This is a genomic window from Nocardia sp. NPDC051570 (genome assembly GCF_044454005.1).
Classification (GTDB): Bacteria; Actinomycetota; Actinomycetes; order Mycobacteriales; family Mycobacteriaceae; genus Nocardia.
In genome coordinates this window covers 385,506-500,848 of record NZ_JBITDI010000001.1, presented here as the reverse complement: position 1 = coordinate 500,848, position 115,343 = coordinate 385,506, and the positions used below count along the sequence as shown (strand labels likewise).

Here is a 115,343-nt window from a genome sequence, read left to right as displayed (position 1 = left end):
TCCGGGCCGGCACGAATGATGAATCGCATCACGACCGCCCGTGCGGCCGGGGCGAGCCTGGGTCGCGCCGAGGCCGCGATGGGCGACGTCGCCGGTGACCGCTGGGCCAACCGCGCACCCGATCTCGGCAGGAGCACGATTCCGCGATGACATCGACCGAGACCTATGAGCGCCGCTCGTACGGATTGTGGCAGAAGCCCCGCAGCGCAGGCCTTTTCGGACTGCGCTGGGGGGAGACGGTGCTCGGCTTCGTCGTGGTCATCACCGCCCTGATGACGGCGTTGGTGGCCGGGCCGAAACCGGCGTTCTTCGTGGCCGGTGCGGGCGCGGTCGTGATGATTCCACTGGTGTGGCGGTCGGGGGGCCGCTCGGGCTACGAGACGGGATTGATGATGTTCCACTGGTTGCGCGGCCGGAGCAGGGCCGAGCACGTCTATCGCGGCGGCCGGTTCTCGCGGATTCCGGGCGGCGTGGCGCGGCTGCCCGGGCTGATGGCGGCGTCGAAGCTGTACGAGGGCATCGATTCGGGCGGTTACAGCTTCGGCATGATCCACCTACCCCAATTCGGGCAGTACACCGTGGTTCTGCGGGCCTGGCCGCAGGGGCACGAGGCCGTCGACCAGCCGGTGATCGACCGCTGGGTGGCCGCCTGGGGCACGTTCCTGGCCTCGCTGGGGCAGACCTCCGACATCATCGCGGTGGTTCCGGTCATCGACACCGTGCCCGAGACCGGAAACCGTTTGCTCACCGAGGTTTCCGCCATCACCAATCCACACGCGCCGGATCTGGCGCAGCAGGTGATGTACGAACTGGCCACCGAATTGCCGCAGGAGCGTGTGCAATTGCTGCCGCGGGTGGCGATCACGTTCAAGGCCACCACCGCCGAGCGGCGCAAGAATCCGGCCGAGGAGGCGGTGGAGATCGGCCGCCGGCTGCCGGGCATCTGCGCGGCGCTGGCCGAGGCGGGAGTGCGGGCGCAGCCCATGTCGGCGGACGAGATCATCTCGTTCATCCGGCGCAGCTACGATCCGGCCGCGCAGGCGGATCTCGAGGTGGCGTCGAGCGAACCGGGCGGCCATGGCCTGGATTGGGCCGACGCCGGGCCGATTTCGCATGAGGAGCGCTGGGATCACTTCATCCACGACGGCGGCCGCTCGGTCACCTGGGAGATGGAGACCGCGCCCGAGGGTGCGGTGGACGAGCGGGTGCTGCAGCGGCTGCTCGCGCCGAATCCGGAGGTGCCGCGCAAGCGGATCACCATCGTGTACCGCCCGCATTCGGCGGCCGACGCCGCCGAGATCGTGGACGACGATTACAAGAACGCGCTCGTGGCCCAGCAGAGCGAGCGTGGCGTGGTGTCGGCGGCGGCGACGCTGCGCGTCGGCGCGACGCAACAGGCCCGCGAGGAGCAGGCCCGGGGTCACGGTGTGACCCGCTTCGGGGCGCTGGTGACCATCACCGAGCCCCTGCGCGGCGATCTGCCGCGTATCGAAGCCATTACGCGTGATCTGTCCACACAGGCGCGCCTGAAGATCCGGCGGTGCTACCGCTACCAGGCGGCGGCCTTCGCGGCCTCGCTCGGGTGCGGGGTGATCCTGCCGGAGCACGCATCCATTCCGAAAGCCTTGGCGGGGTGAGTGAGCGTAGCGAGCGAACCGAGAACACAGGGCGCCACGCGCACGACGGAGCCGAGCGCCAGCGAGGCGGAGGAGTGAGTGTTCATGGCAGGTGATCAGGAGCCACCGATCCGGTACCGCGGCGAACCGCCGCGCTATCGCGAACGCGTGGTGGACCCGGAGAATCCGGCGCCGATGCGCCGCGGCGCACGCCGCGGCCACGACGACGGCTGGGATATCGAGGCCTACACCCCGGGCGACCCGCGGTCCGCCTTACCTGCCGACTGGGACGACGCTCCCGTGCGTCCCACCCGACGCCGCGAAATCGGCGAGCCGGGCGACGAGCATGAGCCGCCCGCGCCCCGCCGCGGCTCCCCGCGCTCGGGTCGTTCCGCGAATCCCGATGCGGGATCGGATGTTCCGGATGAGCGTGCGGCACCTCCGCCGCGCCGTGGTTCGGGACGCTCGGATCACTCCACGGATCTCGTTGCGGGACAGGATGTTCCAAGGGAGCGAGCGAAGCGGCAGTCGGGACGTGGCTCCGCGCGCTCTGCCGATTCTGCCGCAGGGTCGGATGATCAGGTGATCCCCCCGTCGCGTTCGGGACGTTCGGTCGATCCCGCTGTGGGGCCGGATGTCTCGGCTTCCACGTCCGATTCGGTTGCGGGATCGGATGTTTCGATCGAGCAGGCGTCTTCGGGTCGCGGATCCGAGCGTGCGGACCGTCTCGCCGATCCTGGTGATGGATCGGATGCTCGGCCCACGGTCTCGGGCCGCGCCGGTAAATCCGATGCGGGGCAGGACGTTTCGACCTCGAATGACAAGCTTCCACAGGGGCTGCGCGGTGCCGTTCTGCCCGGGCGAGTCGTGGATTCCGTTGAGGGGCACGAGAGTTCGGCGACGCCGGATCGGCCGGTGGCGGGGGATGGATCCGGGGGATCGGCCGCGGGAGTCGGTGGGGACGTCGCCGAGGGGAATGGCGACGGGCAAGTAACGGCGGCCGGGGCCGATGCTGAGCATCGGGAACGTGCCACCGGGTCTCGTGACGAGGCGCCGGGGGAGCACGACTCGGTCGACGGTGACCGGGCGGCAGCGGAACTCGGGGTTGCCGCTGCCTCCGGGTCCGCCGAAACAGACACAGCGGGAAGGGATCTCGCACCCGCCGAGATCCCGGCCGATAAGGCCGCCGCACCACAGGCTCGCGGCGGTAAGCCGCGGACCGACGGAAACGGCTCCCGGCGTGGGCAATCCGCGCCGGGCGAGGCCGCGGCACGGAAACGATCGGCGGGGCAGGAGCGGGGCGATATGCGAGACAACGGCCGAGCGCCCACCCGTCGCGGCGAGGATCGAACGACCGACGGCCCGTCGGGCAACGGGCGATCCGGCGAACGGCGGCGCACCCCGGATCAGCCGACGGAACGGCATCGGGTTCGCCCCGAGGATCGACCGCGCGCCAACGGATCTCGTTCGGATCACCGGGAGCGCACCGGCGCCCAGCGCGCGACGCGGGGAGCCGAACGCACCGACCGCCGGCGCACCACCGCGCGAAAGACCAAGCCCGCCAGGCAGAAGAAGCAGGGCCCGCCGCTGCTCGACGACGCCACCCGGGCCCGATACGAGGCCGTCGCCCGCGAACGCTCCGGGCTGCGCGCGGCATGGGCGGCGTTCCGCATCCGCACCGACGATCTGCGCCGCGTCAACGCCGCGGCCCGCGGCGAGGCCATCGTCGACGACGCATTCGACCGTGAGACTTCGCCTTTGACCGACCGCGGCTATGCCGGGCCCGGCGGCGGCCGGATGAATGTGGTCGGCCGTCCCGTCGAATACCGCGCCACCACCGCGCAGGTCGCGGGCCTGTGGCCCTGGTCGGTCGGCGCGGGCGCCCCGCTGATCGGCACCCCGCTCGGATCGCATCTGCATACGGGCGCACCCGTCTGCTTCGATCCGATGAACTGGTTCATGCGCGGCAGCTTCATCACCGCGCCGAGCCTGTTCGTCCTGGGCCTCAACGGTTTCGGCAAATCCTCGCTGGTGCGCCGCATTGTGCTCGGCGGTGTCGCGCAGGGCATCACCCCGCTGATCCTGGCCGACGTCAAACCCGACTATCGCAAGCTGGTGGAGCTGGTCGGCGGCCAGGTCATCGACCTCGGCTACGGGCACGGCAAACTGAATCCGCTCGCGGGCGGTGTGCTCGGCTCGGTCGTGCCGATGCTGGCGGAGGCGCCCGCGCTGCAAATCCAAGTGACACAGGAGCTTCGGGCCCGCCAGGTCACCCTCATCGCGGGCCTGGTCGAACTGGTGCGCGGGGCCCGGGTGCGCGACTACGAGGAGACGCTGATCGCTACCGCGCTGCGCATCCTCTACCGCGAGGGCAGCGGCTACGCCCCGGACAGCCCGCCGATCATGGAGAACCTGCTCGACGTGATCGTCGGCGGCGGTGAGGAATTGATGCTCGACGCCGGGGCCGACAACACCGATGAGTACCACGAGGCCACCAAGGGGCTGCGTCGCTCGCTGCGAGCGCTCACCCAGGGTCCGTTCGGGGCGATCTTCAACGGGCAGACCACCAATCCGATCGACACCTCCGCGGTCGCGGTCTGCATCGATGTCTCGCATATCCCGGCCGGTGACAAGAAGCTCAAAGCCGCTGTCATGCTGGCCTGTTGGGCCGACGGCTTCGCCTCGGTGGAGGCCGCGCACGTGCTCGCCGACGCCAAGCTCGGCCCGCAGCGCTACTTCCAGGTGGTCATGGACGAGCTGTGGCAGGTGCTCGGCCTCGGCGACTTCATGATCGATCGCGTCGACGAGCTGACCCGTCTGAATCGCACCATCGCCACCGCGCTGATCATGATCAGTCACACCATCAAGGATCTGCAGTCGCTCGGTTCGGAGGCCGCGATCGCCAAGGCGCTCGGCTTCCTGGAACGCGCGCGCGCCAAGATCTTCGGTGCGCTGCCGGCCGAGGAGCTCAAGCGACTGGATTCGATCGTGCCGTTCACCGCCGCGGAGGAGGAGATGGTGACCGGATGGTCGGCGCCCCAGGCGCTGACCGGTGAGGCACTCAAACCGGGCCAGGCCCGCCCGCCCGCGCCCGGCACCGGCAAGTTCCTGCTCAAGATCGGTGAGGATCGCCGCCCCGGCATCCCGTTCCATATGGAATTCACCATCTCGGAGAAGGACAGCGGAATCCACGAAACCAACCAGCGTTTCAGCGAGTTCACCGAATCCACCGCGCGCCGCGGTGACGAGGGGAGTGCTGCGTGAGATCGAACAGGACCCGGAGGTTGGCGCGATGATGCCGCACAGGTCGTATCGCAGAGTGTCGCCCGAGGTGCGCCGGGCGGCGGTCGAGCAGGTGCTCGCGCTGACCGGCAAGCTGCGCAGCGAATCGGAGGCGTGCCGCGTAGTGGCCGAGCAGATCGGCGTGCACACCAATTCGGTGCGCAACTGGGTCCGCGCCGCCGCCGAGGGCCCCGGCCTCGAGCGCATGGACGCGGTAGCCCTGCGCCGCAAGGTAGCCCTGCTCCAACAACAGCTGGCCGCCGCCGCCGAAATGAACCGCACCCTGGTCGAAACCCTCAACGACGCCAAACGCGCCACATGACCATCCCCACCCCCTCGGCGTCCACACCCGGCCTTGGCGACCGCACCCCCACCAGGCTGCGCCCGCCAACCCCGGGTGTGGCTGCCGCGCCCCGCCCCACCGCCCTCGCACCCCTTCCCGCCCTCCGCACCCCCTACGGCCACCCGCAAAGGGTGCGAAGGACGAGAAAGGGTGCGGCTGCCGTACCCCGCGCTGAGGCCTTCGCACCCGTTCCCGTTCGTTGCACCCTTTGCGGGTGGCCGCAGGGGGTGCGAGGGGCGGGAAGGGGTGCGGCTGTGGCATCGCGTGCTGGGGTCTTCGCACCCGTTCCCGCTTGTCGCACCTGTTGTGGCTGCCCGCAGAGGGTGCGAGGGGTGGGAAAGGGTGCGGGGATTGGTGAGGGTGGGGCGGGGGTGCGGTGAGTCCTAAGGCTGTGGCGTGGGTGGGGTTGGGGAGCGTGGTCGGGTTGATCGCGTTGGTGTTGGTGGTGGTGTTGCCTGCCTCGGAGGATCAGTGTGCGGATCAGCCGAGTGTGTCGGGGTCGATGTTGCCGGGGGATCCGCGGGCGTTGAGGACCGCCGAGGGGGCGGTGACGGGAAGTTCGAGCGCGGTGGCAGGGGGCTCGGCGACGCCGTCTCAGGGGCCCGCCGTTATTGCGGGAACCACCCCGGGTGGTGCGAATCAGCCTGCGGCTCTGGCGAATCCGGCCGTGACGGGGACGCCGTCGCTGGCGGCGGGGATCGCGCCGATCCGGCGGACCTGGCCGCTGCCCGCGGGCTCGTTCACGGTGTCGGATCCCTTCGGTGCGCGCGGCGGTACCCATCTCGGGGTCGATCTGGCCGCGCCCGACGGCACGCCGATCTCCTCCGTCGCCGACGGCGTGGTCGTCGCCGCGGGTCCGGCCTCGGGATTCGGGAATTGGATCGTGGTCGACTCCATCGATGTGAACGGCCGCCCGTTCTCGGCCGTCTACGGCCACGAATGGGACAGCGGGGTGCTGGTGCGCGCCGGACAGCCCGTGCGCGCCGGACAGCAGATCGGCAAGGTCGGCTCGGCGGGCGAATCCTCCGGTCCCCATTTACATTTCGAGATCGTGCCCGGCGGCCGCCTCACCGGCGGTCACCAGATCGACCCGCTTCCTTGGCTCGACGGCGCGCCGACCCCGAATGCCGAAGGGGCGTGGCCGTTTTCGACCAATCCGCTGTGCAGTCGCGGCTTCGGCACCGCGGGCGGCGCGCTCGCCGACGGCAAGGTGCCCCCCGAACTCGAGATCTGGTACCGCCGCGCGGGCTCGCTGTGCCCGGAGATCACCCCCTCGATCCTGGCCGCTCAGGGCCGGCAGGAATCCGGTTTCCGGCGCGGGCTGACCTCCCCGGCGGGCGCGGAGGGACTGTCGCAGTTCCTGCCCACCACCGCGAATTCGGTCGACCCCGACGACGGGAAGCCGTATCTGCTCGACGCCGACGGCAACGGCACGGCGAGCCTCTGGGACGACGGCGATGCGATCGTCGCCCAGGGTCGCTACATGTGTTCGCTGGCGCATCAGATCGAACGCTGGGTCGGCGAGGGCAAGGTGCACGGCGATATCGTCCCGCTGGCCCTGGCCGCCTACAACGCCGGTGAGGGCGCGGTGCTGGCCTCGGGCGGTATGCCGAATCAGGTGGCCGCGCACTTCTCCGAGACGCAGCCCTACGTCGCCAACATCCTGGCGATGGAACCGCAGTACCGCGCGCCCGGCTCGATGGGCCGCTTCCAGCCCGACGGCGAATCCACCGGCGCGCAGGTCGTGCAGGCGGCCCGGCAATGGCTGGGCAGTCCGTACATCTGGGGCGGCGGCGGACCGCAGGGCCCGACCGACGGCGGATTCGACGGCCCGGGCCTGACCGCCGCATCGGTATTCGCGGCGTCCTCGGGCCGAATCATCCTGCCCCGCACCGCCGAACAGCAGTGGGAGGCCGGATCCGAGGTGTCGCTGCGGAGCGCGCGACCGGGCGATCTGGTGTTCTCCCGTTTCGGCCCGCGTGGTCCGGCGGAGGTCGGCATCTATACCGGCAAGGGATCGATGATCCGCGCCGCCGACCCGTCCGGCGTGCGCGAGGCCCCGGTTCCCGGCGACAGTCGTCTGCGGAGGATGCAGTGAACGCTGATTCGAGCCCCCGAATCGGACACGCCGAGATCACGGCGGCCGTGCCGACCCCCATCGGGCGGTTCCGGCGATTAGCCTGGACAGCAGTGAGTTCGGTCCCCAAGCGCGCGAATCTGGTGGTGATGCTGATGGCGGGCATCGCGATGCTGACCGTCGGCTGCGGCGGCAGCGGTAGCGGCACGGATTCGTCCGTGTCACCGCCGACTTCGACGGTGCGGCCGCTGGAGGCCGTCCCGGCGCCCGATCCGACCACATCCGACGGGGTGGCCGTCGCGGCGCTGCGCGAGATCTACACCTGGTATCCGGTCACCGAGACCCAGGGCAGTTCGCTGGGGCGGGCGCGGAAGTGGCTGGGGCCCAGCCTGGTCCGCACCCTGGACACCCCGCCCAGCGGCGTCGACACCCCGAAACCGACGCTGCAATGGGCGGATTGGGGTAAGGCCGGTGCGAAGATCGAGGCGTTCACCTTCGCGTCCGGGGAGAAGGCGCCGCCCGGCGGCGATCCGGACCATCAGCAGTACAAGATCGGGATCGAACAGACCGTCGTCTACCCGGACGGACGACGCCGGCCGCTGCCGCCGACGACGGTGATCGCGACCGTCGCGCGCACCCCCGACGGCTGGCGGCTCGACGGATTCCGGTGAGCGACAACAACGTATACGGTCACCTCAGGAGGCGGCGATGGCGAAGAAGGTGAGGGATCCGGCCGAGCCGGGCCCCGATGTCACCCTGTACATGATCTATCTGGGCTTCGCGGTGGTCGGAATTCTGTGGCTCGCCCTGCAGCTCGGCAACCAGATGGCGGTCACCAAGCAGAACATCCCGATCAACCCGATCGCGATCGTGGCCGGGCTGGCCCGGGGTCAGCTGCAGTGGCCGCGGGCCTCGACGGTCATCGTGCTGCTGGTGGTGGCCGCGGTGGTGGCGATCGTGGTCGTGCGCCGGGAACTGAAGAAGCGCAAGGGGAAAGGCCACCTCGCCGTCGACGACAAGGCCGGGGTGATGGGCAACGGCGGCGCGATCTCGGCGCTGACCGAGGCGGGGGTGAAGGAGAAGGCCCAGCAGATCGGGGTGCGGCTGGGCTTCGATGATCCGCCCGGCGTGCCGATCGGCATGTCGGTGTCCGACGGTGTCATGCTCTACGGCTCGTACGAGGATCTGCATATCGATATCTGGGGTCCGCGCCAGGGCAAGTCGACCTCGCGGGTGATCCCGGCGATCCTGTCGGCCATCGGCCCGGTGCTGGCCACCTCGAATAAGCGCGATGTGGTCGATGCGACGCGAGATGTGCGCTCGGCCAAGGGATCTCAGGTGTTCGTCTTCGATCCACAGGGCGTGGCCGACGAGCCCGCGACCTGGTACTGGGATCCGTTGCGGTGGGTGGACGCCCGGCACGAGGGCTGTGAGATGCGCGCGGCCCGGCTCGCCGGTCACTTCGCCGACGGCGACGACGGCAGCATCTCGGGCGCCTCGGACGGCGACGGCAAGTTCTTCGAGCAGGAGGCGGAGGATCTGCTGGCCGGTCTGTTCCTGGCCGCGGCCGTGGCCGATCGGCCGATCGTGCAGATCTGGGACTGGGTGACCAATCCGCAGGACACCGAGCCGATCCAGCTGCTGCGCGGGGCCAGTCACCACTTCAGCGCCTCGGGCCTGTCCGCGCAGTACAACACCGATCCCCGCATGCGCAGCGGCATCTTCGGCATGGCCAAGAAGATGGTCCGCTGCCTGAAGCTGTCCAATGTGCATCCGTGGATCACCCCGGGCGGCGACCGCCGGGAGTTCGACGAACTCGACTTCATCGACCGCAACGGCACCCTGTACAGCCTGTCGCTGGAGGGTCGCGGTTCGGCGGCGCCGCTGGTGAGTGCGCTGACCGAGGCCGTGATCGATGTGGCGATGCGCAAGGCCTCCCATTCGCACGGCGGGCGGCTGGACATTCCGCTGCTGGCCGTGCTGGACGAGGCCGCCAACGTGGTGCGCTGGAAGGATCTGCCCAAGCAGTACAGCCACTTCGGCTCGCGCGGCATCGTGGTGATGACGGTGCTGCAGTCCTGGGCGCAGGGCGCGCGCTGCTGGGGCCCCGATGGCATGGAGGCGCTGTGGGCGGCCGCCAATATCAAGGTGCTCGGCAGCGGTGTCGACGACACCAAGTTCCTGCAGGAACGCTCCGAGGCCATCGGCGAATACGATGTGATCTCGCAGTCGGTCTCGGAATCCAAGGGCAGCAAGAGCTATTCGCGCTCGCTCGGATCGTCGAAGACCTTCAGCGTCAACGCGCTGGCCACCCTGCCGCGCGGCCGGGCGATCGTATTCTCCTCCGGCACACCGGCCGTACTGGTTCGAACGGTTCCCTGGTGGGAGGGCGAGTACGCTGACGCGGTGCGCCAGTCGATCGACCGCCACGATCCGCAGGGCCCGCGCCGGACCACGATCGGCGATCTGATCGAGGAGCGCGGCTTGACCGATGTCACTCCGCCGCAGACATATGGGCAGCCCGAGGAGGTTCGGCCGCTGTGAACGACCAGCAGCAAGACATGATCTACTCGAACGTGGTCGAGTTCGTGGAGAACTATCTGAGCCTCGTCTATCGGCGGCAGGTCACCGATCTCACCGATACCGTGTGGTGCCCCGAATGGTGGAAGCACGCCGAGGCGGCGATGCGGCTGGAGGCGCTGTGGCGGGCGTGGGAATACCTGCGCCAGGACGGGAAGACGGGTATGAGCGTGTGGTTCCTCGACCACGCCGATCCGCATATGACCCGGCTGTTCGATCCGAAGGGTCCGTTCAAGTACTGCAGCGTGCGCAACGGCCACAAGGATATGCTCAGCCCGCTGCCGCTGAAGTCGCCGCAGCAGGGACTGTTCGGCGATCCGACCGTCGATCCGGCGACCGGGGACTTCCGCTCCTGAATCGTCCTGCCCCGCAAGGGATTTCCGAATGGCTGCGGATCTCCGATCCGCAGCCCCGGAGAGATCCCTCGGGGCGGGGCGTCAGCTGTGCGACTGCTCCAGGCCGAGGCTGACACCCAAGCCCAGCTCCTGCTGACGGGCGCGCGTCACGTGCGGGGGTTCCTGCGGTTTGGCGGCGACGGCGGCCGTGGGGGGTTGTGCCTGACTGACTTCCATCAGCATGCGGACCGCCGCCACATCCGGGGCGATGCCGATCCGGGCCAGATGTGCGGCCAGTGCGGTGCGCCGCTCGACGGAGTCGTAGTGGCCCATCTCCTTGACCTTGTCCTTCGCCGCGGCCTGGGCGGCCATGCGAGTGGCGGTGGCCTGCGCGGCGAAGCGATCCTTCTCGAGGGATACACCCTTGTCCAGGGTGGGCCGCTCGAGCATGCGGGCCAGCTCCAGATTGCGCGGATCCTTCGCCTTGGCCTCGCGGGCCTCACGCAGCGCCAACTCCTTGGCGTCCTTCATGCGTGCCTCGGTGACCTTGACGCGGGCCTCGGCTTCCTTCTGGCCGCGTTCCCGGGTGCGCAGTGCGACCAGCGTCGCAAGCTGCAACATTTGCCTCATCAAAGCCGCTGTCTCGCGGCCGATGTCGTCGAGTTCCTCGGCCATTGCCTGCTCCCCGATGCTGCAGTGATCACTATGGATGATTGTGGTGCTTCGTCAGGGACGTCGCCGCGGGAACGGTGGTTCTTGCGGTGGTATCCCTCCTGCAAACGCGGACACCGCGAGCACTGGCGGGGCGTAGTCCTACCCGGTGGGGCGGTTACTACACCGCTTCGTACTCGTTCTTCGAGATTACCAGCGAATACGCAGGGCAGCCTTACTCGCGTTGTGCAACAACAGCATATAACGCACATATGCGACACGGGCCCCGAAGCGCCGGATGTTCTCCAGTATGAGGATGCCCTAACCGGACCGCCCATGGCCAGTGCGACACGATGCCATTTCGCTGCCCCGGCAGGGCATCTCACCGCCCTTCGGCGGCCGGCGGCGTGCCGGTACGCAACACGCGGGCGCACCGGCACGAAAGCCGCCGACGCTCAGCCGATCTTGGCCGATTCGAAGGTCACCGGCTGCTTCGGCTTACCGCCACCCGGGTTCGGATCCATCGATCCGTCGTCGCCGATCGCGGCGATCTTGTCCAGGGTCTTCATCCCGGCGTCGTCGACCGTGCCGAAGATGGTGTACAGCGGCGGAAGTTGGGAGTCGCCGGTCAGCAGGAAGAACTGGCTGCCGTTGGTGCCGGGCCCGGCATTGGCCATCGCGATCGTGCCGCGCTTGTACAGCACCGGCATCTGGGCGTTGGGATCCTGTGGGCCGGAGTACAGATCGGTCGGGTACTCGTTGTCGAAGGCGTAGCCCGGGCCGCCCTTGCCGGTGCCGGTCGGATCGCCGCACTGCAGCATCTGCAGGCCCTTGGTGCTGAGCCGGTGGCACGGCGCGTTGTCGAAGTAGTGCTGGCTCACCAGGCTCACGAAACTGTTGACGGTGCAAGGGGATTCGCCGCGATCGAGATTCAGGCCGAGCGGTCCCTGATTGGTGGTGATCGTGACGGACTCCTGCCCCTTGGCGACAATGCCGTCGCCATTGGGCTTCTGGATGCCGGGCTTGGCGGGCTCGCCACCGTCGCGGTAGGTGCAGGTGACGGTCGCGGGTAAGGCCTTCGCCGGCGGCGGCGGGGCGGCCTCGGGGGTGGTCGTCTGCGATGAGCCCGACGCCTGGGAGCTGTTGTCCTTGTCGTCGCCGCGCGTCAGGTAATAGATGCCCACGCCCGCCGCCACCACGACGACCACGCCGAGCACCGAGCCGGCGATGGTGAGCTGCTTGCGCTTGCGGTTCCGCTCGGCCTGCCGGGCCAGTCGCCGCTCCAGCTTGCGTTTTGCCGCCGCTCGCCGTTGTTCGTTACTCGGCACTACCAGTTCCTCCCGTGATCGTCGGCTGTCGGCATAAGAGTGTGCCATCACTTCCTGAGACGAGACCTAACGTTCGGCACGGGACCCGTACAATTGCCCAGCCTGGAACCGGTTGGACTCGAGGCATCCGGGTTTGAAAGACTGGACGATCGTGACCAAGACCAGCAGCTTCACCGCCCCGAAGGGGATCCCGGATTACGTGCCGCCCGGCTCGGCGGAGTTCGTCGCCGTCCGCGACGCGCTCGTGCACTCGGCCCGACTGGCCGGATACGGGCATGTCGAGCTGCCGATCTTCGAGGACACCGCCCTGTTCGCGCGTGGCGTCGGCGAATCCACCGACGTGGTCAGCAAGGAGATGTACACCTTCGCCGACCGCGGCGACCGCAGCGTGACGCTGCGCCCGGAGGGTACGGCCGGGGTGATGCGCGCGGTCATCGAACACGGCCTCGACCGGGGGCAACTGCCGGTCAAGCTCTACTACGCGGGTCCGTTCTTCCGCTACGAGCGGCCGCAGGCCGGGCGCTATCGGCAGCTGCAGCAGGTCGGCGTCGAGGCCATCGGCGTGGACGATCCGGCGCTGGACGCCGAGGTCATCGCGGTCGCCGACGCCGGATTCCGCTCGCTGGGTCTGGAGGGGTTCCGGCTCGAGATCACCTCGCTGGGCGACGACACCTGCCGCCCGCAGTATCGGGAGCTGCTGCAGGAGTTCCTGTTCGCCCTGCCGCTGGACGAGGAGACCCGCCGCCGCGCCGAGATCAACCCGCTGCGGGTGCTCGACGATAAGCGGCCCGAGGTGCGGGCGCTGACGGCCGACGCCCCGCTCATGCTCGATCACCTGTCCGAATCGGCCAAGGTGCACTTCGAGCAGGTGCTCGGATATCTGGACGCGCTCGGGGTGCCGTATGTGGTCAATCCCCGCATGGTCCGCGGCCTGGACTACTACACCAAGACCACCTTCGAATTCGTGCACGACGGTCTGGGCGCCCAGTCCGGAATCGGCGGCGGCGGCCGCTATGACGGGTTGATGGCCCAGCTGGGCGGGCAGCCGCTGTCGGGTATCGGTTTCGGCCTCGGCGTCGACCGCACCGTGCTGGCCTTGGCGGCCGAGGGCAAATCGGCCGCCGAACCGGCCCGCGTGGACGTGTTCGGGGTGCCGCTGGGCGAGGCGGCCAAGGCGCGGCTGGTGGCGCTGGCCGCGCAGCTGCGGGCGGCGGGCATCCGGGTGGATCTGGCCTACGGCGGGCGCGGGGTGAAGGGCGCGATGAAGGCCGCCGACCGCTCCGGCGCGAAATACGCTCTGGTGCTGGGTGATCGGGACCTGGCCGAGGGCGAGATCGGGCTGAAGGAGCTGGCCACCGGCGATCAGCGCCAGATCCGGATCGATGCGGCGGTCTCGACCGTCTCGGCCGCGCTGGCGGCGGATCGGTAGTACGGTCACGGATCATGCCCCGGTGCGCGGCCGGGGCGTATTCCGCTCGGACGAATGTGGATGCGTGACTGAACAACCGAATTCCCCTGTGCCGCAACCGGTCGGGCTGGATCTGATCGCACCGGAGATGGTCGCGCCGATGCTGCGCCGGTTGGCCCTGGCCGCGGTCGCGGTCGGCGTCGTGGCGGCGGTGCTGCTCGCGTTGCTGGTGAGCTGGCCGGTCGCGGTTCTGGCCGGACTGGCTCTCGGCGCGCCCACCGCGGTCTATGCCGTGGCCGTACAACGCCGCCGAATGTGGCTGGCGGGGAGCGAACTTCGCGCGCGCACCCTGTTCGGCTCGCGGCGCCTGGACGTCGCCGCGGCCACCGGCGTCGAGGTCCTGGTCTACCCCGGCCGCCTGAGCCGGATCGTCCTGCGCATCACCACCGGGCCCGACAGCCGGATCGTGCCCCTGGCCATGTACACCGACGCGGGTAGCGGCCGCGAACTCCACATCCTGGGCCTGCGCGCCCTCGCCGACGCTCTGTCCCATACCGAACTGGCCGCCGCCCTGGCGGTCTCGGCCGTCCTGGTCGAACAACTACGCGCCGAGGCCCGCGACGCCCCCCTTCCCGACCGGCCCCTCTACCGCGCCGTCCAACTGGTCCGGTCGCGCGACAGCGTGCAGCCGGTGGTACTGGGCGACCGCGACATCGCCGCCCTGTCCTGACAGACGGGGCCCCTCGAGCCTCGCTCGTCGAATCCCGCACTCGGATCCCTCGGGCTGCCCCACTCCTGCGCAGTTCGCGAAACATGTTGCAGGGCAGGGATTTGTCGGGTGATTCCGAATTGCGAGGTACGGGTGTCTACTTGATCACGCCGGGCGGTTGCCCGGGGAGGGCGCGACTAGGGTTCGGGGTGAGGTTCGAAGATCACCGGGACTCGAGGAGTTGCTGTGAGTGCTGCCGCCCGTATGCCCGTAACAGTCACCGTGACCGGCGCCGCCGGTCAGATCGCGTACGGTTTGCTGTTCCGCATCGCGTCGGGCGCGATGCTCGGGCCGCATACGCCGGTGCGATTGCGGCTGTTGGAGATTCCGGCCGCGGTCGGCGCGCTCGAGGGTGTGGCGATGGAGCTGGAGGACGGCGCGTTCCCACTGCTGGAATCGATCGATATCAGCGATGATCCGTGGGTCGGCTTCGCCGATGCGAATATCGCGCTGCTGGTGGGCGCCCGGCCGCGCACCGCGGGCATGGAGCGGTCGGATCTGCTCGCCGCCAACGGCCCGATCTTCACCGATCAGGGCGCGGCCATCAACGCCAGCGCCGCGGCCGATGTGAAGGTGCTGGTGGTCGGCAACCCGGCCAACACCAACGCCTACATCGCCATGAGCAACGCCCCCGAGGTGCCGCCCGAGCGGTTCACCGCGATGACCCGGCTCGACCACAATCGTGCGCTCGCGCAGCTGGCCCGGCGGACGGGCGTGCCGGCCGCGGAGATCGCGCGGGTCAGCGTGTGGGGCAACCACTCCGCCACCCAGTACCCCGACCTCACCCACGCCACCATCGCCGGCCGGCCCGCGGTCGAGCTCGTCGACGAGCAGTGGGTGCGCGAGGATTTCATCCCGACCGTGCAGCAGCGCGGCACCGCCATCATCGCCGCGCGCGGCGCGTCCTCGGCGGCGAGCGCCGCCAGCGCCGCGATCGACCATATCCACGACTGGGTGCTCGGCACGCCGACCAACGACTGGGTCTCGATGGCGGTGCCCTCCGACGGGTCCTACGGCGTGCCCGAGGGTGTGATCGCCTCGTTCCCCGTCACCTGCCTGCGCGGCGAGTACACGATCGTGCCGGATCTCGAACTCGGCGAATTCTCCCGCGAACGAATCGAATTCAGCGTCGCCGAGCTGGTGGCCGAGCGCGATGCGGTCATCGATCTGGGCTTCGCCAAGCGCCGCTGAATCAGTCGCACCTGCCGATCACCGAATCGCCGTAGCGGTCGATGTTCGCGATCTTCTTCGACAGTGGTTCGGTATCGGTGCCCGCGACATAGGGATAGCGGAATCCGACGATCACATCGGTCACGCCCCGGTCCTCGAGGCGCTTGATGCCGTCGGGGGTGTAGGCGTCCAGGGATGCGACGTGGATCTCGAAGGGTTCGGATCGCTCACGCTCGCTACGCAATTCGGTCAGCCGGGCGAGCATCCGATCGAGTTCGGCGGGATCGCCGCCCGCATGCATCCACCCATCGCCCAGCCGCACCGCGCGCCGCAGTGCGGCATCGCTGTGCCCGCCGACCAGGATCGGCAGCGGTTCGGTCGGCACCGGAGTGATCTTGATCTTCGGAATGTCGTAGAACTCGCCGTGATACTCGAAGTATCCGCCGCGGCACAGCCCGCGCACGATCTCGAGGCATTCGTCCATGCGCCGACCGCGTTTGCCGAACGGCACGCCCATGATCTGGAAGTCCTCCGGCCAGGGACTGATCCCGACGCCGAGGGAGAACCGATTACCGCTCAGATATGCCAGCGAACTGGCCTGCTTGGCCACCAGCACCGGCGGGCGGATCGGCAGCTTGATCACGAACGGGGTGAACCGCAGCCGGGTGGTCGCGGCCGCCAGCGCCGCCGACAGCACGAAGGCCTCGATGAACGGCTTATCGTCGAGGAACTCCCGGTTGCCGTCGGGGGTGTAGGGATAGGTCGAATCCGATTCGGCCGGATAGGCGACGCTGTCGGCGATCGACATGCTGTGGAATCCGGCGGCCTCGGCGGCCTGGGCCAGCGGGATGTAGTGCGCCGGGTCGGTCATCGCCTCCGCGTAGGTGAAGCGCATCGGTGTCCTCTCGCCGTGCCCCGTCGCCGAGGCGAAAACTAGAACAGATTCTAATTATGATCCGGATGCTAGTGGTCGGGAATGGTCGTTGCCCAGCTTTCTGAGACCTGTTCTAATCGCGCTTGCCGCTGGGTTTCAGTCAGTCAAGGAGTTTCGATGACGATCGCCATCACCGGATCCGCCTCGGGCATCGGCGCCGCCACCGCCGCCGCGCTGTCCGCCGCCGGACACGACATCATCGGCGTCGACCTGCGCGACGCCGCGGTGCACGCCGATCTGGCGGTGCCGCGAGGCCGCGCGGCCGCGATCGAGGGCGTGCTGGAACGCTCCGGCGGGGTCCTCGACGGCGCGGTGCTGTGCGCCGGAATCGGTCCGCACACCCCGGATCCGTTGCGGCTGATCGACATCAACTATCACGGTGCCCTCGCCGTGCTCGACGGATTGCTGCCCGCGCTGCGCAGGGGCGAATCGCCGGCGGTCGTCGTGGTGTCCTCGGTCGCGTCCACTCAGGTGGTCTGGGCCGAGAATCCGCTGTCGGTGGGCGCGGATCGGGCGGCGCTGACCACGGCGCTGGAACCGGCCGGGGATTACGCCGGACACCTCGCCTACGCCTGGTCCAAGAACGCCCTGACCGTCGCGTCGCGGCAGCGCGCGGCCGAATGGGGTGCCGCGGGCGTGCGGCTCAACATCGTCGCCCCCGGCACGGTGGACACCCCGCTGCTGCGCGCCGGACTCGACGATCCGCGCTACGGCGATCTCATCCGCGGCTTCACCGCGCCCATCGCGCGCAAGGCCGAACCCGCTGAGATCGCCTCGCTCATCGCGTATCTGCTCGGCCCCCGGGCGGGATACATCCACGGCTCGCAGTTCGTCATCGACGGCGGCGTGGACGCGCAGGTGCGCCCGGCGGCCTTCTGACCCCACTGGCCCTCCCGACCTGCCGTGCTGCGAGAATGATCCGGGCGAATCGGCCGCCCGGGCCCTGTTCGACATGTCACTGATGTAGGCACTGCATTTGCTCATCGGTAACCGTCCCGGGGTAGAACGGAACAGCACATGAGCGGGGGCGAGCGGGAAAGGCGGGACGTTGACACTCGGTTCCGAGTTGTCCGAGGTGTCGGCACCTACACCATTACTGCGCGCATTCGACGCGCCCGAACCGCGGACGCTCGTCGACATCCTGGCCGCGACGGCCGAGGCGCATCCGGACGCACCCGCGATCGATGACGGCGCCGACGTCCTGACCTACGCCGAACTGCTCGCGGAGATCGACGAGACCGTGGATCGACTGCGCGCGACCGGGGTTCGTGCCGGCGACCGGGTCGGCATCCGGATCCCGTCGGGCACCAGCGAGCTGTACGTATCGATCCTGGCCGTGCTGCACGCCGGGGCCGCCTACGTTCCGGTGGATGCCGACGATCCCGACGAGCGGGCGCGACTGGTCTTCGGCGAGGCCGGGATCCGCGCCCTGGTCACCGCCGACGGCATCACCACCCTCGGCACCGAGAACGGCGGCCCGCGAGCGGGTTCCACCGCGGTGCCGCAGCCGCGCGACGACGCCTGGATCATCTTCACCTCCGGATCCACCGGCACGCCCAAGGGTGTCGCGGTCACGCACCGCAATGCCGCCGCCTTCGTCGACGCCGAGGCGCGACTGTTCCTGCAGGACAATCCGATCGGGCCGGGGGATCGCGTATTGGCCGGTCTCTCGGTCGCATTCGACGCCTCGTGCGAGGAGATGTGGCTGGCCTGGCGGCACGGCGCCTGCCTGGTCCCCGCCCCGCGGGCGCTGGTGCGCAGCGGGATGGATCTGGGCCCGTGGCTCGAGCGCCGCACGATCAGCATCGTCTCGACGGTGCCGACGCTGGCGGCGATGTGGCCCGCCGAGGCCCTGGAAGCGGTGCGGCTGTTGATCTTCGGCGGTGAGTCGGTGCCGCCCGAGCTGGCCGAGCGGCTCGCCGGAACCACCGATCGCGAGGTCTGGAATACCTACGGCCCGACCGAGGCCACCGTGGTCGCCTGCGCCGCCCGGCTGACCGGTGACGGCCCGGTGCGCATCGGACTGCCGTTGGACGGCTGGGATCTGGCCGTCGTGGACGGCTCCGGACATCCGGTGGGGGAGGGCGAGACCGGGGAACTGGTGATCGGCGGCGTCGGCCTGGCCCGCTATCTGGATCCGGCCAAGGACGCCGAGAAGTACGCGCCCATGCCATCGCTGGGCTGGGAACGGGCCTATCGCAGCGGCGATCTGGTGCGCAACGAGAACGCCGGGCTGATCTTCCTCGGCCGTGCCGACGATCAGGTCAAGATCGGCGGGCGCCGCATCGAACTCGGCGAACTCGACAACGCCCTGCAGAACCTGCCCGGTGTCAGCGCCGCGGCCGCCGCGGTGCGAACCACCAAGGCGGGCAACAAGATTCTGGTCGGCTACCTGGCCAGCGCCGATGCCGACTTCGACGTCGCGCACGCCCGCACCCTGCTCGCCGAACGGCTGCCCGCACCCCTGGTGCCGCGCCTGGCGGTGTTGCCCGAATTGCCCACGCGCACTTCGGGAAAGGTCGATCGCGACGCGCTGCCCTGGCCGCTGCCAGGCGCGGCCGCCGAACCGGAACCCGGCCACGGGCTCGACGGGACGGCGCACTGGATCGCCGGGTTGTGGAATTCGATTCTGGGCGCGGACATTTCGGGCCCGAATGCGGACTTCTTCGATCTCGGCGGCGGATCGCTGTCGGCCGCACAGCTGGTGACCGCGCTGCGTGAACGCTTCTCACAGGTCACCGTCGCCGATCTGTACGACCATCCGCGTCTGGGCGCGCTGGCCGATTTCCTCGATGCGGCGGCACCGGCGCCCGAGGTCGAAATCCGCACGGTGGCGCCCACGCCGCGGCCGGCCCAGTGGGCGCAGGTGCTCGCCCTGGTGCCGCTGATCACGCTCACCGGCCTGCAGTGGGTGACCTGGCTGGGCATCGTCACCAACATCGCGAGCTGGTTCGGCGCGCTGCCGTGGATGCCGGGCCTGTCGTGGTGGTGGGCGCTGGCCGGATTCATATTGTTCATCTCCCCGCCCGGTCGCATGGCGATCTGTGTGATCGGCGCCCGGACACTGCTGCGCGGCGTGCGGCCCGGCAGCTATCCGCGCGGCGGATCGGTCCATCTGCGGCTGTGGACCGCGGTGCGGCTGTCGGAGGCCAGCGGTGCGGAAAACCTTTCCGGCGCACCGTGGATGGTGCCGTTCGCCCGTGCACTGGGCGCCAAGATCGGCAAGGGCGTCGACCTGCATACGCTGCCGCCGGTGACGGGCATGCTCGAACTCGGCGACGGCTGCAGCGTGGAGCCCGAGGTCGATCTGGCCGGTTATTGGATCGACGGTGATCTGCTGCGGATCGGGCGGATCCGGATCGGCGCCGGCGCGGTCGTCGGTTCCCGTTCGACGCTGCTGCCCGGTGCGGTGGTCGGCAAGAACGCGGTCGTCGCGCCCGGTTCGGCGGTATTCCGCAAGGTGAAGGCGGGCCAGGAGTGGGCCGGTTCCCCCGCGGTGAAGGTCGGCAAGGCCGAATACCCGTGGCCGTCGGTGACCCCGCCGCGCGCGGCGCGCTGGGTCGCGGTCTTCGGACTCACCTCGATGGTGCTGGCCGCGATGCCCATCATCGGCCTGGGCGCGGGCGGGGCGCTGATCGCGTGGTGGATCCGCGACGAGCGGACGCTGCCCGCCGCACTCGGGCACGCCTTCGCGATCCTGCCGGTGGCCACCGTGCTGGGCCTGGCGGTCTTCGCGGTGCTCACGCTGATCGCGGTCCGGCTGCTCGGCATCGGCCTGCGCGAGGGCTACCACCCGGTGCGCAGCCGCGCCGGCTGGCAGGCCTGGGCCACCGAGCGGCTGATGGATTCCGCGCGCACCTTCCTGTTCCCGCTCTACGCGAGCCTGTTGACGCCGCTGTGGTTGCGCCTGCTGGGCGCGCAGATCGGTAAGGGCGTCGAGGCGTCGACGGTCCTGCTGCTGCCGAAGTTCACCACCGTCGCCGACGGCGCGTTCCTGGCCGACGACACCATGATCGCCAGTTACGAACTCGGCGGCGGCTGGATGCGCGTCGGCGGGGCCAAGGTCGGCAAGCGGGCGTTCCTGGGCAATTCCGGGATGACCGCGCCGGGCCGCCGGGTGCCGAAGAACGGTCTGGTCGCGGTGCTGTCGGCCGCGCCGGAGAAGGCCAAGGCCGGATCGTCGTGGCTGGGCAGTCCGCCGGTTCGGTTGCGGCGCAAGGCCGGTGAGTCCGATACCGCGCGCACCTTCGATCCGTCGCTGCGATTGCGGGCCGCCCGCGGGCTGGTCGAGACCTGCCGCCTGATTCCGGTCATGGTGACCTTCGGCATCGGACTCGGGGTGCTGTTCGCGCTCGCCTGGCTGGCCTCCGATACCGGATACTGGTTCGCCGCACTGCTGTCGGGCATCGTGCTGCTGGTGGCGGGCATCTTCGCCGGCCTGATCGCGGTGGCCGCGAAATGGTTGATGGTCGGGCGGATCGGCCGCGAGGAACATCCGCTGTGGAGTTCGTTCGTCTGGCGTAACGAGGTGTCCGACGCCTTCGTGGAAACCGTTGCGGCCCCGTGGTTCGCCCGCGCCACGACCGGCACCGCGGTGATGAACATCTGGCTGCGCGGATTGGGCGCGACGATCGGGCGCGGGGTGTGGTGCGAGTCGTACTGGCTGCCCGAGGCGGATCTGGTGACCCTCGGCGACGGCGCGACCGTGGAACGCGGCTGCGTTGTGCAGACCCATCTGTTCCATGATCGGATCATGGCCATGGATACGGTGACTCTCGAGGCGGGCGCGACGCTGGGCCCGCACTGCGTGGCACTGCCCGCCGCGCGGATCGGCGCGGGCGCGACCGTCGGCCCGGCGTCGCTGGTGATGCGCGGCGACACCGTGCCGCCCTCGACCCGCTGGTGGGGCAATCCGATCGCGCCGTGGCCGGAGCGGTGATGATCGAGAAGTTCTACGAGGATCCCATCGACGACTATCTGCCGCAGAACGGGAATCGCGGCTATCGGGTGTCGCGATACGAGCTCGAGCTGGAGTACAAGGTCGCGAGCAATCGGCTCGCGGGCAGCGCCACGCTCACGGCCGTGACCACCGAGGTGCGCACGCGATACTCGCTGGATCTGTCCCAATCCCTCGGCGTCGCCAAGGTTTTCGTCAACGGGGCCAAGGCCGCGCGATACATCCATCAGCGCGGCAAGCTGACGATCACACCGGCGGCGCGGATTCCGGCGGGCGGGGTCCTCTCGATCGTCGTGCAGTACGCCGGAACCCCGAAGCCGATCCGCGGGCCGTGGGGTGAGGTCGGCTGGGAGGAGCTGACCGAGGGCGCGCTGGTCGCGGGCCAGCCCAACGGGGCGGCCTCCTGGTTTCCCTGTGACGATCACCCCGGTTCCAAGGCGAGCTATCGAATATCGATCACCGCCGACTCGCCGTATTACGTGGTCGCCAACGGCGTGCTGACCCATAAGCGCGTCAAGGCGAGCCAGACGACCTGGGTGTACGAGGCGCCCGAACCGATGTCGACGTATCTGGCCACGGTGCAGATCGGCCCGTACCAGAAGCATCGGATCGATCCGGTCCCCGGAGGGGATCGCGTGCCGATGCAGGCGGTGTACCCGGCGCGGTTGCGTACCGCCTTCGATCACGACTTCGGCCGCCAGCCGCAGATGATGGTGGAGTTCCAGCGGCGATTCGGGCCGTATCCGTTCGAGGGCTATACGGTCGTGGTGACCGACGACGAGCTCGAGATTCCGCTGGAGGCGCAGGGGCTGTCGATCTTCGGCGCCAATCACTGCGACGGTGCGCGCGGCGCGGAGCGGTTGATCGCCCACGAATTGGCCCATCAGTGGTTCGGCAACAGCCTCACCGTGCGGCAGTGGCGCGATATCTGGTTGCACGAGGGTTTCGCCTGCTACGCCGAATGGATCTGGTCGGAGGCCTCCGACGGTCCGAGCGCCGATGTGATGGCCCGTGCCGCGCATCAGCTGCTGTCGCGGCGCCCCCAGGACATCCTGCTCGCCGATCCGGGTGCGGCCTCGATGTTCGACGATCGGATCTACAAGCGCGGCGCGCTCACCCTGCACGCGCTGCGCTTGACCCTCGGCGACGCGAAGTTCTTTGCGCTGCTGCAGGATTGGACAGCCCGGTATCGGCACGGCTCGGTCAGCACCCAGGAGTTCACGGATCTGGCGAGCCATTACAGCGACGCGTCGCTGCGCCCGCTGTGGGACGCCTGGTTGTTCGCGAAGCCGCTGCCGTCGCTGCCCGCTGCTTGACTTGGAGTGTGCTCCAGGATCTAGCGTGCGAGTACACCATTCACACGCAGAGAGATCTGGTCATGGAACTCGGCTTTCACCTTCCGATCTTCGATATCGACGGTGGCACCACGGCGATCGCGGGCGAGCTCGCCCGGGTGGGCGCCGTCGCGGAGGAGTCCGGAGCGACCTGGTTGTCGTTCATGGATCACTACTTTCAGATCGCGCCGACCGGGCGGCCGCCGGAGTCGAACATGCTCGAGGGCTATACGACCCTCGGCTATCTGGCCGCGCACACCAGCCGGATCGAGCTGGGCCTGCTGGTCACCGGCGTGACCTACCGGCATCCGGGCCTGCTCGCCAAGATCGTCACCACGCTGGATGTGCTGTCCGGCGGGCGGGCGGTGCTGGGTATCGGCGCCGCCTGGTTCGAGCGCGAACATCAGGGGCTGGGTGTGCCGTTCCCGCCGCTGGCCGAGCGTTTCGAGCGGCTCGAGGAGGCCCTGCGGATCTGCGCGCAGATGTGGGATCCCGCCGATAACGGCCCGTTCGAGGGCAAGCACTACCAACTGGCGGAGACGCTGTGCTCGCCGCAGCCGATCAATCGCCCGAAGGTGCTCATCGGCGGCGGCGGGGAGAAGAAGACGCTGCGGCTGGTCGCGCAGTACGGCGACGCCTGCAATCTGCTGGCCTCCTCGCCCGAGGATGTCGGGCACAAACTCGATGTGTTGCGCCGCCATTGCGACGATGTCGGCCGCGACTACGGCACCATCCGTATCACGATCCTGCCCAACAATCCCCGTCCGACTCCGGACACTCGCGACGAATTCGTCGCGCAGATGGCCGATTACGCGAAGCTCGGCGTGCGCACGGTCATCGTCACGCCGACGACCGGCGCACCGGCCGCGTGGATCGAGGGAATGGCCCCGGCGGTCCGCCAACTGGCCGAACTCGGGTAATCCGGCCGTCGCACAGACGAATTCGACCCGGACCATATGGTCCAGGCCGAATTCGTCTGTGCCGCTCAGCGACTCAGAACTGGTCCATCTCGTAGTCGTTGATGATCTCGTCGGAGTGGGTCTGGCCGATGACCTCCGGAGCGGTCTCGCCCAGGCCGCCGGTGAGATCGGCGTTGCCGGTGGGGCTTTGGTAGGGCTGGACGGTCCGGCCGTGTTCGTCCTCGTCGCGGCGCTGACCGGCCGCGCCGGGGGCGCCGCCCATGAATCCGGAACCGGGCGCGCCCTGGCCCGCCGTGCCGGGCATGCCCGGACCGAACGGCATACCGGGGACTCCGAGCGCGCCACGCGCGCCGGGCAGCGAGGCGCCCGAGCCTGGTTTGGCCGCCGCCGCGGCACCGCCGCCGAGACCGCCGATGCCACCGAATCCGCCACTGCCGCCGAAACCGCCTGCGCCGCCGCCGGATCCGCCGAAGGAGCCCGGATGTGCGCCGTTTCCGCCGAAGGAGGCCGCATGGGTGGAGGCGCCGAGGCCGGAGCCCGGCAGACCGCCACCGCCGAGGCCCGCGGCCTGGGTACCGATGCCGTCGCCGCCGCCGGACAGTAGCTGCTGGGCCTGCTCCATGATCGGCTGGCCGACGTTCTGCGCCACCGACTGCGCGACCTCGGCCGGATTCGGCCCGCCGGCCGTGCCGAGCAGCTGCTGCACGACGCCGGTCAATTGGCCGGTGTATCCGGCCAATTCGCCACGGGTGGCGTTGACGATGCCCACGGCCGTACCGAGATGTTCGGTGGCGCTGGCGATCAGCGTCGCCTGTGCGGGCGGGGTGAAGATGACCGGCGCGAGCGCGCTGGCCTCGGCCGCGAACGTATTCGCCACCGCGGTCAGCTGCACATTGCCGCGCTGCACGACCGCCGCGGCCTCCTCGGTGAGTTTCGAGATATCGATGCCGCGCTGGCTGGCGTCCTCGCCGTGCGCCTGGTTCTGCTGCGAGGCGGTCTGGGCGCTGCGGGCGGCCTGCCCCTCCCATACCTGCTCCACCGACTTCATCGCGCCGGCGCCGACCTGCATGGCCGACTGGATGACCTGCGAGGATTGGCTCAGCAGCGCGGCCGGATTCAGCGCGCCCAGCACACCGGAACCGAAGCTGGACAACAGATCCAGGAACGGTTTGAACAGCGCGTCGACACCCGGCAGCGCGGGCAGCGCGACGCCGTTCATCAATGCGGCGATCGGATCGGCGGGCAGGGGAGCCGCCATCGGCGCGGCGGCCGCAGCGGCTGCGGCGGGCGAACCGGCCTGCTGGATCGCGGCCGTCGCGCCACCGCCGCCCAGCGCCGATTGCGCGCTGTCGAGCACGCCCTGGGCCGCGGCATGAGTGGTGTCGAGCGCGCCCTGCGCGCCGTTCAACGCGCCGTGCGCCACGCCGAGCAGCGGCGAGGCTGGATCGCCGAGCGCGGCGGAATGGATCGCGCCGGAGGCATCGGGCGCGGCGCCGTTACCGCCGAGGCCGGGCATATGCGGGGCGCCCAGCGTGGAGCCGTTGTCGTCGTATTCCTTGCGCGCCAGCGTGAATGCGGGCGGCTCGATCGGCGGCATATCCGCCGGCAGCTGCGGCAGCGACACATCGAGCAGGGGGCCGTGCTGGCCCGCCTCGGCGAGGGTGGGTGCGGGCAGCGGGGCGGCCGCGGTCTGTGCCGCGCCGATCACGCCGCTATCGGTCCCGTCGACTGTTCTCACGCGTCATGCCCCCATCTGATTGCCGAGGCCCCCGAGCTCCGCCGAGGACGATCCGTCGGTGCCGGTGAACATCGCGACCGTGCCGAATGCGGCCTTGCCCAGGTGGTCCACCTTGGCCGAGAGGTCGTTGACGTCCTTGCAGTGCAGCACCTGCGCGGCGGCGAACATGGCCAGGTAGTCCGCCCCGATGACACCGAACACCGGCGTCATCGCCGCGACGTTCTTGGTCGCGTCCATATTCGCCGCGCCGGCGATATCGGCGGCCACACCCTCCTGTGTCGCGCCGAACGCCTGGACCGCACCGGGTTCCATCGAGAGATCACTCATCGTGTCTGCCCCCCAATCGTCGTGATCATCAGCCTTCGTGTCCGTATGAACTCACCCGCCCACCACCCGCCGAGATGGTGGCTGGGCCTCAATATAGCCGACCACGCGGACAGGTTTCGAGCCTGCGCGACGGGAAGGGAATCGAATCGGGACGTGTTGCAAATTAGAACGGGTTCTATATTCTCGATCGCATGAAGGTCGCAGTCACCGGGGCAGCCGGATTCCTCGGCACGAATCTGCTCAACCAACTTCTGCAGCGCGGTCACGAGGTGACCGCCATCGATCGGATCCGGCCCGCCGGATCCCCGGACCCACGGGTGCGCTGGGTGACCGGCGACGTGCTCGACCCGGTGTCGATGCGCTCGGCGCTCGACGGCGCCGAGGTGGTGTATCACCTGGTGGCGGTGATCACGCTGGCGCACCGCGACGATCGGGCCTGGCGGGTGAATACCGAGGGCGTGCGGGTGGTCGCCGAGGCCGCCCGCGAGGTCGGCGCCCGGCGCATGGTGCACGCCAGCTCCATCCACGCCTTCGATCAGTACAGCTGCGGCGGCCGCATCGACGAGCGCTCGGCACGCTCGATCGATCCCGGGCTGCCGGTGTACGACCGGTCCAAATGTCAGGGCGAAGTCGAACTGCGCAGGGTCATCGATCGCGGGCTGGACGCGGTGATCTGCAATCCGACCGGCGTCTACGGGCCGATCGACAACAGCGCCTCGCGGATCAACGCCTCGGTGTGGGACGCCGCGCGCGGCCGGGTACCGGTCATGGTCGGCGGGGGATTCGATCTGGTCGACGTGCGCGATGTGGCGGCCGGGCTGATCCTGGCCGGAGAACGTGGCCGGACCGGCGAGAACTATCTGCTGCCCGGGGCCATGGTGTCGATGCTCGCGGTGACCCGGCTGGCCGCGGCCGTCAACGGGAAACGCGGGCCGCACTTCGCGATTCCGGTCCCGATGATCTCGGCCGTGCTGCCCGTGATCGAGCCGATCGCGAAGCTGTTCGGCAGCGATAAGGTCTCGCGCGCGGCGATGGGCGCGCTGCTGTCGGCCCCGCAGGTCGACGGCGCCAAGGCCCGCACCGAACTGGGGTATCTGCCGCGGCCGACCGAGCGGACCGTCCGCGACCTGATCGCGTTCTACAAGGGCGAACCGCTCGAGCCGGAGGTGCGCAGCATTGCTTGACACCGCTTAGAACACATGTTCGACTAGATGGGTGCGATGGCAAGGCCAGACCCTGGATGCCGAGGACGGCGCCCTTCCGGGACTCGAGCGGGCCGGTTTCGTGCGCAGCGTCCAGACCCCCGAGTTCGAGGGCATCACATTTCACGAGGTGCTGTGCAAGAGCGCGCTGAACAAGCTCCCGGAGGGCAGCGGGTTGTCGTTCAAGTGGACGATCAACCCGATGCGCGGCTGTTCGCATGCCTGCCGATACTGCTTCGCCCGCACCACCCACGAATACCTGGACCTGGACGCCGGTCGCGATTTCGACACTCAGATCGTGGTGAAGACCAATGTTGCGGCAGTGCTGCGCAAGGAGCTGCACCGCCGATCGTGGCGGCACGAGACGGTGGCGCTGGGCACCAACACCGATCCGTATCAGCGCGCGGAGGGGCGTTATCGGCTGATGCCGGGCATCATCGGCGCGCTGACCGATTCGGGCACACCGTTTTCCATACTCACCAAGGGCACGCTGCTGCGCCGGGATCTGCCGCTGCTCATCCAGGCCGCGCGGGTCGCGCCGGTCAGCCTGGCGGTGTCGATCGCGATACTCGATCCGGATCTGCATCGCGGCCTGGAACCGGGCACGCCGTCGCCGCGCGCGCGGCTGGATCTGGTGCGCGCGCTGACCGATGCCGGATTCGCGGTATCGGTACTGGTCGCCCCGGTGATTCCCTATCTCACCGACGCCAGCGCACAGCTGGAGGAGCTGTTCGCCGCGATCGCCGCGGCGGGCGCGGCGAATGTGGTGGCGTTTCCGATGCATCTGCGCGGCAGCACCCGCGGCTGGTTCCTGGAGTGGCTGGCCACCCACCACCCGGCGCTGCTGCGCCGATACCGACAGCTGTACGGTCGTGGGGCGTACGTCACACCGGAGTATTCTGCGTGGCTACGCGGTCGGGTCGAGCCGTTGCTCGCTCGGCACGGACTGAATCGAGACCTCCGAGTGGACGCCGCGCCGCCGGAGCACGAGGACCGATTACCCGGGCCCGACCCACAGCTCGCCCTGTTCGCTTGATGCACTGCTCATCCGAGTGCGCCCGCTCGGATTTGATCGAATCATGCAATACACACAACGCTTTTCATGCGATACACACAACGCATCTCGGGTGTGCCCGAGGGGTGCGGCGGAGTAATTTGGCGTGTGGTACTTCTCACCGACGAGGAAGTGATGCAGGCGCATGGTTGACCTTGCGCACCACAACGGTGCCGGCACAGAGAAATTGGAGAGGGTCGTCATCCGCTTCGCCGGCGACTCCGGCGACGGGATGCAGCTCACCGGCGACCGCTTCACGCATGAAGCGGCCGCCTTCGGCAACGATCTGGCGACCATGCCGAACTTCCCGGCCGAGATCCGCGCACCCCAGGGCACGCTGCCCGGCGTGTCGTCGTTCCAGATCCAGATCGCCGACTACGACATCCTCACCGCGGGCGATCAGCCCGATGTGCTGGTGGCGATGAATCCCGCTGCGCTGAAGGCGAATCTGGAGGATCTGGCGCGCGGCGCGACGGTGATCGTCAACACCGACGAGTTCACCAAGCGCAACCTGGCCAAGGTCGGGTACGCCGGCGATCCGCTCACCGACGACACGCTGTCGGGTTTCGTCGTGCATCGGGTGCCCATGACCTCACTGACGCTGGCGGCCACCGAGCCGACCGGGGTGGGCAAGAAGGACGGCCAGCGGGCGAAGAACATGTTCGCGCTCGGCTTGCTGTCGTGGATGTACGGCCGGCCCCTCGGCGGCACCGAGCAGTTCATGCGCGAGAAGTTCGCCGCCACACCGGATATCGCCGAGGCCAACATCCTCGCGTTCCGGACGGGCTGGAACTACGGCGAGACCACCGAAACCTTCGCCACCACCTACGAGATCGCGCCCGCGACCCTCGCGCCGGGTACCTACCGGCAGATCACCGGGAACACCGCGCTCGCGTACGGCATCGTCGCGGCTGGTCAATTGTCCGGTCTGCCAGTGTTTCTGGGGACTTATCCCATCACCCCGGCCTCTGACATCCTGCATGAGTTGAGCAAGCACAAGAACTTCGGTGTCACTACCTTCCAGGCCGAGGACGAGATCGCGGGAATCGGTGCGGCGCTGGGCGCCTCGGTCGGCGGCGCGCTCGGGGTCACCAGCACCTCCGGCCCGGGTCTGGCGCTCAAGAGCGAGGCCATCGGCCTGGCGGTGATGACCGAGCTGCCGCTGCTGATCGTCGACGTCCAGCGCGGCGGGCCCTCCACGGGCCTGCCGACCAAGACCGAACAGGCCGATCTGCTGCAGGCGCTCTACGGCCGCAACGGCGAATCACCGGTCGCGGTGCTGGCCCCGCGGTCCCCGGCGGACTGCTTCGCCACGGCGGTGGAGGCGGCCAGGATCGCGCTGACCTACCGCACCCCGGTGCTGCTGCTGTCCGACGGCGCGATCGCCAACGGATCGGAGCCGTGGGCGATTCCGAATGTCGCGGAGCTCGCGCCGATCGATCCGGCCTTCGAAACCGAGGGCGCCGAGGGGGATTCGTTCCAGCCCTACGCGCGCGATACCGAGACGCTGGCCCGGCCGCTCGCGGTGCCGGGCACCAAGGGCCGCGCGCATCGCATCGGCGGGCTGGAGAAGGCCGACGGCAGCGGCAACATCTCCTACGATCCGGCCAATCACGAGCTCATGGTGCGGCTGCGGCAGGCCAAGATCGACGGCATCGCGGTGCCCGAACTCGAGGTCGACGATCCCGACGGGCGCGCCGAGCTGTTGTTGATCGGGTGGGGCAGTTCCTACGGTCCGATCGGCGAGGCCTGTCGGCGGGCGCGGCGGCGCGGGGTGCCCGTCGCGCAGGCGCATCTGCGGAATCTGAATCCGTTGCCGCCCAATACCGGTGAGGTGTTGCGCCGCTATCGCACGATCGTCGCCCCGGAGATGAACGGCGGCCAGCTCGCCATGCTGCTGCGCGCGCGGTATCTGGCCGACGTGCAGCCGTGGACGAAGATCGCGGGGACGGCGTTCTCGGCGCAGGAACTGGTCGGCGTCATCGATGCGGCACTCGACGGATCCATCGCGGAGATGGAACATGACAAGGCCTTCGACGCGCGAGCGCGGGCCACCTATCGCACCACAGGGGGTATGTGATGACGATCGTCGAAACCTCGCTGGTCGGCACCGATCTGGGCCTGACCGGGTTGTCCGGGGTGCCGGGCGCGGACGGGCCGCAGAAGGTCAAGGATTACACCTCCGATCAGGAGGTGCGCTGGTGTCCGGGCTGCGGCGACTACGTCATCCTCGCGACCGTGCGCGGATTTCTGGCCGAGCTCGGGCTGCGCCGGGAGAATCTGATGTTCGTCTCGGGCATCGGATGTTCGAGCCGATTCCCGTACTACCTGGACGCCTACGGCATCCACTCCATCCACGGCCGCGCGCCCGCCATCGCGACCGGCCTGGCGGTGACGCGGCCCGATCTGTCGGTGTGGGTCGTCACCGGCGACGGCGATGCGTTGTCGATCGGCGGCAACCATCTGATCCACGCCCTGCGGCGCAATGTGAATATGACGATTCTGCTGTTCAACAACCGGATCTACGGGCTCACCAAGGGCCAGTACTCGCCGACCTCCGAACGCGGCAAGGTGACCAAGTCGACGCCGATGGGGTCGGTGGATCATCCGTTCAACACGCTGTCGGTGGCGCTGGGCGCCGAGGCGACCTTCGCCGCGCGCGCCCTGGATTCCGACCGCGCCGGGCTGACCGAGGTGCTGCGCGCGGCCGCCGAACATCGCGGCACGTCGTTCGTGGAGATTCTGCAGGACTGCCCGATCTTCAACGACGGCTCCTTCGATGCGCTGCGCCGGGAGAATGCGGAATCGCATCTGATCCGGTTGCGGCACGGTCGTCCGATCCGGTTCGGGGCCGAGGGTGAATTCGCGGTCGTGCGCAGCGGTTTCAGGCTCGAGGTCGTGCTGGCCGATACTGTGGAGGAGTCCGAGATCGTCGTGCACGACGCCTATCTCGACGATCCCGAATACGCCTTCGCGCTGTCGCGCCTGTCCGCCCAGGATCTCTCGCACGTGCCGATCGGCATCTTCCGCAGTGTCTCCCGCGCGACCTACGACGACGGCGTCCGCACCCAGTCCGCCGCCGCCCGGGAACGCAAACCGGTGAGCCCGAATTCCTTGCAGGAGTTGCTCACCGGCAAGGAGACCTGGACGGTCGGCTGACCCGGCCCCCGATCTCGTTGTAGCCCGGTCCCGTTGGGGCCGGGCGTTCAGCGATCCTGGACGAAACCGTCGAGCAGCTTCTTACACAGCTCGGCGAAGCGCTGACGATTGGCCTTCTGCTGATCGCTCAGCCCATCGGTCGCGCTCGGCGAGTACACCACCAGATGCACGTCCTGATCCGGTGCGGCCCCGAGGAAATCGAGCAGCGTACTGCTGGAGTCCCCATCCTTGGGCATCCCCATATCCGCCGCGGCCAACGCCTTCGCCTCACCCATTGCCGCGCTCAACACCTCAGGAGCGATCCGCCCACTGAGCTTCTGCGCCGCCGTCCCAGGCTTCCGCTCCGCACTGGCCGCATCCGGACTCTCGACCGCCCGCCCATCGGTCATGACCTCGAGCGTCGGCCCCAAATCCGTCCGCCCCTCCCAACCCCCGGGAATCGTGGTGAGCACCAAGGAGATCTGCGCGGGCGCGGGAGCGGGCGGTGCAGGTGGCGCGGGAGGTGCTGGCGGCGCAGGGGGAGCTGGCGGCACAGGCGGAGCTGGCGGTGCGGGTGGCGCAGGCGGTGCCGGGGCGGGCGCGGGGTCGCCCGCCGGTGCCGGAGGCGGGGGACCTGCGGGCGGAGCCGGTGGAGCAGGCGGTGGCGGGATAGGCACGGGATCGCCCACCGGTGCCGGGGGCGGGGGACCTGCGGGCGGAGCCGGTGGAGCAGGCGGTGGCGGGATAGGCACGGGATCGCCCACCGGTGCCCGGGGCGGAGGACCTGCGGGCGGAGCAGGTGGCGGCGGCACATCGGCACCGGGCCCGGGCTCGGCGGCGGGCGCGGCCTTCGGTGTGTCGGCTCCGGGAACCGAGGGCGCGGCAGGCGGCGATGCGGCGGGGTCTCGAGCCGGTTCGGGCGCGGGCGCCGGAGCGGCCGCAGGTGGTGCAGCGGGGTTCGGTTCGGGTTCGGGTGCGGCTGCAGGTGGTGCGGCGGGGTTCGGTCCGGGTTCGGGTGCGGCTGCAGGTGGTGCGGCGGGGTTCGGTCCGGATTCGGGTGCGGCTGCGGGCGGTGCGGCAGGGTTCGGAGCCGGTTCGGGACCCGGCGCGGGAGGGGCGGCGGGGTTCGGAGTCGGGGGACTGGCTATCGGTGCCTGTGCCGGTGCGGCGGGTGCGGGTGGCGGAGCCGGGGGTCCTGCGGGCGATGGCGCATCGGGATTCGGCGCGGGTGGGTTCGCATCGGAAGGTGCTGGAGCCGAGGGGAGTTCGGGGCCGTCGGCCGGTGCGGGAGCGGGGACCGACTGGGCCGCCGGAGCACCGGCGGTCGGGGGCGGCGGTGCCATGGCGGGCGGATCGGCCAGCGCGATGCCCGTGCCGCAGAGCATGGTGGCCATGGCCACCATCCCCGCCGCCGCCCGCATCACCGCGAATTGTCTTGTACCCGCGCGCTTCCCCATGAACCGTCCCTCCATCTCCGGCGGCCGACACCACCGCCGCCCAAGATTGTGTCCCGCCCGCCCCGGTCGTGGTGCGCGACGCGCCACACTCTCAGCAGATCGACGCGGTCCGGCGGGTCCCCTGGCCGAACCGCTGATCGGCGCGCCCGATGAGGCGGACGAAATCTACCCGCCCGCAATCGCTTTCGAGCCCGACCGCTCAGCGCAGGGCCGGGGGATTGGTCAGATCCTGGGCGTTGAAGGTGTCGCACGCACGGACCTGGCCGGTGCGGTAACCGGCGAGGAACCATTTCTGCCGTTCGGCGGAGGAGCCGTGGGTCCAGCCCTCGGGGTTGACTCGGCCGGTGGACGCCTTCTGGATGCGGTCGTCGCCGACCGCGGCGGCGGCGGAGAGGGCGTCCTGGATATCCTTGTCGCTCAACGGTTTCAGGAAGGGCTGGCTGTTGGTGGCCGACATGGGCTGTTTGTCGGCGTAGTTGGCCCACATGCCCGCGTAGCAGTCGGCCTGCAGCTCCAGGCGGACCGAACCGGATTCGGGACCCTTCGGATCGCGTTGGGCGCGACCGGAATCGCCGAGCAGGTTCTGGATATGGTGGCCGAATTCGTGCGCGACGACGTACTCCTGGGCCAGCGGACCACCGCTGGCGCCGAACTTGTCCACCAGCTCCTGGAAGAATCCGGTGTCGAAGTAGGCGCTGCGGTCGGCGGGGCAGTAGAACGGGCCCACCGCGCTGGTCGCATTGCCGCAGCCGGTGCCGACCCCACCGCTGAACAACACCAGCTTCGGCTTGCTGTACTGCCTGCTGGTCTGGCTCACCAGCTGCGCGCCCCAGACGCCGTCGAGGCTCTGCGCGGTCGCGACGACGCGGCACTGCACATACTTGTTGGCGTCCGCGCCGGTCTTGCACATCGAGGTGTCCACGCCGCCGCCCTGCGACTGGTGATTACCACCGCCGGTCAGATTGCCCACGACATCGCCCGGATTCACCCCGAACAGCAACGCCAGCACGAGCACGATCAGGCCACCGCCGCCACCGAGGGCGAGTTTGGGGCCCATACCGCCGGACGAGGCCCGTTCGGGATCGATCTGCATACCCTCGTTGAAGGTCATCGTTCGCTCTCTCGTGTGCTGGGGTGCGCGACTCGAAGTCAAGCTTGACACGGGCGGGTGGATATCGGTTTCCGGTGTCCCGACGTGTCTGAGAGGCATCTGAGAACTGGAGTGTGTGGTGGAGTTGTTTAGATAGCGCCGGTCTTCGTGGCTGTGTGGTCGCCGGTTGTTGTCGGTGGCCGATGTCATGCTGTGGCGGTGGCGCGGTTCACGACCTTCCGATTCTGTCTCGACCCGACGGTCGAGCAGCAGGCGATGCTGGCCCGGCATGCCGGTGCGGCACGGTTCGCGTTCAACCACTGCCTGGCGGAGACGAAGACGGCCTTGAACGGTCGTCGCCGTCGCCGGGATGTTCGGGTGCCGTGGACTGGGTTCGACCACATCAGGTTCAATGCGTGGAAGAAAACCGAGGATGCCGGACGGGTATTCACTGTCGACCCGGCGGGGACGGTGTCGCTGACCGCGATCGGGCTCGGGTGGCGAAACCAGGTGTCCCAGCAGGTATTCGAAGAAGCCGCCATCGACCTCGGACACGGGCTGGCGGCGCGGCGGGACTCACGCACCGGCAGACGCGCGGGGCGTCGGGTCGGGTTCCCGAAGTACAAGGCGAAGTCGGTGACGGTCCCGTCGTTCCGGCTGCGTAACAAGCATTCCCCGCGTGGGCGTGCCTCGATCCGGGTCGGCGACAACAACGTCGCCCGATCGGTCACCCTGCCGGTGATCGGTGTGGTGCGGGTGCGTGAGGACACCCGCCGACTGCGGCGCATGACCAGCAAGGGGCGGGCGAGGATCCTGTCGGCGACGATCTCTCATCGGGCGGGCCGGTGGATGATCAGTCTCGCTACCGAGGCGGCGGATCTGCCTGCCGCGCACCGGCACCCGGTCCGCGCTCCCGGCGACCACCAGGGGTGGGTAGGCGTGGACCGTGGATTGTCGGTACTGCTGGTGGCCGCCACGGCTGACGGTGTCGAGGTTGAGCGGGTGACTGATCAACCCCGCCCGTTGGTGACCGGCCTGCGCAGGCAGCGTCGCTTGGCCCGATCGGTGTCGCGGAAACAGAAGGGCAGCCGAGGACGCCGCGCTGCTGCCGCCCGGTTGGCGCGCCATCATCACCGGATCCGCAATATCCGCCACCATTTCCTGCATCAGGCGTCGAATCGGCTGGTCAAGACCCACGACCGGCTGGTCATCGAGGACCTCAACATTGCAGGCATGCTGCGTAACCATCACCTCGCTCGGGCGATCGGTGACGCCGGGTGGGGTGAGTTCGCTCGCCAACTCCGCTACAAACAAGCATGGCGCGGCGGGCACGTGATCACCGTCGACCGGTGGTTTCCCTCGAGCCGGTTGTGTTCGCGCTGCGGGGTCCGCAGCGAGGGGTTACGGCTGGCGGATCGTGTGTTCGCCTGTGGGTGTGGGGTGCGGTTGGACCGTGACCTCAACGCCGCGATAAACCTCGCTGCTCGGGGCGAGCAATTAGATGAGTGCCCGAGTCCGGGAGCCCGAAGCACGAGCCCCGGTTGACAATGCTCGCCGACGGGACGGCACTGACACCCCGCTCTCCGGGGGTGTGAAACCGCCCGAACGACGCGAGAACCGGGACCCGATCCACACCACGGTTCGGGTCCGGACGTCCGAGAAGGACGGCGTCACAGAGTCCCTCACGGAGCTCTCAGACGCGTTGTCACTAGGATGGGTGCGCGCCAGGCGTCCCTGGTCGTGCATCGAGTCGTCGAAAGGAATCCCGTGCTGCGCACCCACTTGGCAGGTTCGCTGCGAAGCGAGCATGCCGGTCTGACCGTCACCCTCAGTGGATGGGTGGCCCGGCGGCGAGACCACGGTGGGGTGATCTTCATCGATCTGCGCGATGCGTCGGGTGTGGCGCAGGCGGTGTTCCGCGAGGGCGTGCCCGCCGAACAGGCGCATCGGCTGCGCAACGAGTTCTGTGTCAAGGTCACCGGCGTGGTCGAGCAGCGGCCCGACGGCAGCGAGAACCCGAACCTGCCCTCGGGCGCGATCGAGGTCAACGTGACCGAGCTCGAGGTGCTCAACGAGGCCGCGCCGCTGCCGTTCCAGCTCGACGACGAGCCGGGTGAAGAGGCGCGGTTGAAGTACCGCTATCTGGACCTGCGCCGTGAGGGTCCGGCCCGCGCCATCCGGCTGCGCTCGAAGGTCAGCGCCGCCGCCCGCGAGGTGCTCGCCGACCATGCCTTCGTCGAGGTCGAGACCCCGACCATGACCCGCTCCACCCCGGAGGGCGCCCGCGACTTCCTGGTGCCTGCGCGCCTGCAGCCCGGCAAGTTCTACGCGCTGCCGCAGTCGCCGCAGCTGTTCAAGCAGCTGCTCATGGTCGGCGGCATCGAGCGCTACTACCAGATCGCGCGCTGCTACCGCGACGAGGACTTCCGCGCGGACCGCCAGCCCGAATTCACCCAGCTCGACATCGAGATGAGCTTCGTCGAGCAGGAGGACGTCATCCTGCTGGCCGAGGACATCCTGGTCGCGCTGTGGAAGCTCGTCGGCTACGACATTCCGACGCCGATTCCGCATATGACCTACGCCGAGGCCATGCGCCGCTACGGCTCCGACAAGCCGGATCTGCGTTTCGCGGTCGAGATCACCGAATGCGCCGAGTACTTCAAGGACACCCCGTTCCGGGTGTTCCAGGCGCCCTACGTCGGCGCGGTCGTCATGCCCGGCGGCGCGAGCCAGCCGCGGCGTCAGCTCGACGCCTGGCAGGAATGGGCCAAGCAGCGCGGCGCCAAGGGCCTGGCCTATGTGCTGGTGCAGGAGGATGGCACCCTCGGCGGCCCGGTCGCGAAGAACCTGACCGACGCCGAGCGCGAGGGTCTGGCCAAACATGTCGGCGCCGAACCCGGCGACTGCGTCTTCTTCGCCGCCGGTCCCGCCAAGGCGCAGCGCGCGCTGCTGGGCGCGGCCCGCGGCGAGATCGCCCGCAAATGCGGTCTCATCGACGAGGATGCCTGGGCGTTCGTATGGATCGTCGACGCGCCGATGTTCGAGCCCGCCGACGACGCGACCGCGAGCGGCGATGTGGCCCTGGGTCATTCGGCCTGGACCGCGGTGCATCACGCCTTCACCTCGCCCAAGCCGGAGTCGCTGGATACCTTCGACACCGATCCGGGCTCGGCGCTGGCCTACGCCTACGACATCGTCTGCAACGGCAACGAGATCGGCGGCGGATCCATCCGTATCCACCGCCGCGACGTGCAGGAGCGGGTGTTCGACGTGATGGGCATCGGCGCCGAGGAGGCCCAGGCGCAGTTCGGCTTCCTGCTCGACGCCTTCTCCTACGGCGCACCGCCCATGGGCGGCATCGCCTTCGGCTGGGACCGCATCACCGCGCTGCTGGCCGGTGTCGATTCCATCCGCGAGGTCATCGCCTTCCCGAAGTCCGGCGGCGGTGTCGATCCGCTGACCGAGGCGCCCGCCCCGATCACCGCGCAGCAGCGCAAGGAGGCGGGCCTGGACGTGCGGCTCGACGCGAACGGCAAGCCGATCGGCGCGGACGCGAAGTAACTCGCTGGGCGTCGTATCTCGCTGCGACTGGGCGGGATACGACGCCGGTGCGATTCAGGCGATCAGGCCGCCGGTGAGGAAGCGATAGGTGTAGGTGACGGCCATGATCGCCACCGGTCCCACCACCAGCAGACCGATACCACACGGCAGCGTGGCCAGCAATGTCATCACCGCCACGGCCAGCGCCAGCAGCAGTGTCGGCCCGAAATTCGTGACGACCAGCCGCACACTGGATTTGACGGCGGTGAACGGATCCTGTTCCTGATCGATCACGAAGTGCAGTGCGAACATGCACAGATATCCGACGATCAGCGCGGGAAATACCAGGCACAGCGCGGCGACCCAGGCGACGACGAACACGATCAACGCGGTGAGCAATACATTGCCCGCATTCACGAAGCCGAAGAATCCCTGGAAATCCGGCGGTGTGCCGTCGGTTTCGTAGAGGGCGCCGCGAATCATGGCCGCCTGCAACAGCCAGACGACCACCGCGACCACGAGTAACAACAGCAGCAGCGCCAGCACCGAATTGATCGAGGTGAGCCGGACCACCAGCACCACCGCCAGATAGGCGATGAATCCGACGAGTGTGATCGCGACCCATGGAATCGGATTGGCGCGGAAGCGGTCCCAGCCGTAGCCGAGGGCGCGGCCGATGCTCAGGGTGGCGGGCGCCCCGGGAGCGTATCCGTAGGGCGGTGGGCCGTATCCGGGCGGGCCCGGGGGCGGGGTCCATCCCGAGGGAGGCATCTCGCCGGGCGGCGGATATGAACCCGGTGGTCCATAAACCGGTTGGCCGTAGGCCTGCTGTTCATAGGCCTGTTGACCGTATCCGGGCTCCTGAGTCGGTTGACCATGAACCGGTGGAACATCCGAAACGGGCGGTGGCACGGCGCCACTCACCGGCGGGGGCGGTTCGACCGGCTCGCTGCCGTACTGCGCCGCGCCTGGACCGCCGAACTGCGGATATCCCGCCGCGCCCGGCATTTGATGACGGCCGGGCGCGCCGCCGGGCGCTTCGCTCGGCGCCGGATTCTGATGTTGTCCGGGACGCGCCGTATACCGCTCGTCACCGCTCTCGCCCGGCGTGTCGCCAGAGGCGGGCTGCGGCGTGTCGGCCATTGTCGGGACCTTTCGAATAACCTGGGTTACGGTGTGGCGCAGAGTAGTTGATGATGAGACAACCGGACCGGCCAGACGGTGTCAAGCAACCGGCACCTCGATGTCCGCGATGCACCGCGGGCTGGAGAGTTCGTGATACCCGTCGAACATCACACGCGGTAACGAACGCTTCACAAAGACACGCCGAGCGACGCGCGAAAGGTTGCGCAACCGCTCGCTGAAAGTGACCCGAAGCGAGTAACTTGGGATCCGATGACCGCACTATTGGCCGAACGCGCCGCCGAAGTCGTGTCCGCGGCACAACAGTTGCTTACAAAGCGAATGGGTGCTCCGGTAAAGCTGAGCGATCCCATGGAACTCAGCGGCAGTGGCAGGACGACGGTATTACGCGTCCGTGTTGCGGAGAACGCCTTTTCACTTCCTCGGACCTTGATCGTCAAGCAGGTCCGTGGCGCCGCGCAGGAGCGCCGTATCGGCGGCCTGGCGCCAGGAGTGGCCAGTATCGATTCGGCCTTTCTCCGGGAAGCGGTGTCCTACCAATTCACCACCGCACTGTCGAGCCGGCACCGCCCCGGCGCCTACCTGCTCGCCCACAGCCTGCCGGATCGCCTGCTGATCCTCAGTGATCTCGGTGAGAACACGTCGCTCACCTCGGTGCTACATACGGGCGCCGAACCGGCCTGCCGCAACGCGCTGATGGCGTTCGCTCAGGCACTGGGCCGCATGCACGCCGCCACGGTCGGGCGCGAGCCCGACTTCGTGGCACTGCTGCGCCGGGCGGACGTATCGCACCGGGTCGACGGCATCGGCCAGCAGGCCGAGGCCGCGATCAACGAGGTGCCCGGCCTGCTGTTGCGCGAGTTGGGGATCGAGGTGCCCGGCGAGATCGCCGAGCGGATCGTGCGCGGCAACCGGCTGTTCTCGGCGGGTCGCTTCCGCGCGTTCAGTCCCTCGGACCTGTGTCCGGACAATGTGATCCTCAACGACGAGGGCGCGCGGTTCCTGGACTACGAATGGGGTGGATTCCGCGACGCCACCCTCGATATCGCCTATGCCCTGGTCTCCTTCCCCGGCTGCCTGTGCGATGTCGAGCTGTCGCGTGAGCGCGCCCGTCAGATGGTCGAGGCCTGGCGGTCGGAGGTCGTCGGCGTCTGGCCCTATCTGGCCGATGACACCCTGCTGGCCGAGCGCATTCTGGAGGCCCGCCTGATCTGGGTGTGGCTGACCACCTACTGGTTCCTGCCCGTCGACCACACCCGCATCGCCGCCGCCCGCGAGCACGGCCTGTCGGTTCCGCGCTCGGCGGCCCTGATCAACCGCTGGGCCGCCCTCGCCGAGGACGCGCGCTGCACCGGCGACGATCCGCTGGGCGATTTCGCGGAGCATGTGTCGGCGACGCTCGAGGAGTACTGGGAGGAATAGGGGCGCTGCGGCGTTTCGGACGGATACGACCCGGTGGGCGAATCGGTGCGGCAGACTGGACGGACGTTCTGGTCAACCGATTCGCTGCCGTTCGTAGGGGGAGCCCGTCATGCCAGTCGGCCGCACCTTGATTCCGCTGCTGCCCGTCCTGACCCTGCTCGGACGGTTTCGTAGTGCGCTGGCCAGCGTGCATCGCCGGACCGTCCCGCCGCCGGTGGCGCTGATCGAGATCGTGCAGGCCGGCTTCCTGGCCCAGATCCTATGCGCCGCAGCCGAACTCGGGGTCGCCGACGCCTTGGCCGACGGGCCGCTGACATTGGAGGAGTTGGCCATCCGGGTGGGCGCCCGGCCGGACAATCTGCGGCGATTGCTGCGGCCGCTGCTCGCGGAGGGGATCTTCGCCTGTCAGGGCGATACCTATGCGTTGAACGCGCTGGCCCAGCCGCTGCGCAGCGATGCGGAAGTATCCGTGCGCGCCGGCCTGCGTTTCATCGGCGATCCCAAACAGGGCGCGCTGTGGGGGCTGCTGCCCTCGGCGGTCCGCACGGGCGAGTCGGCGGCCCGGCGGCTCTACGGCATGCCGTTCTTCGACTACATCCAGACCGATCGCGAACTCGGTGAGCTGTTCGACGAGGCGATGACCGAATTCTCCGCGGCGGCGCTCGAACCGACGCTGGCCGCCTACGATTTCTCGCGGTTCGCCACCGTCGTCGATATCGCCGGCGGTCAGGGTCGGCTGCTCACCGAGATCCTCGCCCGCACACCCGGCGCCCGCGGCGTGCTGTTCGATCTACCCGAGGTGGTGGCTCCGGTACCGGCACTGCTGGCCGAGCGCGGACTGGCCGATCGCTGCACCGTGGTCACCGGCTCGTTCTTCGAGCAGGCACCGGCGGGCGGGGACGCCTACATCCTCAAACATGTCATCCACGACTGGCCCGACGAACAGGCCGAGCGCATCCTGGGGACCGTGCGCGCGGCGATGACCGATTCGGCGCGGCTGCTGCTCATCGAGATGGTCCTGGCCGACGATCCGCGCCGTGACTTCAACACCATGCTGGACCTGGAGATGCTGCTCACCTCGGGCGGCCGCGAACGCACCGAACAGGGATATCGGGAGCTCCTGGCCGCCAACGGCTTCGAACTGGTCCGCCGGATCCGCACCGCCAGCATGGACGACATCCTCGAGGCGCGCCCGGTGTGAGGTCTGCCCACTCACCCTGTCGGACCTGCGCGGTACGGTCGATTCCGTGAGCGAGCCTGCGAGTGAACCATCGACACAGCGTGCATCGCACCCGGGGGCGCCGCGCGTCGGCGAGGTGGCGTCATGAGCGAGCGTGTGGGTGAACCATTGGCACAGCGTGCATCGCACCCGGGGGCGCCGCGCGTCGGCGAGGTGGCGTCATGAGCGAGCGTGTGGGTGAACCATTGGCACAGCGCGCTTCGCATCCGGGGGCGCCGCGCGTCGGCGAGGTGGCGTCATGTGCGAGTGAACCGTCGCGGCGTGCTTCACGCACGGCGGCCGCGAGCGTCAGCGGGGTGATGTCATGAGTGAGGGGTTGTTCGACGCGCCTACGGCGGAGCCGATGACCGGTGGAGGTGCGGTCGAGTTCCGTGGGGCGGGGGAGCACATTCCCTTGCCGGTGCGGATGCGGCCCGCGAGTCTCGACGAGGTGGTCGGGCAGCAGCATCTGCTGGGGCCCGGGTCGCCGCTGCGGCGGCTCGTCGAGGGTTCGGGTGCGGCGTCGGTGCTGCTCTACGGGCCGCCGGGGACCGGGAAGACGACGCTCGCCTCGTTGATCTCACAGGCCACCGGTCGCCGGTTCGAGGCGCTGTCGGCGCTGTCCGCGGGCGTCAAGGAGGTGCGCGCGGTCATCGATATCGCGCGGCGGCGGTTGTTGGCCGGGGAGCAGACCGTGCTGTTCATCGACGAGGTGCACCGCTTCTCCAAGACCCAGCAGGACGCGCTGCTGGCCGCAGTGGAGAACCGGGTGGTGCTGCTGGTCGGTGCGACCACGGAGAATCCGTCGTTCTCGGTGGTATCCCCGCTGCTGTCGCGATCGCTTGTATTGCAGCTGAAGTCGCTGTCGGACAACGATATTCGCGCCGTGCTGCGCCGCGCGATCGAGGATCCACGCGGCCTGCGCGGCGAATACGCCGTCACCGACGCGGCACTGGACCACCTCGTGCGGATCGCGGGCGGCGACGCGCGACGCGCGCTGACCGCGCTCGAGGCGTCGGCGGAGTCGTCGCTGGACGGCGCCGTCGACGTGGATCTCGTCGAGGCGAGCGTCGACAAGGCGGCCGTGCGCTACGACCGCGCCGGCGATCAGCACTACGACGTGATCAGCGCGTTCATCAAATCCCTGCGCGGCTCGGATGTCGATGCCGCGCTGCATTATCTGGCCCGGATGATCAGCGCCGGTGAGGATCCGCGCTTCATCGCCCGCCGTCTGATGATTCAGGCCAGCGAGGATGTGGGCATGGCGGATCCGACGGCGTTGCAGACCGCGGTCGCCGCCGCCCAGGTGGTGCAGCTGATCGGCATGCCCGAGGCCCAGCTCGCTCTCGCGCACGCCACGGTGCATATCGCCACCGCCCCGAAGTCGGGCGCGGTCACGGCCGCGATCGGTGCCGCCCTGGCCGATATCGGCAAGGGCAAGGCGGGTGCGGTGCCGCCGCATCTACGCGACGGGCACTACGCGGGCGCCGCTCGGTTGGGCAATGCGCAGGGGTACAGATACCCGCACGACCATCCCGATGGCGTTCTCGCCCAGCAGTATCCGCCCGACGATCTGGTCGGGATGGACTACTACCGGCCCACCGATCACGGTTACGAGCGCGAGGTCGGACCACGGGTGACGAAGCTGCGCCGGATCGTTCGGGGGCAGTGATCGTCGGTCGGGCTTGCCGCGTTCAGCGATACTCGGTTCCGTGCGGGCGTGTGGTAAGCCGCATCGTCCGCGGACGGTGTCCGAGCGCCCGGTGGGCTATTCGCTGAAACCTGCTCAGCGGCACCCGGTTCCGTGTCGGGCCTGATGTGTATCGCATCGTCCTCGAGATGCTGTCCGATCGATCGTCGGCCGATTCCTGAGCGGGCCTGTGGCCCGCGGTACGGGATCTCGGACGCTCGGTCGCTACGGACCGCTGCGGGACGGTGGCTTCACCTCCTGTAGACGCTGCGGGTCAGGTCTGCCGTTATCGTTGGGGCCGTGGGGTTCTCGCTGCCAAGGCGCGCTCTCGACGGGTGAGTTCCGGTTACGGTCCGACTCGACGGCTCGTTATGTCTCGGTTGGGATTACGGCACCAGGCTGCCCAGTGCGGCACCGGCCGCTCCACCGAGGGCTGCTCCTGCCACGCCGCCCGCGATACCGCCACCGATCGCGCCGATGCCGATACCCAGCGGTTCGCCGAGGACCGCACCGGCGATCGCACCGAGGGGCGCACCCGCGACGACCGAAATGCCCGCGGTTTCCAGGCCGATCTCGATACCGACGCCCTCACCGAGGACCGTGCCCGCGACGGCGCCGATCACCGGACCGGCGAGTGCTCCGGTCACCGCACCGGCGGCCGCACCGAGAGGTGCACCGACCGCGGCGCCCACTCCCGCACCGACGGCGGCACCCATGATCGTGGTGGGCGACAGCGTGTCGGGATCGGGGAGATCGATCGCCGGGATATCGATCGGCGGTACCGCCACATCCGGGATCACCGGCGGGAGCAGATCACCCGCGGGGATGTCCACGGCCGGCATATCCAGCTCGGGGAGTTCGAGCTGATCGCCGTTCATCTTCGGGACCAGACTGGTCAGCGACTGCGGTTCGATATTCGGCATGAGCGACTGCGGCGCGAGCGGCGACGTGCCGATCGGTTCGACGGCGCTCGGCTGCGGACCGGGGGCCGGCAGATCACTCTGCGGCGCAACGGCATTCGGCCCATTCCCCAACGGCGTCTGCGGGAATGCCTGGTCGCCGGGGGCCTGTTCGATCACCGGTTCGGACTGGGGCGCATCGCCCTGCGCGGTCGGCGCGTCGGCCTGGGGCTGTCCGTTCGACGGTCCACTGCTCTGCGATCGGCCACCATCGGTGGACGGACCCGCCGCCTCCGGCTGACCGTTGGACGGTCCACCGGCCTGCGGCTGATTCCCACCCGACTGCCCGTTGGTCTGCGGCTTGCTACCCCGCGGCTGGTTGTTCGACGGTCCGCTCGCCTGCGGCTGATTACCTCCGCTGGTCTGCGAATTGCCTTGGGGCTGATTGTTGCTCGGTCCGCTGGCTTGCGGCTGGTTGCCGCCCGATTGGCCGTTGGACGGACCGTTGGCCTGCGGTTGGTTGCCCTGCGGCTGGTTGTTCGACGGTCCATTCGCCTGCGGTTGGTTGCCGCCACCATTGGTCTGCGGCTTACTGCCTCGGGACGGGCCGTTGCGGGGACCGCTGGCCTGGGGCTTACCACCCGACTGGCCGTTGGAGGGACCGTTGGTCTGCGGCTTGTCGCCCTGCGGTTGACCGTTGGACGGGCCACTGGCCTGCGGCTGGTTACCGTTGCCGGGCCCATTGCCGTTGCCATTACCGGGCCCATTGCCCTTACCCGATCCGTTGCCCTGCGGTTGGCCGTTGCCCGGACCGCTCGCCTGCGGCTGATTACCACCGGACTGTCCGTTGGACGGACCGTTCGTTTGCGGCTTGTTGCCCTGGGGCTGGCCGTTGGACGGGCCACTGGCCTGCGGCTGATTGCCGCCACCATTGGTCTGCGGCTTATCGCCCTGCGGCTGACCATTGGACGGTCCGCTCGCCTGCGGCTGATTCCCGCCGGACTGTCCGTTGGTCTGCGGCTTGTTACCCCGCGGCTGGTTGTTCGACGGACCGTTCGCCTGCGGTTGGTTGCCATTGCCGCTGGTCTGCGGCTTATCGCCCGGGGGCTGGTTGTCGGGGCCATCGGCCTGTATCTGATCGCCACCCGACCGGCCGTTGGACGGACTGTTGCCCTGCGGCTGATTACCGCCGCCGTTCGAGGGTCCGGCCGCCTGCGGCTGAGGGTTTGATTGCTGAGCGTTTGCCTGCGGCGGGTTGCCGCCCTGGTCGTTGGACTGCCCGCCCGACGAGGGCCCGGCATTGTCCGAACCGCCGCCCGCATCGGATTGTGGGCTCGGGGCGGATTCGGGTGGGGCGCCGGACGAGGCCGCGTCGGAACCGGCCGAATCGCCGCCGCCGGCCGGGCCCTGATTGCCCAGCGACTGATCGCCCGACGGCGCGGGTATCGGATTCTCGGGCGGAGCGGTCTGCGGCCCGCCCTGGAGCCGCTGAGCCTGCTGGCCCAGCTGGTCCAGCAGGCCCGGCAGGACCTGGTCGACCACCGGCGGAAGCGCGTTGGTCGGCAGGTCGATCGGCGGAATCACCTCGGACCGCGGGATATCGATTCTCGGCACGTCGATCTGGGGCATTGCCATCGGGCCCAGGTCGATCGGCGGCGTCAGATCGATTGCGGGCAGTTCGATTTCGCCCGCCCTGGCTTGCGGTGCATTGTGTACGGCGGCGGCGATGGGCACCGCCAGCAGTAACAGCGTGGCGACGGACCACAGTGCCTTCCGTCCCCATCCATACGAGATGTTCATCATTCCTCCTGAATGCGAATGGGAATTCGCTGGAATGGCTCCGATTCGGCGGTTGGCCCCGCGCCCGACCCTGAAATGTCCTCGTTTCAGATTTTGGGCACGGTACCGCCCTGCAAAATGTGTAGGCCGATTCCTTTCGACGAGGTCATGATTCGGCGGGGTGATCCAGAGCCTGATTGTTTTGCCGATAGTCGGTAACGAGAATTGCTGCGACGGCCTCATGGCCCTCGGTCTATCGGCAGATGAATCGGCTTTGACCTGGGAAAACGGTCTGCTCGGAAATCACTCCACCGGTCGGGACGATGGGCCACTTACTTGACCCATGGGTCCGCACCGGAGCACCGGGTGCTCGACGCCGGGTGGTTGACGGAACGATTTCGGCCGCCAGCTCCCGGTGCCGCGCAACCCGTAGAAGTGCTGTATCGACATCGCATCGACGTCGGCTACTGCCATTGCTGGAACCTCCTCCCACTCCGTGTTCGGTACGTCGGAGTTGGGCAACTGTTCAGCTACCTACTTTTCCAGCATCACATATAGCGAGACGGTTGGTTACGTGATCTGAGCCATACATGTTTCAAACTTTGATCAGTCTGCCTGTGACCACCACCGAAAGCCGGTTGGACCTGGCCCGGTAGGCTGGACGGCTGTGCAGACCCACGAGATTCGACGGCGCTTCCTGGACCACTTCGTCCGTGCCGGGCACACCGAAGTACCCAGTGCTTCGCTGATCCTGGCCGACCCCAACCTGTTGTTTGTCAACGCGGGCATGGTCCAGTTCGTTCCGTACTTCCTCGGGCAGCAGACGCCGCCGTTCGCCACGGCCACCAGCGTCCAGAAATGCGTGCGCACCCTCGACATCGAGAACGTCGGGATCACCACCCGGCACAACACGTTCTTCCAGATGGCCGGCAACTTCAGCTTCGGCGACTACTTCAAGCGCGGTGCGATCGAACTGGCCTGGTCCCTGCTGACCAACGGCGTCGAGGACGGCGGCTACGGCTTCGACGCCGAAAGGCTGTGGGTCACCGTCTATCTCGACGACGATGAGGCCGAGCGGATGTGGCTCTCGATCGGCGTGCCGCCCGAGCGCATCCAGCGCCGCGGCATGGCCGACAACTACTGGTCGATGGGCATCCCCGGCCCGTGCGGCCCGTGTTCGGAGATCTACTTCGACCGCGGCCCCGAATACGGCAGCGACGGCGGGCCCGAGGCGGATGAGGATCGCTACCTCGAGATCTGGAACCTCGTGTTCATGCAGAACGAGCGCGGCGAGGGCCGGAGCAAGGACGACTTCGACATCCTCGGCCCGCTGCCCAAGATGAACATCGACACCGGCATGGGCGTCGAGCGCGTGGCGTTCCTGCTGCAGGGCGTCGACAACGTCTACGAAACCGATCTGCTCCGCCCGATCATCACCAAGGCCGAGGAGCTGACCGGTAAGAACTACGGCGTCGAACACGCCGATGATGTGCGCTTCCGCGTCATCGCCGATCACGCCCGCACCGCGGCCATGCTGATCGCCGACGGCGTGAACCCCGGCAACGACGGCCGCGGCTACGTCCTGCGCCGTCTGCTGCGCCGGATCGTGCGCTCGGCCCGCCTGCTGGGCGCGGACAAGCCGGTGATGAGCGAGTTCATGAAGGTCGTCAGCGAGCTGATGTCGCCGTCGTATCCGGAGCTGGGCACCGATCTCCGGCGCATCGAGAATGTGGCCGTCGGCGAGGAGTCCGCATTCCTCAAGACGCTCAGTACCGGCACCAAGCTGTTCGACGAGACCGTCGACGAGGTGAAGTCCACCGGTGGCCGCAAGATCTCCGGCACCGACGCCTTCACCCTGCACGACACCTATGGGTTCCCGATCGACCTGACCCTGGAGATGGCCGCGGAGGCCGGGCTCGAGGTCGATGAGACGGGGTTCCGGTCGTTGATGGCCGAGCAGCGGCAGCGCGCGAAGGAGGACGCCCAGTCCCGCAAACACGCCCACGCCGATCTGACCATCTACAAGGAGCTGGTCGATCGCGGCGCGACCGAGTTCACCGGATTCGACGAACTCGCCACCGAGGCGCGGGTGCTCGCGCTGATCGCCGACGGCGTGCGGGTGCCGGCCGCGGTCGCCGGGCAGGACGTGGAGGTGATCCTCGACCGCAGCCCGCTGTACGCCGAATCCGGCGGCCAGATCGCTGACCGTGGTTCGCTCACCGCGAGCGGGGTGAAGCTGCGCGTGAACGATGTGCAGAAGATCGCCAAGACGCTGTGGGTGCACAAGACCACGGTCGAGCAGGGCCAGATCACCGAGGGTGACACCGTGCTCGCCCAGGTCGATCCGGCCTGGCGGCGTGGCTCGACCCAGGGCCATTCCGGCACGCATATGGTGCACGCCGCACTGCGGCAGGTGCTCGGCCCGAACGCGGTACAGGCCGGTTCGCTGAACAAGCCCGGCTATCTGCGCTTCGACTTCAACTGGCAGGGCCAGCTGTCGGAATCGCAGAAGGAGCAGATCGAGGTCGTATCGAATCAGGCTGTCGGCGAGGACTTCCCGGTCAACACGTTCGTCACCGATCTGCCCAAGGCCAAGGCGATGGGCGCGATGGCGCTGTTCGGCGAGAACTACGGCGACGAGGTGCGGGTCGTGGAGATCGGCGGCCCGTTCTCGATGGAGCTGTGCGGCGGTACCCATGTCGCGCATTCCTCGCAGATCGGTCCGATCACGCTGCTGGGCGAGTCGTCGGTGGGTTCGGGCGTGCGACGCGTGGAGGCGTTCGTGGGCCTGGATTCCTATCAGTACCTGGCCAAGGAGCGGGCGCTGCTGGCCGGTGTGGCCGCGAGTCTGAAGGTTCCCTCCGAGGAGGTCCCGGCGCGGGTCGAGCAGCTGGTCGAACGGCTCAAGGCCGCGGAGAAGGAACTCGAGCGCACCAAGCTGGCCGCGGTGCTGTCCTCGGCCGGGACGTTCGTCCAGGGCGCTCAACGGGTCGGGAAGGTGCTGCTGGTCGCGGCCGCCGCCCCGCAGGGTGTGGGCGGGGGAGATCTGCGCACGCTGGCCACCGATATCCGGGGCCGCTTCGGCGGTGAGCCCGCGGTGGTCGTGCTGCTCGGCAATGCCGACGGCAAGGTGCCGTTCGTGGTCACCGTGAACAAGGCCGCCCAAGAGCTCGGCGTCAAGGCCGGTGACCTGGTCGGCAGCTTCGGCCCGAGCATCGCCGGCCGCGGCGGCGGCAAGCCCGAGATGGCGCAGGGTGCGGGCGCGGATCCGTCGGGAATCGAGGCGGGCCTGGCCGCGGTGCGGGCGCGGGTGGCCGAGCTCGCCGGCTGATGGACAGCTCCGAGAATTCGGACAGGTCGGAGCAGGCGGCGCCTGGCGGGATCGAGGTCGACCGGCCCGGCGCCGCGACCGATCCCGGCCGGGGCCGCCGCATCGGCATCGATGTGGGCTCGGTCCGCATCGGTGTCGCCGCCAGCGATCCGGACGGGATTCTGGCGACCCCCGTGGAGACCGTCGCGCGCGCCAAGCGCAGCGCCGCGGAACCGACCGATTTGATCAGGATTGCCGAGATTGTGCGGGAGTACGAGGCCGTCGAGGTGATCGTCGGCCTTCCCCGCACGTTACGCGGGGAAAATGGGTCCTCAGCCAAGATCGCCGCGAGCTTTGCGAAACGTTTGCGGCGCATGATTCCTGGTGTGCCGATACGACTTTCCGACGAACGTTTGACTACGGTATCTGCAGCACGTGCATTGCGAGACAGTGGAGTTCGCGCGCGTGGCCAGCGACAGGTGATCGATCAGGCGGCGGCCGTCTCGATCCTGCAGGGATGGTTGGACGAACGGAGTGCGGTGTTGAAGTCGGCCGGTGACGCAGGCGGCGAGGTGGTCGGATGAACGACCGCTGGGCCCGTGCGGAAGAGCGTGCTCGGCAGCGCACCGAGGAACGGCGCTACCGGCGCTCGGACTACGACTGGGGCGATGCCGAGCGGACTCCCCCGAGCCGCGGCGGCGCGCGGCATGCGGCCCCCACCGACGACTGGGACGACTACGAGGACGACACCACCGTCATCCCCCGCTACACCGACGATCAGGAGCCCCCGGCCCGCCCGCCCGGTGGTCGTGCGGCGCCGCGCGGCTCCGCCGGTCGCACCCGGCACGCCAAATCCGAGGACTGGGATACCGACGAACAGGCCTGGGATACCGACGAGCGTGACGACTGGGATGCCGATACCCGATCCCGTGCGTGGCACGACGACCGATCCGAGGACTGGGCGGGCGAGGACCACGAGGACTGGGACGATGAGGACCACGTCACCGAACAGACCACGCGCGCTCGCGGCCGGTCTGGTGCGCGCGCTGGCCGGGCCGCCGCGCGGGCGCGCGGGCGCGGCGAGTCGGGGCGCGGGCAGACCCGCGGCCGTCGCTCGCGGTCGGCGTCACGCAAGGCGGCCGAACGCAAGCGGCGCCGGCGCAATCTGCTGGTCCTCGGCGGCATCCTCGCACTGCTGCTCGTGGTCGCGGGCGGCTACGTCGGGTACAAGCTGATCGGCAAGCTCGGCGGGCCGGAGGACTTCGCGGGCCCACCGGGTCCGGTGACGGTGGTGCATGTGCGGCCGGGCGACATCTCCGAGCAGATCGCCAAGACCATGGCGGATAAGGGCGTCGTCGCCAGCACGGGCGCGTTCTACGAGGCCGCCGTGCGCAATTCGGGGATGACCGCGGTGCAGCCCGGCTACTACGCGCTGCCCACCCACATCAAGGGCGCCGATGCCGTGGCCGCGCTGCTGGAGAGGAAGAATCGGGTCGGCAATGTCGTGATTCCCGAGGGCAAGCGGCTGCACGACTCCACCGATGTCACCACCCACGCCCGCAACCAGGGCATCTACGGCAAGATCGCCGAGGCGAGCTGCATGGGTACCGGCGCCGAGAAGAAATGTGTCACCGCCGAGCAGTTGGACGAGGCCGGGGCGAGCACCGATCCGACCGCGCTCGGCGTACCAGCTTGGGCGTTGGACGCGGTGCGTCATGTGCCCGATCGCAGCCGTCAGCTCGAAGGGTTGATCGCCGCGGGCGCGTTGGACTTCGACCCCACCGGATCGCCGACGCAGATACTCGCACAGCTGATCAGCCAGAGTGCGCAGATGTACGAGTCGACCGGGCTGTTGCAGTCCGGTGCGGCGAACCATCTGAGCCCGTACCAGACACTGATCGGTGCGTCGTTGGTGGAGCGCGAGGCTCAACCGAAGGATATGCCGATGGTCGCGCGGGTAATCGTCAACCGGCTCGAGTCGGATGACCAGGACGACCACAAGTTGCGGTTCGACTCCACGGTCAACTACACACTCGACAGCATCGAGGTCCAGACCGACTCGAACGACCGGTACCGCCCGACCCCGTGGAACACCTATGTCAACCCCGGGCTGCCCGTGAGCCCGATCGCGTCGCCCTCGCTGGACGCGCTGAAGGCCATGGACAACCCGAAGCCCGGGCCATGGAAGTACTTCGTGACCATCAACAAGCAGGGCGAGACGCGGTTCACCGCCGACTACGCCGAACATTTGCGCAATGTGAAACTCGCCGAGCAGAGCGGAATTCTGGATAGTGGCAAGTCCGGTGGACGGTAGTCGGCGGGCGGCCGTGCTCGGCAGCCCGATCTCACATTCGCGCTCGCCCCAACTGCATCTGGCGGCCTATCGGGCCCTCGGATTGGACTGGAGCTACGAGCGCATCGAGTGCACGGCCGAACAGCTGCCGGATCTGGTCGCTGGGCTCGGCCCGGAATGGGTCGGGCTGTCGGTGACCATGCCCGGCAAGGTGGCCGCCCTCGACTACGCCGATGAGCGGACCGAGCGGGCCGTGCTCGCCGAATCGGCGAATACGTTGATACACACCGCGACCGGTTGGCGCGCCGATTGCACGGATGTCGACGGCGTGCGCGGCGCGCTGCGGGGCGGCGGGGTCGAGAAGGTCGAGCGGGCTGTGGTGCTGGGCGCCGGCGGCACGGCTCGACCCGCGCTGTTGGCCTTGTCGGAGTTGGGTTCTCGGGCGGTGACGATCGTCGCGCGGGATGCGGGCCGGGCCGCGAGCACCCGCGAGCTGGCCGAACGACTCGGTATGGCGGTGACGGTGATCGGCTTCGACTCCGCGGCCCTGCGCGGGGTGTGTGCGGATGCCGAGGCGGTGGTCAGCACCGTGCCCGCCGAGGGCGCCGCGGCCGTCGCCGAGGCGGTCGCCGCCGCCCCGGTGGTACTCGATGCCATCTACAACCCGTGGCCGACTCCGTTGGCGCAGGCCGTGACGCGCGCGGGGAATACGGTGATCAGCGGCCTGCAGATGTTGCTGAATCAGGCGTACGGACAGGTCGAGCAGTTCACCGGGCGGCCCGCGCCTCGCGCGGCGATGGCCGCCGCACTGCGCAACTGACACCGGTTACTGTTTTTCGGAGTTCCTCGGCAGGTTAGGGTGGTCGACATGAATGCGTGGGTGTTGCGCGCCACAGTCCTCGGGGCGCTGACGGTGTTCCTGCGGACCGTACTGGGCTTCGGGATGGTCTACTCGCCGACGCACGGCGAGTGGATGCGGACGCTATGCCTGATCGTGCTGGTCGGGGCGGGTATCGCCTGGGGTCTGATCGATGGCCGCAACGACCGCCGCGCGAATCCGGATCCCGAACGCGGCGGCGCCGACCTCACCATGCGCTGGCTGAAGGCCGGTGTGGTGGGCGGCCTCGGCAGCGGCCTGGTGGCCTGGCTGCTGGATTTCGTCCCGAAGTTCGATCTCGGCGGCAACGGCCTGATCTTCGAGCTCACCGCCGGTGCGGCGTTCATCGTCCTGCTGATCTTCATTCCGGCCATGGCCGGGGCCGCACTGGGCCGGTTCCTGGTGGGCCGGGAGCATCGCAAGGCCGAGACCGGACCCACCCAGGCGACCCCGTCTGCCGCCTGATCTTCACGATCGCGTGACTGCGGCCGATATGTGTTCGGGCGCAGCCGAATTCAGACAGTGCGCATGGTGACGAATACGAATTCGCGCCCCGGGCGATCCGGAGCTTCTCGCACGTCGAGCACCGAAAAGCCGTGCGCGGCAAGGCTCGACTCGATCTCGTCCCGGTCGCGGAACCGCAGGGTCGAATCGGAGGTGATCACCGCGCCGTCCGACCGGAAGCGGTAGGTGACGCGGAGCGAGACCAGCGGCAGGTTCACGTCTGTGACCTCGCGATACTGTTCCACCCACCCACTGCCGGGAACATCGACGACGACCGGATCGGTGTCGGTCCACTCCTCCCAGGCCCGGCGCTCGGGACGTCTGGTCTCGAATACGAGATAGCCGCCGGGCCGAAGCGCGCCCCGGATCTGCCGCAGGGCCCGCGCCCACTCCTCGTCGGCCAGCAGAGCCTGCGCGACATTACCCGTCATCACGGCCAGATCCGCCTCGAGCGCGGGAACGGTCGTCGCAGCACCGCTGACCCAACTGATTCGGGCATCGATATCCTTCGACCTCGCGATATCGAGCGATGCCTCGGCTGGCTCGACACCCACGACCCGACGACCGCTCTCGGCAAGCAGAATGGCCAAACACCCTGTCCCGCAGCCGATATCGATCACCGTATGCGCCCCCAGCTCCTCGACGATGCCGAGATAGGCAGTCAGATCGTGGCGGGGACCGTCGAAGGCATCGTAAACAGCCGCCAGGCGTGGGTCGGTGAACATCGCATCGCGCATTCAGCGACCGTATCCACCTGCGTGCAGGTCAGGCCACCGATTTCGGCAGTCGGACGTGACGGCAACCCATGTGCCCGGATATCGACTCGGTCCGGCCGCACATGCTTGGCCGATTCCGTCCGGTCGCATGGCTGCGACCGGACAGCGTCTGACGGCCGATCAGGCCCGTACCCTGCCGAGCACGAGCCTGATTCCCTGGTGCGAAACCGGTTTTACAGCAGGATTGCGCCGCCGGTGGGGGAGCCCTCTCGGGCGACGGTGGCGTACGCGGCGGCGAGCAGGGACGGGTCCGGGCCCTCGAGGCGGCCGGGTTTGGCCAGGCCGTCGAGGACGACGAAGCGCAGAACGCCCGAGCGGGTCTTCTTATCGGTCTGCATGGTGTCGAGCAGCTGAGGGAGAGCGTCGGCGTCATAGGTGATCGGCAGGCCGACACTGTCGAGGATGGTGCGGTGGCGGTCGGCGGTGGCATCGTCGAGGCGTCCCGCGAGCCGGCCCAGTTCGGCGGCGAAGACCAGGCCCACCGACACCGCGGCGCCATGCCGCCAGCGGTAGCGCTCGCGGCGCTCGATGGCGTGTCCGAGGGTGTGACCATAGTTGAGAATCTCGCGCAGGCTGGCCTCCTTGAGATCCGCGGAGACCACATCGGCCTTCACCTGGATGGCCCGGCGAACCAGCTCGGGCAGCACCTCACCGGCCGGATCCAGCGCGGCCTTCGGATCGCGCTCGATCAGGTCCAGGATCACCGGATCGGCGATGAAACCGGCCTTGATGATCTCCGCCATCCCGGCCACGATCTCGTTCCGCGGCACCGTCTCGAGCGTCGCCAGATCCACCAGCACAGCTGTCGGTTCATGGAAGCAGCCGACCAGATTCTTCCCGGCCTCGGTGTTGATCCCGGTCTTCCCGCCGACGGCCGCGTCGACCATCGCGAGCAGGGTGGTCGGCACGTGCACGATCTTCACCCCGCGCATCCAGGTCGCGGCCACGAATCCGGCCAGATCGGTCGCGGCACCACCGCCCAGGCTGATGACCACATCCTGCCGGGTGAGGCCGATGCGGCCCAGCACCTCCCAGCAGAACCCGGCCACCGGCAGGTCCTTCCCGGCCTCGGCATCGGGAATCTCGATGCGATGCGTGTCGAGCCCCCTGTCGACCAACGCCTGCCGCACCACTTCGGCGGTGTCGGTGAGCGGCGGCTGATGGAAGATCGCCACCGTCCGCACGCCCGGCTGCCCGGTCACCTGATCGGCCAGGTCGCCCAGCAGGCCCCGGCCGACGATCACCGGGTACGGGTCGGCGGCACGGACCTCGATGCGGGTCGGCTCACTCATCGCAGCTGCTCCGATTCTTCTAGTGTTCGTCGTGTACGTGTCTGCGCGTCGTATGCCTCCGCGCGATGGGAGGGCCCGGTGTCGCCTTGGTCGAGCGGGGACGAGTTCCCCTGCGTCGGTGCGGAATTGGTGCGTTCGTCGTGTCGAGCAGAGGCCGCGCCCGACGGATGCGCCCGATCGGACTGACTCGAACCCATCGGGGCAGGCGGACCGGCCGCCCGGCCCGCGCTCCGCCGCGACCGGCCCGTGCGCCGAACGGCATCGCGCGCCTCGGGCGGTTCCGTGACCGCTTCCCCGGCCCTCGGACCGCCGGGCGGATGGTCCGAATCCGCTTGGCGCACAATCGAGTCGACCGCTTCAGCGGATCGAGCGGCCCCACCGTATCGAGGGTCGGTGATCGCGCCACCGCGTGCCGCGTCACGCTCATCGTGGCGCGAGATCTCGCCAGAGGAGGCCGCGGAGTCGTGATAGCCACCACTGGACGGCGCCGAATGTGCCTGCCGCGCTTGCCAATCAGCGCGTCCGTTCAACGCGGCCGCTGCCCCGGCGGAGCCGTTGCGGTCCGTATCACCCTGTGCGTCAGCGGAATCGGCACCGGAGGAGGTGCGGGTCGATTCTCGGGCAGCACCCACCCTCGCCGCACCGTGATCGGCTTCGCTGGACAGCACCGTCTCCGACCGCGGAGAGGTATTCGACGGCCCGCCGGAGTGACCAGAGCTGTCCCCGGTGGCAGCGGGTGCCCCGGAGGAGCGGGTGGTGCGGCGTGGACGTCGACGATTCCCAGCTTTGATGCCGTTACCTGCCGTTTCGGCAGATCCAGTGGCCGTCGCGGTCGAGGAGGTGGTTGCTGCCACGGAAGAAGCGACGCCCGCCGCCACGACGGCAGGGACATCTGCCGCCGTGCCTGCCTCCACGGAGGACGTGCTTGCCTCCACAGAAGAACGGCCGCGTACTGCCGCGGACGAGCGGGTGCCTGCTGCGGAGGGACGGGTATCGGCCGTTGTGGGCGAGGGTTCGTTTGCCGCCTCGGTGGTGGCGTCGGCTGGTGTGACCGTCTTGCGGGTGTGGCGGCGGCCACCTCGTCGTGAGCGGCGAGATCGACGCCGTGGTGTGGATTCCTTTGCCGCGTCGGCGGATTCGCCGTCGGTCGGTGCGGCCTGGCCGCCCGGATCGGCGGCGGCTGTGCCGTTCTGGCGAGTCACCGGCGAATTCGCCTCGGTCGCAGGAGGGTTCGAGGCGTTACGGCCGCGGCGACGGCGCCGGGCGCGGGCGCGGCGGCTGGTGCCCTCGCCATCCGCGGGGCGGGACGGGGTCGTCGACGGCTGTGCCGCGGCCGGCTCCAGGTCCAGCTTGGCCATGATGTTGCGGACCACCCGGCCGGGGCTACGGCCGTCGGTGCGTACGCGCACGCTGGCGACCTCGCGGTAGAGGGGGCGGCGTTCGCGCATGAGTTTGCGGTACTTGCTGCCCGGATCGTCGCCCGCGAGCAGCGGTCGATTGGAGTTCGCGCCGGTGCGCCGAAGCCCCTCGGCCACACTGATTTCCAGGTATACGACGGTGCGCCCGTGCAGAAGCTCGCGGGTGTTCGCCGACAGCACGGCGCCGCCGCCCAGCGATACCACGCCACGTTCGGCGAGGATGGCGCGGCGCACCACGCGCTCCTCGATACGGCGGAACTCCGGTTCCCCGTCGTCGGCGAAGATCTCCGGGATGGTGCGCCCGGTCTCCTCCTCGATCCCGGCGTCGGTGTCGAACAGTTCGACGCCGAGTTCGCGGGCGAGTTTGCGACCGATCGTCGACTTACCCGCCCCCGGCGGCCCGACCAGCACCACGCACGGTCGGCGCGGGTCGGTCTGGACGATCATGACGTCACGGTGCCCGGGATATGCGGGCGCGCGTTGATCCGTTTCACATAGCTGGTGATGTTGTCGACCGTCTCGGACAGCGAGTCCCCGCCGAACTTCTCCATCGCGGCCTGGGCCACGACCAGCGCGACCATGGCCTCGGCGACCACGCCGGCTGCGGGAACCGCGCACACATCCGAACGCTGATGGATCGCGACGGCCTCGTCGCCGGTGGTCATGTCCACCGTCGACAGGGCGCGGGGCACGGTGGAGATCGGCTTCATCGCCGCGCGCACCCGCAGGGCTTCGCCATTGGTCATGCCGCCCTCGAGCCCGCCCGCGCGGTTGGTGGAGCGCAGCACGCCGTCCGGGCCGGGCTTCATCTCGTCATGGGCCTGGCTGCCGCGGCGGCGCGCGGTCTCGAACCCGTCGCCGACCTCGACGCCCTTGATGGCTTGAATGCCCATGAGCGCGGCCGCGAGTCGCGCGTCGAGCCGGTTCTCGCCGCTGGTGAACGAGCCGAGCCCGACCGGCAGGCCCTCCACCACGACCTCGACCACACCGCCGAGGGTGTCGCCGTCCCGCTTCGCGGCCTCGATCTCGGCGATCATCGCCTCCTCGGCCTGCTTGTCGAACGCGCGCACCGGGCTCTCGTCGATCGCGGCCAGATCCGCCGCGGTCGGCACCAAATCACTTGTGGTCCGGGCGGTTCCGATCGACATCACATGCGATACCACCTCGACACCGAGGGCCTGGCGCAGGAACGCCCGCGCGACGGTCCCCGCCGCCACCCGGGCGGCGGTCTCCCGGGCGCTGGCGCGTTCGAGCACGTTGCGGGCGTCGTCGAAGCCGTACTTCAACATGCCCGAGTAGTCGGCATGTCCGGGTCGTGGCCTGGTCAGGGGCGCGTTGCGGGCCATCTCCGCCAGTTCGGCCTCATCGACCGGATCGGCGGACATCACCTCGGTCCACTTGGGCCATTCGGAGTTGGCGATCTCGATGGCGATGGGTCCGCCCATCGTCTTGCCGTGGCGGACACCGCCGACGACGGTGACCTTGTCGGCCTCGAACTTCATCCGGGCACCGCGGCCGTACCCGAGGCGGCGGCGCGCGAGTTGCGCGGCGATGTCGGCGGAGGTCACCTCGACACCGGCCACCATCCCCTCCAGGATCGCGACGAGGGCGGGACCATGAGATTCTCCGGCAGTTATCCAGCGCAACACGGCGACCATCTTTCCACGTCGGCACCTCCAGTCGGGCATCCGGCCGGATCGGCCGCGCGCCGCAGCGGCCCGGCCGGACCTTGATCGGAGTTGAGGATGATCGGGACTACGACACCGCCAATAGCGCGGCGATCGTGGCAATGCACATCGAAGGACCATGCGGCACAGCGGAATTCGCGGGCGGCGCATGTGATCGGTAGGCGCGCACCAGGGTCGTGCCGCCGCCGGCGAGCGCGGTCAGCACCGGAGCGCTCAGCGCCGCCCAGGTCCAGACGTGCGCTCCGCCACAGGCGGCGGCCGCCCCGAGCCCGATCGCGAGTTTCACATCGCCGGCGCCGAATGCCACCGGCGCGGCCAGATGGATGAGCAGATACGGAACGGCCAGCAGCAGCGCACCCGCCACGGCGGCGGCGAAGCGGTCGCTGAACAGGGCATAGACCAGTACGGCCGATCCGCCGGGAAGGGTCAGCCGATCCGGTAGTCGGCGGGTGCGCAGGTCGATGACGCTCAACGTGATGCACCACAGGGCCAGCAGGGCGAATGCGAGGGCGGTCATGTCCTCGATCGTGCGTCGCCGCGGCCGTCGATGGGGGCTGCGAACACGAAATGTGGACAACTCCAACGCATGTGAACAACCCATGAGTACGAATCGGCGACCCCGGAACCGATTCGCCCAGCTACCGAGGTGTGTCGCGGCCTCATTGCGATGGTGAACAGGATGGCGAGGGATGCGGCCGGGAGCGGTAGCGTTGAAGCCATGTCTGATCACGGTGTGCGCCGTCCCGACCACGCGGCCCGACGGGCCGCGCTGCGGGACCTGTTGGTAGAGAACGGTGTCGATGCCCTGCTGGTGACGGATCTGGTCAATATCAGATATCTGACCGGTTTCACCGGATCCAATGCGGCGCTGCTGGTCTACTCCTGGGACGGCGCCGAGGAACGGACCGTGATCTGCACCGACGGCCGCTATGCCACGCAGGTCGCCGAACAGGTTCCCGACCTGCGCGCGGAGATCGCGCGGGCCAGCGCCCGCCGACTGGTCGAACTGGCGGGGGAGTGGCAGACCGGCCGGGTCGGCTTCGAAGGCCATGTGGTCACTGTCGATCAGCATCGCGCGTTCCTGGACTGGGGTACCGGGCTCGAATTCGTGCCCACCGCGAACCTGATCGAGCAGCTGCGTCAGGTGAAGGACGCCTATGAGGTGGACCGCCTGCGCGCCGCCTGCGCCGCCGCCGACGCGGCCCTGGCCACCCTGCTCGAACGCGGCGGGTTGCGTCCCGGCCGCACCGAACGTCAGGTGGCGCTCGAACTGGACTGGTTGATGTTCGAACACGGCGCCGAGGCCGTCGCGTTCCAGACCATTCTCGCCACGGGCTCGAATTCGGCCGTGCCGCACCACCGTCCGACCGATGCGGTGCTGGCCGCCGGTGATTTCGTCAAGATCGACTTCGGTGCGCGGGTCGACGGCTACCACTCCGATATGACCCGCACCCTGGTACTCGGGGAGCCAAGCGGTTGGCAGCGCGAGCTCTACGAGCTGGTCCGCGCGGCGCAGCGGGCCGGGGAGGATGCGCTGAAACCCGGGGTGGCCTGCGCCGCGGTCGATGCGGCGGCGCGGTCGGTCATCGAGGAGGCCGGTCACGGCGAGCTGTTCGTGCACGGTCTCGGGCACGGAGTCGGCCTGCAGATCCACGAAGCGCCCGGACTCGCCAAAGCGGGCACGGGTACACTGCTCGGAGGCGTGGCGGTGACCGTCGAGCCAGGTGTGTACTTCCCCGGCCGCGGCGGTGTCCGCATCGAGGATACGCTCGTGGTTCGCGAAGGGGGCCCCGAGCTGCTCACGCTCACCAGCAAAGACTTGACTGTCGTCGACTGACGACGGTTGCCCTACGAACAGGAGATCCGAGGACAGTGGCGGACACGAGCGACTTCAAGAACGGCCTCGTGCTGAAGATCGACAATCAGCTCCAGCAGATTATCGAGTTCCAGCACGTCAAGCCCGGTAAGGGTCCGGCGTTCGTGCGTACGAAGCTGAAGAACGTCCTCTCGGGCAAGGTGGTCGACAAGACCTTCAATGCCGGTGTGAAGGTGGAGACCGCCACGGTCGACCGCCGCGATATGACCTACCTGTATCACGACGGGTCGGACTACATCTTCATGGACGGCGACACCTTCGAGCAGACCCACATCAGCGGTCAGGTGCTCGGCAACGGCGAGAAGTTCCTCCTGGAGAACATGTCGGTGCAGGTCGCGACCCACGAGGGCGAGGTGCTCTACGTGGAGCTACCCGTCACCGTGGAGATCGTGGTCACCCACACCGAGCCGGGCCTGCAGGGCGACCGGTCCAGCGCGGGCACCAAGCCGGCCACTCTGGAGACCGGCGCCGAGGTTCAGGTGCCGCTGTTCATCAACCAGGGCGACAAGCTGAAGATCGACTCGCGCGACGGCAGCTACCTCGGCCGAGTGAACGCCTAATCTGGTGAATGTGGCGGATCAGTCCGGAGACAAGAAGTCCCAGTACAAGAAACTCGGTGCCCGGCACAAGGCCCGCCGCCGCGCGGTGGACCTGCTGTTCGAGGCCGAGGCCCGTGACATCGATCCGGCCGACCTGCTCGACGAACGTGTGCGGCTCTCGGTTCGCGACGATTCGGTGGCACCGGTGAACCCTTACACCCGGACCCTGGTCGAGGGCGTCGCCGACGACCTGGACCGGGTGGACGGCACGATCGAGTCCTACTTGCAGGACTGGACGCTGTCGCGGCTGCCCGCCGTGGACCGCGCCATCCTGCGAGTGGCGGTGTGGGAGCTGTTCCACGCCACCGACGTGCCGCCCGTGGTCGCCGTCGACGAGGCGGTGGAGCTGGCCAAGGAGCTGTCCACCGACGATTCGCCGAGCTTCGTCAACGGCGTACTCGGCCAGGTCGTGCAGGTCGCCCCGCAGGTGCGGGCCGCGGCCGCCGCGACGCGCGTGACCCCCGTCCGCGACGACGAGGCGTAGTGCGCAAGTACCTGGTACTGGCCATGCGCACGGCACAGTGGGACGACTCGGTGATCCAACCGCATCGCGATTGGCTCGCCGAGGTCCGCGCCGGCGACCGCCTCGACTGCACCGGCCGGTTCACCGACGGCAGTGGCGGCGCCTACGTTGTTCTGGCCGAAAGCCTTGCCCAGGCAAGGGAGTTGATCCACACCGACCCCATCCACACGACCGGAGCCTCCGAGCTGACGGTCTACGAATGGGAGATCACCGGCTGAGTCGGCGATGCGGCAGTCCTTGGGGCGCAGCGCATTCCGATATAACAGCAGATCGTCCCGTCGGGCAGGGCATCGAACACCACGGGCATCCATGTCCCGGAGAACGAGCCCGCCCCGGCGGCGGCGAAGACCTGCTCCGAGACCGGCGTCAGATCGGCCTCCAACGGCGGCGAGAAGTCCTTCATGCCGCCGGTGAACTCGTAGCGCAGGTGCGGCGTCGGATCGTCGGTGATCGTGATGGTCACACCTTCGCGCTCGTAGACGCCGAGGTAGGGGGTCATATCGACGGTCGGTGGCTGGTCCGGGGGCGCGAACGACTCGGGCATCCGCACCCGGCCGTCTCGGCCAGTAACTCCCGAAACAGCTCCGAATACAGCTGGCTCAGGAGCCGGTGACGTACAGCGCCGCGACCGCACTCGCCGTCGCGACCACCGCCAGCCCGATCCCGGTGGCGACGAAGCGGATCATCGGTACCCGAACCCCGTGTGTGCGACAGAATTCCAGGCATAACAGCGTTGCCAGCGATGCCCAGGGCGTGGCGATCGAGCCGATGTTGGTGCCGATCAGCAACGCCAGCAATTGATTTCGATGATCCGGCGGGATGACCGCCTCACCGGCGGTGTAGGCGGGCAGATTGTTGGCCAGATTCGACAGGCCCGCCCCGGCCGCCGCGGCGCGATAGGCCCCGGATATGCCCGGGTCGGCGCCGATCAGGGTTCCCATGAGCTCCGACAGGCCGAACCGTCCGAGAGTGGGGATCACCAGGAACAGGCCGATCACGAAGATCAGCAGCTGCCATGGGATCAGCGACAGGCGCAGCGCCGAGCGGTCGAGCACGGCGAAGGCCGCGACGGCGATGACGGCGGCCACCGCCGCGGCCGATCCGATGCGGTCGCCGACGAACGGAATGGCCGCGACGAACAACGCGCAGGCCGCGCCCGTGATGTAGAACAGGGCGCGTTGCCGCTCGTCGGCGGGACGTACCGGGTCCGGCGGATGGTAGCGGTCGGCGCCGCGGTATCGCCGTCGCCAGTACCAGATCCACAGGAACGCCATCGTCACCAGTACCGAAACCAGTTGTGGCAGCCACATTCTCGCCGCGAACGCGGTCGCGTCGAGTCCGACCCGGTCGGCGGCGAGCAGATTGGTGAGATTGGCGACCGGCAGCACCAGGCTCGCGGTATTGGCCAGCCACAGCGTCGTCATGGCCAGTGGCAGGGGGGTTATGCGGGCGGGTACGGCCAGCGCCAACATGACCGGGGTGAGCAGGACCGCCGTGGTGTCCAGGTTGAGCACCATGGTCGTCGTGGCCGCGAACAGCGCGCACAGCACGAACAGCATCGCGTAGTTGCCGCGTCCGATGATCGCGAGCCGATGCGCGATCACATCGAAGACCAGTGCCCGCCGCGCGAGCTGGGCCAACACGATCACGCCGATGAGAAACAGCAGCAGCGGCCCGATCCGGCGCATATTGGCGGCGGCCTCGGCACGCGGCAGCAGTCCGGTCGCCACGCACAGCAGCCCGGCCGCCAGCAGTGCGAGCCGGATCCAGTCCAGGGTGCGGCCCGCGGTGCGCGGCGCGACCGCTGCCTCGGGCATCGAGGTGTCGAGCTGTTCGGACATCCGTACCTCAGACCGGCGGCCGGGCGACCCACCCGGCCACGATCACCAAGCCGGTGGTCCGGTGCACGGCGAGGAAGCCGAACGGCCGATCGAAGGTGACCGAGATTTCCAGCGCGGGGCGCGGATGCGGCAGGGCGATCGCCCTCGCCAGCGCGATCGCAGTCACCGCGGCCGCCTCGAAGCCGTCCCGGGTGAAACGGGCGAGCGCGTCCTGCGCGGCATCGGCGACATAGAGTGGGGTATCGGAGATTTCGGGAAAACGCTGTGCTCCGTCGTCGGCGGCGGTACGCAGCCCGAACAGCTCGGCCCGGTCCAGCAGTCGATGCGAGGAACGAATCTCGAACGGCGGCAGCTGAATTCGCAGGGTGTCGGCCACGGCTCGGGTCTCGCGCACGATCAGGCCGGGTCCCTCGGTCCCGATCGGCAGATCGGCCCGCGCCACTACCGACCCGTCCAGCGCTGCGAGCCCCGCCCCTAGCACCGCGCCGGGCGTGCCCGCGCCGGTCAGCAGGTGGACATCGAGATCACCCCGACCCCGCACCACCACCCGGGTCACCGGCGTATCGCCGTCGACCAGGGCCGCATCGTCGAGTTGCCGCGAATACCGCGACAGTCCCGGTCCGCGATGCCCGCGCCAGGGCCCGTCCTGCGGTTCGAGCACATCGTCGTCGAACGTCTCGCGCCATGCGGTGCGCGCGACGATCGCGGTGGCCAGCACGAGCAGCGTTTCCGACGTCATATCCAGCGGAAACCGGCGGATCAGCCCGTCGGTGTGCCGATCGGCCCACGCGTCCAGCGCGGCCTGATCGGTCAGCGTGTCGACGGTTCCGGCGGGCAGCGACCCCGCCCACCGCTCACGCAGCCGCACATCCTTGCGCACCCACACGCCGAGCGCGCCGGCGATGGTCTCGGCGTCGGCCACTTCGGCCAACAGCCGCAGCGCCGCCTCCTGCGCCGACGCATCCGCGAGTCCGACCGCTGCGGCCAGTTCCGTCCGCGCGGGTTCGCTTGCCGCCGAGGCCAATACGCCGAGTAGCGGCCACACCCCGCAGCCTGACAGCACGAAATCCTCGCTGCCCGCGACCGCGCACCACCGCCCGGTCAACGAGTTCGCCGCGGCGACATGCGCCAGGAGACTTGTCTGCACTCCGCCCAGGGTAATCACCGAACGCGCCCGCGAGCTCGGCGAAACTCGGGGTATCCGCTCCCTCCGTCACCACTACGGAGGGAGCGGACCGGTTCACAACGCGTCACGCAGAGGTGCACACACCAGGACCTCGGTGCACATCTCGAGACGCCGAGCGGTTAGTCGACGAACCGCACCGAGCGGAAATCGACGTCGCGGTCGCGCTCGCCGGGCGCCAGGGCGTCGTTGGCCTCGCCGCGGCAGTCGCCGTTGCGGAACAACTCGGCCACGCGGTTGGTGTCGTTCTTGGCGCGGCCGTGTCCTTCGATGCGGTAGCACTCGTGGTTCCGGGGATCGCGCAGTTCCTGGCGGCCACCGTGGTCGGTGTAGGAGAAGACGCCGTGCGCCTCCGGGCTCGCGATGGACGGATCGGCGCTGGCACTGGCAGCACCACCGAAAGCGAGAACGAGAATCGCGCCGGCCGTCGCCAGAGCGCCACCGATGTGTGTCATTTGTCTTGCCTTTCGTCGGACCATAACCCACGCATCTCGTGAAGCGTGGTGTTCTCCCGGAGCGCTGGTAAGTCGTTCGGGGAGAGTGTGATTCGGCCTGGCCAGTCGACATCGACGGCACCGATCCTAACAGTCCCGAGTTTGCATCGATGCTTCCAAATGTCTTGTACCCCAACGCGATAGGGGGATATGCCAGTGCGGTGTGAGTGCGGCGCAAGAGCCGCCCGCGACAGTCGAGTCCATGACAGCCTCCGCAACCTTCCCGGCCGGGGACAAGACATTCCTGGTCACCGGCGCCAACGCGGGCATCGGATACTTCGTCGCCGAACAGCTCGCCGCCACCGGCGCCACCGTCGTGCTCGCTTGCCGCGATACCGCCAAGGCCGAACTCGCCCTGGCGACGATCCGCTCCCGGATCCCCGACGCCCGGTTACGGCAGATTCCGCTGGATCTGGCGGATCCGGCGACCCTCCCGGCCGCGGTGGAGGCGCTCGATACCGAGCGACTCGACGCGGTCGTCCTCAACGCCGGGGTGATGTTGTCCGATCATCGGCGTCGCCTCAGCCCGCAGGGGCACGAATTGATGTTCGCGACGAACCATCTCGGCCACTTCGCGCTGGTGCATCGGTTGATGCCGCTGCTGACGGCGACCCCGCACAGCCGGGTCGTCACGGTCGGCAGCTTCGCGGCCCGGTCGGAGCGCCTGGACCTCATCGATCTGGATTCCGAACACGACTACCGCCCCAAGCGCAGCTACGGCCGATCGAAGCTGGCGCAGATGCTGTTCGGCTTCGAACTCGACCGCCGCCTGCGCGCGCTCGGCGCCACCACCGCCAGCATCGTCGCCCACCCCGGTGGCGCACTGGACTCTCTGACTCCGTCGCGGCCGCCGCTGTTCATCCGCACCACGGCCCAACATCTGCGCGGACTCGGGGCCGGACTGGTGCTCCACGGCAAACACGCCGGCGCCCGCCCCATCGTCCGCGCTGTCCTCGATCCCGATATCGGCAGCGGAGAGCTCTGGGGCCCAAGGATTTTCGGCCTGCGCGGAGCGCCCGGCCGCGAGACCCCGCGCCCTCATATGACCGATCCCGACACCGCCGCACGCCTCTGGGACGCCAGCGTCGAACTCACCGGCCTCGGGCGGAGGCCCTGGCTCGGTGCGGTCGCCTGAACGGGGTAATCGCCCCCGCTGCCGGGTGTACGTGGAGGCAGCGGGGGCGACGGTGGCCGTATCGGACGGCCGCCGAACCCGGCCGTCAGGCGGGCCGGGGGATCGGGGTGTCGTGACCTATCCTGGTTCCTCAACCGCGCTCGAGGTCCAGGGTTCGTCGGCGTGGCCTCGGTCACGTCACCCGGGGGCGCCGGGTCGGTGAGATATCGTGAGATCAACCTTGTCATTCGGTCGCTACATCGAGGAGGACCAATGGCCGGCGTCGAAACGCCCGCCGCGCGGTTGCGCGAACTGCAGGATGGCGGCTGCACCCCGGAGCAGGCGTGGGAGCTGTTCGACACGCTGCCCGCGGTGCGGGTGGACGAGATCACCACCGGCCGCTGGAACGGCGACGAACTCGACACCGGCCACCCGTGGGCCGGTGTTTTGGTCGAATCCGGTTGGTACGGTAAGCAATTCGACAGCCCCGACAACGTACAGCCGCTGCTGTTCGCCGGACCGGACGCGGCCGTGTTCGCGGTCGATCCGCGCCGGGTTCCGCTGACGCTGGCCGGGCGGATCCCGTCGGCGGGCGTGCGGGCGGCCCGCACGCTGCTGCCGATCCTGCGTCCGCTGCTGCGCACCCGTGTGCCCCGGGCTCGGCTGCGCAATCTGGAGTATCGCGGAAAACTCGGCGCCGCAATGATTTACGACCATCTGCCGATCATCGACATCTTCCGGCTGGTCGACGACCAGACCCTGCTCGGGGTGATGGATCTGCGCGGACTGTCCGAGCCGTACTTCTTCACCCTGCACCGCGAAAGCGTCTGACCGCAAACGTATTCGGGCCTACCATCGGAGTATCCGCGACGCGGCCGAAGGGATGCCCCGATGGAACGCACGACCTGTCTCGTCGCCGGTGGTGGTCCGGCCGGAATCGTCTTCGCCCTCTTGGCCGCTCGTGCCGGTGTGGATGTCATGGTCCTGGAGAAACACGCCGACTTCCTGCGCGATTTCCGCGGTGACACCGTGCACCCCACCACCCTCGATCTGCTCGACGAGCTGGGTCTGGGGGAGGAGTTCGCGAAGCTTCCGCAGCGCCGGATGACGAGCGTGCAACTGCCGCTGCGCGGCCGTATGACCACGGTCGCCACCTTCGACCGTCTGCCCGGGCGGCACAAGTACATCGCCATGGTCCCGCAGTGGGATCTGCTGAATCTGCTGGTCCGCACGGCCGATCGGGAGCCGGGCTTCCGGCTGCGGGTGAACACCGAGGTGATCGATCTGCTGCGGGAGGACGGTCGCGTGGTCGGCGTCCGCTGTCGCACGACCGACGGTGACATCACCGAGATCCGGGCAGCGCTCACCCTCGCCTGCGACGGCCGCGGCTCGGTGCTGCGCGACGCGGCCGGGCTCGGCTCGCACCGCTGGGCGACACCGTTCGACGCCTGGTGGTTCCGGATGCCGCGCCACGACACCGATCCGGCCGGTGCGGTCCCGGTTCTGGCGGCCAACCGGGTCGCGATCATGCTCGATCGCGGCGACTACTGGCAGTGCGCGACGCTGATCGCGAAGGGCAGTGATGCGGTGCTGCGGCAGGGTCCGGTCTCCGAGATCATGCGCAGCATGGCCGAGGTCGTCCCGTGGCTCGCCGATCGGGTCGACGCCGTGCCGGACTGGGACCATGTGAAGCTGCTCGAGGTCAAACTCGACCGACTCGACCGCTGGTACACCGACGGGCTGTTGTGCCTGGGCGATGCCGCGCACGCCATGTCGCCGGTCGGTGGCGTCGGCATCAACCTGGCGGTCCAGGACGCGGTCGCGGCGGCGCGAATCCTGATGCCGCGCTTGCGATCCGGCGAGGTCACGGTCGCCGATCTGGCCCGCGTACAGCGTCGCCGCATCGTGCCGACCGTGGTCATCCAGGCGATGCAGCGGTTCCTGCACCGGGTCGCGATCGGTCCGGCGGTCGCCGGCCAGTTGAACGTGTCCAACTCCGAGCGAACCCCGTTGCCGCTGCGTGTGTTCCGGCGCCTGCCGATCGTTCGCAACGTGCCGCCGTTCCTGGTCGCCCGCGGGGTGCTGCCGGAGCATGCCCCGGATTTCGCGCGCCGGTCGTGACCGGGTTACTCCCCGAGGATGGCGTGGAAGCGTTCGTCGGCGCGATCGAGCTGGTCGAGGATGTGCTGTTTGACGTGTTCGGCGAGCGGGGTATCCGAGCGGGTCACCAGATCGCGATAGACGTCGGTGAGCGGGCGGTACTTGATGGCCAGATGATGCTGGACCCCGCCCGTGGCGTAGACGATGCCCACGCCGTTGTCGGTGAAATCGGAGATCTTCACCACGCGCGCCCAAGGGTCGCGGGCCAGGCTCGTGGCGACATGTTCGCGATACTGCACATGCCGGTCGACACCCGGCCTGCGGGCCGGATTGGTCACGGCCGCAACGATAGTCGACACCCGCTCACCGAAACGATCGCTCACCTCGGCGAGCGCGGCGGCGGTGGGGGAGCCGGGGCGATCGCCGGCCAGTTCGCTCGGATGATCCTCGACCGAATCGTGCAGCAGGCCCGCGACCACGACCTCGGTGTCGCGCACCTCGTAGTGGCTGACGATCCGAATCGCCACGCGCAGTAGATGATTCACATAGGGCTCGCGCCCGTACCGGTCGTCACGATGTAATCGCGACGCCAGATCCAGAGCGGCGCCGACCCTCTCGGGTTCGGCCAGCTTCTCGCTCTCCAGCTCCAGTCGCTGCCGCAGCCCGCTCTCCCCGTGCACCTCGCTGATGGAGTGCAGCGGCATCACCGACAAGATTCCCGCCCCGATGGTGCTCATACCGTCAATCTATCGGCCCACACCGACGATTTCGCCCCCCGCCCGGCGTTCCGACGCGAATCAATGCACGTTGTAGGGGCGGAATTGAATGCTGATACGCGGCCCCACCGCGCGCTGGGTCTTCGGCACCGCATGCTCCCATGTCCGCTGGCACGACCCGCCCATGACGATGAGATCCCCGTGCCCCAGCTGATACCGGATGCTCCCGCCGCCCCCGCGCGGCCGCAGCAGCAGTGAACGCGCCGCCCCGACGGACACGATCGCGACCATCGTGTCGACCGTCGCCCCGCGCCCACCGGTATCCCCGTGCCAGGCGACACTGTCGTTGCCGTCGCGGTAATAGCACAGTCCGGCCGTGCGGAAGGGCTCACCGAGCTCGTCCCGGTAATGCGTGCTCAACGCATCGCGCGCCTGCTCGAGAACCGGATCCGGCAGCGCCTCGTCCTGCTCGTAGAACCGCAGCAGCCGAGGCACATCCACCATCCGGTCGTACATCTGCCGCCGATCCGCCCGCCACGACACCCCCGCCGCCAACCGCTCGAACAACACATCGGCCCCGCTCAACCACCCCGCCAACACATCCACCCAGGCCCCACCACTCAGAACGCTCCGCCGCACCTCACCCAACGCCCCGACCCCGACCTCGTCGAACCCACCCAACAGCGACCCCTGCAACGGTATCGACATGCGCTCGAATGTACGTCCAATCGAACATATGTTCAAGCAGATGGCTATCTAGTGCGTCACGTCCGGACCAGGGTGCGGTCCCCGCAGACCAACGGCGTGATCGAAAGGTGGTTCGGCACCGTGAAATATGAGCACCTGTACCGCGGTGTCATCACCGACGGCGACGTCCTGGACATGGAAGTCCACCGCTTCCGCATCCTCTACATCACCCTCCGCCCGCACGAAGCCCGCGGCGACCAGACGCCAAAAGCCGCCGCCCCGCCGCATTACCGATGATGACATCGCTGTTCCGGTTCGGCTCGATATGGGACGGGTCCGATGTGCGGCACCTCCGGGCCTGTCGGGTCTCACAGGAGGGTGACGCGTCGCGCGACGGGAGTCGTTCAGCGCCAGCCGAGTTCCGGTGCCACGTGGGTGAGGATGCTTTCCAGGACGTGGGCGTTGTAATCCACCCCGAGTTGGTTCGGGACCGTCAGCAGCAGCGTGTCCGCGGCCTGGATGGCCTCGTCCTCCTTCAGTTGCCTGACAAGCTCGTCCGGTTCCGCCGCGTAGGAGCGGCCGAAGATCGCCCTCGTCGTCTCGTCGATCATGCCGATCTCGTCCTGTGAGTTGCGGTCGCGGCCGAAGTACGCGCGGTCCACGTCGTTGGTCAGCGCGAAGATGCTGCGGCTGACCGACACCCTCGGCTCCCGCGGGTGGCCCGCCTCCGCCCACGCCTGGCGGTATGCCTCGATCTGTTTGCGCTGCTGCACATGCAGTGGCTCGCCGGTCTCGTCGTTCTTGAGTGTGGAGCTCTGCAGGTTCATGCCCAGCTTCGCCGCCCACACGCTGGTGGCGTTCGAGCCCGAACCCCACCAGATGCGGTCGCGCAGTCCCTCGGAGTACGGCTCGATGCGCAACAGACCGGGCGGGTTGGCGAACATCGGCCGTGGGTTCGGTTGCGCGAAACCCTGTCCTTCGATCACCTCGAGGAAGGCCTCGGTGTGCCGTCGGGCCATGTCCGCGTCGGTCTCGCCCTCCGCTGGCGCGAAGCCGAAGTAACGCCACCCCTCGATCACCTGTTCGGGTGAGCCCCGGCTGATGCCGAGCTGCAGTCGGCCGCTCGCGATCAGGTCGGCGGCGCCGGCGTCCTCGGCCATGTACATCGGGTTCTCGTAGCGCATGTCGATCACGCCGGTGCCGATCTCGATCCTCGACGTGCGCGCACCGATGGCCGCGAGCAGCGGGAACGGGCTGCCTGCCTGCCGGGCGAAGTGGTGCACGCGGAAGTACGCGCCGTCCGCGCCGAGTTCCTCCGCGGCGACTGCCAGGTCGATGGACTGGTGCAGGAAATCCGCCGCGGTCCGGGTCTCGGAGTACGCCGTCGACGACCAGTGACCGAAGGAGAGGAACCCAATCTTCTTCACGCGACCTGGAACCATTCCGAGGCCGTGTTTGATTCCTCACCGCGTGTGACTGTGGCCGCTCATGAGTTCGCCGGTGACCCACTTGCGCGATCCTTCGTGGGGCGATGGCGACGACAACCCGAGGACGACGTCAGCGTGTAGAAGTCCGACGGGTGCTCCAGGATGCCCGCCTCGGCCAGGCATTCGATCCACACCTGCCCGATGGCGTCGATATTCGCCGCGGCCCGCGACGCCCGGTGGATCAGCCTGCGCACCGTTTGCGCGGGGCAGGAGACGTTGGTGTGGAACAACTCTCGGTTGTTGTCCTGCTCGGTCACCGGCTGCTCGCACGAGGGGCAGGCGGTGGGGTGCCCGCTCGTGCCGGTTACCGCCCCGGCGGGGACATTTCGTGGTGATCGAGGCATACTCGACTCGGCATAGTCGACCATCCCGAACACGCGCTCATCGGTGCGGACGTACATGAGATCGACTGACGGCCAACGGCTACGGTTCACCCGCACGCCCGGAACGCGGCATAGTGGAGGTCGACAGCCTCACGACTGTAGGCTGGGTTCGATCGTGTTGCCGCCGTGGTCGATTCGTGCGAACGCCACCAATTGGGCTGCGAATGCCCACCTTTACTCCGGCGGCGGTCAGCGGTTTTGTAACGCGACCGGTTCGGCGACCGATGGCACAGATGAATACCTTGCGAAGGGCGGATGATCAAACATGGATCTCGTGCAACAGTTTCTCGGCAGCTTTGCCGGTGGCCTCGGATTCGGTCTCGGCAACGGTATTGGAAATGCGCTGGTCGGCCTCTTGACCAGCGGCTCCGCTGGCTGACGCATGTATATGCGCCTGACGGCGATACCCGCTCTGCAGCAGGAGAGTGGGTTTCAGCTCGACCGCTGATCACCGGTCATGGTGGATACGACTCGATTTCGGTCGCCAGTCCGTCGCTGCGGTCGTCACGGCTTCGGTCATGAGATGGCGTACGGGTCGTCCGGGCAGGCATGCCGTCGCCATGGTGGCCGAGGACTCCGGATCCGTGCCTGCGCGCCCCACCAGATCCGGCCACTATCGCACCATCGCGCGTCTGGCCGATGCCGCGGGCGTGCCCCTGTTCGTCGTGGGCGGTGCCTCATCGCTGCGCCCCGCGCCCGGAGCGGATCGCTACGGCGCCGACCTCAGCCACATCCCCGCGGAGCTCCACGACGAGATCCGCGCCGGGGCGGCGCTCATCATCGAGGACCTTCCGGCCACGCCCGCGACACTCGACTGGGTCTTCGTGAGCCCAGCGCTCAGGTTCGGCGCACGTATGCCCGGCGAACGACTCGGCCGTTATCGGCTCGGCGACGACGTCGCGGTCGCGCCGGAGGACGGCGACGCGATCTCCGCCGCGGACTACGCCCTCGGGTTCGTCGACCTGATCGAGAAAGGCGACCACCACAGGGCACAGGTCAACCTCGGCCACTGAGTGGACAACTCCGGAAGTCTTCCGGGATCGACCGAGCAAGCGCGGCGTTGACGCGTTCCCCCGATACCAGCTTGCCGTTCCTCAGGCGGGACGTTCTCGAGATCGACCGGCCGCCACGGCTACAACTCTCCCAACGCTTGCACGGCGGCATAGACGGACGCTTGGTCTAGGTGCCCCCGGTGCCCCCATCCGAGCTGGGGCGTTGGTTCCCACCGCCCGGGGCGTTGTTGCTCGGCGAGGAGCTCGGGGTCGGCGTTGTGTTCGACGGCTCCGGCGTGCTCGTCGATGGTGTCGACGATTTCGGCGCGCTTGTCGACGGTGTCGATGACTTCGGCGCGCTTGTCGATGGTGTCGTCGGTGTCGTCGGTGTCGAACTGTTCGTGGTCGGTTGCTTCTCTCCGCTGCTGCCGTTTTGCGGGGTCGTGGTTGTCGGCATCTGGCTCTGGCTGGGCGGAACGTTCTCGTCGTGGCCGCTCGTCGAGGGCTTGTCGGGCTGGCTACTCCCGCCGCCGCTCCACAAGTGGCCGACGGTGGTGACCTGGTCGCCCGAGATCGCCTTCCCGGTAATGCCCTCGAAGCCGGTGATCGCCAGGATCGCGATGACGAACCCCACCACGCTGGTGCCGATGATCAACGGCCAGCGCAGGCCATACCGGCGGCGTAGCTGCTCTTCGCCGGTTTCGGTGCCCTTGACCGGCGACTGGAGATTCTGCCGGGGAATGAATACGGTGCGTTCCCCGTCGACGGACCGTCCGGCGCTGGCTCCTGGCAGCCCGTTGTTCGTGGGCCGCCGCTGCCCCCACGGGGGTTGATGCCCGGCGCCGGCTCCCGGCAGCCTGTCGTTCGTACGCCCCGCCCAGCCCTGTGCGGTCGGAGGATAGTGCCCGGGCACCTGCCGCACTTGCTGGATCGCCTCGGTCTGCTGCCGGGTGCTCGGGTCCGCCATCGCCAGCGCCGCCTCCTTGGTGCGCTGCGCTGCTTCCTTCGTCTTGCGCAGCGAGCGCAGGTACACCTCGCCGCCTACCGTGGACACCACGCTCGCGACCCCGGCCCCCGCCACGGTGCCGGCCACCCCCAGCGTCGATCCCAGAAAGGCCGCGGTGACCGCCGCGAGAGCTGCCGCGAGGACCTGCGACGGTTTGATGCCGTCCTTTTTGTCAGCGGTGCCTTTCTGGTCTTCGCTCATCATCCCGATCTGCTCGCGTCGTTACCGTTTCGATTCCTCAACGTTATAGGCCATGTGGTCTGTTTCGCTCGTTGCCGGGACGTGAGGCGCGCCACTTTACCGTCGAGATGATCTCTGCGCGTTGATCTTCCGGCCTGCCGCGCGGGATGCGGCTGGAAGCGGACGTTCGGCGCTTCAGGCGTAGTCGGCGATTGCGGCGGCGACGGCTGTCGGCGCGAAGTGGTGGAGGCCGTGTCCGACTCCGTCGAAGGTGCGGACCTTTCCGCCGGTCGACTGGATGAGCGCGACGTCGTCGTCGGAGGTCATCGTCATGACCGCCGGATCACCCCGGAACAGGATGACCGGACCAGCCATGGCGGCCAGCCATCTCTTCGCCTGCACCAGGCATCGGTACACCGCATCGCGGTCGTCGAGTAGAGCGGCGATGAAGCTCGGATCATGACGATGCAGCGACTCCGCCATTCCACGCAGATAAGGGTGGTCCTGCCCCAGGACGTCCGCAGTCGTTCGCCCGCCGAAGGGTTCGTCACCGAGTAGCCGCAGCAGGGTGTCTTCTGGAAGACCGCACCATTGCTGCCACTGACGCATTCGGTCAGTGCTGTGTTCGAGACGTTCGTACATTTGTTCAGGGATCAGCGGTGTATCCCCGAGGATCAACCCGGCGAACAGCCCCGGCGCCGCACCGGCCGCGGCGAGTGTGGCCTGGCCGCCGTAGGAGTGGCCGTACCACCATGCAGGGCTACCGATCTCGTGCTCGGCCCACTCGACCAGAGCGGCGCCGACCGCATCCAGTCCGTACCGTCCCGGGGTCCACGCCGAGTCGCCGTGGCCCGGCAAATCGACTGTCCACCAATGGAATTCAGGTGGCAAAGCAGACGTCAGTGCCTCGCATAGTCGAGACGAGCCCGAGCCGCCATGAACAATGATCAGCGGTATGTCTCCGCCACCTCCACTACGTGCGTGAATCATTGCGTCAGTCTTGCAGAAAACGCACCATATTCGGCAAGAGCGGATGTTCCACAGACGTTGGCGGCCAACCGGTTAGCGGAGGCTGCCGCGTTCTCGGATCGCGCCCAACGGCAGTACCGAATATCAGCGACACCGGGTATCGCGCGGAAATGCGCACCTCACCTTCGAAATATCGCTGTAGAGTGGGTGGCCGATGATGCCGTGGTGGCCCGGTGCGGCTGCCCCCGCCACTGTGTGTCGTGGCGGAGGCAACGGGCGCATGTCGGTAGATCTCAGTTATCGAGTGGCGCTCAGGTGGAAAGTGAACCGATTGCTGCCAGCCCGTTCGTGGGTCATGTTCTCGGGGAAGTGGGTTTCGTCGGCGATGTCGACGGCCTTGGTCTCGTGGTTCCAGGTGAAATAGACCGAGCCGATGGCCATGTACTCCCCGGTCCGCTCGTCGCGGACGTAGATCGCCGTGGTGACGGGCGGGCCGTCAGCGGGCATGAAACCCACCAGCGAGTACTCGGGATCGCCTGAGTGAGTGGTGATTTCGCCGACCTCATAGGAGACGACCTTGAGACTGTAGCGTCCCGGCTCGGCACCCGTATCGTCCTGCAGGCGAACAGCGATCGCCAGTGTGGTCTTCTCGACCACTCGAAACGTGGACAGGCCACCGATATCGGTGATGTCGGGGGTATCGGCCTCCCACTCCCCGTACCGACCAGACTGGCCGTAATGCTGCCAGGCCAGCACCTTCACCAGCTCTCCTATCCGAACCGACCTGAATCTGTCGTTCAGATCGCCTGGCAGCGCCTCCTGCGTGCCGAGCTTGTAGGAATGCGGTCCTCCCGCATAGTCGACGTTCTGGTAGAACGTGGCTTCGTCGACGCTCATGGTTACCTCCTGGGAACGCACCTGACATCGGCGCCGGAACGAACGTGTCGCCGACTCCCCGGCTCGCACTCCTCGGCGAGACCGCCGGCAGGCATGAATTACACTCGACAACCATTGAGCACGTTGACATTTCGTCCGGCTACCTGTCCCACTTTACGAGGATTCCCATCATCCGGTGGCCATTTGCGGAACGCCTCTGCCATCGTCGGCGCGATGGCGTTCACACACCGCCTGGACCACGGTTCGGCCCGCGAGCGCGTGCGAATCGCCGCGCCTGGCGCGGTCCCGTGGTACGCGATGATCGAGTATTCGGGCGGTGGTTGTGGTGGTTCCTCACCACCACAACCGGTTTCGCGCCGGATCAGCTGCTGATCTGTTCGAAGATTTCCACGCCGACCATGATCACCGCGATGAGTAGATAGCCGCGCAGGGCGATCATGCCCGCGGTGCGTAGCGGTGAGAAGGCCGCGGGGGTGAGGGTGTCAAGCAGAAGCGATCTTCGCAGCAACGGGTGGTTCCCAGGCCGCGATATGGCCGCCACCTCGCCGACGGGTGATCGGTCACACGGTTGGGGCGGTGGTGAGCATCCAGTGACTGAACGCGGCGTATCGCCGCGCGGATTCTGCTGGGCCATCGGCATTCTCGACCTCATCCGCCAGCGTGCGCACCCGCTCGAAGCGCAGCATGCGCAGCTGTTCATAGCTGATGAGTGCGTTGCGCAGGTTCGGCGTGGTCTCGAGTGCGTTGCGGAGCACGCCGACATCCTCGATGCCGAGGGTGCCGCCGGCGGCGATATGCGGCGAAAGGCCGTGTGCGGCATCGCCGATCAGCGCGACGCGGCGACTGGTCCAGCGCGGCAGTGCCGGCACGACCATGATCTGGTTCTCCAGGATGCTCTGTTCGGGGGTGGCGGCGATCATGCGCAGCAGATCCTCGTGCCAACCGCCTTCGGCGAGGTGGCGGGCGCGCTCGAGTGCGCGGTCCCGCTTGCCGCCGGTGAGCGTTCCGGTCCCGAATTGGCTGATGAACCACATGGTCTCGGTCTCGGTGATGCGGGAATACCCGCCGCGGATGCGCTCCGGCCCGAGGGTGAGCACGGTCCCTTCGGGCCGCTCGTCGCCCGCCGGAACGACGGCACGCCAGGCGAAGTTGCCCACGTGCGGGCGAGCCTCGCTGTCGGGCAGCAGCTGTGCACGCACCCTGGAGTAGACGCCGTCGGCGCCGATCAGCAGGTCCGCGTGCACGCTCGCCCCGTTGTCGAGGTGGGCCACGACCTTGTCGTCGGTCTCGGTGTAGCCGGTCACCCGCGCGCCGAGGGTGATCCGAGTGCGGCCGACGGCGTCGGCGAGCACGGTGCTGAGCCGTGGCCGGGGGACGAACAGAAACCGGAAGGCGGAGTCGTCGTACCCCGCGGGCCGCTGCGCGCGACCGGCGGGGTCGAAGAACCAGGCGTCGACCTCGCGCCCCATCGCCGCGACCTCGGCGCCGATCCCGAACCGATCGAATTCGCGAAGCGCGTTGGGCCACAGGCTGATACCCGCCCCGACGGCCCGAATCTCCGGAGCCTGCTCGAGGACTGTGACCTCGTGACCGATCCGACGCAACGACGCCGCGGCGGTCAGCCCGACCAGGCCGCCTCCGACGATGACGATGCTCATGACCTTGCTGTTCATGCCGTCGACCGTAACACTAACGGTTAGTGTTTAACAACGGATACGTTTTCGCTCCCGATAGCATCATGGGATGGCAATACCACCTGATTCGACTGGCCTTCTTTGAATTTCGCCTCCATCCGCCGGACGTGGGCGACTGTGTCGCCGACGGTGTCAGCACATCTCTCCGTGCGGCACTCGGTACGGTGGGAACTCCACCGGGCGGAGGTTCGACTAGTTGTGACAGACGACAGGCCAACCGGCGCGCTGGTGAGCATCGGAGAGTTGGCGCGGAGCACCGGGCTCGCGGTGCGCACGATCCGGTTCTATTGCGACGAGGGCATTCTGGAATCCCGTCGTAGCGCGGGCGGGCATCGCATGTTCGATCCCGGCAGCGCGACCGAACGACTGCTGCTGGTCCGGCGGTTGCGCGCGTTCGGGCTTGGGTTGGACTCGATTTCCGGTGTGCTGCACGGGGAGTGGTCGATCGCCGAGGCGATCGCCGCCGAACGTGGGCGAATCGACATCGAATTCAGGTCGCTGGCATGGCGGCGGGCGTCACTGCGGGCGGTCGAAGCGGCGACCCCGGCGCAGCGGGCCGAGCGACTGGCGTTGCTGGCCGCGGCCCAGGACGGTGGTGCGGCGCACGATGGCCTCGTCCGGTTCTGGCGGCGGATCTTGGCGCCGGTACCTCGGCGCGATCTCGACACCTGGTTGTACTGGAATGTCCCGGAGCCGCCCGCTGATCCGTCCGTCGACGAGGTTGTCGCGTATGCCGAGTTGGCCGCGCTTGTCGTCGACCCCGAATTGAACGGTGCTGTGCGACAGCAACTCTGGCGGAGTCGGCCGGAGCTGATCGGCGACCCTCGCGGACTGTATTCCGATGTGGACGACATCATGACCGATGTGGTGGCACATGTCACCGAAGGTGTGCGACCGCACGGTGGCGGCGAACTCGACCGATTCGTCGACGCCCATGCCAGTGCGCGCGGGGAACGTGATTGCCCGCGATTCCGCGAGCAATTGCTGATCGACGCGACCGACACCGACCACCGGATTCATCGTTACTGGGCTCTCACCGAGCGGCTTCTCCCCACTCGGGTCACGGTGGGGCGAGCCCATCATTGGCTGTACGCCGCACTGGCCCGCTCGACCGACCCGAAGGCCACCCGAACGGGTTGACGCACAACACCTATCGGAGGGTTCCGATACCCGCCAGGATGAGGTCGATCCCGGCCAGGAATTGCTCGCGGTCGTCGTGTTCGCGCAGCTGCGCGGCCACCCGATGCACGAACGGGTATTCCTCGGGGCCGAGCTGCGTCCATTGGGCGGTGACGGTCGCGAGGAAGGCCGATCGATCCATCCCGTTCAGGTCCTGGCGGGCGTTCGCGGCGTTTTGGCCGGCGACGCCGAGGATGTAGTTCACGAGCGCGGAGGCGGCGTCGAACTGTGCTCGTTCGGGGACGCCGAGCGCCTGCAGCTGCCCGCCGACGCCTTCGAAGATCCGCAGCATCGCGGACTGTCCCGGCTGGCGGGAGAGATGGGCGCCGACCCAGGGGTGTGCGTCGATCACATCGAACACGCCCAGGGCGACGGCTCGGATCGTCTCACGCGGCCGCGCGCCGGCGACCACGTCGGTCATGACTCGGGTGATGACGTCGTCGGTGGTCGCCGCGAGTAGATCGTCCTTGTTCGCGACGTGCCAGTAGAGCGCCCCGGCGCCGGTGGACAGACGAGCCGCGAGCGCGCGGAAGGTCAGAGCGCTCTCGCCGTCGGTGTCGAGGATCTCGATCGCGGCCTCGACGATCCGCTCCTTCGACAGCGCGTTCGCGCGCCGGGAGGTCCGCTGTGCCCTACTCGCCATGCACATCATCTTGACATGGATGGAACGCTGTTCCAAGATAGGCATATGGAACGGCGTTCCAGACAGTCTGCGAAAGGAACCATCATGACGACACAAGTCACGATCGTCGGCGCGGGCCTCGGCGGCCTCATCCTCGCCCGCGTCCTGCACGTCCACGGCATTCCCGCCACGATCTACGAGGCGGAACCCTCCGCCGAAACCCGCACGCAGGGCGGTCAACTCGACATCCACGAGCAGGACGGGCAGCTCGCGCTGGCGGCGGCCGGTCTCACCGACGAGTTCCGCGCGCTCATCCACGAGGGCGGCGAGGCCCTGCGCGCGCTCGATCGGCACGGGAAGGTGCTGCTCGAGCAGCCCGACGAGGGCAACGGCGGGCGGCCCGAGGTGCTCCGCGGCGATCTGCGGCGCATGCTGATCGACTCCCTGCCCGCGGAGACGATCCGGTGGGGCAAGAAGCTCACCGACGTCACGGCATTCGGCGACGGCCGGCACGAACTGAGGTTCGCGGACGGATCCACCGTCATCACCGAACTGCTCGTCGGCGCGGACGGCGCCTGGTCGAAGGTCCGGCCGCTGCTGTCCGGCGCCGAGCCCGAATACGTCGGCACGACCTACGTCGAGACCTATCTGTACGACGTCGATGAGCGGCACGCCGCGGCGGCCGAGGCGGTCGGCGACGGCGCGATGTTCGCGCTCGCCCCGGGGCAGGGGATCGCCGCACACCGCGAGGCGGGCGGCGTTCTGCATACCTACGTCCAGCTGACCCGCCCCATCGAGTGGATCACCGGCATCGACTTCACCGACGCCCGTGCCGCGGCCGCTCGGGTCGCGGCCGAATTCGACGGGTGGGCACCAGAGCTCACCGCGCTGATCACCGACGGCGAAACCGCGCCGGTCCCGCGCCCGCTCTACACACTCCCGAACCGGCACCGCTGGGACCGCGTGCCCGGGGTGACGCTGCTCGGCGATGCCGCCCATCTGATGCCGCCGTCCGGCGAGGGCGCGAACTTGGCGATGTTCGACGCCGCCGAACTCGCCCAGGCGATCGTCGCGCACCCCGGCGACATCGAAGCGGCACTCACCGCCTATGAGGAGACGCTGTTCCCGCGCAGCGAATCGGCCGCCTTGGACGCGCACCTGGTCCTGGAGTACTGCCTCGGCGACCGCGCCCCGTTCGGATTCGTCGACTTCCTCACGGGGGAGAGCGGATAGTTCATCCTCTTCTGAATACAGAATCTGATGTACTGTTGGCCGGGTGGACGCGCTACTGCATCGCGATGCGCTGGCTCGGTTCGGGCATGCGCTGTCGGATCCGACTCGTACGGAAATCCTGCTCGCGTTGCGGGGCGGGCCCGGGTATCCGTCCGATTTGGCGGATCGAATCGGGGTGTCGCGGCAGATTCTGTCGAATCACCTTGCGTGCCTCCGTGGTTGCGGGCTTGTGGTGGCCGTTGCGGAGGGGCGTAGATCTCGATACGAGTTGGCGGATCCGCGTATCGCGCGGGCGCTGGACGATCTGACCGGGCTGGTGCTGGCGGTGGATCCGGCGTGTTGCCCGGATTCGGATGCCGAGGGGTGCTGCTGATGTCGCGGGCGCTGGAGTCGCGGCCGTCGGTGCGGCGTCGGACGGTGCTGAGCCGGAGGATTCGGTGGTTCGTCGCGGCGACCATCTCCTACAACGTGATCGAGGCCGTTATCGCGCTCGGGGAGGGCACGCGGGCGTCGTCGACCGCGCTGATCGGGTTCGGATTGGATTCGGTCATCGAGGTGTCCTCGGCCGCGGCGGTGGCGTGGCAGTTCGCCGGTCGCGACCCGCAGCGGCGGGAGCGGGCCGCGTTGCGGATCATCGCGTTCTCGTTCTTCGCGCTGGCCGCCTATGTCACCGCGGATTCGATCCGCGCCCTGCTGGGGGTGGGGGAGGCCCGGCATTCGCCGATCGGCATCACGCTGGCGGCGGTGAGTCTGGTCGTGATGCCGGTGCTGTCGTGGGCGCAGCGCCGTACCGGGCGCGAACTCGGATCGGCGTCGGCGGTCGCCGATTCGAAACAGACCCTGTTATGCACCTATCTGTCGGCGGTACTGCTGGTCGGATTGCTTCTGAACAGCCTGTTCGGCTGGTCCTGGGCCGATCCGCTCGCCGCGGTCGTGATCGCGGTAATCGCGGCGAAGGAGGGCGTCGCTGCCTGGCGCGGGGACACCTGCTGTCCCACTCCTGCGGCCCTCGGCCCGAGCAGCGGCCACGATTGTGACTGCTGCGACTGAGCGGAGGCGAACCGAGATGACCAACCGCTGGGTCGGAGTGACCATCGATTGCGTGAATGTGCCACTGGTGGCGGGCTTTTGGAGTGCGCAGTACTACTGACGACTACAGCCCGGTCCGAGGCGCCGGGGTCAGGATCTGCTCGCGCAGGATATCCGCGTGGCCGCAGTGCTGGGCCAGTTCGCGCAGCATATGCAGATACACCCAGCGCAGCGGCAGCGGGCCACGTCGGTTGCCGCGCAACAGATCATCGAGCTGAAGATCGGCCGCGGCCCGGCGCGACGCCGCGCAGGCCTCGCGATGCGCTCGGCGCACGGTATCGATCGAATCCTCGTCGGTGAGCAGAAACGATTCGCCGGGCGTATCCGGGATTCCGATCTCGCGGCGGGACCGGCAGGTGATCGCCTCGTCGAACCACACCCGCTCCACGAAGGTGGCGTGTTTGACCAGTCCGAGCAGGGTCGTCGGCGAGGCGACCAGAGTTCGGCGGGCCTGCTCCTCGGTGAGCCCGTCGAGACACGCGCTCAGGCCCGCGCGGTGTTCATCGATGAAGGTCTCGAACTGAGTCTTCAACGGATCGTTCAGTACGGATTCGGGTGTCGCAGTGCCGATCTGGTTCACCCTTGTGAGTATGCCCATCGGTACCCCCGGGCGAGCAGATACCCGGCTCCTGCCTCGAACCCTGCGGGCTGAGCAGTCGAATCCGAAGGCGTTAGCGCCTCGATGATCGAATGGTTGAAAACCCCTATAAGCTAAGCGATTCGAGCGCAAATCACCGATACGACGATGTCCCGCAATTGATTTCGAATCCCGCTGACTCCCGGATGTGATTCCATGCGAAAGCATGACTCCCTTCCCGAAGTGGGCGCGCCGCACCCTGATCGCCGTCGTAATCGCCTTGTCGGCACTGTCTTTCGCCGAACAACCCAACACCACCGCGGAGCCCCCGGCCACCCAGCCGCCGCCCCCGGGGGCGGGCCGCACCCCCTGGCAGTTTCAGCCCGACGGCACCACGGCCGTGGACTTCGCGATCCCGATCGCCAACGAGATCGTCCGCATGCGGACCCATTTCACCGTGCCGCCGACGCCGTCCAGACTCGGCACCCTGTTCCTGTGGCCGGGCCTCGAACCTGCCCCCGGCGGCCGCGACTACGACCCGATCGGCCTCGGCGTCCTGCAACCCGTGCTCACCTGGGGTGACAGCTGCGCCCCGACCACCCAGCCGTCGACCTACTCGACCTGGTGGATCTCCGGCCAATACGTCAACGTCGGCGACCAGCCCGACTATCAGGGCTGTCACTCCGGACCGGCGATGTCGCCGCGGGTCGGCGAGGTCCTCGACATCGATATCGCCCTCGATCAGTCGAGCGGGGTGTGGACCCAGACCGTGACCGGCCGGTCCGGATCGGTGCGCTACGCGATCAATATGGGTAACCAGGCCCAGAACCGCGCGATCTTCGCCGTCGAGCCCTGGGACAACGCGCAGTTCGCCGGGCCGCTGCTCTTCTCCGACACCACGCTCACCTTCCGCGACCAGGACCCGCGGGCCTGCACCGATCCGGACGTCAGCTACTCCGGGACCGGCGGCGCCATCTCGCGCCCCACCAGCGCCGACGGACGTGTCTGCCATATCGACACCGTCACGGTCAACGGCACCGCGAACCCCGCCCACAAACCCGGTGGCCGGCAAGGACTCTGACAGAATCTGCCTGCGCCGAATTGGTAGACGCAAGCATTTCACATGGCTAACATTCGGCCATGGTGTCGGACTTATGACGGGGTATCTCCTGCGCCGCGTCCTGCAATCGGCGATCGTCGTCGTGCTGGTCGCGGTGCTGACCTTCACGTTGTTGCAGCTGCTGCCCGGCGGCCCGGCCCGGGCGATCCTCGGGCCGAAGGCGACCCCGCAGCAGGTCGACACCTTCATGCGGCAGGGCGGTTACGACCGGCCCCTGATCGTGCAGTTCCTGCACTGGGCGGGTGGCGTTCTGCACGGCGACCTCGGCTATTCCTACAAGCTCAACCAGCCGGTCCTGGATGTGATCACCGAACATCTGCCCAAGACGCTGATCCTGATGACCCTGTCCACGGTGCTCGCGCTGATCCTGGCCGCACCGATCGGCATCTACCAGGCCCGCCACCGCAACACCCTGGGCGACTACACGGTGACCGGGCTGTCGTTCGCCTTCTACGCCATGCCGAGCTTCTTCCTCGGCGAACTGCTGATCCTGTTGTTCGCCGTTGAGCTGCACTGGTTTTCGCCGGTCGGCCCGAACGGCGACACGGTCGCGGAGATCTTCGGCCAGGCCTCGGCCCTGGTCCTGCCGGTCTCGACGCTGACCCTGATCACCATCGCCTCCTTCAGCCGCTACATCCGCTCATCGGTCATGGAGAACCTGCAGCAGGACTACGTGCGCACCGCGCTGGCGGGCGGCGCGAGCGACGGCCGGGTGATGCTGCGGCATGTGTTGCGCAATTCGCTGATCCCGGTCGTTACGCTGCTCGGGATCACCCTGCCGCAGCTGTTCGCCGGCGCGCTGATCACCGAGCAGGTGTTCAACTATCCCGGGATGGGCTTCATCTTCGTCCAGGGTGCTCAGGTGCACGACTATCCGATCCTGCTGGGCGTCGGCCTGCTGGTCGCCCTGGCGACCGTCGCGGGTTCGCTGCTCGCCGATATCGGTTATGCCGTACTCGATCCGAGGGTGAAGTACTGATGACCGATATCGCGCAGACCGTCCCCGGCCGCGCCCGCTCGCGATTCCGCGCGACGCTGGCGGCCCTGCTGGAGAACAAGCTCGCCGTGGTCGGCTTCGGCCTGATCGTGTTCTTCCTGCTGTTCTGCTTCCTGGGCCCGGCGCTCTATCACACCGACCAGATCACCTCCGACCTCGCCGGGGCGAACCAACCGCCCAGTGCCGCACACCCATTGGGCACCGACGATGTCGGCTACGACCAACTCGGCCGGCTGATGGTGGGTGGACAGGCGTCGCTGGAGATCGGTGTCGCCGCCGCGATCATCGCCACCGTCTTCGGCGCGTTGTGGGGTGCGGTCGCGGGATATGTCGGCGGCGTCCTCGATGCGGCGATGATGCGCGTGGTCGATACCCTGCTGGCGATCCCGACGCTGTTCCTGCTGCTGATCCTGTCCTCGATCTTCACCGCATCGGTCGGGCTGCTCATCGTCGTGGTGTCGTTCGCGGCCTGGCTGACGCCCGCGCGGCTGGTGCGCGGGGAGACATTGTCCTTGCGCACAAGGGAATACGTGCAGGCGGTCACGATGATGGGCGGCGGCAGCGGGCGCGCGATCGTGGCGCATATCGTGCCCAATGCGATCGGCACCATCGTGGTGAACGCGACCTTCCAGGTGGCCGATGCGATCCTGCTCGTCGCCGCGCTGAGCTATCTCGGCCTCGGTATGGCGCCCCCGCATGCCGACTGGGGCAGCATGCTTTCCCACGCAACCGATTTCGCGCAGAACGGCTACTGGTGGATGATCCTGCCGCCGGGTATCGCGATCATGCTCGTCGTCATCGGTTTCAACTTCCTCGGCGACGCATTGCGTGATGCGCTCGAGGTCCGGCTGCGGAGGCGCTGATATGACCGACCCGATTCTCGCGCCGGTATTGGAACTCGACGACCTGCACACCACGATCGATGTCCGCGGCGGTGTCGTGCACGCGGTCGACGGGGTGTCGCTGCGGGTCGAGCGCGGCGAATTGCTCGGCCTGGTCGGCGAATCCGGCTGCGGTAAGACGATGACGGCGCTGTCTATCCTGCGGCTGCTGCCCGAGGGCGGCCGGATCGCCTCGGGACGCATCCTGCTCGGCGGTGCGGATATCGCGCGGATGTCCGAGCCCGAACTGCGGCGGGTGCGCGGCGGCCGGATCGGCATGGTCTTCCAGGACCCGCTGACCTCGCTCAACCCGACGATCCCGATCGGCAGGCAGGTCGGCGAACCACTGGCACTGCATTCCGACCTCTCGCCCGCCGCGCGGCGCGACCGGGTGATCGAGATGCTCGGTCTGGTCGGCCTGCCGCGCGCGGCCGAACGGCTGGGGGACTACCCGCATCAACTGTCCGGCGGCATGCGCCAGCGCGTGATGATCGCCCGCGCGCTGGTCTGCGAACCCGATCTGCTGATCGCCGACGAGCCGAGCACCGCGCTCGACGTGACCATCCAGCATCAGATCCTGGAGCTGATCGACGAGCTGCGCACGCGGGTCGGTATGGCGGTCATCCTGGTCACTCACGATCTCGGCGTGGTCGCCGGGCGCGCGGACCGGGTCGCGGTGATGTACGCCGGGCGCATCGCCGAACTCACCGACACCAGATCGCTGTTCGGCAATCCGCGTCATCCCTATTCCGAGGCGCTGTTCGAGGCGCTGCCGGAGAATTCGGCCGATACCGGCGACAAGCTGTACAGCATCCCCGGCCTGCCGCCGGATCTGGTGGATCCGCCGCGGGCCTGCCGTTTCGCCCCGCGCTGCCGGTATGCGACCGACCAATGCCGCGCCGAGGATCCGCCGCTGCGCGGGGATGTCGCCGGACACGACTACGCCTGCTTCCATCCCGTCGGCGATCCGAAGATCATCGAGCCGACCGGCCGCATCGCCGTGCGTGAATCCGGCCGCGCGCCCGCCGAACCGGCGACGACGGCCGCGCCGGGACATCCGCTGCTCACCGTCGACAACCTGGTCAAGGATTTCCCCGTGACCGCGGGCGCGATCCTGCAGCGCAAGGTCGGCGCGGTATCCGCGATCGCGGATGTCAGCTTCTCCGTCGCCGCGGGGGAAACCTTCGGCCTGGTCGGCGAATCCGGTTGCGGTAAGACCACGATCGGCCGCGCCATCGTGGGCCTCGAGACCCCGACCAACGGCACCGTCCGCATCGAGGGGACCGAGCTGACCTCGTTGCACGGCAAGGCATTACGGCAGCGCCGCCAGGACACACATCTGATCTTCCAGGACACCTACGCCTCACTGGACCCACGCATGCGCGTCGGCGCGATCCTCGCCGAACCCATGACCATCCACGGCGTCGGCACCCGCGCGCAGCGCGCCGCGCGAGCCCGCGATCTGCTCGGCGAGGTCGGCCTGCCCGCGTCGGCGGTCGAACGGTATCCGCACGAATTCTCCGGCGGCCAGCGGCAGCGCATCGTGCTGGCGCGGGCGCTGGCGCTGGAGCCGAAGCTGATCGTCGCCGACGAACCGGTATCGGCGCTGGACGTCTCGATCCAAGCGCAGATCCTCAACCTGATGAGCGACCTGCGCCGCCGCCACGGCCTGACCTACGTGTTCATCTCCCACGACCTGTCGGTGGTCCGCTACCTGTCCACCCGGATCGGCGTGATGTACCTGGGCAAGCTGGTGGAGAGCGGCCCGGCCGCGGACGTCTACCGCAGCCCGCGCCACCCCTACACGCACGGCCTGATCAGCACCGTCCCGATCGCCGACCCCTGGGCCGGGCGCAGCCGGGGTGATGTGATCACCGGCGAGCTGCCCTCGGCGCGCACCCCACCGTCGGGATGCCGGTTCCGGACCAGATGCCCACTGGCACAGGAGATCTGCGCGCACGAGGAGCCGCCGATGCGGGCCTTCGGCGCGGCGGGTCACCAGGCCGCATGCCACTTTCCACTGGCCGGTTCGCCGGCCGCGGTCATCGAGCCGCCGCAGGGTGTGCCCCAGAGAGAGGAAGTTCGGGGATGAGGGTGAGAAGACTGGTGAGCGCCGTCGGCGCGCTCCTGATCGCGACGTCGATACTGTCCGGATGTGGTGCGGGCAGTACGAAGTCGGGCGGGACGCCACAGGAGGGCGGTACCGCGACATTCGCCGAAGCGCCGGGGACGCAACCGAATTGGATCCTCCCGTTCTACGATCAGGCCCATAACAGCGGCTACGCCACGGGCGATCTGCAGCGTCTGATGTTCCGCCCGCTGTATTGGTTCGGCGACGCCACGGGAAGTATCGGTGTCAACGACACCAAAAGCCTTGCCGCGCAGCCGAAGTACAGTGACAACAACACGACCGTCACGATCGATCTGAAGCCCTTCAAATGGTCCAACGGTGAGGACGTCAACGCCAAGGACGTCGTGTTCTGGATGCATCTGCTGTTCGCGGAGAAGCAGAACTTCGCGAAGTACGTCGTCGGCCAGTTCCCGGACAACGTGAAATCGGTCACCGAGACCGGTCCCGCGCAGATCACGTTGAAGCTCAACGATTCCTATTCCCCGACCTGGTTCACCGGGCAGGAGCTCGCGCAGATCACGCCGCTGCCGATGGCGTGGGACAAGACCTCGGACGCGGCGGCGCCCGGCAGCGGTGGCTGTACCGAGGATCAGTCCAAATGCCATGCGGTCTACCAGTATCTGTACGACAAGAGCAAGAACCTCTCGACCTATGCCACCGATCCGCTCTGGCAGGTCGTCGACGGCCCGTGGCATCTGACGAACTTCGATGCGCAGGGCCACATAGCCTTCGATCCGAATCCGTCCTACAGCGGCCCGGACAAGCCGCATCTGGCGCATTACAAGATGGAGCCGTTCACCAGCTCCGACGCCGAATTCAACACGCTGCGTGCGGGAAACAGCATTTCGGTGGGTTCGGTGCAGGTGACCAGCCTGCCGGAGAAGAAGGCCGCGCAGGATCTGCCATCGACGAATCCGTTGCAGGCCAACTACAATCTGGTGCCCGCCTACGGCTGGGGCTGGAGTAGCTCGATCCTGAACATGGCCAATCCGACCTTCGGCCCCACGTTCAATCAGCTCTACATCCGCCAGGCCCTGCAGCTGACCCTCGATCAGGAGACCGACGTCGACTCCGCGATGCGCGGTTACGGCGCGATCACCACCGGCCCGGTGCCCAACCGGCCGGACAATCCCTTTATCTCCGACGCCGAACGCGGTTCGGGCCCTTATCCTTTCGACAAGGCCAGGGCGAAGGCGCTGCTGACCGGGCACGGCTGGACCGATCAGGGCGGCGTGATGACCTGCACCAGCCCGGGCGCCGCGGACAACCAGTGCGGTCCGGGTGTCGCCGCGGGCACCAAACTGCAGTTCACTCTCGAATACTCCACGGGCAGCCCGATTTACGGCCGGGTGGTGCAGCAGTGGAAGTCCGATGCCGCGCAGGCGGGCATCGTGTTCGACCTGAAGGGTCAGGAATTCAACACGGTGATGGACGACGTCAGCAACTGCCACGGCTCCGGCCCGGCCTGTGACTGGCAGATCGGCTTCTTCGGCTACCAGGAGTACGACGCCGTCCCCGCCGGTGATCAACTGCTGCTGCCGGGTTCGAGCGCGAATATCGGCAACTACAACGACCCCAAACTCATCGAGCTGATCAACGCGACCCTGCACTCCGACGATAAGGCGGCCTTCGCCAACTACGAGGAGTACGCGGTGAAAACCCTTCCCGGACAGATCAATATGCCCCTGCGCACCTTTATGGAGGTCGTCGCCAAGAACCTCGGCGGCGTGGCCTTCCCGGCGGTGCAGACCGGCCGAAGCCCGGAGGACTGGTACTTCACGAAGTAACCCGCACGCCGCCGATCAGCTCGGCGACCGCGGCGCGATCGACCTTCCCGTTGCCGGTCAGCGGCATCTCCCCGATCACGACGCAGCGGCGGGGGACCTTGTACGGCTCGATCAGCGTGCGCAGCCGCGCGAGCACCTCCGCCGCGGTCACCGGGCCCGACACCACGAGCACGGCGTGGGCGTCGGCGCCCGGCGGGACGACCGCGGCGGAGCGCACGCCGGGTACCTCACGCACGGCCGCCTCGATCTCCAGCACGCTCACGCGGTGGCCGCGTTCCTTGTAGACATCGTCGCGGCGGCCGTCGACGTAGAGGTAGCCGTCGGAATCCAGCCGGCCGAAGTCGCCGGTGCGCAGGAATCTGCGGCCGTCGTCGGTGAGGCCGAAACAGCGCTCGGTCTGTTCGGCGCGCCGCCAGTACCCGGCCATCACATGCGGGCCGCGCACCACGAATTCGCCGATCTCGCCGGGCGGTAGCACCGCGTCGTCCGGGCCCAGCACCGCGACTTCGGTGCCGGGCAGCGGCCGACCGGATGCGCCGGGACGCCGCAGATCCTCATCCGGCGGCATGATCGACACCCGCTTGCATTCGGTGAGCCCGTACATGATCTGCAGCCGCAACCCGGGCAGCGCGGCGCGCAGGGCGCGGGCGGTCAGCGCGGGCATGGCCGCGCCGGTGGTGGTGAGCAGCCGCAGCGTCGCAGGCGTGGTCCGGGCCCGGCCGAGTAGCCAGACCAGTGTCTCGGCGATCGGCGGGGTCGCGGCCAGCACGGTCGCCCGCGCCCGTTCCAACCCGCTCAGCAGCGCGACCCCGCCCTCGGCGGGCGCGCCCAGACAGATCCGCGCGCCGCTGATCGCCCCGAGGAACAGCTGGTACAGGCCGTAATCGAAGGCCAGTGGCAGCGGGACGAAGACGATATCGGCTGCGGTATAACGGATTTCGGCCGCGATCGCCCGCGCCGCGAACAGCAGCTGCCGATGCCCGGTGATCACCGCCTTCGGCAGCGAGGTGCTGCCCGAGGTGTAGATCAGGCATACCGGATCGGAATCCTCGATCCCGGCCGTCTCCGCTCCCGGCGGATGCTCGGCCGCCGCCCGCGCGATCGCCGCGGTGTCGTACACCGTGGTCCCCGGCGGCACGCTGTTGTCGTCCGTGAGCAGCACGGCGGGTTCCAGATCGCTCAGCACATGGTCGAGCGCGGGCCCGCGGACCTGCTCATGCAGCACACAGAACGCCGCGCCGATCCGTGACACCGCGTACAGCACCGCGGGCGCCAGTACCGAGCCGGGCAGCCGCAGCACGACCCGATCGCCGCGCCGGACGCCGATCGCGCTCAGCCAGCCCGCCAGGCGCAGACTCGCCTGGCGCAGCTGGTCCTGGGTCAGGGAGGTATCGCCCGCGGTGACGGCCACCGTGTCCGGGGTCGCCCGGGCGCGGTCATCGAGTAGTTCGTGTAACAGTCTGGGACCGTTCACGATTCGTGCCGATCGCGAACGACGAATGCGGTGAGCGAGCCGACGGTCCGGACGGTGTCGGGATTGAGCTCGTGCGGATCGACGGTCACCCCGAACCGATCCTCGAGCGTGGTCAGCAGTTCGACGATCGAGAGCGAATCCAGCGCCAGCTCGTCGAACAGCAGTGTGTCCGAAGAGATTTCGCCGACGAATCCGGATTCTCCCCCGGCCGCGCGCCGAACCTCCTCATACACCTCACGCACGAGCGGATCGTCGTCGAAGGTCACCAGATGCTGCCGGGTGAACAGATCGTCCTCGGTGTCGCGGGACCGGATCAGATGCGCCTTACCCTCATGGATCAGCACCTCCGCCGGATATCCGCGCCCGTTCATATAAGTGATCGAGGCGCTGGGCCCGTACGCCCCGGACTGGAACACCCCGAGCACCTCACCGCGCGCGATCCGCGGCAATTCGACATCCTTGCCGATGATGTCGGTCGGCGTGAGCAGCAGACCCGTCACGGTGCACGGTCCGGCCACCTCCCGATCCAGATCGCTGAGCAGCGCGATCGGGAAGTTCCGCTTGAGATAGGTGCCCGTGCCGACCGCCGACATGTGCTGATGGGTGCCGCCGTCGGTGATGACGAACCGCTGCCCGCGCGAGGTCTTCACCGAGCGGGCCCGGACCGCATATGTGCCGGCGGGCCCGACCAGGAATCGCCCCGGCTCCACGGCGATGCGCGCATCCGGATACCGCAGGCGGAATTCGGCCACCGCCGCATTCACGCCCGCGGCGAGCACGTCCATATCGACCGCCCGCTCGTTGGGGAAGTAGGGAATCCCGATGCCGCCGCCGATATCCACCAGTTCCGGTGTGATACCGAGCTGTTCGCTCACCTTGGTCGCCAGATCCAGGATGCGGCGGGTGTTGTCCACCACGACCCGCGCATCCAGAATCCTTGTGCCCGTGAAGCAATGGATGCCGACGATCCGCAGATGCGGATGGCGTGCGACCAGATCGGTCGCGGCCAGCACCTGCTCCTCGTCGATGCCGAATTCGCGGGGCTTACCCGCCATCGTCAGCCGCCCGCCGCGCACCCCGAACGCCGGATTCACCCGCAGCAGCACCCGCGGCCGTAACCCGGTCCCGGCCGCCAGCTCGTCGAGATCGGCCAGTTCGTCGAACGATTCGCAGATCACCGCCCGAATATCGAGTTCGACCAGCTCGCGCAGATCCTCCCGGCTCTTTCCGGGCCCGGTGTAGAGGATGTCACCCGGCACGACCCCGGCGCGCAGCGCGCTGGCCAGCTCGCCCGGCGAGCACACCTCGGCGAGCGCGCCCGCCCGGTGCAGCAGCCGCACGATGCTCACATTCGGATTCGGTTTGAGCGAGTAGAAGATGTCGATCGCATCGTGCAGGCGGGCCCGCAGATCCTCGTAGGTACGCTCGATCACGGCTCCGTCGTAGATATAGAGCGGAGTTCCGAACTCCCCCACCAACCTCGAGATTCCCATGCCTTGCACAGAGTATTCGGACACGCCACCCTCCAGCTCGATCCTGCCGTCCGTTCCGGTCAGTCAACGCGTCACCCGCATTGTTCGACAGTTGTTCTGAACAACCGAACATCAATCGCCGATCACACGGATCTGTTGGGGGACAAGCGGTTTCTACCCATAATCGGTTCGCTTCGGTAACAATGGCTGCCATGGCTCAGGAGACGTCCGCGCGCAGGATCGCCGATCGGTATGTGGCAGCGATGGCCGAGTTGAATCCGCTCATCGCGGTCGAGTTGGGGCTGGGTGATCCCGCCGACGACCGGCTGCCCGATTACTCCCCGGCGGGCCAGGACGCCCTGGCCGAACAGGCCCGGCGGACCCTGGCCGAACTCGATGCGGCCGAGATCGCCGACGACCCCGGCGAACTGCGCTGCGCGACATTGCTGCGCGAGCGCCTGGCCGCCGAACTGGCGGTTCATGATTCGGGCGAGCTGCTGCGCACCGTGCGCAACCTCGAATCGCCGCTGCATCACCTGCAGGGTCTGTTCACGATGCTGCCCACCGACACCGACGACCAGTGGCGCAACATCGCCGCCCGCCTGGCGCGGATGCCGGTGGCGGTGCGGCACTACTGCGAGGCCCTCACCGCCGGGATCGACCGCGGACTGCTGGCCGCGCCCCGCCAGATCACCACTGTGACCGAGCAGCTGGACGAATGGCTGGCCGGAAACCACCCCGGCGGCTGGTTCGGCGAATTCATCTCTCCCGCACCGCAAGCCCTGCACCCGGAGCTGGAAACCGGTGCGCTGGCCGCGGCCAAGGCCATTGCCGAGATCCGCGACTGGCTGCGCACGGAATACCTGCCCGCCGCGGCCGGTACGCCCGACGCGGTCGGCGAACAGCGCTACAGCCTGCTGGCCCGGTACTGGAACGGCGCGGACCTGGATCTGCGTGAGGCCTACGCCTGGGGCTGGGAGCAGTTCCACGATCTGGCCGCACAGATGCGCCAGGAGGCCGACCGGGTCCGGTCCGGTGCGACGCCCAATGAGGCGATGGACTGGCTCAAGACCGAGGGCCCGGCCATCGAGGGCGTCGAGGAGACCCGAATCTGGTTGCAGGCACTGATGGATCGCGCCATCGCCGACCTCGACGGCACCCACTTCGATCTCGCCGAACCGCTCAAGCGCGTGGAATCGCGGATCGCCCCGCCCGGAACGGCCTCGGCGCCCTATTACACCCAGCCGTCACTGGACTTCTCCCGCCCCGGCCGCACCTGGCTGCCGGCCTTCGGCCGCACCCGATTCCCGGAATGGGAGCACGTGTCGACCTGGTACCACGAGGGCGTGCCCGGTCACCATCTGCAGCTGGGCCAGTGGATCTACCGCGCCGACGCCCTGTCGAAGTATCAGGTCACTCTCGGCCTGGTGAGCGCGAATGTGGAGGGCTGGGCGCTGTATGCCGAACGGCTGATGGACGAGCTCGGCTACCTCACCGATCCGGGCCACCGGCTCGGCTACCTCAATGTGCAGATGCTGCGCGCCCTGCGGGTGGTGCTCGATATCGGCATGCATCTGGAGTTGGAGTTCCCGTCGCATTCGCCCTATCGCCCCGGCGAGATCATGCTGCCCGGTCCGGCCCGCGAGTTCTTCGGCGAATACTGCGGTCTGCCCGGCGCATTGCTGGACAGCGAGATCGTGCGCTATCTGGGCTGGCCCGGCCAGGCCATCGGCTACAAGCTCGGCGAGCGGGCCTGGCTGCGCGGCCGCGCCGCCGCGCAGGCGGCCCAGGGCGCCGACTTCGACCTGAAGTCCTGGCATATGGCGGCCCTGTCGATGGGCTCGCTCGGCCTCGACGATCTGGAACGAGGACTCGCCGAGCTGTAGGGGTTGTTTGTCGAGTTTCTCACCATCCTTCCCAGCCACTTGCAGTCTGACTTAAAGTGGAGGCGGGCCGGTCGATGACGACCGCCCGCCAGTGAAGGGATGAATACCTGATGACGAACCCCGTTGCGCCCCTAGCCGATCCGATCAAGATCGCGATCCTGGTGGCGCCCGGTTGGATGCCCATCGATGTACTCGGCGCGCAGACCGCCTTCTTGCTGCTGCCCAATGTCGAGTTCTACTTCGTCGGCAAGACCCTCGACGAGGTCCCCGCCAATCCGCCACTGCCCGCCCGCGCGACGACCACCTTCGAGGACTGCCCGGCCGATCTGGACGTCCTGCTGTGCGGCGCGGTCGGTCCGCAGGTGTTCGACGATGTCGAGACCCTCGAATTCCTCGCCGACCGCGGCGCGCGCGCCCGTTATGTCGGTGGAATCTGTTTCGGCGCACTGCTTGTCGGCGCCGCGGGCCTGCTCGACGGCTATCGCGCCACCACCAACTACCATGCCCGGCACCTGCTACCCCTGGTCGGTGCGACCCTCGAACCCGGCAATGTGGTCCGCGACCGCAACCGGTTCACCGCCGGACCGGTCACCGGCAGTATCGAACTCGGCCTGCATCTGGTGCACGACCTGCTCGGCGAGGACATCGCCCGCACCCAGGAATACCTCATCGAATACGCCCCCGAACCCGTCTTCGGTGTCGGCACACCCGAACTCGCGGGCCGCGAGATCCAGGACCGCGTCGAGCGCCACTATTCGTCGCTGTTCACCAATACGGAATTCATCGGCCACACCATCGCCCGGCACTTCACACCCGCTGCCTAAGAGCAATCCCACCGCTGAAACCATGACCACACGACCCCGGGGCATCGAGGCAGCGAACGTCGAATATCGAGACGATGAACGACGAGAGGATCCGCGAGACTCGCTCGATGGGGGCGGGTTCGGCCGGTAGCATCCCACTCGGAATGCCGCTGGTGCCGATAGGCATTCAGGGCGACTCAGGTCAATAGACAGGTTTTCCATGAAGCTTACGGTTCTCGCGGTTCTCGCCGCAGTGACACTTCCCGCGTGTGCCGGCCTGACGGCCGCCGCCAACGCCGATCCCGTCACCCCCGAGGTCTGCCAGGCCACCCAGGATTTCGTGAACCACGCGCGGCAGACGAATCCCACGGCCACTCCGGAGCAGGTCGCGCAGGCGTACGTGGGCTGGCGTCAGTCCACGGGTGCCTACGACAGCCAGCCCAACGTCATGGGCGTCGCGGTGCCGAACCTGCTGGGCACGCCGGTCCAGGAGGCCCTGGACCAGCAGCAGTTCCAGCAGAACATGCAGGACTGCCGCATCGGCTAGTACCGCGACCGCACTCGGTGATCAGATGCCTACCGACCCGCTGACCGATACTTATCGATGATCTTGGTGTAATCGTCGAGGATGGCCAGGGTTTCGGATTCGGACACGGTCGGCAGGCTCAGGCAGATGTCGCGCACACCGGCCTCGAGGTAGGCCTCGATCATGATCGGGTCCGGGGCGACGGCCCCGACCATCACGGGCCGATCGTTCCCCTCGAGCATGGCGAGCTGAGCCGGGATCTCGGCCGGATCGGTCACCGCGGTGGGGAACCAGCCGACGCCGTGGCGAACCGCGCGATCGGCCGCGGCCTTACCGCCCCCGATGAAGATCGGCGGATGCGGCTGCCGCACGGGTTTGGGCCAGGAGTACATCGGGTCGAAATCGATGAATCGGCCGTGGTATTCGGCGAGGTCATTGGTCCAGATCTCGCGCAGTGCCGCGATCTGTTCGTCCAGCAGCGCCCCGCGAGTACGGGGATCGGTGCCGTGGTCGGCCATCTCCTCGCGGTTCCAGCCCGCGCCGACCCCGAAGACGAAGCGCCCGTTGGAGATCTGGTCGAGGGTGGCGATCTCCTTGGCGGTGTGGATGACATCGCGCTGGATCAAAAGCGTGACCCCGGTGCCGAGGACCAGCCGCTCGGTGACCGCCGCGACGGCGGCGAGGGTGACGAACGGATCCACCACGCGGTAGTACATCCGCGGCAGCTCACCTCCACGCGGATAGGGCGACTGGCGGCTCGCGGGGATATGGGAATGCTCGGCCAGGAACAGCGAGTCGAAGCCGCGATCCTCCAGCGCCGCACCAAGTGCCGGACCGCTGATCCCCTCGTCGGTGACGAAGGTCGTGATACCGAATGTCATACGTCGACGAACCAGGAACGGCCCGCCCGTATTCCGCCCGCCGAGCCGGACACCACGCCTGAACAGCTCACCGTTTCAGCGAGCGGTCGACGAGGGTGAGCGCCAGGAACAGACTCGCCGCGCACAGCATGAACACCGCCAGATGATGCAGCCCCGTCGCATCCGAGCCGGGCGACAGGAATGCCCCGCCCGCCGCGGCCGAGGCGATCGCGCCCAGATAGGTGAAGGTGCGCAACAGCCCCGCCGAGGAGGCGATGCGGGCCGGATCGGCCTGGTAGTACACGGCATTCTGATTGGCGAGACTGTTGAGGCCCTGCGGCAGGCCCATGGTGAGACCCGCGGCGAGCAGCAGCCAGATCGCGGCATCGGAACGCATGAGCAGCAGCAGTGCCGCGGCCACGATCTGAGCGAGCCCGCCGACGATCAGCTTGCCGCGAATCGCCTTGCGGCGTCCGGTGATCGCCGAGACCGCGATGGCGGTCACGGACATGGGCAGCAGGATCAGCCCGGCGGCCGTCGCGCTCAGCCCGCGGCCCTGTTCCAGCCACTGGGTGAAGCCGTAGAGATAGCAGTACCCGACCAGCGCCGTCAACAGCATGCGGACATAGGTGGCCAGCAGCGGGAGATTGCCGCCCAGCACCCGCACGTCGAGAAACGGCTGCGCGATCCGCGACTCCCGCCACACCAGCGCCCCCGCGGCCGCCACCGCGATCACCGGCAGATACCAGTGCGCCACTTGCGGTTCCATCAGGAACAGCAGCAACGCCACCAGCATCGCCGAGAACAGCGCGATCCCGGGCAGATCCAGCGTCGTCGACCGACCCTCGCGCGCCGCAACCGTTTTCGGCAACCGCACGAACCCGACGACCAGGCAGACCAGGGCCAGCGGAATGTTGACCGCGAACGTCGCGCGCCACCCACCCACGTGAATCAGCAAGCCGCCCAACGTCGGACCGATCACCACGATGGTCTGCGCGGCGACGGCCAGCGCGGTCAGCACGCCCGCCGGACTGTCGCGCCCGGTGCGCTCGGATTCGCTGCGGATCAGATACATCGACGCCGGATATCCGGCACAGGTGCCGAAGCCGAGGATCACCCGGGCCACCACCAGCACCCACAGCGCGGGCGCGAAAACGCCCAGCACACCGGCGATTCCGGTGAGCGTCGCCCCGGCCAGATACAGCCGCCGCGGCCCGAACAGATCGACCAGCCGCCCGACCACCGGCTGCCCGATGGCCGTCGCCAGATACAGCGCCGATACCAGCCACGCCGTCTGCGCCGGGGGAGCGCCGAACGCCACGCCGATCGGTACCAGCGAGACCGCGATGATCGAGGAGTTGATCGGATTGAGCACCGTCGCGAGGATCATCGGCACGATCAGGCGCCGATCGAAACGCTCCGGGGCCTGGGCGCGGGCCATCACCGAATTCATGTGTCCCCCAATCGTTCCAGCAGCGCGAGCGCCTCGAGCACGATGCGGCGCTCGGCCTCGGTGTATCTGTCCTGCAGCGCGGTGGCCAGCCACTCGTCCTTGGCGCGGCGGCGGCCCTCGAAGAACGCGCGACCGTCCGCGCTCAGAGAGACCAGCTGCCGCCGCCGATCGTCGGGATCGGGCCGCCGTTGGATCAGCCCGCGCTCCTCGAGCGCGGCCAGCCACACCGCCGCCGCCTGCGGCCGAACCCGTTCGGCCGCAGCGATTTCGCTGGCCGTCGCGGGTTCGATCGCCACCCGGCCGAGCACCGACAGCTGCGACGGGGTGACCTCCTGCCCGCCGGTCGCCTCCAGGAATCGTCGTCGCAGCCGCCCGACCAGCACGCGCAGCTCGCGCGCCGCCCGGGCGACCGATTCGGAAACATGTGGCGGCGAGGCGGGCATGTCTCCCACTCTAGATAGACAACCAAGATTGTTCAATTGAGATTGTCTAATCGGGGTTCGAGCATTCGGGGCCGATGCCGCCGTCGCGCCTCCTACCCTGAGCAGATGGCCGTGGTGGTCGGGGTGCACGGAATCGCCCAGCAGTACAGAGGTGGCTATCAACTCGAGGCCGCCTGGCTCGCCGCGCTCCGCGACGGACTGACCGCGGCCGGATATGCCCACACGGCACAGCGATTGGGTCCGCCGGATCTACGGGTGGCGTTCTTCGGCGACCTGTTCCGCCCGCCCGGAGCGATGGCCGCCCACGGCCCGGCCGTCACCGCCGCGGATGTGACACCGGGCGCCGAACGCGATCTGCTCACCGCACTCTACGAACAGGCGATCACCGTGCAGCCGGAACTGGCCCCGCCCGAGGGCTCTATGGGACCGGGCCGCATCGCCGCGCAGATCGTGGTGGCAAAGCTGCTGACCTCCAGCACCTTTGCGGGCGTGGCGCAGAAGACATTGATCGGCAACGTGAAACAGGCGGTGCGATTCCTGGCCGAACCCGATATCAAAGCGAAGGTGCTGGACCGGGTCTCGGCCCTGATCGACCCCGACACCCGGGTACTCGTCGGTCATTCGCTCGGCTCGGTGGTCGCCTACGAATACCTGTGCGCCGCACCGTCCTCGGTGCGGACCCTGATCACCCTCGGCTCACCGCTCGGGGTCCCCAACCTCATCTTCGACCGGCTCACCCCCGCCCCGGCCGACGGGAAAGGCAGCTGGCCCCAAGGCATTTCGTGCTGGGTGAATATCGCCGAACGCAACGATGTGGTGCCGCTGCGCAAGACCCTGGCCGAGCTGTTCCCACCCGCCGACGGCACCCCCGGGGTCGTGGACCGCCTCGTCGACAACGGCGACGAGCCGCATGCCGTCGAGCGCTACCTCAATGCCGCGGCCACCGGCGCGGCCATCGGGGAAAGCCTTGTCTGATTCGCCGGTCCTGCTCGCCGTCGGCACTCAGCACTACGCGCGCGACGATCTCGCCGCGCTCGACCGGGTCCCGGCCTCGCTGCGGCAGGTCGTCGCCACACTGCGCGGACTGGGCATCACCCCGATCGTCGATACCGAATCCGGCTATCTGCTCGACGCGGACCGCCCGACCCTGTTCGCCGCCCTGCGCGGCGCGGTCGGGGCGGCCTCGGTGGTGATCGTCTATTACACCGGCCACGGCGTGCAGGTCAACAACAAGTACTACCTCCCGCTGTCGGCCACCCGCACCGATCTGGCCGACACCGCGATCTCGACCCGAGACCTGCTGGAGGACAACTTCTTACGGGTGGACGAATACGGCGAACCCGCCGCGGACCAGCCGACGGTCCTGGTGATCCTCGACTGCTGCTTCTCCGCGACCGCGCTCATCGAGGGCATGCACAGCCTGCTGCAGGGCATCGGAAACCCCAACGTCTGGGTGATGGCCAGTGCGAACACCACCGAATACGCCCAGGACGGCGTGTTCGCCGATGCGCTGGCCGAGTATCTGACCAGCCCCAGAACCGGTCCCTCCCAACGCTATCTGAGCCTCGAGATCCTCGTCGGCGAGATCAACCTCGCCACCGCCCGCGCGGGAGGCGATCAGGAGGCCCGCTGGTTTCCCCCGGCCCGCCGGGGCGTGACCGGATTACTGCCGTTCTTCCCCAACCCCGGCTACCTTCCGCATGTCGCCGGATTCACCATCGACGAACAGCGCCACTGGCTTTCGGCACTCGACGGCTTCTACCTCACCGGCCGCAGCGGCCGAATCCGCGCCATCGAGGATCTCGCCGCATTCCTCACCCCCGCCGGGCCCGGCATCGCGATCGTCACCGGCAGCCCGGGTTCGGGTAAGTCGACCCTGCTCGCACTGCCCACCCTGCTCAGCGCCGCCGGAAGCCGAGAGGCGCTGCTGCGCACCGGATTACACAACGCCCTGCTACTGCGTGCGGGCGTGCTGCTGCCCGAGGAGCTCGACATCGTCGGCATCCAGGCGCGCGGGCTGAACACCGACCAGGTCGCGGCCGCCCTCGCCGGACCGCTGGGCGTCTCGGGATCGACCGCCAATACCCTGCTCGCCGACCTGGTTTCGACCGCGACGGACCCGGCGGCCCAGCGCATCGTCGTGGATTCCGTCGACGAGGCCGCGACCCCGGCCGACCTGGTGGAGTTTCTGCAGGCACTGTCGAAGGTGGCGGCGGTCCGGGTCGTCGTCGGCACCCGCAGACATCTGGTCGACCGACTGACATCCCCGGATCGCGTCATCGATCTGGATGCCGAACCGTATCGCGACCGCGCCGCGCTGGCCGCCTACGTCCGGCAGCTGCTGCTCGCCGCGTTCGAACCCGACGTCACCACCGTGTACCAGAGCGCCGAACAGGACGCGGTGACCGCGGTCGCGGAGTCGATCGCGGCCAGGGCCAGCTCCACGGTTACCGATTCGTTCCTCATCGCCCGCTCGCTCGCCCTGGCCGTACGCTCCCGCATCGAACCGCTCGACGACGTCCCGCCCACGGTGTCGGCCGCCTTCGACGAGGATCTGCGACGGCTGGGCGCCCGCGAAGATGTCGCGCGAATCCTGTTGGCGGCGTTGGCCTGGGCCAAGGGCCCCGGCCTGCCATGGGAGAACATCTGGGTGCCGGTGGCCCGGGCGATCGCCGAGGTCCGCGGCGGCCCGCGGGTCGACGACGACGATGTGCGCTGGCTGCTGGAGCATGCGGGCGCCTATATCGCCGAGGATGTCGGGCCCGGCGGTCGGTCGGTCTTCCGGCCCTTCCACGATCTGCTGGCCGTCCACCTGCGCGGCGCCGACCCGGTGCCGCGGGTCAGCGAGCGGATCGTGCTCGCCCTGCTCGACCAGGCTCGCCTCGCCGGTTCCTGGCGCGACACCCACCCATACCTGCGCGCCTACCTCGCCGAACACGCCCGCGACGCCGGCGAGGAATGGATCGAGGTCCTGCTCGCGGAACCGGAATACCTTGCCGTGGCCGACCCCGCGATCCTCACCCGGGTCCTGTCGGATCCACCGCGCGAGGATCCCACGATCCGCAGCTACCGCCGCGCGAGCCCGCTGCTGTCGGACAATCCCTCGGACAACCTCGCCCATCTGATGGAGGCCGCGACGGCCGTCGGCGGCGATCCGCACCCCTTCGACGAATCGACCCTCCCGCCGACCTACCGCACCGTGCACGTCTGGGCGGAACACGACGACAGCGTCCTGGCCTTCCGCGCCCACCGATCCCCGATCGCCGACCTCGCCTTCGCGACCGACCCCGCCGACCGGCCGCTGCTGGTGACCCTCACCCGCGCGGGATCCGAGGCCGAGATCTGGGACATCCGATCCGGGCGACCCATCGGCGAACCGACCGAGCAGGGCCGCGAGCTGCGGATGGACCCGGTCGGCGGTTCCGGCACTCGCGACGATTGGGGAGTCGACCGGATCGTCAACGTCGACGGCCGATGGTTCCAGATCCGGCACGACAACATGTCGCTGCTCGTCACGGACGCCGATACCGGGCAGCCGGTCGCCACGATCCGGGTACCGGTCTCCGTCCCGTCGCTGCCGCGGGCGATCCTGAACGTGCGCACCATGATTCGCGACTTCCAGGACGTCCTCGGCGGCAGCCTGCCCTTGGCCGTCGGCCTCGGCCCCGACGAGCGTCCGATGCTCGCGACGGGTGACCGGCGCGGGATGGTCCGGCTGTTCGCCCTCGAATCCGGAGCCGAACTCGGCCATCTGTCCGGCGACAATCGCCACGGGGTATCGATGCTGGCATTCGCGGGCGACGAACTCGCCGTGGCGCATCTCGGCGGCGAGATCGTGTGCTGGGACCTTCGATCCCGCGGTGTCCGAGCCTCGTTCGACGCCGGTCCCGAGGCCGTCACGGCGCTCCATGTCGACATCGTGGAGGGGACAAGGACTTTCCTGACCGGGCACGCCTCCGGCCATGTGCGGATCGACGGACGCGTCCTGCGCGGCCACACCGATGCGGTGACCGCGGTGGCCCGCCCGGCCACCCGGCCCGATCCGCCGATCGCGGCCTCCGCGGACGCCCACGGGGTCGTGCGCATCTGGGACCTCGGCTCGGATATCGAGCGCCCGGACGGATCGGCCGACGTGCCGAAACTCGCGATGGGCCCCGCGCGACACGTCGCGATCGGCACGGATTCCGGTGCGGTGCGGATCGCGACCGCCGAATCCGACGGGCCGTGGCCGATTCGCTATCGCCACAAGGACGCGATCTCGGCGATCGCATTCGGGCACGGCCGAACCGGACCACTGCTCGTCACCGCCGACCGCTCGGGCATCCTGCAACTGTTCGACGTGAACACCAATGAGCCGCTCGCCCAACGGATCCAGACCGACAGCACCGCCGACACCGTCGGCTGCGGCCTGCTCGCCTCGGGGCAGGCATACGTGGCCGCCACCGGCGACTGGGCGGGCGATATCCGGCTGTGGCGCATCGACGCCAAGGGCCGGGCCAAACAGCAGGCCCGCCACACCATTCCACGTCCCGATCTGCACCACGAGCTGACGATCGAGGGTTTCACCACCGGCCCCGACGACGCGGTGTTCGCGGTGGCGACACTGCGGCCCCCGGGATGGGAACGCGGCGCCGAAACCACGGTGACCCTGTGGAATCTCCTGACGGGCGAACGGATTTCCGGCCACTCGTTCGGCGGCGGCCGCCGAGACGCCGCGGTCGGATTCGCCAGCGGCCCCGACGGCCTGCCCGCGGTGGCGATCGCCGACGAGGACGATCTGATCCACACCCGGCACTCCGTCACCGGCGAGCCACTGTGGGAACCGGTGCGCCCCATCGGAACCGCTCGCACCGCCGCACTGGCCATCGGCTGGACGGCCGCCGGCCGCGCGCTGCTGATCATCGGCGATCACGCCGATACCGTGCGCATCGTCGACCCCTCGACCCAGCGCCCGCTGCTGGAGATCCGCCGCCGCACCACCCCGCGATCCCTCGCCCTGACCGCCGACCTGCTCTGCATCCGCGACGGCGACGGACTCGCGGTGCTCCGGGTGCCCGACGGGGTGGATTAAGCTCCTGCTCCCATGGCCCTCAGCGCAACCCTGCACACCTTCACCGTCCAACTGTCCGACGTCGGCCGTGGCGTCTACGAGGAATGGGAATTGCGGGTCGCGCGGCACCCCTCGGAGACCGCGGAATTCATGGTGACCCGGCTGCTGGCCTATTGCCTGGAATACACCGATGGCATCACGTTCAGCGATGGCGGCGTCTCTTCCACCGATGAGCCCGCGGTGCTGGTGCGCGACCTGACCGGCCGCCTCACGACCTGGATCGAGGTCGGCGCACCCGACGCCGATCGCGTCCATCGCGGCAGCAAATCGGCCGAACGCCTGGCGATCTACACCCATCGCGATCCCGATAAGGTGCGTAATCAGCTGTCCGGTAAGAAGATTCACCGCGCCGGGGATATCATCCTGCACAGCTTCGATCGCGATTTCATCGATGCCGCCGTCGCCGTGCTCGAGCGCCGCAATACCGTCTCGCTGTCGGTCACCGAACGTCAGCTGTATCTGAATATCAACGGGGCGGATCTGAATACAACGATTCATGATCATCACCTGGAATAGGTGACAGCCGACACTTATCATCCATAGGGCAAAGTGCGTCACACGAACGTTTTCGTCTGAAAGGGTAAGTGTTACGTTCTGTCACGTGAAAGGGCGCGACGGTCATCTCGAGCTGAGACCGGGGAACTCCTGGCTGGCTCGCTATTGGGTCGTGCTCGTCGTGGTCGTCGCGCTCACGGTGGTCGCCCTGATCGTTTCGCAGCGCCGGGACGTCGCGGTGGCGGGTCCCGCCGATCGGCCCCACGATCAGGCCGTGAACGTGGATCTGGGCGATCAGACGGTCACCTATGAGGTCACCGCGCAAGGTGGCGCGGCGGGCCAGATCGTATATCTGGACGACCGATCCAATCCGCAGCGGATATCGGAATCGCTGCCGTGGTCGCGCCAGATTCGCACGGGTGGTCGCCCGATTCCGGCGGGTGTGGTCGCGCAATCCGAGGAGGGCGCGCTGACCTGTCGAATTCTGGTCGACGGTCAAGAGAAGGCACGTGATTCGGCATCCGGTCCCCGCGCGGCGGTCGGCTGCAATCTGGTCGCGGTTTAGTCCGAGAGGTCCTTTCATGCTCCGCACGGACGAACGCACCTGCGCGACGGCATTACGCCGCTTCGCGTTCCTCACCGCTGCGCGCCTGTTCGTCATCGCGCTCATTGACATTCTGCGCGGCAAGGATGGGGGAGTCTCCGCGGGACCGGGGCGAGTGACATTCGGCGGTGTAGTGCGCCGCTGGGCGCCGCTGGTGGTGTTGGCCTGGGTCGGCCTGGCCGCCGCGATGAATGTGGCGATTCCGCAGCTGGAACACGTCATCGCCGACCATTCCCGCGAATTCGTGCCCGGCAATGCGGAGTCGGCGGTCACGCTGAAGAAGATGGGCGCCGATTTCGCCGAATCCGATACCAACAACGTCGTTTTCGTACTCCTGGAACGGCCGAAACAGGCACTGGGCGACGCCGATCACGTGTACTACAGCGATCTGATGGCCCAACTGCTGCGCGACCGCTCACATGTGCAGTCGGCGATGGATATCTGGTCGAATCCGCAGACCGCCGCGGCCAATCAAAGCGCCGACGGCAAGGCCGCCTATGTCATGCTCCGGCTCACCGGCGAGATGGGCACCACCCAGGCGCAACGCTCCATCGACGCCGTCCGCGCGCTGGTGGCCGCGCATCCGAAACCGGTGGGGCTCAACGTCTTCGTCACCGGTCCGGCCGCGACCGCCGCCGACGAGATGACCACCGCCGACCACAGCATGATCGTGCTGACCGCCGTCACCAGCGTGCTGATCCTGCTGTTACTGCTCGCGGTGTATCGGTCCGTGGTGACGGCCATGGTGCCGTTGATGACGGTCGGCCTCGCGCTCGCGGTCGCCCGCGCGGTGGTGGCGCTGCTGGGCGAGCACGGCGTCATCGAGGTGTCGATCTTCGCCAGCGCGCTCGCCTCGGCCATGATCCTCGGCGCCGGAACCGATTACGCCATCTTCATCCTCGGCCGCTATCAGGAGGCCCGCCGCGCGGGCCGGTCGTATCTGGACGCCTATCACAACGCCTTCCGCTCGGTCGCGCCGGTGATCGTCGCCTCGGCCCTGACGATCGCCGCGGCATGCGCCTGCATGCGCACCAGCCAGCTCGGACTGCTGCGCAGCTCCGGTATGGCCTGCGCGATCGGCATCCTGGTCGGCGGCGCGGCCGCGCTCACCCTGACCCCCGCGCTGGTCGAAATCTGCAGGCATCTGGGCTTTCTCGAACCCCGGGCCGCCCGCACGCCGCGGCTGTGGCGGCGGATCGGCACCTCGGTCGCGCGCTGGCCGGTCCCGATCGCCACCGCATGCCTGGCCCTGCTCCTGGTCTGCGCCGCGGCACTGCCGAGCATCCGCATCAACTACAACGAACGGGCCATGCAGCCCGGCGACACCCCGAGCAATATCGGCTATCAGGCCGCCGACCAGCACTTCCCGAAGAACCGGCTCTCCCCGGACTTCCTGCTGATCTCCTCCGACCACGACCTGCGCAACGCCTCGGACCTGTCCGCCGTCGAACAGGTCAGCTCGAGCATCGCTCGTATCGCGGATGTCAGTATGGTGCAGAGTATTACGCGTCCGCTGGGTACGCGACTGGACCAGGGCTCGGTCCTGTATCAGGCGGGCTACATCGGCAATCGCCTCGACCTGAGCTCGTCGGTCATCGAGAGTCGACTCAACGATCTGTCCTCGCTGACCGGCGGCATGCAGCAGTTGCTCGGTGGGCTCGATGCCATGGCACAGCAGGTCGATTCCGGCAGCGCGGGTCTGCAAGGCCTGTCGGCGAGCCTCGGCGACCTGCGCTCGCAGACCGAACAGATGCACCGCCTGACCTCGAACGTGACCGAAACCATCGGTCCCGTGCGGCCTTTCGTCGACGGCAATCCGAACTGCGCGAACGATCAGGTGTGCAATACGACCAAGCAGGTCTTCGATTCGCTCGACGCCGTCGGGCAGCTGTCGTCGTCGATGGATCAGCTCTCGGCGGACACGAATCTTGCCGCTGGCGCGATATCCGGGGTGGGACAGAGCATTCCGGCGATGGAGAACTCGATCGCGCAGATGCGCGCGCTGGCGAGCGCGATGATCGGCACCGTCGGGCTGCTCATGCCGCAGATGCGCGATATCACGGCCTACCTGCAGGACATCGGCAGGGATGCCAGCGCGGTCGGCTCGGCCCCCTTCCATCTGCCGCAACAGGCCTTCTCCGATCCGCGCTTCCAGTCGGGGATGAAGCTACTGGTCTCCGGCGACGGCCGCACCGTGCGCGTCGTCGTCTACGGCGAGAACGAGAGCTTCAGCGCCCAGGGCATCGACCGCTCCCGCGCGATCCTCGCCGCCGCGAAGACCGCGATCAAAGACACTCCACTGCAGGGAAGTTCGCTCGCCGTCGGCGGGGTCGCGGCGACGATGGCCGATATCCAGGTCATCGCCGACCACGACTTCCGGCTGCTGATGATCATCGTGCTCATTCTCGTGTTCCTGATCGTGCTGATCGTGCTGCGCAGCCTCGTGGCCGCGGTCGCGGTCCTGGGAACGGTTCTGGTGTCCTATGTTTCGGCGCTCGGCATGGGCGTGCTGATCTGGCAGCATCTGCTGCATCAGGAGCTGCACTGGGCCGTCCCGCCGCTGACGTTCATCGCCCTGGTCGCCGTCGGCGCGGACTACAACCTCCTGTTCACCTCGCGCTTCAAGGAGGAGGCGGGCGCGGGCCTGGCCACCGGCCTGATCCGCGCGTTCTCGGGCACCGGGGGAGTGGTCACGACCGCCGGAATCGTCTTCGGAATCACCATGTTCGCGCTGATCACCAGCAGTAACACCAACATCATGCAGATCGGTTCGATCATCGGAATCGGGCTGTTACTGGACACTCTGGTGGTGCGCACGTTCCTGCTGCCCTCGATCGCGATGCATCTCGGGCGCTGGTTCTGGTGGCCGTTACGCGTGCGTGCCGAGTAGGAAGCGAATAGGCTCCCGGGCAGCCGTCGACGGGGGAGTGTCATGGTGGGCCGAGTTGTCGTGATCGGGGCCGGGATCGCGGGACTGGTGACTGCGAAGGTGTTGCGGGACGACGGATTCGAGGTGCTCGTCGTCGAGAAGGGGCCCGCGATCGGTGGCGTGTGGACCCCGTCGCGGACGTATCCCGGTCTGCGAACGAACAACTCCCGAGAGACCTACGCCTACTCCGACCATCCCTACGACCGCTCCGCCGACTTCTATCCCAGCGCCGAGCAGGTGCGCGGATATCTCGACTCGTACATCTCTCGCTTCGAACTCGCCGGACTGTTCCGGCTGTCGACCGAGGTGGTCCGAATAGGCCGCAGCGGTGCGGGTTTCGAGGTTCAGGTCCGCGACCCCGATGGTCCTGCCGATATCGCCTGCGATTTCGTGGTGGTGTGTACCGGAACGTATTCCGCGCCCGCAATGCCGAATATCGAGGGGGCGGAACGGTTTACGGGCACCATTGTGCATTCGAGCGAGGCGGCCGATCCGGCAGTGCTGGAGGGTAAACGGGTCATCGTGGTGGGCGCGGGAAAATCGGCGCTCGATTGCGCCGTCTCGGCCGCCGAACATGGGAAGCGTTCCACCCTCGTGTTCCGCGCACCCCATTGGATGGTGCCACGATATCTCTTCGGTGTGATCCCGGTGGATCGCCTTGTGCTGGGACGTGTTCCGGAGATGTTGATCCCGTACCACCGCCGCAACCGATGGGAACGATTTCTGCACGGCCGAGGCGCACTGCTGACATGGTCGGCGTGGCGGCTGGCGGACCTGTTGTTCCGCGCATTCCTGCGTATGCCCGCCGCAATGTCCCCCGAACAGTCCCTGCCGCACGGCCTGGAGAACATCGGATTGGTCTCGGAGTTCTACACTCTCGCTCGCCGCGGCAGAATCGCCCTGCGGCGCGACACCATCACATCCTTCGACGCTGCCGGGGTGAGCCTCGCGAGCGGCCGTCGTCTCCCCGCTGACACCATCGTCTTCGCCACCGGCTGGCGCCAGGAACTGCCGTTCCTCACCCCCGAACTGCGCCACGCGATCCAACCCGACGGCCGATTCTCGCTGTACCGCCATATCCTCCCCCCGACCGAACAGCGCCTAGGATTCATCGGCTACGCCAACTCCACCGCCTGCCCGCTGACAGCTGAGATCTCCGCTCACTGGCTCGCACAGGCATTCCGAGGCGAACTGAATCTGCCCGAAGTCGACGCGATGAATACGGAGATCCGGCATGTCCACGAATGGCTCGCCGAGGTGTATCCCGCACGCCCACAGGGTTACTTCCTCGGCCAGCATCTGATCCATCACCTCGACGACCTCCTGGCGGATATGGGCCTGCCGACGCGCCGCACTCGCAATGTCATCATCGAGTACTTCGGGAAGTTCGGGCCGCCGCGCTATCGCGACGTCGCCGCCCAGCGGCGCGCCGCGAAACATGGTGACTGAACGTCTATTCCGGGTAATCGACAGTGGATTGGTTGTTTGCATCCAGGTTTACTCCGGTTATGCTGTGCCCGGAAGCTTCGTTCGGTGAATCCCCTTGGGAAGTAGTGTAATTCGGTTACGGGGGTAGCGCGGTACGGGGGCTTCCACTGCGGGGGACCGGTCGTGATCTTCACCCCCGCCGAGTGGGACGTCTTCACCACGGGCCTCGAGGGCGGCACGTTCGACCGCCCCTGATCCACCTGTGGTGGATTTCCGCGGATTTGCCCGATCCAAGAAACTCCATGGCGAGCCGCCGGTCGATGCGGCAGGATCCGCAGTCGTGAAGGATGATCTACCACAGTGGACTGTGACCCTGATCTGCGGCGCCTCGGGGGTCGGGAAATCGGGCGTCGCGATCCCGCTGGCCGCCCGGTATGGCGTGCCACTGGCCGAGGCCGACGATATCGTCACGGCACTGCACGCATTGACCACGCCCGAGCATCATCCGATCCTGCATTACTGGGACACCCACCCTGAAATGCTGGCCGCGCAGCCGGAGCGAATCGCCGACATGCATTTCGCCGTCGCCGATGCCCTCCGGCCGGGGTTCGAGGCAATCATCGCCGACCATGTCGACGCCGGCGCGCCCGTCGTCTTCGAGGGCGACTATCTGATGCCGGACCTCGTTGCCGGATTCGGCGGCGCGGTGCGCGCGGTCGTCCTCGCCGAGACCAGCGCGGATCAGGTCGTGGCGAATCTGTACGCCCGCGAGCCCGCGGAGGGCGAGCAGGCGCTGCGAGCTCGGGTCACGACAGTGGTCGACGCGACACTCGCACGACGGGCGAGTGATATCGGTGTTCCGGTCGTGGCCGCGCGGCCCTGGTCGGACGGGCTCGACCGCGTGGATGCGGCGCTACGGGCCGGTACGCTGCCCACCCCCACCCGGTCCGGTGCGAACCGGCCCGAGTCCGGCAGCAGGTAGCATTGGTCGGGCCGTAAAACCAGCTGGTCCAGCTCGGTGGGGCGGGACGGCTCGCGGCGGTCCCTGTCCTGCACATCCATCATCACTGCACAACCCGATCGACCAGATCCATATCGCATGCGGCGAAACCCTGTGTCGCCGTGCAGGAAAGGGAACCATGAGCACCGATAAACCGAAGCCCCCGGTCTTCTCCAGCCTCGAGAACGCCAACGAGAACACGACCGCCGCGGACCCCGCGAACCTGGCCGAGCAGCCGACGCCCGTCGAAGCCGACAAGAGCGCCACCAAGTATTCGTCCCTGTTCGAAAGGCCCTGACGCACAGGCGCTGTCGATGAACGACGGGGTCGATCAGCGCTCGGTGACCGACCCTGGCCGCGCGGCGACGTGGACCGGCAACTGGAACACCTCCCGAGGGTGGGCGCCGGTCTCGCGCAGCGTGCGGGTTCCCGTATCTTGCCCCGACGGGTTCATCGGACCGAAGTATGCCGCGGCACAGTACATCTCGACCTACCGCGCCGACTCTCTAGTCCATACCGGACGCCGCACTCGGCCCAGCGAGTAGCTCACGCAAGGTGGCGGTGATACCGCTGGCCGCGAGTTGAGCGGCGAGTTCCGGGGTGCCGTCGGCATCGAGCAGGACGGCCTGGGTGAACATCGGGCTTAAATGGGTTGCCACGCTCAGTCGCAATCTGTCCGGCGCCGCGCCGCGGCCTCCCGCGGCCTCCCAGAGGGTGGCGGCCGTGGCGGCGTACATCTCGCGCAGCGCCTGCCGCAGCCGTTCGTAGGTCACCGCCAGCTGCGGCGGCAGTCGGCGTGTCTTGAGTTCCCACATCTTGCGCCCGCCGCCCGCCACCGAATCGTGCAGGACCTGCGTGAGTTCGTCGAGCCAGGCCTGCCAGTCGCCGCCGTCGTAGCGCGGGAGGATCGTGAACACCTCGGCGGCCGTGGCGGTGATCGCCTCGCTCAACAGGTCGTCGCGGGTGGCGAAGTAGCGAAACACCGTTCGCCTGCCCACATCGGCCAGCTCGGCGATGGTCTCGACGGTCACGTCCAGACCGTATTCGTCCATCCCGCGGCGGGCGGCGCGAAGGATCGCGTCGACCGTCAGGTCGCGCTTCTGCTGCGCAAGGGTGCCGGCTCGATCGGTGATCGTCGCCTCCAAGGGTTCCGGATGAGATCTCGTGCGCTGACATCCTAAAGGGCCATCCGGGCACGTTCAAGTATCGACATGGCACTCTTGAGTGCCATACACTGAAATCGACTGCTACCGAGTGATTTACACGTACGGAGGTTGCGATGAGTTCGATTCGTGTGGCGATCGTTGGCGGCGGGATCGGCGGCCTCGCCGCGGCGCTTGCGTTGCGGTCGGCCGGGGCGCAGGTCGGGCTCTACGAGCAGGCCGCCCGCCTGGGCGAGGTCGGTGCCGGCGTGGGGCTCGCGCCCAACAGCATGCGGGTGCTGCGGCGGCTGGGTGTCGATCAGGAGGTGGCCCGGCGCGCGGTCCCGGTCGAGGGGATCTCCTACCGTCACTCCGACGGATCCCCGGCCGGGTACGAGAACTTCGGCGTCGACGGCTCCATCCTGGGCATCTACCGTCCCGACCTCATCGAAGCCCTCGCCGGGGCCCTGCCCGGCGCGGTGCTTCATACCGGACATCGATGCACCGCGTTCCGCCAAGGGGACCGGTCGGCGGAGGTCACCTTCGACAACGGCTCGAGTGTCGAGGCCGATATCGTCATCGCCGCCGACGGCATCCATTCCGCACTCCAGCACTACGTCGTCGAGCCGCAGCCGCCGGTGTTCTCCGGCATGATCGCCTATCGCGGTGCCCTACCGGCATCCCGGGTGCCCGACTGGCCGCGGAGCGCCATGGTCATGTGGACCGGCCAGGGCAAGCACTTCCTCACCTTCGGGATGCGCGCGGGCGAGCTGCGCAACTACGTGGGATTCGTCCCCGCCGACGAACAGATGCGCGAATCATGGTCGGCCCCAGGCGATCCCGCGACGCTGGCCGCGGAGTTCTCCGGTTGGGACCCACAACTGACCGAACTGCTGGCCCAGGTCGAGACGACCTTCCGCTGGGGCCTCTACGACCGAAACCCATTGCCCCGCTGGACCCATGGCCGACTCGCCCTACTCGGCGACGCGGCCCACCCCATGCTGCCCCATATGGGCCAGGGCGCCAACCAGGCCATCGAGGACGGAATGGCCCTGGCCACCCTGATCCGAGGCATCCCCGCCACCGAAGCCCCCGCCGCCCTGACCCGCTACGAACACCTACGCCGCCCCCGCACCGCCGAAATCCAACAAGGCTCCCGCGCCAACGGATTACGCCTGGACTCAGGCAGAACGGTCACCCTCTACGAACCCGCCGTCCACGACTACGACATCGAAGCCGCAGCCCTCGCCAGCCGATAACCACGTCAACTCCACGGAACTGACCAGCGCCTCAGCCCATTTCGAGATGGGCCCGCACGAAATCGACCACTGCATCGGAGAATTCGTCGTTCACATCGCTGGCCGCCGTGTGCGCCGCGCCGCCGATCTCGACATACTCCATATGCGGCACCAGGTTTCGGAAGTCGGCTACGCCCTGGGCGCTGACCACGTCGGAGAGGCGGCCGCGGATGAGTAGTACGGGGATGGTCAGGTGGCGGGCCGCCTGTTCGAGGGTTTCGGTATGTAGTTCGATGTCCTCGCCGCCGCCGGAGAGCATGGCCGGATCCCAATGCCAGTACCAGCGGCCGTCCTCGCGCAGGCGCAGGTTGCGGCGCAGGCCGTCGGTGCTGCGCGGGCGGGGGCGATGGGGCAGGTATTCCGCGACGGCGTCGGCGGCCTCGTCGAGGGTGTCGAAGCCTTCCGGATTTCCGGCAAGGAAGTTCAGCACCCGCTCGACGCCCTTGTGCTCCGGGCGTGGCACGACGTCGACCAGGACCAGTCCGGCGATCCGCTCGTGGCCCGGGCGCGCGGTGGCCAGCAGTGCGGTCAGCCCGCCCATGCTCGCCCCGACCACGATCGCGGGTCGGCCCAGCTCGGCGAGAATCCCGAGTAGATCCGCGGTCATCGCCTCGCGGCCGTAGTTCCCGTCGGGGGCCCAATCGCTTTCGCCGTGTCCGCGCGCGTCGAGCAGCACCGCCCGCATACCGGCCTTGGCCAGCGCGGCCCCGGATTCCTTCCAGGAATGCCGGGTCTGGCCGCCGCCGTGCAGGAATACCGCGAGGGGACCGTCCTCGGGTCCCCAGCCCTCGGCTGCCAGCGTGATACCGCCCTGCCCGGCGAAGGCGAGTCTCTGGGGCTCGGAGAAGTCAGCTTCATTGCTCACTCCGACAGCATCGCACATGTCGATTTACGGCGTACGAACTCGGCTCGGTCAGCGAACGTCTATCGCGTGCGCAATCCGTCGAGCAGGGCGAGGATCGTGGGTTCGGTTTCCTGGCGCGCGATTTCGCGATCCTCGGCATTGGCGATGTAGAGCGCCGCCTCGCCCAGCGCGGACAGGATCATCAGCGCCGCTGGTCGCCGCGCGATATCCCAGCGCAGCGCGCCCGCGTCCACACCGGCCTCGAGGCCCGTCATGATCAGCCCGAGTCCGTACTGCTCGTCGAGCGAGCGCCACTCCTGCCAGCCCAGCACGGACGGGGCGTCGATCAGCATGATCCGAACGCGTTCCGGCTCAACGCAGGTCGTGAGGAAGGTACGCAGGCCCGCTTGCAGTGCGGCGATCGGCTCGGCGGACCGTTCGGCGGCGAGCGCCTCGGTGACCTGCTGGACGATCTCCTGTTCGATCTGGATGTAGACCGCGCGGAACAGCTCTCGCTTGTCCTTGAAGTGGTGATACAGCGCGCCACGCGAACTCCCGGCGTGCTCGACCACCTCGGGGGTGCCGACGGCAGCGTATCCGCGCTCGGCGAACAGTTCGCGCGCCGCGGCCACCAGGCCCGCCCTGGTCGACTCGGATCGTTCGGCCTGCCTGCCCATCGCCACCCTTCCGCACGTGTCGGGGCATCGTATCGCCATTCTATTGAAAACAGGCAGCCTGTTTGTTAGTTTGGAGCGACATTCGACGTCACTGACCACAGGGGAGGCCTCAGATGACGATGCAGACGACCGAAGCCCGTCCGATATGGCGCGATTCCGCACTCGGCGCACGCCGTGAACTCGCGCTGCCCGCAGGCGCGATCGATATCTTCGAACGAGGGGAGGGGGAGCCGGTCGTATTCGTGCACGGCCTGCTGGTCAACGCGAACCTCTGGCGGCGCGTCGTTCCCCGGATGGCTCATGAATTCCATTGCGTGACCATCGATCTCCCGTTCGGATCACACCGGATATCGATGCCCGATGCCGATCTGGATCCGCCGGGTCTGGCACGGCTGGTCATCGACACCATCGAGGCGCTGGGCCTCGGCCCGGTCACGCTGGTGGGCAACGATACCGGCGGCGCGATCTGCCAACTGGTCGCCGCGGCGCGTCCCGACCTGATCGCCAGGCTCGTGCTCACCTCGTGCGATGCCTACGAGAACTTCCCGCCCCCGCGCTTCGGCTATCTGAAGCTCGTCGCCCGGTTGCCCGGCGGCGTCGCGACATTGGGTGCGGCACTGCGGATTCCGGCCGTGCGCAGATTACCGCTGGCCTTCGGCGCGCTGAGTAAACGCGCCCTCGCACGCGAGGCGATCGACTCCTACGCGCTCCCGGCCGGGGTCGCACGCGATATCCGCGCCGATCTGCGGCGCGTCCTGCGCGGCCTCGACCGGCGGCATACGATCGCCGCGGCAAAGGCGTTCACCACCTTCGGCCGACCGGTGCTGCTGGCCTGGTCCACCGAGGATCCGTTGTTCCCGACCCGCTACGCCCATCGCCTGGCGGGCGATTTCCGCGATGCCCGCATCGAGTGGATACCGGGGGCGGGCACCCTCTCACCGGAGGATCAACCGGCGCTGGTGGCCACCGCGATCGCGATGTTCGTGAGCCGGACCCGCACGGCCGAGGACGCGCGATGACCCCGCGCGAGATGCCCGAACTCGACGGTGTCGAACACCGATTCATCGACGTCGGCGGTCTGCGGACCCATGTGGCGCTCGCGGGCCGCGGCGAACCGCTTGTCCTGCTGCACGGCTGGCCGCAGCACTGGTGGCAGTGGCGTCACATCATCGGCCCGCTGTCGGAGCACTACCGCATCATCTGCCCGGATCTACGCGGCCTCGGCTGGACCGACGCGCCCCCGAGCGGATACAGCCCCGGCGTCATGGCCGACGATGTGATCGGTCTGCTCGACCGGCTCGGGGTGACCCGCTTCCACGTCATGGGCCACGACTGGGGCGGGCTCGTCGGATACCTTCTGGCCCTGCGCTTTCCGGAACGGGTCTCGCGATACATCGTGCTCAATACGGCCAGCCCGTTCGTGCGGCCGACGCCCCGCATCCTCGCCAACGCCCCCCGGCTGTGGCATATCGCGGCCAATGCCGCCCCGCTGCTCGGCCCCCGGCTGGCCTCCTCGGCGATACCGAATTGGGCGCTGCGCCACTGGATCTACCGGTCCGCCACCATGACACCCGAGGACCGCCACCTGTTCGCCGCGCAGTTCCGCGAACCCGACCGCGTCCGAGCGACCGTCCGCTACTACCGCAATCTCCTCCTGCGCGAAATCCCGCGCCTACTCATCGGCCAATACCGCTGGACGCGCCTGCGCACGCCCACCCTCGTCCTGGCGGGCGACCGCGATCCGCTGCTACCGATCAGCACGATGAGCGAGTTCGGCCCACTGGCAACCGATGTCCGCGTGCAATGCCTGCACAACATCGGCCATTTCCCCGCTACCGAAGACCCGCACTGCGTGATCGAGAGCACGCTCCGATTCCTCGGCTCACCGGCGGCCGCGCCTGCCATGCTCGACGGCCGAGCAGACCTAAGCCGTCGAGCCCTACGATGATCGCGGACCCTTCATGGCCCGCGACGCCGAGCGGCAGCGTGCCGAGCAGATCCCACGGCGCCGGGACGGTGATGAACACGGCGGCGAGCGCGAGATCGGCAACCACCAAGCCGCGAGCACGGCGGGACAGAGCGATGACGGTCTACCCCAGCGAGCACCTCCGCCTCGGACCGCCCCGAAACCGCCTGGGGGCGATTTGTGGGCATTCGCCCAGGTGGCGGCGCTCACAACCGGCACCCCGATGGGGCCTGCCCGCCGGTTCGCTGCTAGGCTCTCTCGCCGGAAGACATCCTTTAAAGGACCGTCCGGTGAGGCGGGGAAGGAGGTCGGCATGGCCGTGCCCGAGGATCGGGCCGCCAGGTCGAGTGCGGGCGAGTATTCGCAACGGCACGACCCCGAGTGGGTGCGGGCCGGGCGGGAGTTGTTGTCCGCTCAGGATGTCGGCCGGACCATCGCGCGGATGGCGCATCAGATCATCGAGAAGACGGCTCTCGATTCCCAGGACCCGAGCATCCCTCGGGTGGTGTTGATCGGAATCCCCACGCGCGGAACGGGTTTGGCCGCGCGACTGGCCGATCGGATCGAGGAGTTCTCCGGCGTGCGCCCGGCCGTGGGTTCGCTGGACATCACGCTGTATCGCGACGATCTGCGCAATCGCCCCCATCGCCCGCTCGAGCGCACCTCGGTGCCCGAGGGCGGCATCGAGGACGCGCTGGTGATCCTGGTCGACGACGTGTTGTTCTCCGGCCGCAGCGTGCGCTCGGCCCTGGACGGCCTGCGCGATCTGGGCCGCCCCCGCGCCGTACAACTGGCGGTGCTCATCGACCGCGGCCACCGCGAACTACCCATCCGCGCCGACTACGTCGGCAAGAACGTGCCCACCTCCCGCAGCGAGGACATCTCCGTGCTCTTGACCGAACACGACGGCCGCGACGGCGTCTACCTGCATCAGGGGGACGAGAAGTGAGCGAGCGGAGCGAGGGAACCATCAGCGCAGCGGTCTTGTGCCTTACGGCGGAGCCGAGCGTTAGCGA

Annotated in this window: 100 protein-coding genes and 1 pseudogene (1 of these 101 only partly in view); 63 read left to right on the top strand and 38 right to left on the bottom strand. The window is 68.3% G+C overall.

All coding sequences use genetic code 11. The annotated features are described in order from the left end of the window. The 8 genes from ACIA76_RS02275 to ACIA76_RS02240 form a co-directional block, all read left to right on the top strand. On the top strand, positions 1–150 hold the 3' portion of the coding sequence (locus ACIA76_RS02275; protein WP_397147442.1) for a hypothetical protein. 1,335 nt of this gene lie to the left of the window's left edge; only the last 150 of its 1,485 coding nucleotides appear in the window; the start codon falls outside the window, past its left edge; its stop codon occupies positions 148–150. Beyond that, entirely contained in the window at positions 147–1,637 is a 1,491-nt protein-coding gene (locus tag ACIA76_RS02270) for an SCO6880 family protein (RefSeq protein WP_397147440.1), read from the top strand. The genes ACIA76_RS02275 and ACIA76_RS02270 overlap by 4 nt, the downstream gene beginning before the upstream one ends. 84 nt (positions 1,638–1,721) lie before the next feature. Then, positions 1,722–4,880 carry a hypothetical protein gene (locus ACIA76_RS02265; protein WP_397147438.1) on the top strand — a complete coding sequence of 1,053 codons (3,159 nt, stop codon included), beginning with the start codon at positions 1,722–1,724 and terminating at the stop codon, positions 4,878–4,880. 28 nt (positions 4,881–4,908) lie between these two features. Next, positions 4,909–5,220: a transposase gene (locus ACIA76_RS02260; protein WP_397147436.1), complete on the top strand. Its 312-nt coding sequence runs from the start codon at positions 4,909–4,911 to the stop codon at positions 5,218–5,220. A gap of 397 nt (positions 5,221–5,617) precedes the next feature. Continuing rightward, positions 5,618–7,339 carry a peptidoglycan DD-metalloendopeptidase family protein gene (locus ACIA76_RS02255; RefSeq protein ID WP_397147434.1) on the top strand — a complete coding sequence of 574 codons (1,722 nt, stop codon included), beginning with the start codon at positions 5,618–5,620 and terminating at the stop codon, positions 7,337–7,339. Positions 7,340–7,431: 92 nt separating this feature from the next. Continuing rightward, positions 7,432–7,989 carry a hypothetical protein gene (locus ACIA76_RS02250; RefSeq protein ID WP_397147432.1) on the top strand — a complete coding sequence of 186 codons (558 nt, stop codon included), beginning with the start codon at positions 7,432–7,434 and terminating at the stop codon, positions 7,987–7,989. Between the two features lie 37 nt (positions 7,990–8,026). Continuing rightward, complete coding sequence (locus ACIA76_RS02245; RefSeq protein ID WP_397147430.1) at positions 8,027–9,862, top strand: type IV secretory system conjugative DNA transfer family protein; 1,836 nt, start codon at positions 8,027–8,029, stop codon at positions 9,860–9,862. After that, positions 9,859–10,254, top strand: a complete 396-nt coding sequence (locus ACIA76_RS02240) for a DUF4913 domain-containing protein (RefSeq protein WP_397147428.1) — start codon at positions 9,859–9,861, stop codon at positions 10,252–10,254. Before ACIA76_RS02245 ends, ACIA76_RS02240 begins: the two co-directional genes overlap by 4 nt. Positions 10,255–10,335: 81 nt before the next feature. On the opposite strand, the gene ACIA76_RS02235 is transcribed toward ACIA76_RS02240, so the two are convergent. Beyond that, the gene (locus tag ACIA76_RS02235; RefSeq protein WP_397147427.1) at positions 10,336–10,908 is read right to left on the bottom strand and encodes a hypothetical protein; all 573 of its coding nucleotides are present in this window, start codon (positions 10,906–10,908) and stop codon (positions 10,336–10,338) included. 431 nt (positions 10,909–11,339) lie between these two features. After that, the gene (locus ACIA76_RS02230) at positions 11,340–12,212 is read right to left on the bottom strand and encodes a peptidylprolyl isomerase (RefSeq protein ID WP_397147425.1); all 873 of its coding nucleotides are present in this window, start codon (positions 12,210–12,212) and stop codon (positions 11,340–11,342) included. 151 nt (positions 12,213–12,363) lie between these two features. Here ACIA76_RS02230 and hisS point away from each other — a divergent pair, with 151 nt between their 5' ends. The 3 genes from hisS to ACIA76_RS02215 all read left to right on the top strand — a co-directional run bounded on the left by hisS (position 12,364) and on the right by ACIA76_RS02215 (position 15,580). Beyond that, positions 12,364–13,641, top strand: a complete 1,278-nt coding sequence (hisS, locus tag ACIA76_RS02225; protein WP_397147423.1) for a histidine--tRNA ligase — start codon at positions 12,364–12,366, stop codon at positions 13,639–13,641. 64 nt (positions 13,642–13,705) lie between these two features. Next, complete coding sequence (locus ACIA76_RS02220; protein ID WP_397147421.1) at positions 13,706–14,350, top strand: hypothetical protein; 645 nt, start codon at positions 13,706–13,708, stop codon at positions 14,348–14,350. Positions 14,351–14,593: 243 nt separating this feature from the next. Beyond that, positions 14,594–15,580 (top strand): malate dehydrogenase, encoded by a 987-nt coding sequence (locus ACIA76_RS02215; protein WP_397147969.1) that lies wholly within the window; start codon positions 14,594–14,596, stop codon positions 15,578–15,580. Position 15,581: 1 nt separating this feature from the next. Here the strand turns inward: ACIA76_RS02215 and ACIA76_RS02210 are convergent, their stop codons facing one another. Then, positions 15,582–16,454 carry a TIGR03619 family F420-dependent LLM class oxidoreductase gene (locus tag ACIA76_RS02210; RefSeq protein ID WP_397147419.1) on the bottom strand — a complete coding sequence of 291 codons (873 nt, stop codon included), beginning with the start codon at positions 16,452–16,454 and terminating at the stop codon, positions 15,582–15,584. A 156-nt stretch (positions 16,455–16,610) separates the two neighbouring features. Here ACIA76_RS02210 and ACIA76_RS02205 point away from each other — a divergent pair, with 156 nt between their 5' ends. The 4 genes from ACIA76_RS02205 to ACIA76_RS02190 all read left to right on the top strand — a co-directional run bounded on the left by ACIA76_RS02205 (position 16,611) and on the right by ACIA76_RS02190 (position 23,704). After that, a complete protein-coding gene (locus ACIA76_RS02205) occupies positions 16,611–17,372 on the top strand; it encodes an SDR family oxidoreductase (protein WP_397147417.1) in 762 nt (253 codons plus the stop codon). Positions 17,373–17,541: 169 nt separating this feature from the next. Next, positions 17,542–21,432 (top strand): Pls/PosA family non-ribosomal peptide synthetase, encoded by a 3,891-nt coding sequence (locus ACIA76_RS02200; protein WP_397147415.1) that lies wholly within the window; start codon positions 17,542–17,544, stop codon positions 21,430–21,432. After that, a complete protein-coding gene (locus ACIA76_RS02195; protein ID WP_397147967.1) occupies positions 21,432–22,766 on the top strand; it encodes a M1 family metallopeptidase in 1,335 nt (444 codons plus the stop codon). Before ACIA76_RS02200 ends, ACIA76_RS02195 begins: the two co-directional genes overlap by 1 nt. A gap of 62 nt (positions 22,767–22,828) precedes the next feature. Further along, the gene (locus ACIA76_RS02190; RefSeq protein WP_397147964.1) at positions 22,829–23,704 is read left to right on the top strand and encodes an LLM class F420-dependent oxidoreductase; all 876 of its coding nucleotides are present in this window, start codon (positions 22,829–22,831) and stop codon (positions 23,702–23,704) included. A gap of 73 nt (positions 23,705–23,777) precedes the next feature. Here ACIA76_RS02190 and ACIA76_RS02185 read toward each other — a convergent pair whose 3' ends face one another. Continuing rightward, positions 23,778–25,442 carry a hypothetical protein gene (locus ACIA76_RS02185; RefSeq protein ID WP_397147413.1) on the bottom strand — a complete coding sequence of 555 codons (1,665 nt, stop codon included), beginning with the start codon at positions 25,440–25,442 and terminating at the stop codon, positions 23,778–23,780. A 3-nt stretch (positions 25,443–25,445) separates the two neighbouring features. Continuing rightward, positions 25,446–25,769 carry a type VII secretion target gene (locus ACIA76_RS02180; protein WP_397147411.1) on the bottom strand — a complete coding sequence of 108 codons (324 nt, stop codon included), beginning with the start codon at positions 25,767–25,769 and terminating at the stop codon, positions 25,446–25,448. A gap of 191 nt (positions 25,770–25,960) precedes the next feature. On the opposite strand from ACIA76_RS02180, the gene ACIA76_RS02175 reads away from it, so the two are divergent. From ACIA76_RS02175 to ACIA76_RS02160, 4 genes are all read left to right on the top strand, one after another. After that, entirely contained in the window at positions 25,961–26,953 is a 993-nt protein-coding gene (locus ACIA76_RS02175; RefSeq protein WP_397147408.1) for an NAD-dependent epimerase/dehydratase family protein, read from the top strand. Positions 26,954–26,984: 31 nt separating this feature from the next. Next, positions 26,985–28,007: an Rv2578c family radical SAM protein gene (locus ACIA76_RS02170; RefSeq protein WP_397147406.1), complete on the top strand. Its 1,023-nt coding sequence runs from the start codon at positions 26,985–26,987 to the stop codon at positions 28,005–28,007. 163 nt (positions 28,008–28,170) lie between these two features. Next, positions 28,171–30,105, top strand: a complete 1,935-nt coding sequence (locus tag ACIA76_RS02165; RefSeq protein ID WP_397147404.1) for a 2-oxoacid:acceptor oxidoreductase subunit alpha — start codon at positions 28,171–28,173, stop codon at positions 30,103–30,105. Beyond that, positions 30,105–31,184, top strand: coding sequence for a 2-oxoacid:ferredoxin oxidoreductase subunit beta (locus ACIA76_RS02160; RefSeq protein WP_397147402.1), 1,080 nt, complete (start codon positions 30,105–30,107; stop codon positions 31,182–31,184). The genes ACIA76_RS02165 and ACIA76_RS02160 overlap by 1 nt, the downstream gene beginning before the upstream one ends. A 47-nt stretch (positions 31,185–31,231) precedes the next feature. On the opposite strand, the gene ACIA76_RS02155 is transcribed toward ACIA76_RS02160, so the two are convergent. Then, a complete protein-coding gene (locus tag ACIA76_RS02155; RefSeq protein ID WP_397147400.1) occupies positions 31,232–31,573 on the bottom strand; it encodes a hypothetical protein in 342 nt (113 codons plus the stop codon). A 95-nt stretch (positions 31,574–31,668) separates the two neighbouring features. Between ACIA76_RS02155 and ACIA76_RS02150 the strand changes: the two genes are divergently transcribed. After that, a complete protein-coding gene (locus tag ACIA76_RS02150; protein ID WP_397147398.1) occupies positions 31,669–31,836 on the top strand; it encodes a hypothetical protein in 168 nt (55 codons plus the stop codon). 983 nt (positions 31,837–32,819) lie between these two features. On the opposite strand, the gene ACIA76_RS02145 is transcribed toward ACIA76_RS02150, so the two are convergent. Continuing rightward, positions 32,820–33,731 carry a neutral zinc metallopeptidase gene (locus ACIA76_RS02145; RefSeq protein ID WP_397147396.1) on the bottom strand — a complete coding sequence of 304 codons (912 nt, stop codon included), beginning with the start codon at positions 33,729–33,731 and terminating at the stop codon, positions 32,820–32,822. A gap of 198 nt (positions 33,732–33,929) precedes the next feature. On the opposite strand from ACIA76_RS02145, the gene ACIA76_RS02140 reads away from it, so the two are divergent. Together ACIA76_RS02140 and aspS are read left to right on the top strand one after the other, a co-directional pair. Beyond that, complete coding sequence (locus ACIA76_RS02140) at positions 33,930–35,255, top strand: RNA-guided endonuclease InsQ/TnpB family protein (RefSeq protein WP_397147394.1); 1,326 nt, start codon at positions 33,930–33,932, stop codon at positions 35,253–35,255. Positions 35,256–35,477: 222 nt separating this feature from the next. Further along, complete coding sequence (gene aspS, locus ACIA76_RS02135; protein WP_397147392.1) at positions 35,478–37,271, top strand: aspartate--tRNA ligase; 1,794 nt, start codon at positions 35,478–35,480, stop codon at positions 37,269–37,271. A gap of 54 nt (positions 37,272–37,325) precedes the next feature. Here the strand turns inward: aspS and ACIA76_RS02130 are convergent, their stop codons facing one another. Beyond that, positions 37,326–38,393, bottom strand: coding sequence for a hypothetical protein (locus tag ACIA76_RS02130; RefSeq protein ID WP_397147390.1), 1,068 nt, complete (start codon positions 38,391–38,393; stop codon positions 37,326–37,328). A 252-nt stretch (positions 38,394–38,645) separates the two neighbouring features. Here ACIA76_RS02130 and ACIA76_RS02125 point away from each other — a divergent pair, with 252 nt between their 5' ends. The 3 genes from ACIA76_RS02125 (at position 38,646) to ACIA76_RS02115 (ending at position 42,706) form a co-directional block, all read left to right on the top strand. Then, positions 38,646–39,815, top strand: a complete 1,170-nt coding sequence (locus ACIA76_RS02125; protein ID WP_397147388.1) for a phosphotransferase family protein — start codon at positions 38,646–38,648, stop codon at positions 39,813–39,815. Positions 39,816–39,924: 109 nt separating this feature from the next. After that, positions 39,925–41,016, top strand: a complete 1,092-nt coding sequence (locus ACIA76_RS02120; protein WP_397147386.1) for a methyltransferase — start codon at positions 39,925–39,927, stop codon at positions 41,014–41,016. A 343-nt stretch (positions 41,017–41,359) separates the two neighbouring features. Continuing rightward, positions 41,360–42,706, top strand: a complete 1,347-nt coding sequence (locus tag ACIA76_RS02115; protein ID WP_397147384.1) for a replication-associated recombination protein A — start codon at positions 41,360–41,362, stop codon at positions 42,704–42,706. 404 nt (positions 42,707–43,110) lie between these two features. Here the strand turns inward: ACIA76_RS02115 and ACIA76_RS02110 are convergent, their stop codons facing one another. Next, positions 43,111–45,423 carry a hypothetical protein gene (locus tag ACIA76_RS02110; protein ID WP_397147382.1) on the bottom strand — a complete coding sequence of 771 codons (2,313 nt, stop codon included), beginning with the start codon at positions 45,421–45,423 and terminating at the stop codon, positions 43,111–43,113. 646 nt (positions 45,424–46,069) lie between these two features. On the opposite strand from ACIA76_RS02110, the gene alaS reads away from it, so the two are divergent. Genes alaS through ACIA76_RS02085 form a run of 5 tightly spaced genes read left to right on the top strand, consistent with a single transcriptional unit; the run spans position 46,070 to position 52,347 of the window. Next, on the top strand, positions 46,070–48,733 hold the full coding sequence (gene alaS / locus ACIA76_RS02105) for an alanine--tRNA ligase (protein WP_397147380.1): 2,664 nt from the start codon (positions 46,070–46,072) through the stop codon (positions 48,731–48,733). Continuing rightward, complete coding sequence (ruvX, locus tag ACIA76_RS02100) at positions 48,733–49,296, top strand: Holliday junction resolvase RuvX (RefSeq protein ID WP_397147378.1); 564 nt, start codon at positions 48,733–48,735, stop codon at positions 49,294–49,296. The genes alaS and ruvX overlap by 1 nt, the downstream gene beginning before the upstream one ends. Continuing rightward, positions 49,293–51,026 (top strand): endolytic transglycosylase MltG, encoded by a 1,734-nt coding sequence (gene mltG, locus ACIA76_RS02095; RefSeq protein ID WP_397147376.1) that lies wholly within the window; start codon positions 49,293–49,295, stop codon positions 51,024–51,026. Before ruvX ends, mltG begins: the two co-directional genes overlap by 4 nt. Next, positions 51,016–51,825 carry a shikimate dehydrogenase gene (locus tag ACIA76_RS02090; RefSeq protein WP_397147374.1) on the top strand — a complete coding sequence of 270 codons (810 nt, stop codon included), beginning with the start codon at positions 51,016–51,018 and terminating at the stop codon, positions 51,823–51,825. Before mltG ends, ACIA76_RS02090 begins: the two co-directional genes overlap by 11 nt. Positions 51,826–51,873: 48 nt before the next feature. Then, positions 51,874–52,347 carry a B-4DMT family transporter gene (locus ACIA76_RS02085; protein ID WP_397147372.1) on the top strand — a complete coding sequence of 158 codons (474 nt, stop codon included), beginning with the start codon at positions 51,874–51,876 and terminating at the stop codon, positions 52,345–52,347. Between the two features lie 50 nt (positions 52,348–52,397). Here the strand turns inward: ACIA76_RS02085 and ACIA76_RS02080 are convergent, their stop codons facing one another. The 5 genes and pseudogenes from ACIA76_RS02080 to ACIA76_RS02060 all read right to left on the bottom strand — a co-directional run bounded on the left by ACIA76_RS02080 (position 52,398) and on the right by ACIA76_RS02060 (position 58,077). After that, positions 52,398–53,123 carry a class I SAM-dependent methyltransferase gene (locus tag ACIA76_RS02080; RefSeq protein ID WP_397147370.1) on the bottom strand — a complete coding sequence of 242 codons (726 nt, stop codon included), beginning with the start codon at positions 53,121–53,123 and terminating at the stop codon, positions 52,398–52,400. Positions 53,124–53,335: 212 nt separating this feature from the next. Next, positions 53,336–54,454 (bottom strand): 3-dehydroquinate synthase, encoded by a 1,119-nt coding sequence (aroB, locus tag ACIA76_RS02075; protein ID WP_397147368.1) that lies wholly within the window; start codon positions 54,452–54,454, stop codon positions 53,336–53,338. Between the two features lie 1,346 nt (positions 54,455–55,800). Beyond that, a pseudogene (locus ACIA76_RS02070) lies at positions 55,801–56,319 on the bottom strand (shikimate kinase); the annotation flags it as partial. Next, positions 56,316–57,521, bottom strand: coding sequence for a chorismate synthase (gene aroC / locus ACIA76_RS02065; RefSeq protein WP_397147961.1), 1,206 nt, complete (start codon positions 57,519–57,521; stop codon positions 56,316–56,318). The pseudogene ACIA76_RS02070 and the gene aroC, both read right to left, overlap by 4 nt. A 106-nt stretch (positions 57,522–57,627) precedes the next feature. Further along, complete coding sequence (locus tag ACIA76_RS02060) at positions 57,628–58,077, bottom strand: prepilin peptidase (protein WP_397147366.1); 450 nt, start codon at positions 58,075–58,077, stop codon at positions 57,628–57,630. Between the two features lie 201 nt (positions 58,078–58,278). On the opposite strand from ACIA76_RS02060, the gene ACIA76_RS02055 reads away from it, so the two are divergent. The 4 genes from ACIA76_RS02055 to ACIA76_RS02040 are packed head-to-tail and all read left to right on the top strand — an operon-like array spanning position 58,279 to position 60,776. Then, positions 58,279–59,397: a M24 family metallopeptidase gene (locus ACIA76_RS02055; RefSeq protein WP_397147364.1), complete on the top strand. Its 1,119-nt coding sequence runs from the start codon at positions 58,279–58,281 to the stop codon at positions 59,395–59,397. 35 nt (positions 59,398–59,432) lie between these two features. Further along, entirely contained in the window at positions 59,433–59,996 is a 564-nt protein-coding gene (gene efp / locus ACIA76_RS02050) for an elongation factor P (RefSeq protein WP_397147362.1), read from the top strand. A 10-nt stretch (positions 59,997–60,006) separates the two neighbouring features. Further along, on the top strand, positions 60,007–60,519 hold the full coding sequence (gene nusB, locus ACIA76_RS02045; protein WP_397147360.1) for a transcription antitermination factor NusB: 513 nt from the start codon (positions 60,007–60,009) through the stop codon (positions 60,517–60,519). Then, positions 60,519–60,776, top strand: a complete 258-nt coding sequence (locus ACIA76_RS02040; protein WP_397147358.1) for a YciI family protein — start codon at positions 60,519–60,521, stop codon at positions 60,774–60,776. Before nusB ends, ACIA76_RS02040 begins: the two co-directional genes overlap by 1 nt. Here the strand turns inward: ACIA76_RS02040 and ACIA76_RS02035 are convergent. From ACIA76_RS02035 to ACIA76_RS02020, 4 genes are all read right to left on the bottom strand, one after another. After that, positions 60,752–61,102 carry a hypothetical protein gene (locus ACIA76_RS02035; RefSeq protein ID WP_397147356.1) on the bottom strand — a complete coding sequence of 117 codons (351 nt, stop codon included), beginning with the start codon at positions 61,100–61,102 and terminating at the stop codon, positions 60,752–60,754. The two genes, ACIA76_RS02040 and ACIA76_RS02035, sit on opposite strands and share 25 nt — an antisense overlap. 55 nt (positions 61,103–61,157) lie before the next feature. After that, positions 61,158–62,399: an SLC13 family permease gene (locus ACIA76_RS02030; protein ID WP_397147354.1), complete on the bottom strand. Its 1,242-nt coding sequence runs from the start codon at positions 62,397–62,399 to the stop codon at positions 61,158–61,160. Positions 62,400–62,406: 7 nt separating this feature from the next. Further along, positions 62,407–63,546, bottom strand: coding sequence for a serpin family protein (locus ACIA76_RS02025; RefSeq protein WP_397147352.1), 1,140 nt, complete (start codon positions 63,544–63,546; stop codon positions 62,407–62,409). A 158-nt stretch (positions 63,547–63,704) separates the two neighbouring features. After that, a complete protein-coding gene (locus ACIA76_RS02020; RefSeq protein WP_397147350.1) occupies positions 63,705–64,037 on the bottom strand; it encodes a hypothetical protein in 333 nt (110 codons plus the stop codon). Between the two features lie 241 nt (positions 64,038–64,278). On the opposite strand from ACIA76_RS02020, the gene ACIA76_RS02015 reads away from it, so the two are divergent. The 3 genes from ACIA76_RS02015 to ACIA76_RS02005 all read left to right on the top strand — a co-directional run bounded on the left by ACIA76_RS02015 (position 64,279) and on the right by ACIA76_RS02005 (position 67,311). After that, complete coding sequence (locus ACIA76_RS02015) at positions 64,279–65,211, top strand: SDR family NAD(P)-dependent oxidoreductase (protein WP_397147348.1); 933 nt, start codon at positions 64,279–64,281, stop codon at positions 65,209–65,211. 252 nt (positions 65,212–65,463) lie between these two features. Further along, positions 65,464–66,021 (top strand): DUF4334 domain-containing protein, encoded by a 558-nt coding sequence (locus ACIA76_RS02010; RefSeq protein ID WP_397147346.1) that lies wholly within the window; start codon positions 65,464–65,466, stop codon positions 66,019–66,021. 60 nt (positions 66,022–66,081) lie between these two features. Beyond that, entirely contained in the window at positions 66,082–67,311 is a 1,230-nt protein-coding gene (locus ACIA76_RS02005; RefSeq protein WP_397147344.1) for an FAD-dependent oxidoreductase, read from the top strand. Between the two features lie 5 nt (positions 67,312–67,316). Here ACIA76_RS02005 and ACIA76_RS02000 read toward each other — a convergent pair whose 3' ends face one another. Together ACIA76_RS02000 and ACIA76_RS01995 are read right to left on the bottom strand one after the other, a co-directional pair. Next, positions 67,317–68,027 (bottom strand): HD domain-containing protein, encoded by a 711-nt coding sequence (locus tag ACIA76_RS02000; RefSeq protein ID WP_397147342.1) that lies wholly within the window; start codon positions 68,025–68,027, stop codon positions 67,317–67,319. A gap of 60 nt (positions 68,028–68,087) precedes the next feature. Then, on the bottom strand, positions 68,088–68,714 hold the full coding sequence (locus ACIA76_RS01995; RefSeq protein WP_397147340.1) for an alpha-ketoglutarate-dependent dioxygenase AlkB: 627 nt from the start codon (positions 68,712–68,714) through the stop codon (positions 68,088–68,090). 51 nt (positions 68,715–68,765) lie between these two features. Here ACIA76_RS01995 and ACIA76_RS01990 point away from each other — a divergent pair, with 51 nt between their 5' ends. Next, positions 68,766–68,990, top strand: a complete 225-nt coding sequence (locus ACIA76_RS01990) for an integrase core domain-containing protein (RefSeq protein ID WP_397147338.1) — start codon at positions 68,766–68,768, stop codon at positions 68,988–68,990. Positions 68,991–69,097: 107 nt separating this feature from the next. Here ACIA76_RS01990 and ACIA76_RS01985 read toward each other — a convergent pair whose 3' ends face one another. Further along, a complete protein-coding gene (locus tag ACIA76_RS01985) occupies positions 69,098–70,120 on the bottom strand; it encodes an LLM class flavin-dependent oxidoreductase (protein WP_397147336.1) in 1,023 nt (340 codons plus the stop codon). A gap of 59 nt (positions 70,121–70,179) precedes the next feature. Then, the gene (locus ACIA76_RS01980) at positions 70,180–70,437 is read right to left on the bottom strand and encodes a hypothetical protein (protein WP_397147334.1); all 258 of its coding nucleotides are present in this window, start codon (positions 70,435–70,437) and stop codon (positions 70,180–70,182) included. Positions 70,438–71,081: 644 nt separating this feature from the next. On the opposite strand from ACIA76_RS01980, the gene ACIA76_RS01975 reads away from it, so the two are divergent. Continuing rightward, positions 71,082–71,576: a hypothetical protein gene (locus ACIA76_RS01975; RefSeq protein ID WP_397147332.1), complete on the top strand. Its 495-nt coding sequence runs from the start codon at positions 71,082–71,084 to the stop codon at positions 71,574–71,576. A 166-nt stretch (positions 71,577–71,742) separates the two neighbouring features. Here ACIA76_RS01975 and ACIA76_RS01970 read toward each other — a convergent pair whose 3' ends face one another. The 5 genes from ACIA76_RS01970 to ACIA76_RS01950 form a co-directional block, all read right to left on the bottom strand. Continuing rightward, the gene (locus ACIA76_RS01970) at positions 71,743–72,765 is read right to left on the bottom strand and encodes a hypothetical protein (RefSeq protein WP_397147330.1); all 1,023 of its coding nucleotides are present in this window, start codon (positions 72,763–72,765) and stop codon (positions 71,743–71,745) included. A gap of 171 nt (positions 72,766–72,936) precedes the next feature. Continuing rightward, positions 72,937–73,731 carry an alpha/beta fold hydrolase gene (locus tag ACIA76_RS01965; RefSeq protein WP_397147328.1) on the bottom strand — a complete coding sequence of 265 codons (795 nt, stop codon included), beginning with the start codon at positions 73,729–73,731 and terminating at the stop codon, positions 72,937–72,939. Positions 73,732–74,007: 276 nt separating this feature from the next. Beyond that, on the bottom strand, positions 74,008–74,607 hold the full coding sequence (locus ACIA76_RS01960; RefSeq protein ID WP_397147326.1) for a beta/gamma crystallin domain-containing protein: 600 nt from the start codon (positions 74,605–74,607) through the stop codon (positions 74,008–74,010). 361 nt (positions 74,608–74,968) lie between these two features. After that, a complete protein-coding gene (locus ACIA76_RS01955) occupies positions 74,969–75,115 on the bottom strand; it encodes a hypothetical protein (RefSeq protein ID WP_397147998.1) in 147 nt (48 codons plus the stop codon). Between the two features lie 52 nt (positions 75,116–75,167). Then, complete coding sequence (locus ACIA76_RS01950) at positions 75,168–76,280, bottom strand: FAD-dependent oxidoreductase (protein ID WP_397147324.1); 1,113 nt, start codon at positions 76,278–76,280, stop codon at positions 75,168–75,170. Positions 76,281–76,499: 219 nt separating this feature from the next. Between ACIA76_RS01950 and ACIA76_RS01945 the strand changes: the two genes are divergently transcribed. Further along, positions 76,500–77,441: a MerR family transcriptional regulator gene (locus ACIA76_RS01945; protein WP_397147322.1), complete on the top strand. Its 942-nt coding sequence runs from the start codon at positions 76,500–76,502 to the stop codon at positions 77,439–77,441. 10 nt (positions 77,442–77,451) lie between these two features. Here the strand turns inward: ACIA76_RS01945 and ACIA76_RS01940 are convergent, their stop codons facing one another. Beyond that, on the bottom strand, positions 77,452–78,123 hold the full coding sequence (locus ACIA76_RS01940) for a TetR/AcrR family transcriptional regulator (RefSeq protein WP_397147320.1): 672 nt from the start codon (positions 78,121–78,123) through the stop codon (positions 77,452–77,454). Between the two features lie 84 nt (positions 78,124–78,207). Here ACIA76_RS01940 and ACIA76_RS01935 point away from each other — a divergent pair, with 84 nt between their 5' ends. From ACIA76_RS01935 to ACIA76_RS01925, 3 genes are read left to right on the top strand one after another with little or no spacing between them, the layout of a single operon-like run. Further along, positions 78,208–79,335 carry an FAD-dependent oxidoreductase gene (locus tag ACIA76_RS01935; protein ID WP_397147318.1) on the top strand — a complete coding sequence of 376 codons (1,128 nt, stop codon included), beginning with the start codon at positions 78,208–78,210 and terminating at the stop codon, positions 79,333–79,335. Between the two features lie 43 nt (positions 79,336–79,378). After that, a complete protein-coding gene (locus ACIA76_RS01930; protein WP_397147316.1) occupies positions 79,379–79,708 on the top strand; it encodes an ArsR/SmtB family transcription factor in 330 nt (109 codons plus the stop codon). Continuing rightward, positions 79,708–80,385 carry a cation transporter gene (locus ACIA76_RS01925; RefSeq protein WP_397147314.1) on the top strand — a complete coding sequence of 226 codons (678 nt, stop codon included), beginning with the start codon at positions 79,708–79,710 and terminating at the stop codon, positions 80,383–80,385. The genes ACIA76_RS01930 and ACIA76_RS01925 overlap by 1 nt, the downstream gene beginning before the upstream one ends. Before the next feature lie 103 nt (positions 80,386–80,488). Here ACIA76_RS01925 and ACIA76_RS01920 read toward each other — a convergent pair whose 3' ends face one another. After that, positions 80,489–81,004: a DinB family protein gene (locus ACIA76_RS01920; RefSeq protein ID WP_397147312.1), complete on the bottom strand. Its 516-nt coding sequence runs from the start codon at positions 81,002–81,004 to the stop codon at positions 80,489–80,491. A 223-nt stretch (positions 81,005–81,227) separates the two neighbouring features. On the opposite strand from ACIA76_RS01920, the gene ACIA76_RS01915 reads away from it, so the two are divergent. From ACIA76_RS01915 to ACIA76_RS01895, 5 genes are all read left to right on the top strand, one after another. Continuing rightward, positions 81,228–82,082, top strand: coding sequence for a hypothetical protein (locus ACIA76_RS01915; protein WP_397147310.1), 855 nt, complete (start codon positions 81,228–81,230; stop codon positions 82,080–82,082). Between the two features lie 73 nt (positions 82,083–82,155). After that, a complete protein-coding gene (locus ACIA76_RS01910) occupies positions 82,156–83,100 on the top strand; it encodes an ABC transporter permease (RefSeq protein ID WP_397147308.1) in 945 nt (314 codons plus the stop codon). Continuing rightward, positions 83,100–83,981 carry an ABC transporter permease gene (locus tag ACIA76_RS01905; RefSeq protein ID WP_397147306.1) on the top strand — a complete coding sequence of 294 codons (882 nt, stop codon included), beginning with the start codon at positions 83,100–83,102 and terminating at the stop codon, positions 83,979–83,981. Before ACIA76_RS01910 ends, ACIA76_RS01905 begins: the two co-directional genes overlap by 1 nt. A gap of 1 nt (position 83,982) precedes the next feature. Continuing rightward, positions 83,983–86,091, top strand: a complete 2,109-nt coding sequence (locus ACIA76_RS01900) for a dipeptide ABC transporter ATP-binding protein (protein ID WP_397147304.1) — start codon at positions 83,983–83,985, stop codon at positions 86,089–86,091. Continuing rightward, positions 86,088–87,917, top strand: coding sequence for an ABC transporter substrate-binding protein (locus ACIA76_RS01895; protein WP_397147302.1), 1,830 nt, complete (start codon positions 86,088–86,090; stop codon positions 87,915–87,917). The genes ACIA76_RS01900 and ACIA76_RS01895 overlap by 4 nt, the downstream gene beginning before the upstream one ends. On the opposite strand, the gene ACIA76_RS01890 is transcribed toward ACIA76_RS01895, so the two are convergent. Both ACIA76_RS01890 and lysA read right to left on the bottom strand, forming a co-directional pair. Continuing rightward, positions 87,907–89,391, bottom strand: coding sequence for a class I adenylate-forming enzyme family protein (locus tag ACIA76_RS01890; RefSeq protein WP_397147300.1), 1,485 nt, complete (start codon positions 89,389–89,391; stop codon positions 87,907–87,909). The two genes, ACIA76_RS01895 and ACIA76_RS01890, sit on opposite strands and share 11 nt — an antisense overlap. Next, positions 89,388–90,893 (bottom strand): diaminopimelate decarboxylase, encoded by a 1,506-nt coding sequence (lysA, locus tag ACIA76_RS01885; RefSeq protein ID WP_397147958.1) that lies wholly within the window; start codon positions 90,891–90,893, stop codon positions 89,388–89,390. The genes ACIA76_RS01890 and lysA overlap by 4 nt, the downstream gene beginning before the upstream one ends. A 182-nt stretch (positions 90,894–91,075) precedes the next feature. Between lysA and ACIA76_RS01880 the strand changes: the two genes are divergently transcribed. The 3 genes from ACIA76_RS01880 to ACIA76_RS01870 all read left to right on the top strand — a co-directional run bounded on the left by ACIA76_RS01880 (position 91,076) and on the right by ACIA76_RS01870 (position 94,099). After that, entirely contained in the window at positions 91,076–92,749 is a 1,674-nt protein-coding gene (locus ACIA76_RS01880) for a DUF885 domain-containing protein (RefSeq protein WP_397147298.1), read from the top strand. A gap of 110 nt (positions 92,750–92,859) precedes the next feature. Next, positions 92,860–93,573: a DJ-1/PfpI family protein gene (locus ACIA76_RS01875; protein ID WP_397147296.1), complete on the top strand. Its 714-nt coding sequence runs from the start codon at positions 92,860–92,862 to the stop codon at positions 93,571–93,573. Positions 93,574–93,772: 199 nt separating this feature from the next. Next, on the top strand, positions 93,773–94,099 hold the full coding sequence (locus ACIA76_RS01870) for a hypothetical protein (protein ID WP_397147294.1): 327 nt from the start codon (positions 93,773–93,775) through the stop codon (positions 94,097–94,099). Between the two features lie 29 nt (positions 94,100–94,128). Here ACIA76_RS01870 and ACIA76_RS01865 read toward each other — a convergent pair whose 3' ends face one another. The 3 genes from ACIA76_RS01865 to ACIA76_RS01855 all read right to left on the bottom strand — a co-directional run bounded on the left by ACIA76_RS01865 (position 94,129) and on the right by ACIA76_RS01855 (position 96,834). Next, on the bottom strand, positions 94,129–94,959 hold the full coding sequence (locus ACIA76_RS01865) for an LLM class F420-dependent oxidoreductase (RefSeq protein ID WP_397147292.1): 831 nt from the start codon (positions 94,957–94,959) through the stop codon (positions 94,129–94,131). Between the two features lie 67 nt (positions 94,960–95,026). Beyond that, positions 95,027–96,391, bottom strand: coding sequence for an MFS transporter (locus ACIA76_RS01860; protein WP_397147290.1), 1,365 nt, complete (start codon positions 96,389–96,391; stop codon positions 95,027–95,029). Next, entirely contained in the window at positions 96,388–96,834 is a 447-nt protein-coding gene (locus ACIA76_RS01855; RefSeq protein ID WP_397147288.1) for a MarR family transcriptional regulator, read from the bottom strand. The genes ACIA76_RS01860 and ACIA76_RS01855 overlap by 4 nt, the downstream gene beginning before the upstream one ends. Before the next feature lie 105 nt (positions 96,835–96,939). On the opposite strand from ACIA76_RS01855, the gene ACIA76_RS01850 reads away from it, so the two are divergent. The 8 genes from ACIA76_RS01850 (at position 96,940) to ACIA76_RS01815 (ending at position 108,698) form a co-directional block, all read left to right on the top strand. Beyond that, on the top strand, positions 96,940–97,809 hold the full coding sequence (locus ACIA76_RS01850) for a hypothetical protein (RefSeq protein WP_397147286.1): 870 nt from the start codon (positions 96,940–96,942) through the stop codon (positions 97,807–97,809). Beyond that, positions 97,802–101,905 (top strand): hypothetical protein, encoded by a 4,104-nt coding sequence (locus ACIA76_RS01845; protein WP_397147284.1) that lies wholly within the window; start codon positions 97,802–97,804, stop codon positions 101,903–101,905. Before ACIA76_RS01850 ends, ACIA76_RS01845 begins: the two co-directional genes overlap by 8 nt. 12 nt (positions 101,906–101,917) lie before the next feature. Then, complete coding sequence (locus ACIA76_RS01840; protein WP_397147283.1) at positions 101,918–102,460, top strand: YaeQ family protein; 543 nt, start codon at positions 101,918–101,920, stop codon at positions 102,458–102,460. Between the two features lie 85 nt (positions 102,461–102,545). After that, positions 102,546–103,004, top strand: a complete 459-nt coding sequence (locus ACIA76_RS01835) for an MmpS family transport accessory protein (RefSeq protein ID WP_397147281.1) — start codon at positions 102,546–102,548, stop codon at positions 103,002–103,004. A 16-nt stretch (positions 103,005–103,020) separates the two neighbouring features. Beyond that, positions 103,021–105,933, top strand: a complete 2,913-nt coding sequence (locus tag ACIA76_RS01830; RefSeq protein ID WP_397147279.1) for an RND family transporter — start codon at positions 103,021–103,023, stop codon at positions 105,931–105,933. A 42-nt stretch (positions 105,934–105,975) separates the two neighbouring features. After that, entirely contained in the window at positions 105,976–107,421 is a 1,446-nt protein-coding gene (locus tag ACIA76_RS01825) for a flavin-containing monooxygenase (RefSeq protein ID WP_397147277.1), read from the top strand. Between the two features lie 319 nt (positions 107,422–107,740). Further along, the gene (locus tag ACIA76_RS01820) at positions 107,741–108,382 is read left to right on the top strand and encodes a hypothetical protein (RefSeq protein ID WP_397147275.1); all 642 of its coding nucleotides are present in this window, start codon (positions 107,741–107,743) and stop codon (positions 108,380–108,382) included. 157 nt (positions 108,383–108,539) lie between these two features. Beyond that, positions 108,540–108,698, top strand: a complete 159-nt coding sequence (locus ACIA76_RS01815; RefSeq protein WP_397147273.1) for a hypothetical protein — start codon at positions 108,540–108,542, stop codon at positions 108,696–108,698. A gap of 33 nt (positions 108,699–108,731) precedes the next feature. Here ACIA76_RS01815 and ACIA76_RS01810 read toward each other — a convergent pair whose 3' ends face one another. Together ACIA76_RS01810 and ACIA76_RS01805 are read right to left on the bottom strand one after the other, a co-directional pair. Beyond that, positions 108,732–108,854, bottom strand: a complete 123-nt coding sequence (locus ACIA76_RS01810; RefSeq protein WP_397147271.1) for a hypothetical protein — start codon at positions 108,852–108,854, stop codon at positions 108,732–108,734. A gap of 52 nt (positions 108,855–108,906) precedes the next feature. Further along, a complete protein-coding gene (locus ACIA76_RS01805) occupies positions 108,907–109,545 on the bottom strand; it encodes a TetR/AcrR family transcriptional regulator (protein ID WP_397147269.1) in 639 nt (212 codons plus the stop codon). A 134-nt stretch (positions 109,546–109,679) separates the two neighbouring features. Between ACIA76_RS01805 and ACIA76_RS01800 the strand changes: the two genes are divergently transcribed. Continuing rightward, positions 109,680–110,801, top strand: a complete 1,122-nt coding sequence (locus tag ACIA76_RS01800) for an FAD-dependent monooxygenase (protein WP_397147267.1) — start codon at positions 109,680–109,682, stop codon at positions 110,799–110,801. 31 nt (positions 110,802–110,832) lie between these two features. Here ACIA76_RS01800 and ACIA76_RS01795 read toward each other — a convergent pair whose 3' ends face one another. Next, positions 110,833–111,705: an alpha/beta fold hydrolase gene (locus ACIA76_RS01795; RefSeq protein ID WP_397147265.1), complete on the bottom strand. Its 873-nt coding sequence runs from the start codon at positions 111,703–111,705 to the stop codon at positions 110,833–110,835. A gap of 59 nt (positions 111,706–111,764) precedes the next feature. After that, entirely contained in the window at positions 111,765–112,361 is a 597-nt protein-coding gene (locus ACIA76_RS01790) for a TetR/AcrR family transcriptional regulator (RefSeq protein ID WP_397147263.1), read from the bottom strand. Between the two features lie 113 nt (positions 112,362–112,474). Between ACIA76_RS01790 and ACIA76_RS01785 the strand changes: the two genes are divergently transcribed. The 3 genes from ACIA76_RS01785 (at position 112,475) to pyrR (ending at position 115,276) form a co-directional block, all read left to right on the top strand. Continuing rightward, entirely contained in the window at positions 112,475–113,380 is a 906-nt protein-coding gene (locus ACIA76_RS01785) for an alpha/beta fold hydrolase (RefSeq protein WP_397147261.1), read from the top strand. Next, on the top strand, positions 113,377–114,309 hold the full coding sequence (locus ACIA76_RS01780; protein WP_397147259.1) for an alpha/beta fold hydrolase: 933 nt from the start codon (positions 113,377–113,379) through the stop codon (positions 114,307–114,309). The genes ACIA76_RS01785 and ACIA76_RS01780 overlap by 4 nt, the downstream gene beginning before the upstream one ends. Before the next feature lie 331 nt (positions 114,310–114,640). Beyond that, positions 114,641–115,276, top strand: a complete 636-nt coding sequence (gene pyrR / locus ACIA76_RS01775; protein WP_397147257.1) for a bifunctional pyr operon transcriptional regulator/uracil phosphoribosyltransferase PyrR — start codon at positions 114,641–114,643, stop codon at positions 115,274–115,276. Positions 115,277–115,343: the final 67 nt, after the last annotated feature.

Excerpts from the sequence above, each read along its gene's own strand:
- ACIA76_RS02195 (WP_397147967.1), top strand. The coding sequence starts at position 21,432 with ATGATCGAGAAGTTCTACGAGGATCCCATCGACGACTATCTGCCGCAG.
- ACIA76_RS02015 (WP_397147348.1), top strand. The coding sequence starts at position 64,279 with ATGACAGCCTCCGCAACCTTCCCGGCCGGGGACAAGACATTCCTGGTC.
- ACIA76_RS01925 (WP_397147314.1), top strand. The coding sequence starts at position 79,708 with ATGTCGCGGGCGCTGGAGTCGCGGCCGTCGGTGCGGCGTCGGACGGTG.
- ACIA76_RS02030 (WP_397147354.1), bottom strand. The coding sequence starts at position 62,399 with ATGTCCGAACAGCTCGACACCTCGATGCCCGAGGCAGCGGTCGCGCCG.
- ACIA76_RS01815 (WP_397147273.1), top strand. The coding sequence starts at position 108,540 with ATGAGCACCGATAAACCGAAGCCCCCGGTCTTCTCCAGCCTCGAGAAC.
- ACIA76_RS01880 (WP_397147298.1), top strand. The coding sequence starts at position 91,076 with ATGGCTCAGGAGACGTCCGCGCGCAGGATCGCCGATCGGTATGTGGCA.
- ACIA76_RS02180 (WP_397147411.1), bottom strand. The coding sequence starts at position 25,769 with ATGAGTGATCTCTCGATGGAACCCGGTGCGGTCCAGGCGTTCGGCGCG.
- ACIA76_RS01810 (WP_397147271.1), bottom strand. The coding sequence starts at position 108,854 with ATGAACCCGTCGGGGCAAGATACGGGAACCCGCACGCTGCGCGAGACC.
- ACIA76_RS02000 (WP_397147342.1), bottom strand. The coding sequence starts at position 68,027 with ATGAGCACCATCGGGGCGGGAATCTTGTCGGTGATGCCGCTGCACTCC.
- ACIA76_RS02010 (WP_397147346.1), top strand. The coding sequence starts at position 65,464 with ATGGCCGGCGTCGAAACGCCCGCCGCGCGGTTGCGCGAACTGCAGGAT.
- ACIA76_RS01785 (WP_397147261.1), top strand. The coding sequence starts at position 112,475 with ATGACGATGCAGACGACCGAAGCCCGTCCGATATGGCGCGATTCCGCA.
- ACIA76_RS02235 (WP_397147427.1), bottom strand. The coding sequence starts at position 10,908 with ATGGCCGAGGAACTCGACGACATCGGCCGCGAGACAGCGGCTTTGATG.
- ACIA76_RS01995 (WP_397147340.1), bottom strand. The coding sequence starts at position 68,714 with ATGTCGATACCGTTGCAGGGGTCGCTGTTGGGTGGGTTCGACGAGGTC.
- ACIA76_RS01855 (WP_397147288.1), bottom strand. The coding sequence starts at position 96,834 with ATGCCCGCCTCGCCGCCACATGTTTCCGAATCGGTCGCCCGGGCGGCG.
- ACIA76_RS01970 (WP_397147330.1), bottom strand. The coding sequence starts at position 72,765 with ATGATGAGCGAAGACCAGAAAGGCACCGCTGACAAAAAGGACGGCATC.
- ACIA76_RS01830 (WP_397147279.1), top strand. The coding sequence starts at position 103,021 with ATGCTCCGCACGGACGAACGCACCTGCGCGACGGCATTACGCCGCTTC.
- ACIA76_RS02115 (WP_397147384.1), top strand. The coding sequence starts at position 41,360 with ATGAGTGAGGGGTTGTTCGACGCGCCTACGGCGGAGCCGATGACCGGT.
- ACIA76_RS02055 (WP_397147364.1), top strand. The coding sequence starts at position 58,279 with ATGTCTGATCACGGTGTGCGCCGTCCCGACCACGCGGCCCGACGGGCC.
- ACIA76_RS01910 (WP_397147308.1), top strand. The coding sequence starts at position 82,156 with ATGACGGGGTATCTCCTGCGCCGCGTCCTGCAATCGGCGATCGTCGTC.
- ACIA76_RS02060 (WP_397147366.1), bottom strand. The coding sequence starts at position 58,077 with ATGACCGCCCTCGCATTCGCCCTGCTGGCCCTGTGGTGCATCACGTTG.
- ACIA76_RS02165 (WP_397147404.1), top strand. The coding sequence starts at position 28,171 with ATGGTTGACCTTGCGCACCACAACGGTGCCGGCACAGAGAAATTGGAG.
- ACIA76_RS02035 (WP_397147356.1), bottom strand. The coding sequence starts at position 61,102 with ATGCCCGAGTCGTTCGCGCCCCCGGACCAGCCACCGACCGTCGATATG.
- ACIA76_RS01800 (WP_397147267.1), top strand. The coding sequence starts at position 109,680 with ATGAGTTCGATTCGTGTGGCGATCGTTGGCGGCGGGATCGGCGGCCTC.
- ACIA76_RS02205 (WP_397147417.1), top strand. The coding sequence starts at position 16,611 with ATGACGATCGCCATCACCGGATCCGCCTCGGGCATCGGCGCCGCCACC.
- ACIA76_RS02215 (WP_397147969.1), top strand. The coding sequence starts at position 14,594 with ATGCCCGTAACAGTCACCGTGACCGGCGCCGCCGGTCAGATCGCGTAC.
- ACIA76_RS02120 (WP_397147386.1), top strand. The coding sequence starts at position 39,925 with ATGCCAGTCGGCCGCACCTTGATTCCGCTGCTGCCCGTCCTGACCCTG.
- ACIA76_RS01915 (WP_397147310.1), top strand. The coding sequence starts at position 81,228 with ATGACTCCCTTCCCGAAGTGGGCGCGCCGCACCCTGATCGCCGTCGTA.
- ACIA76_RS02110 (WP_397147382.1), bottom strand. The coding sequence starts at position 45,423 with ATGAACATCTCGTATGGATGGGGACGGAAGGCACTGTGGTCCGTCGCC.
- ACIA76_RS02080 (WP_397147370.1), bottom strand. The coding sequence starts at position 53,123 with ATGCGCGATGCGATGTTCACCGACCCACGCCTGGCGGCTGTTTACGAT.
- ACIA76_RS02005 (WP_397147344.1), top strand. The coding sequence starts at position 66,082 with ATGGAACGCACGACCTGTCTCGTCGCCGGTGGTGGTCCGGCCGGAATC.
- ACIA76_RS02130 (WP_397147390.1), bottom strand. The coding sequence starts at position 38,393 with ATGGCCGACACGCCGCAGCCCGCCTCTGGCGACACGCCGGGCGAGAGC.
- ACIA76_RS02155 (WP_397147400.1), bottom strand. The coding sequence starts at position 31,573 with ATGACCGATGGGCGGGCGGTCGAGAGTCCGGATGCGGCCAGTGCGGAG.
- ACIA76_RS01895 (WP_397147302.1), top strand. The coding sequence starts at position 86,088 with ATGAGGGTGAGAAGACTGGTGAGCGCCGTCGGCGCGCTCCTGATCGCG.
- ACIA76_RS02145 (WP_397147396.1), bottom strand. The coding sequence starts at position 33,731 with ATGACCTTCAACGAGGGTATGCAGATCGATCCCGAACGGGCCTCGTCC.
- ACIA76_RS02270 (WP_397147440.1), top strand. The coding sequence starts at position 147 with ATGACATCGACCGAGACCTATGAGCGCCGCTCGTACGGATTGTGGCAG.
- ACIA76_RS01950 (WP_397147324.1), bottom strand. The coding sequence starts at position 76,280 with ATGAACAGCAAGGTCATGAGCATCGTCATCGTCGGAGGCGGCCTGGTC.
- ACIA76_RS02245 (WP_397147430.1), top strand. The coding sequence starts at position 8,027 with ATGGCGAAGAAGGTGAGGGATCCGGCCGAGCCGGGCCCCGATGTCACC.
- ACIA76_RS02085 (WP_397147372.1), top strand. The coding sequence starts at position 51,874 with ATGAATGCGTGGGTGTTGCGCGCCACAGTCCTCGGGGCGCTGACGGTG.
- pyrR (WP_397147257.1), top strand. The coding sequence starts at position 114,641 with ATGGCCGTGCCCGAGGATCGGGCCGCCAGGTCGAGTGCGGGCGAGTAT.
- ACIA76_RS02260 (WP_397147436.1), top strand. The coding sequence starts at position 4,909 with ATGATGCCGCACAGGTCGTATCGCAGAGTGTCGCCCGAGGTGCGCCGG.
- ACIA76_RS01840 (WP_397147283.1), top strand. The coding sequence starts at position 101,918 with ATGGCCCTCAGCGCAACCCTGCACACCTTCACCGTCCAACTGTCCGAC.
- ACIA76_RS01935 (WP_397147318.1), top strand. The coding sequence starts at position 78,208 with ATGACGACACAAGTCACGATCGTCGGCGCGGGCCTCGGCGGCCTCATC.
- aroB (WP_397147368.1), bottom strand. The coding sequence starts at position 54,454 with ATGAGTGAGCCGACCCGCATCGAGGTCCGTGCCGCCGACCCGTACCCG.
- ACIA76_RS02020 (WP_397147350.1), bottom strand. The coding sequence starts at position 64,037 with ATGACACACATCGGTGGCGCTCTGGCGACGGCCGGCGCGATTCTCGTT.
- ACIA76_RS01870 (WP_397147294.1), top strand. The coding sequence starts at position 93,773 with ATGAAGCTTACGGTTCTCGCGGTTCTCGCCGCAGTGACACTTCCCGCG.
- ACIA76_RS01900 (WP_397147304.1), top strand. The coding sequence starts at position 83,983 with ATGACCGACCCGATTCTCGCGCCGGTATTGGAACTCGACGACCTGCAC.
- ACIA76_RS01875 (WP_397147296.1), top strand. The coding sequence starts at position 92,860 with ATGACGAACCCCGTTGCGCCCCTAGCCGATCCGATCAAGATCGCGATC.
- ACIA76_RS01780 (WP_397147259.1), top strand. The coding sequence starts at position 113,377 with ATGACCCCGCGCGAGATGCCCGAACTCGACGGTGTCGAACACCGATTC.
- ACIA76_RS01905 (WP_397147306.1), top strand. The coding sequence starts at position 83,100 with ATGACCGATATCGCGCAGACCGTCCCCGGCCGCGCCCGCTCGCGATTC.
- ACIA76_RS01850 (WP_397147286.1), top strand. The coding sequence starts at position 96,940 with ATGGCCGTGGTGGTCGGGGTGCACGGAATCGCCCAGCAGTACAGAGGT.
- ruvX (WP_397147378.1), top strand. The coding sequence starts at position 48,733 with ATGGACAGCTCCGAGAATTCGGACAGGTCGGAGCAGGCGGCGCCTGGC.
- ACIA76_RS01860 (WP_397147290.1), bottom strand. The coding sequence starts at position 96,391 with ATGAATTCGGTGATGGCCCGCGCCCAGGCCCCGGAGCGTTTCGATCGG.
- ACIA76_RS01825 (WP_397147277.1), top strand. The coding sequence starts at position 105,976 with ATGGTGGGCCGAGTTGTCGTGATCGGGGCCGGGATCGCGGGACTGGTG.
- ACIA76_RS02175 (WP_397147408.1), top strand. The coding sequence starts at position 25,961 with ATGAAGGTCGCAGTCACCGGGGCAGCCGGATTCCTCGGCACGAATCTG.
- ACIA76_RS02190 (WP_397147964.1), top strand. The coding sequence starts at position 22,829 with ATGGAACTCGGCTTTCACCTTCCGATCTTCGATATCGACGGTGGCACC.
- ACIA76_RS01865 (WP_397147292.1), bottom strand. The coding sequence starts at position 94,959 with ATGACATTCGGTATCACGACCTTCGTCACCGACGAGGGGATCAGCGGT.
- ACIA76_RS02125 (WP_397147388.1), top strand. The coding sequence starts at position 38,646 with ATGACCGCACTATTGGCCGAACGCGCCGCCGAAGTCGTGTCCGCGGCA.
- ACIA76_RS01790 (WP_397147263.1), bottom strand. The coding sequence starts at position 112,361 with ATGGGCAGGCAGGCCGAACGATCCGAGTCGACCAGGGCGGGCCTGGTG.
- ACIA76_RS01960 (WP_397147326.1), bottom strand. The coding sequence starts at position 74,607 with ATGAGCGTCGACGAAGCCACGTTCTACCAGAACGTCGACTATGCGGGA.
- ACIA76_RS02210 (WP_397147419.1), bottom strand. The coding sequence starts at position 16,454 with ATGCGCTTCACCTACGCGGAGGCGATGACCGACCCGGCGCACTACATC.
- ACIA76_RS01975 (WP_397147332.1), top strand. The coding sequence starts at position 71,082 with ATGAGATGGCGTACGGGTCGTCCGGGCAGGCATGCCGTCGCCATGGTG.
- ACIA76_RS01965 (WP_397147328.1), bottom strand. The coding sequence starts at position 73,731 with ATGATTCACGCACGTAGTGGAGGTGGCGGAGACATACCGCTGATCATT.
- ACIA76_RS02160 (WP_397147402.1), top strand. The coding sequence starts at position 30,105 with ATGACGATCGTCGAAACCTCGCTGGTCGGCACCGATCTGGGCCTGACC.
- mltG (WP_397147376.1), top strand. The coding sequence starts at position 49,293 with ATGAACGACCGCTGGGCCCGTGCGGAAGAGCGTGCTCGGCAGCGCACC.
- ACIA76_RS02265 (WP_397147438.1), top strand. The coding sequence starts at position 1,722 with ATGGCAGGTGATCAGGAGCCACCGATCCGGTACCGCGGCGAACCGCCG.
- ACIA76_RS01940 (WP_397147320.1), bottom strand. The coding sequence starts at position 78,123 with ATGGCGAGTAGGGCACAGCGGACCTCCCGGCGCGCGAACGCGCTGTCG.